The organism is Glutamicibacter ardleyensis (genome assembly GCF_014644555.1).
GTDB lineage: Bacteria > Actinomycetota > Actinomycetes > Actinomycetales > Micrococcaceae > Glutamicibacter > Glutamicibacter bergerei.
The window spans coordinates 57529-172871 of the sequence record NZ_BMKX01000008.1 but is presented as its reverse complement, the minus strand read 5'-3'; the positions used below and the strand labels follow the sequence as shown (position 1 = coordinate 172871).

General features: G+C 58.4%; 105 protein-coding genes, 2 tRNA genes, 1 other RNA gene and 3 pseudogenes (2 of these 111 only partly in view). 74 read left to right on the top strand and 37 right to left on the bottom strand.

Going from position 1 to position 115343, the window contains the following annotated elements; genetic code table 11:
* A protein-coding gene (locus IEX04_RS14755; RefSeq protein ID WP_188686662.1) for an 8-oxo-dGTP diphosphatase crosses the window boundary here: on the top strand, positions 1–183 show its end. Its footprint begins 321 nt before the window's first position; 183 of the gene's 504 nt are visible here — the last part of the coding sequence; its start codon lies beyond the left edge, outside the window; it ends in the stop codon at positions 181–183.
* A 17-nt stretch (positions 184–200) separates the two neighbouring features.
* Here the strand turns inward: IEX04_RS14755 and IEX04_RS19225 are convergent.
* The 6 genes and pseudogenes from IEX04_RS19225 to IEX04_RS14730 all read right to left on the bottom strand — a co-directional run bounded on the left by IEX04_RS19225 (position 201) and on the right by IEX04_RS14730 (position 5118).
* Positions 201–453, bottom strand: a pseudogene (locus tag IEX04_RS19225) (helix-turn-helix domain-containing protein).
* The gene (locus IEX04_RS14750) at positions 453–725 is read right to left on the bottom strand and encodes a DUF2975 domain-containing protein (RefSeq protein WP_096257571.1); all 273 of its coding nucleotides are present in this window, start codon (positions 723–725) and stop codon (positions 453–455) included. Before IEX04_RS14750 ends, IEX04_RS19225 begins: the two are co-directional and overlap by 1 nt.
* 125 nt (positions 726–850) lie before the next feature.
* Positions 851–1990 carry a bifunctional 2-methylcitrate synthase/citrate synthase gene (locus IEX04_RS14745; protein WP_096257572.1) on the bottom strand — a complete coding sequence of 380 codons (1140 nt, stop codon included), beginning with the start codon at positions 1988–1990 and terminating at the stop codon, positions 851–853.
* 32 nt (positions 1991–2022) lie between these two features.
* A complete protein-coding gene (gene prpB, locus IEX04_RS14740) occupies positions 2023–2952 on the bottom strand; it encodes a methylisocitrate lyase (RefSeq protein WP_188686659.1) in 930 nt (309 codons plus the stop codon).
* Between the two features lies 1 nt (position 2953).
* A complete protein-coding gene (locus IEX04_RS14735) occupies positions 2954–4471 on the bottom strand; it encodes an MmgE/PrpD family protein (RefSeq protein ID WP_188686657.1) in 1518 nt (505 codons plus the stop codon).
* Positions 4468–5118 (bottom strand): GntR family transcriptional regulator, encoded by a 651-nt coding sequence (locus IEX04_RS14730; RefSeq protein WP_188686655.1) that lies wholly within the window; start codon positions 5116–5118, stop codon positions 4468–4470. The genes IEX04_RS14735 and IEX04_RS14730 overlap by 4 nt, the downstream gene beginning before the upstream one ends.
* A 172-nt stretch (positions 5119–5290) precedes the next feature.
* Here IEX04_RS14730 and IEX04_RS14725 point away from each other — a divergent pair, with 172 nt between their 5' ends.
* Positions 5291–7195 carry an acetate--CoA ligase gene (locus IEX04_RS14725; protein ID WP_188686652.1) on the top strand — a complete coding sequence of 635 codons (1905 nt, stop codon included), beginning with the start codon at positions 5291–5293 and terminating at the stop codon, positions 7193–7195.
* Positions 7196–7272: 77 nt separating this feature from the next.
* Here the strand turns inward: IEX04_RS14725 and IEX04_RS14720 are convergent, their stop codons facing one another.
* The 3 genes from IEX04_RS14720 to IEX04_RS14710 all read right to left on the bottom strand — a co-directional run bounded on the left by IEX04_RS14720 (position 7273) and on the right by IEX04_RS14710 (position 11381).
* On the bottom strand, positions 7273–8775 hold the full coding sequence (locus IEX04_RS14720) for an SLC13 family permease (protein WP_229677172.1): 1503 nt from the start codon (positions 8773–8775) through the stop codon (positions 7273–7275).
* Between the two features lie 195 nt (positions 8776–8970).
* The gene (locus IEX04_RS14715) at positions 8971–9693 is read right to left on the bottom strand and encodes a response regulator (protein ID WP_229677171.1); all 723 of its coding nucleotides are present in this window, start codon (positions 9691–9693) and stop codon (positions 8971–8973) included.
* Entirely contained in the window at positions 9690–11381 is a 1692-nt protein-coding gene (locus tag IEX04_RS14710) for a sensor histidine kinase (RefSeq protein ID WP_188686649.1), read from the bottom strand. Before IEX04_RS14710 ends, IEX04_RS14715 begins: the two co-directional genes overlap by 4 nt.
* A gap of 165 nt (positions 11382–11546) precedes the next feature.
* On the opposite strand from IEX04_RS14710, the gene IEX04_RS14705 reads away from it, so the two are divergent.
* Positions 11547–12848, top strand: coding sequence for a cation:dicarboxylate symporter family transporter (locus IEX04_RS14705; protein WP_188686646.1), 1302 nt, complete (start codon positions 11547–11549; stop codon positions 12846–12848).
* A 218-nt stretch (positions 12849–13066) separates the two neighbouring features.
* Here the strand turns inward: IEX04_RS14705 and IEX04_RS14700 are convergent, their stop codons facing one another.
* From IEX04_RS14700 to IEX04_RS14685, 4 genes are all read right to left on the bottom strand, one after another.
* Positions 13067–13522 carry a hypothetical protein gene (locus tag IEX04_RS14700; protein ID WP_096257581.1) on the bottom strand — a complete coding sequence of 152 codons (456 nt, stop codon included), beginning with the start codon at positions 13520–13522 and terminating at the stop codon, positions 13067–13069.
* A 153-nt stretch (positions 13523–13675) separates the two neighbouring features.
* On the bottom strand, positions 13676–14026 hold the full coding sequence (locus IEX04_RS14695) for a VOC family protein (RefSeq protein ID WP_188686643.1): 351 nt from the start codon (positions 14024–14026) through the stop codon (positions 13676–13678).
* A gap of 96 nt (positions 14027–14122) precedes the next feature.
* Positions 14123–14281: a hypothetical protein gene (locus IEX04_RS14690; RefSeq protein WP_170947928.1), complete on the bottom strand. Its 159-nt coding sequence runs from the start codon at positions 14279–14281 to the stop codon at positions 14123–14125.
* Between the two features lie 138 nt (positions 14282–14419).
* Positions 14420–14707, bottom strand: a complete 288-nt coding sequence (locus IEX04_RS14685) for a maleylpyruvate isomerase N-terminal domain-containing protein (protein ID WP_188686641.1) — start codon at positions 14705–14707, stop codon at positions 14420–14422.
* A gap of 444 nt (positions 14708–15151) precedes the next feature.
* Between IEX04_RS14685 and IEX04_RS14680 the strand changes: the two genes are divergently transcribed.
* The 11 genes and pseudogenes from IEX04_RS14680 to IEX04_RS14625 all read left to right on the top strand — a co-directional run bounded on the left by IEX04_RS14680 (position 15152) and on the right by IEX04_RS14625 (position 26568).
* Positions 15152–16009 (top strand): ParA family protein, encoded by an 858-nt coding sequence (locus IEX04_RS14680; protein ID WP_170947937.1) that lies wholly within the window; start codon positions 15152–15154, stop codon positions 16007–16009.
* On the top strand, positions 16009–16881 hold the full coding sequence (locus tag IEX04_RS14675) for a segregation and condensation protein A (RefSeq protein WP_096257588.1): 873 nt from the start codon (positions 16009–16011) through the stop codon (positions 16879–16881). The genes IEX04_RS14680 and IEX04_RS14675 overlap by 1 nt, the downstream gene beginning before the upstream one ends.
* Positions 16874–17464, top strand: coding sequence for an SMC-Scp complex subunit ScpB (gene scpB, locus IEX04_RS14670; protein ID WP_096257590.1), 591 nt, complete (start codon positions 16874–16876; stop codon positions 17462–17464). Before IEX04_RS14675 ends, scpB begins: the two co-directional genes overlap by 8 nt.
* Positions 17465–17562: 98 nt before the next feature.
* Positions 17563–19083, top strand: coding sequence for a pseudouridine synthase (locus IEX04_RS14665; protein WP_229677170.1), 1521 nt, complete (start codon positions 17563–17565; stop codon positions 19081–19083).
* Between the two features lie 3 nt (positions 19084–19086).
* Positions 19087–20190: a prephenate dehydrogenase gene (locus IEX04_RS14660; protein WP_096257594.1), complete on the top strand. Its 1104-nt coding sequence runs from the start codon at positions 19087–19089 to the stop codon at positions 20188–20190.
* Positions 20172–20870, top strand: a complete 699-nt coding sequence (cmk, locus tag IEX04_RS14655) for a (d)CMP kinase (protein ID WP_096257596.1) — start codon at positions 20172–20174, stop codon at positions 20868–20870. Before IEX04_RS14660 ends, cmk begins: the two co-directional genes overlap by 19 nt.
* 103 nt (positions 20871–20973) lie before the next feature.
* Complete coding sequence (gene der / locus IEX04_RS14650; RefSeq protein WP_096257598.1) at positions 20974–22506, top strand: ribosome biogenesis GTPase Der; 1533 nt, start codon at positions 20974–20976, stop codon at positions 22504–22506.
* Positions 22507–22606: 100 nt separating this feature from the next.
* Positions 22607–22683: transfer RNA gene (locus IEX04_RS14645), tRNA-Pro, on the top strand.
* Positions 22684–22794: 111 nt separating this feature from the next.
* Positions 22795–23646: a PhzF family protein gene (locus IEX04_RS14640; RefSeq protein ID WP_188686639.1), complete on the top strand. Its 852-nt coding sequence runs from the start codon at positions 22795–22797 to the stop codon at positions 23644–23646.
* A gap of 216 nt (positions 23647–23862) precedes the next feature.
* Positions 23863–24324: pseudogene (locus IEX04_RS19160) on the top strand (ATP-binding cassette domain-containing protein).
* Positions 24325–24678: 354 nt separating this feature from the next.
* Positions 24679–26568: pseudogene (locus IEX04_RS14625) on the top strand (FAD-binding monooxygenase).
* Positions 26569–26788: 220 nt separating this feature from the next.
* Here the strand turns inward: IEX04_RS14625 and IEX04_RS14620 are convergent.
* Complete coding sequence (locus IEX04_RS14620) at positions 26789–27148, bottom strand: DUF488 domain-containing protein (protein ID WP_096256375.1); 360 nt, start codon at positions 27146–27148, stop codon at positions 26789–26791.
* A 14-nt stretch (positions 27149–27162) separates the two neighbouring features.
* Positions 27163–27747, bottom strand: a complete 585-nt coding sequence (locus IEX04_RS14615; RefSeq protein ID WP_096256376.1) for a permease — start codon at positions 27745–27747, stop codon at positions 27163–27165.
* A gap of 175 nt (positions 27748–27922) precedes the next feature.
* Here IEX04_RS14615 and IEX04_RS14610 point away from each other — a divergent pair, with 175 nt between their 5' ends.
* From IEX04_RS14610 to IEX04_RS14595, 4 genes are all read left to right on the top strand, one after another.
* On the top strand, positions 27923–28375 hold the full coding sequence (locus IEX04_RS14610) for an FHA domain-containing protein (protein WP_096256377.1): 453 nt from the start codon (positions 27923–27925) through the stop codon (positions 28373–28375).
* Between the two features lie 77 nt (positions 28376–28452).
* Positions 28453–29208 carry a transcriptional regulator FtsR gene (ftsR, locus tag IEX04_RS14605; RefSeq protein WP_096256378.1) on the top strand — a complete coding sequence of 252 codons (756 nt, stop codon included), beginning with the start codon at positions 28453–28455 and terminating at the stop codon, positions 29206–29208.
* 40 nt (positions 29209–29248) lie between these two features.
* The gene (locus IEX04_RS14600; RefSeq protein ID WP_096256379.1) at positions 29249–29731 is read left to right on the top strand and encodes a bifunctional nuclease family protein; all 483 of its coding nucleotides are present in this window, start codon (positions 29249–29251) and stop codon (positions 29729–29731) included.
* Positions 29732–29931: 200 nt separating this feature from the next.
* A complete protein-coding gene (locus tag IEX04_RS14595; RefSeq protein WP_188686637.1) occupies positions 29932–30522 on the top strand; it encodes a MerR family transcriptional regulator in 591 nt (196 codons plus the stop codon).
* An 86-nt stretch (positions 30523–30608) separates the two neighbouring features.
* Here the strand turns inward: IEX04_RS14595 and IEX04_RS14590 are convergent, their stop codons facing one another.
* Positions 30609–31424: a ParA family protein gene (locus IEX04_RS14590; protein ID WP_096256455.1), complete on the bottom strand. Its 816-nt coding sequence runs from the start codon at positions 31422–31424 to the stop codon at positions 30609–30611.
* A 348-nt stretch (positions 31425–31772) separates the two neighbouring features.
* Between IEX04_RS14590 and IEX04_RS14585 the strand changes: the two genes are divergently transcribed.
* Together IEX04_RS14585 and IEX04_RS14580 are read left to right on the top strand one after the other, a co-directional pair.
* The gene (locus IEX04_RS14585) at positions 31773–35225 is read left to right on the top strand and encodes a pyruvate carboxylase (protein ID WP_188686635.1); all 3453 of its coding nucleotides are present in this window, start codon (positions 31773–31775) and stop codon (positions 35223–35225) included.
* Between the two features lie 213 nt (positions 35226–35438).
* Positions 35439–35984, top strand: a complete 546-nt coding sequence (locus tag IEX04_RS14580; protein ID WP_188686633.1) for a hypothetical protein — start codon at positions 35439–35441, stop codon at positions 35982–35984.
* Here the strand turns inward: IEX04_RS14580 and IEX04_RS14575 are convergent.
* The 3 genes from IEX04_RS14575 to IEX04_RS14565 form a co-directional block, all read right to left on the bottom strand.
* Positions 35957–37768, bottom strand: a complete 1812-nt coding sequence (locus tag IEX04_RS14575; protein WP_188686631.1) for an AMP-dependent synthetase/ligase — start codon at positions 37766–37768, stop codon at positions 35957–35959. The two genes, IEX04_RS14580 and IEX04_RS14575, sit on opposite strands and share 28 nt — an antisense overlap.
* Positions 37769–37874: 106 nt before the next feature.
* A complete protein-coding gene (locus IEX04_RS14570; RefSeq protein WP_096256384.1) occupies positions 37875–38306 on the bottom strand; it encodes a hypothetical protein in 432 nt (143 codons plus the stop codon).
* Positions 38303–39061, bottom strand: a complete 759-nt coding sequence (locus IEX04_RS14565) for an alpha/beta hydrolase (RefSeq protein WP_188686629.1) — start codon at positions 39059–39061, stop codon at positions 38303–38305. Before IEX04_RS14565 ends, IEX04_RS14570 begins: the two co-directional genes overlap by 4 nt.
* Before the next feature lie 126 nt (positions 39062–39187).
* Between IEX04_RS14565 and IEX04_RS14560 the strand changes: the two genes are divergently transcribed.
* Both IEX04_RS14560 and IEX04_RS14555 read left to right on the top strand, forming a co-directional pair.
* Entirely contained in the window at positions 39188–39862 is a 675-nt protein-coding gene (locus tag IEX04_RS14560; protein ID WP_096256386.1) for a lysophospholipid acyltransferase family protein, read from the top strand.
* Between the two features lie 96 nt (positions 39863–39958).
* Positions 39959–41350 (top strand): class II 3-deoxy-7-phosphoheptulonate synthase, encoded by a 1392-nt coding sequence (locus IEX04_RS14555; RefSeq protein WP_170947857.1) that lies wholly within the window; start codon positions 39959–39961, stop codon positions 41348–41350.
* Between the two features lie 77 nt (positions 41351–41427).
* Here IEX04_RS14555 and IEX04_RS14550 read toward each other — a convergent pair whose 3' ends face one another.
* Both IEX04_RS14550 and IEX04_RS14545 read right to left on the bottom strand, forming a co-directional pair.
* On the bottom strand, positions 41428–43680 hold the full coding sequence (locus tag IEX04_RS14550; protein ID WP_141392940.1) for a Stk1 family PASTA domain-containing Ser/Thr kinase: 2253 nt from the start codon (positions 43678–43680) through the stop codon (positions 41428–41430).
* Positions 43681–43883: 203 nt separating this feature from the next.
* Positions 43884–44132 carry a WhiB family transcriptional regulator gene (locus tag IEX04_RS14545; RefSeq protein WP_096256388.1) on the bottom strand — a complete coding sequence of 83 codons (249 nt, stop codon included), beginning with the start codon at positions 44130–44132 and terminating at the stop codon, positions 43884–43886.
* A 356-nt stretch (positions 44133–44488) separates the two neighbouring features.
* Here IEX04_RS14545 and IEX04_RS14540 point away from each other — a divergent pair, with 356 nt between their 5' ends.
* The gene (locus IEX04_RS14540; RefSeq protein WP_188686627.1) at positions 44489–44893 is read left to right on the top strand and encodes a hypothetical protein; all 405 of its coding nucleotides are present in this window, start codon (positions 44489–44491) and stop codon (positions 44891–44893) included.
* Here the strand turns inward: IEX04_RS14540 and IEX04_RS14535 are convergent.
* The gene (locus IEX04_RS14535) at positions 44890–48552 is read right to left on the bottom strand and encodes an FHA domain-containing protein (protein WP_188686624.1); all 3663 of its coding nucleotides are present in this window, start codon (positions 48550–48552) and stop codon (positions 44890–44892) included. The genes IEX04_RS14540 and IEX04_RS14535 overlap by 4 nt on opposite strands.
* A gap of 284 nt (positions 48553–48836) precedes the next feature.
* Between IEX04_RS14535 and IEX04_RS14530 the strand changes: the two genes are divergently transcribed.
* From IEX04_RS14530 to IEX04_RS14460, 16 genes are all read left to right on the top strand, one after another.
* Positions 48837–50063 carry a TadA family conjugal transfer-associated ATPase gene (locus IEX04_RS14530; protein ID WP_096256391.1) on the top strand — a complete coding sequence of 409 codons (1227 nt, stop codon included), beginning with the start codon at positions 48837–48839 and terminating at the stop codon, positions 50061–50063.
* Positions 50060–50911 carry a type II secretion system F family protein gene (locus IEX04_RS14525; RefSeq protein ID WP_188686622.1) on the top strand — a complete coding sequence of 284 codons (852 nt, stop codon included), beginning with the start codon at positions 50060–50062 and terminating at the stop codon, positions 50909–50911. Before IEX04_RS14530 ends, IEX04_RS14525 begins: the two co-directional genes overlap by 4 nt.
* The gene (locus tag IEX04_RS14520) at positions 50908–51849 is read left to right on the top strand and encodes a type II secretion system F family protein (RefSeq protein WP_188686607.1); all 942 of its coding nucleotides are present in this window, start codon (positions 50908–50910) and stop codon (positions 51847–51849) included. Before IEX04_RS14525 ends, IEX04_RS14520 begins: the two co-directional genes overlap by 4 nt.
* 81 nt (positions 51850–51930) lie before the next feature.
* Positions 51931–52137, top strand: a complete 207-nt coding sequence (locus tag IEX04_RS14515) for a hypothetical protein (RefSeq protein WP_188686678.1) — start codon at positions 51931–51933, stop codon at positions 52135–52137.
* Positions 52138–52152: 15 nt separating this feature from the next.
* Complete coding sequence (locus IEX04_RS14510) at positions 52153–52569, top strand: TadE family protein (RefSeq protein WP_188686605.1); 417 nt, start codon at positions 52153–52155, stop codon at positions 52567–52569.
* Positions 52562–52975 (top strand): hypothetical protein, encoded by a 414-nt coding sequence (locus IEX04_RS14505; protein WP_229677169.1) that lies wholly within the window; start codon positions 52562–52564, stop codon positions 52973–52975. Before IEX04_RS14510 ends, IEX04_RS14505 begins: the two co-directional genes overlap by 8 nt.
* Entirely contained in the window at positions 52917–53432 is a 516-nt protein-coding gene (locus IEX04_RS14500; protein WP_229677168.1) for a hypothetical protein, read from the top strand. Before IEX04_RS14505 ends, IEX04_RS14500 begins: the two co-directional genes overlap by 59 nt.
* Before the next feature lie 48 nt (positions 53433–53480).
* Positions 53481–54596, top strand: coding sequence for a peptide chain release factor 2 (gene prfB, locus IEX04_RS14495; protein WP_105678836.1), 1116 nt, complete (start codon positions 53481–53483; stop codon positions 54594–54596).
* Between the two features lie 660 nt (positions 54597–55256).
* Positions 55257–56966 carry a sodium:solute symporter family protein gene (locus IEX04_RS14490; protein WP_188686597.1) on the top strand — a complete coding sequence of 570 codons (1710 nt, stop codon included), beginning with the start codon at positions 55257–55259 and terminating at the stop codon, positions 56964–56966.
* Positions 56966–57091: a putative transporter small subunit gene (locus IEX04_RS18870; protein ID WP_229677167.1), complete on the top strand. Its 126-nt coding sequence runs from the start codon at positions 56966–56968 to the stop codon at positions 57089–57091. The genes IEX04_RS14490 and IEX04_RS18870 overlap by 1 nt, the downstream gene beginning before the upstream one ends.
* A 350-nt stretch (positions 57092–57441) precedes the next feature.
* Positions 57442–58236 carry a cell division ATP-binding protein FtsE gene (gene ftsE / locus IEX04_RS14485; protein WP_188686595.1) on the top strand — a complete coding sequence of 265 codons (795 nt, stop codon included), beginning with the start codon at positions 57442–57444 and terminating at the stop codon, positions 58234–58236.
* Positions 58233–59147, top strand: a complete 915-nt coding sequence (gene ftsX / locus IEX04_RS14480; protein ID WP_096256401.1) for a permease-like cell division protein FtsX — start codon at positions 58233–58235, stop codon at positions 59145–59147. Before ftsE ends, ftsX begins: the two co-directional genes overlap by 4 nt.
* 59 nt (positions 59148–59206) lie before the next feature.
* Positions 59207–60670, top strand: coding sequence for a M23 family metallopeptidase (locus tag IEX04_RS14475; protein ID WP_188686593.1), 1464 nt, complete (start codon positions 59207–59209; stop codon positions 60668–60670).
* A 54-nt stretch (positions 60671–60724) separates the two neighbouring features.
* Entirely contained in the window at positions 60725–61204 is a 480-nt protein-coding gene (smpB, locus tag IEX04_RS14470) for an SsrA-binding protein SmpB (RefSeq protein ID WP_096256403.1), read from the top strand.
* 106 nt (positions 61205–61310) lie between these two features.
* Positions 61311–61679: a transfer-messenger RNA gene (gene ssrA, locus IEX04_RS14465) on the top strand.
* Between the two features lie 548 nt (positions 61680–62227).
* Positions 62228–62707: a DUF2568 domain-containing protein gene (locus IEX04_RS14460; RefSeq protein ID WP_096256404.1), complete on the top strand. Its 480-nt coding sequence runs from the start codon at positions 62228–62230 to the stop codon at positions 62705–62707.
* Between the two features lie 64 nt (positions 62708–62771).
* Here the strand turns inward: IEX04_RS14460 and IEX04_RS14455 are convergent, their stop codons facing one another.
* From IEX04_RS14455 to aroA, 6 genes are read right to left on the bottom strand one after another with little or no spacing between them, the layout of a single operon-like run.
* Positions 62772–63182, bottom strand: a complete 411-nt coding sequence (locus IEX04_RS14455; RefSeq protein ID WP_096256405.1) for a fluoride efflux transporter FluC — start codon at positions 63180–63182, stop codon at positions 62772–62774.
* Positions 63179–63571, bottom strand: a complete 393-nt coding sequence (locus IEX04_RS14450) for a FluC/FEX family fluoride channel (RefSeq protein WP_188686591.1) — start codon at positions 63569–63571, stop codon at positions 63179–63181. Before IEX04_RS14450 ends, IEX04_RS14455 begins: the two co-directional genes overlap by 4 nt.
* On the bottom strand, positions 63568–64191 hold the full coding sequence (locus tag IEX04_RS14445; protein WP_096256407.1) for a metal-dependent transcriptional regulator: 624 nt from the start codon (positions 64189–64191) through the stop codon (positions 63568–63570). Before IEX04_RS14445 ends, IEX04_RS14450 begins: the two co-directional genes overlap by 4 nt.
* 2 nt (positions 64192–64193) lie before the next feature.
* A complete protein-coding gene (locus tag IEX04_RS14440; RefSeq protein ID WP_096256408.1) occupies positions 64194–64988 on the bottom strand; it encodes an inositol monophosphatase family protein in 795 nt (264 codons plus the stop codon).
* 12 nt (positions 64989–65000) lie between these two features.
* Positions 65001–66095, bottom strand: coding sequence for a ribosome small subunit-dependent GTPase A (rsgA, locus tag IEX04_RS14435; RefSeq protein ID WP_188686590.1), 1095 nt, complete (start codon positions 66093–66095; stop codon positions 65001–65003).
* Positions 66095–67462 carry a 3-phosphoshikimate 1-carboxyvinyltransferase gene (aroA, locus tag IEX04_RS14430; RefSeq protein WP_229677166.1) on the bottom strand — a complete coding sequence of 456 codons (1368 nt, stop codon included), beginning with the start codon at positions 67460–67462 and terminating at the stop codon, positions 66095–66097. Before aroA ends, rsgA begins: the two co-directional genes overlap by 1 nt.
* A gap of 216 nt (positions 67463–67678) precedes the next feature.
* Between aroA and IEX04_RS14425 the strand changes: the two genes are divergently transcribed.
* Both IEX04_RS14425 and rsrA read left to right on the top strand, forming a co-directional pair.
* Positions 67679–68329, top strand: coding sequence for a sigma-70 family RNA polymerase sigma factor (locus tag IEX04_RS14425; protein WP_170947860.1), 651 nt, complete (start codon positions 67679–67681; stop codon positions 68327–68329).
* Positions 68330–68331: 2 nt separating this feature from the next.
* Positions 68332–68592, top strand: coding sequence for a mycothiol system anti-sigma-R factor (rsrA, locus tag IEX04_RS14420; protein ID WP_096256412.1), 261 nt, complete (start codon positions 68332–68334; stop codon positions 68590–68592).
* 87 nt (positions 68593–68679) lie between these two features.
* Here the strand turns inward: rsrA and IEX04_RS19155 are convergent, their stop codons facing one another.
* From IEX04_RS19155 to IEX04_RS14410, 3 genes are all read right to left on the bottom strand, one after another.
* On the bottom strand, positions 68680–68754 hold the full coding sequence (locus tag IEX04_RS19155; protein ID WP_374954809.1) for a 50S ribosomal protein bL37: 75 nt from the start codon (positions 68752–68754) through the stop codon (positions 68680–68682).
* Positions 68755–68875: 121 nt separating this feature from the next.
* Positions 68876–69481, bottom strand: a complete 606-nt coding sequence (locus tag IEX04_RS14415) for a GDSL-type esterase/lipase family protein (RefSeq protein ID WP_096256413.1) — start codon at positions 69479–69481, stop codon at positions 68876–68878.
* A 167-nt stretch (positions 69482–69648) separates the two neighbouring features.
* Positions 69649–73437, bottom strand: a complete 3789-nt coding sequence (locus tag IEX04_RS14410; RefSeq protein ID WP_188686587.1) for a multifunctional oxoglutarate decarboxylase/oxoglutarate dehydrogenase thiamine pyrophosphate-binding subunit/dihydrolipoyllysine-residue succinyltransferase subunit — start codon at positions 73435–73437, stop codon at positions 69649–69651.
* A gap of 430 nt (positions 73438–73867) precedes the next feature.
* Between IEX04_RS14410 and IEX04_RS14405 the strand changes: the two genes are divergently transcribed.
* The 4 genes from IEX04_RS14405 (at position 73868) to IEX04_RS14390 (ending at position 78067) form a co-directional block, all read left to right on the top strand.
* Complete coding sequence (locus IEX04_RS14405; protein WP_188686586.1) at positions 73868–75190, top strand: hemolysin family protein; 1323 nt, start codon at positions 73868–73870, stop codon at positions 75188–75190.
* Complete coding sequence (locus IEX04_RS14400; RefSeq protein ID WP_188686584.1) at positions 75183–76253, top strand: hemolysin family protein; 1071 nt, start codon at positions 75183–75185, stop codon at positions 76251–76253. Before IEX04_RS14405 ends, IEX04_RS14400 begins: the two co-directional genes overlap by 8 nt.
* A gap of 116 nt (positions 76254–76369) precedes the next feature.
* Positions 76370–77203 carry a metal ABC transporter ATP-binding protein gene (locus IEX04_RS14395; protein WP_188686581.1) on the top strand — a complete coding sequence of 278 codons (834 nt, stop codon included), beginning with the start codon at positions 76370–76372 and terminating at the stop codon, positions 77201–77203.
* Positions 77204–77209: 6 nt separating this feature from the next.
* On the top strand, positions 77210–78067 hold the full coding sequence (locus IEX04_RS14390; RefSeq protein ID WP_096256418.1) for a metal ABC transporter permease: 858 nt from the start codon (positions 77210–77212) through the stop codon (positions 78065–78067).
* A 60-nt stretch (positions 78068–78127) separates the two neighbouring features.
* Here the strand turns inward: IEX04_RS14390 and IEX04_RS14385 are convergent, their stop codons facing one another.
* Positions 78128–78532: a Fur family transcriptional regulator gene (locus IEX04_RS14385; protein WP_096256419.1), complete on the bottom strand. Its 405-nt coding sequence runs from the start codon at positions 78530–78532 to the stop codon at positions 78128–78130.
* Positions 78533–78673: 141 nt separating this feature from the next.
* Here IEX04_RS14385 and IEX04_RS14380 point away from each other — a divergent pair, with 141 nt between their 5' ends.
* Genes IEX04_RS14380 through IEX04_RS14370 form a run of 3 tightly spaced genes read left to right on the top strand, consistent with a single transcriptional unit; the run spans position 78674 to position 80651 of the window.
* Positions 78674–79357 carry an MBL fold metallo-hydrolase gene (locus IEX04_RS14380; protein ID WP_096256420.1) on the top strand — a complete coding sequence of 228 codons (684 nt, stop codon included), beginning with the start codon at positions 78674–78676 and terminating at the stop codon, positions 79355–79357.
* A complete protein-coding gene (locus IEX04_RS14375) occupies positions 79354–80208 on the top strand; it encodes a sulfurtransferase (RefSeq protein ID WP_096256421.1) in 855 nt (284 codons plus the stop codon). The genes IEX04_RS14380 and IEX04_RS14375 overlap by 4 nt, the downstream gene beginning before the upstream one ends.
* 14 nt (positions 80209–80222) lie before the next feature.
* The gene (locus IEX04_RS14370; protein ID WP_096256422.1) at positions 80223–80651 is read left to right on the top strand and encodes an HIT family protein; all 429 of its coding nucleotides are present in this window, start codon (positions 80223–80225) and stop codon (positions 80649–80651) included.
* 7 nt (positions 80652–80658) lie between these two features.
* On the opposite strand, the gene hrpA is transcribed toward IEX04_RS14370, so the two are convergent.
* Positions 80659–84663, bottom strand: a complete 4005-nt coding sequence (hrpA, locus tag IEX04_RS14365) for an ATP-dependent RNA helicase HrpA (protein WP_188686578.1) — start codon at positions 84661–84663, stop codon at positions 80659–80661.
* A gap of 415 nt (positions 84664–85078) precedes the next feature.
* Between hrpA and IEX04_RS14360 the strand changes: the two genes are divergently transcribed.
* The 4 genes from IEX04_RS14360 to IEX04_RS14345 all read left to right on the top strand — a co-directional run bounded on the left by IEX04_RS14360 (position 85079) and on the right by IEX04_RS14345 (position 89127).
* Positions 85079–86083: an ABC transporter substrate-binding protein gene (locus IEX04_RS14360; protein ID WP_188686575.1), complete on the top strand. Its 1005-nt coding sequence runs from the start codon at positions 85079–85081 to the stop codon at positions 86081–86083.
* A 101-nt stretch (positions 86084–86184) separates the two neighbouring features.
* Positions 86185–87105, top strand: a complete 921-nt coding sequence (locus tag IEX04_RS14355; protein ID WP_096256425.1) for an ABC transporter permease — start codon at positions 86185–86187, stop codon at positions 87103–87105.
* Positions 87098–87889 (top strand): ABC transporter ATP-binding protein, encoded by a 792-nt coding sequence (locus IEX04_RS14350; RefSeq protein ID WP_096256426.1) that lies wholly within the window; start codon positions 87098–87100, stop codon positions 87887–87889. The genes IEX04_RS14355 and IEX04_RS14350 overlap by 8 nt, the downstream gene beginning before the upstream one ends.
* A 206-nt stretch (positions 87890–88095) precedes the next feature.
* Complete coding sequence (locus IEX04_RS14345; protein WP_188686572.1) at positions 88096–89127, top strand: CobW family GTP-binding protein; 1032 nt, start codon at positions 88096–88098, stop codon at positions 89125–89127.
* A gap of 113 nt (positions 89128–89240) precedes the next feature.
* On the opposite strand, the gene IEX04_RS14340 is transcribed toward IEX04_RS14345, so the two are convergent.
* Positions 89241–89316, bottom strand: a tRNA-Arg gene (locus tag IEX04_RS14340).
* A 152-nt stretch (positions 89317–89468) separates the two neighbouring features.
* On the opposite strand from IEX04_RS14340, the gene argS reads away from it, so the two are divergent.
* From argS to IEX04_RS14240, 20 genes are all read left to right on the top strand, one after another.
* The gene (gene argS, locus IEX04_RS14335) at positions 89469–91109 is read left to right on the top strand and encodes an arginine--tRNA ligase (RefSeq protein ID WP_096256428.1); all 1641 of its coding nucleotides are present in this window, start codon (positions 89469–89471) and stop codon (positions 91107–91109) included.
* Between the two features lie 4 nt (positions 91110–91113).
* Positions 91114–92535: a diaminopimelate decarboxylase gene (lysA, locus tag IEX04_RS14330; RefSeq protein ID WP_188686570.1), complete on the top strand. Its 1422-nt coding sequence runs from the start codon at positions 91114–91116 to the stop codon at positions 92533–92535.
* Positions 92536–93825: a homoserine dehydrogenase gene (locus tag IEX04_RS14325; RefSeq protein ID WP_188686567.1), complete on the top strand. Its 1290-nt coding sequence runs from the start codon at positions 92536–92538 to the stop codon at positions 93823–93825.
* 1 nt (position 93826) lies between these two features.
* Positions 93827–94927 (top strand): threonine synthase, encoded by a 1101-nt coding sequence (gene thrC, locus IEX04_RS14320; RefSeq protein WP_096256431.1) that lies wholly within the window; start codon positions 93827–93829, stop codon positions 94925–94927.
* Positions 94928–95030: 103 nt separating this feature from the next.
* The gene (gene thrB / locus IEX04_RS14315; RefSeq protein ID WP_188686564.1) at positions 95031–95963 is read left to right on the top strand and encodes a homoserine kinase; all 933 of its coding nucleotides are present in this window, start codon (positions 95031–95033) and stop codon (positions 95961–95963) included.
* A 331-nt stretch (positions 95964–96294) separates the two neighbouring features.
* The gene (gene rho / locus IEX04_RS14310; protein ID WP_188686561.1) at positions 96295–98775 is read left to right on the top strand and encodes a transcription termination factor Rho; all 2481 of its coding nucleotides are present in this window, start codon (positions 96295–96297) and stop codon (positions 98773–98775) included.
* 148 nt (positions 98776–98923) lie between these two features.
* A complete protein-coding gene (gene prfA / locus IEX04_RS14305; RefSeq protein WP_096256434.1) occupies positions 98924–100000 on the top strand; it encodes a peptide chain release factor 1 in 1077 nt (358 codons plus the stop codon).
* Positions 99963–100871: a peptide chain release factor N(5)-glutamine methyltransferase gene (prmC, locus tag IEX04_RS14300; protein ID WP_096256435.1), complete on the top strand. Its 909-nt coding sequence runs from the start codon at positions 99963–99965 to the stop codon at positions 100869–100871. Before prfA ends, prmC begins: the two co-directional genes overlap by 38 nt.
* A 30-nt stretch (positions 100872–100901) precedes the next feature.
* Positions 100902–101588, top strand: coding sequence for an L-threonylcarbamoyladenylate synthase (locus tag IEX04_RS14295; RefSeq protein ID WP_188686558.1), 687 nt, complete (start codon positions 100902–100904; stop codon positions 101586–101588).
* On the top strand, positions 101585–102703 hold the full coding sequence (locus IEX04_RS14290) for an MraY family glycosyltransferase (RefSeq protein ID WP_096256437.1): 1119 nt from the start codon (positions 101585–101587) through the stop codon (positions 102701–102703). The genes IEX04_RS14295 and IEX04_RS14290 overlap by 4 nt, the downstream gene beginning before the upstream one ends.
* A gap of 147 nt (positions 102704–102850) precedes the next feature.
* A complete protein-coding gene (locus tag IEX04_RS14285; RefSeq protein WP_188686555.1) occupies positions 102851–103285 on the top strand; it encodes a hypothetical protein in 435 nt (144 codons plus the stop codon).
* Between the two features lie 286 nt (positions 103286–103571).
* Positions 103572–104363: a F0F1 ATP synthase subunit A gene (atpB, locus tag IEX04_RS14280; protein ID WP_188686552.1), complete on the top strand. Its 792-nt coding sequence runs from the start codon at positions 103572–103574 to the stop codon at positions 104361–104363.
* Positions 104364–104466: 103 nt separating this feature from the next.
* Positions 104467–104679, top strand: a complete 213-nt coding sequence (locus IEX04_RS14275) for an ATP synthase subunit C-like protein (protein ID WP_096256440.1) — start codon at positions 104467–104469, stop codon at positions 104677–104679.
* Between the two features lie 82 nt (positions 104680–104761).
* Complete coding sequence (locus IEX04_RS14270) at positions 104762–105316, top strand: F0F1 ATP synthase subunit B (protein ID WP_096256441.1); 555 nt, start codon at positions 104762–104764, stop codon at positions 105314–105316.
* Complete coding sequence (locus IEX04_RS14265; RefSeq protein WP_096256442.1) at positions 105316–106128, top strand: F0F1 ATP synthase subunit delta; 813 nt, start codon at positions 105316–105318, stop codon at positions 106126–106128. Before IEX04_RS14270 ends, IEX04_RS14265 begins: the two co-directional genes overlap by 1 nt.
* A 132-nt stretch (positions 106129–106260) precedes the next feature.
* Positions 106261–107898 carry a F0F1 ATP synthase subunit alpha gene (gene atpA / locus IEX04_RS14260; RefSeq protein ID WP_096256443.1) on the top strand — a complete coding sequence of 546 codons (1638 nt, stop codon included), beginning with the start codon at positions 106261–106263 and terminating at the stop codon, positions 107896–107898.
* Positions 107899–107976: 78 nt separating this feature from the next.
* Positions 107977–108870 carry a F0F1 ATP synthase subunit gamma gene (locus IEX04_RS14255; RefSeq protein ID WP_096256444.1) on the top strand — a complete coding sequence of 298 codons (894 nt, stop codon included), beginning with the start codon at positions 107977–107979 and terminating at the stop codon, positions 108868–108870.
* Between the two features lie 38 nt (positions 108871–108908).
* Positions 108909–110354 (top strand): F0F1 ATP synthase subunit beta, encoded by a 1446-nt coding sequence (gene atpD, locus IEX04_RS14250; RefSeq protein WP_188686548.1) that lies wholly within the window; start codon positions 108909–108911, stop codon positions 110352–110354.
* A gap of 2 nt (positions 110355–110356) precedes the next feature.
* Positions 110357–110626 (top strand): F0F1 ATP synthase subunit epsilon, encoded by a 270-nt coding sequence (locus IEX04_RS14245; RefSeq protein WP_096256446.1) that lies wholly within the window; start codon positions 110357–110359, stop codon positions 110624–110626.
* Between the two features lie 8 nt (positions 110627–110634).
* Positions 110635–111063 carry a DUF2550 domain-containing protein gene (locus IEX04_RS14240; RefSeq protein ID WP_188686545.1) on the top strand — a complete coding sequence of 143 codons (429 nt, stop codon included), beginning with the start codon at positions 110635–110637 and terminating at the stop codon, positions 111061–111063.
* A gap of 95 nt (positions 111064–111158) precedes the next feature.
* Here IEX04_RS14240 and IEX04_RS14235 read toward each other — a convergent pair whose 3' ends face one another.
* Positions 111159–112367, bottom strand: a complete 1209-nt coding sequence (locus IEX04_RS14235) for an N-acetylglucosamine-6-phosphate deacetylase (RefSeq protein WP_096256448.1) — start codon at positions 112365–112367, stop codon at positions 111159–111161.
* Between the two features lie 9 nt (positions 112368–112376).
* A complete protein-coding gene (nucS, locus tag IEX04_RS14230; RefSeq protein WP_188686543.1) occupies positions 112377–113072 on the bottom strand; it encodes an endonuclease NucS in 696 nt (231 codons plus the stop codon).
* A gap of 91 nt (positions 113073–113163) precedes the next feature.
* Between nucS and IEX04_RS14225 the strand changes: the two genes are divergently transcribed.
* Positions 113164–113514: an Rv1322 family protein gene (locus IEX04_RS14225; RefSeq protein WP_096256450.1), complete on the top strand. Its 351-nt coding sequence runs from the start codon at positions 113164–113166 to the stop codon at positions 113512–113514.
* Between the two features lie 30 nt (positions 113515–113544).
* Here IEX04_RS14225 and IEX04_RS14220 read toward each other — a convergent pair whose 3' ends face one another.
* Complete coding sequence (locus IEX04_RS14220; protein ID WP_229677165.1) at positions 113545–114948, bottom strand: AI-2E family transporter; 1404 nt, start codon at positions 114946–114948, stop codon at positions 113545–113547.
* Between the two features lie 159 nt (positions 114949–115107).
* On the opposite strand from IEX04_RS14220, the gene IEX04_RS14215 reads away from it, so the two are divergent.
* A protein-coding gene (locus IEX04_RS14215) for a hypothetical protein (RefSeq protein ID WP_188686540.1) crosses the window boundary here: on the top strand, positions 115108–115343 show its start. It continues 1510 nt past the right edge of the window; the window shows 236 of its 1746 coding nt (coding positions 1–236); the start codon lies at positions 115108–115110; the stop codon falls past the right edge of the window.

The window sequence follows — 115343 nt, the reverse complement described above, 5'->3', positions numbered from 1 at the left end:
CCCAGCGAGGAACTGGAACCGTTGTGGTTTTCAGCCAGCGCATTGCCGGTGACACAAATGTGGGAAGATTCCCCGTTATGGCTTCCACGCATGCTGGCGGGAGAACAATTCACCGCCCACATCAGTTATGCGGCGGATAATCAAACCCTGCAAGAGATCGCCTTGGCGCCTTGGCCTGAGTAAAGCACCAGGATCTAGGATTATTCTGCGGTACTGAGGATCGAGGGTCTTTCTTCGCTAGCCTGGGCGGGGTTGGGCTCGTAAATTAGCAGGTCTCCGGGCTGGCAATCGAGTGCTTCAGATCAGGCTTCCAACGTGCTGAAGCGGACGGCTTTGGTACGCCCATTTTTGAGAACTGCAAGATTTGCATGGGTGATGCCGATTTTTCGACTAGTTCACCAACCGCCATTTTCGGCGGGAGAGCATGACATCGATGTCTACTCTGATGGCCATTAGATCACGACGCCCAACTCCGTGCGCAACGCCGCTGCCTGGGCTTCGGTGGTTGAGGCTTGGAAAAACAATTGGCGCAGGACCCACACGATGAGCGCGATCCCAGCTAGCAGGACTCCGAATCCACCCACCAAGAGCACTACTGTCGGTGCTACTGCATCGTCTGGGGCCATGACCGTGCCCAGAATAAATGTCATCAGTGAGCCCATGGAAATCGCGACGATGATCAGACCCAGCACGATTCTCACTGCGAGGGTACTCGATGTGCCCATGGAAGATACACCTGTTGTCCTCTTACGATGAACACTTATCGATAAGCAACATACCGCCGTGTCAGTTAACACAAGAGCGGAGTCGAACCGATCGGCCCGACTCCGCTCTTGTGTACGGATTCTTGTTACAGCGCGCGCTGCTCCGGACCGTTGTACGCGGACAACGGACGGATCAGTGCGTTTGAGGCGCGCTGCTCGAAGATGTGGGCGGTCCAGCCGGTGATGCGTGCCGCGATGAAGATCGGGGTGAACATTTCGGTGTCAAAACCCATCAAGTGATAGGTCGGGCCGGCTGGGTAGTCGAGGTTTGGTTTGATCGCCTTCGCCTCATCCATGGCCGACTCCAGGCCATCGTAGAGTCCAAGCATTTCGGAACGACCGTAATGCTCGATCATCTTGTCCAGCGCAGCCTTCATCGTTGGTACCCGCGAGTCACCGTGCTTGTACACGCGGTGGCCGAAACCCATGACCTTCTTCTTCTGTGCCAGCGCATCTTCCATCCACGCCTTCGCACGGACGGCAGCATCCTTGCGGGATTCGTTCTTGTCGATACCGATCTCGTCGAAGGTGTGCATCACCGCCTCGTTGGCGCCGCCGTGCAAAGGACCCTTCAAAGCACCGATGGCGCCGGTGACAGCCGAGTGCAGGTCCGAGAGCGTCGAGGTAATTACGCGTGCGGTGAAGGTGGAGGCATTGAAGGAGTGCTCCGCATAGAGCACCATCGACACGCGGAACGCGTCGACTACCTCGGGGGCAGCCTCTTCACCGAAGCTCATCCATAAGAAGTTCGACGAGTAGTCCAAATCCTCGCGTGGTGCCACGAGCTCTTGGCCACGACGACGGCGCTGATCATAGGCGACGACCGCTGGGAAAGCCGCGAACAGTTCCTTGGCCTTGCGCAGTTCCGCCTCGGGGGAGGAATTTTCTGCCTCTGCGTGGTTGGCGCCGATCACCGATACGGCCGTGCGTCCAACATCCATTGGATGGCAATCGGTAGGCAGTAGGTCAATAGCAGCCTTCACGCGTGGATCGAGCGCACGATTAGCTCGCTCGAAGGCGCTGAATTCGGTCAGCTCCGACTCGCTTGGCAATTCACCAGTCCACAGCAGTAGTGCGACTTCTTCGAAGGACTTGCTTGCCGCGAGATCCTGTACCGGGTAGCCACGATAAAGCAGCGAGTTGGTCTCCGGATTGACCTTAGAGACCGCCGTGTAATCCACGACGACGCCGGCAAGGCCCTTCTTGATATCCTCGGTGGTGCTCATAAGTGCATCCTCTTCGTTGATGGATCCCCGTACTAGAGGTTCGAGTTATTGGTATCGATGTCGAGGGTGGGAACTTGGAAGTTGAAGATCCCGGTGTCGAATCGGTTGTACGCCTCATAGTCGACTAGCTCGTAGAGACGTGACCTGGTTAACATGTTATCCACTTCGCGCTCTTGAGTTCCATCTTCGCTAATTGCGTCGAGTACTCGCTCGGCCGCACCCATGGCGCTACGCAGCAAGGTCACCGGGTAAATGATTAGTGCAACACCGGCATCGGCCAGCTCCTGGCGGTTGAAAAGCTCGGACTTGCCGAACTCGGTCATATTCGCCAACACCGGTACATCAACCGCATTACAGATGGCTTCAAATTCCGACACATTCTTCATGGCCTCAGGGAAGATGGAGTCCGCCCCGGCATCAACCATCGCCTTTGCCCGGTCGATCGCAGCATCCAGACCTTCCACCGCACGGATGTCGGTGCGCGCCATGATCAAGAAGTTCTCATCAATGCGTGCGTCGGCTGCTGCGGCGATGCGCTTGAGCATGGTCTCGGTATCCACCACGTTCTTGCCGTCCAAGTGGCCGCAGCGCTTCGGATTGAACTGGTCTTCGATATGGCAGCCGGCCAAGCCAGCGTATTCCAGCTCTTGGATCGAGCGGGCCACGTTCATCGGTTCACCAAACCCGGTGTCTGCGTCCACGATCGAAGGCAAATCGCTCATTCGGGCGATCTGTCCGGCACGCGTGGCGACCTCGGTCAGAGAGGTCAGTCCAATGTCGGGGAGGCCCAGGTCGTTGGCGAGCACTGCACCGGAAATGTAGATGCCGTCGAAGTTCTTCTCACTGATCAGCTTGGCCGAGAGTGGGTTGAACGCTCCGGGGAACTGGCGAGCAGCTCCCGGGGTGAGCATTTCGCGTAGCGCGGCACGCTTGGCCGCTGGGGTTTTAGTTGAGTACAACATCCTAGAACAGGCCCTTCGGTGCGGCTGCGGCGTCGATAACTCCGGCTGCCGCAACGATGTTTAGCTGTTCCAGCTCGCCGGCACCCAGATTTTCCAGGTTTTCGGCGGCGGCGATGAAGCGGTCGATTTCCGCGTCGTCGACCAGGCCGGTGGCAAGGCTGCGGAACTTGTTGATGTACTGCTCGCGAGCGAATGGTCGAGCGCCTAGTGGGTGCGCGTCGGCCACAGCGATCTGGTCGGTGATCACGGTGCCATCGTTCAGCGTGATTTCGACGCTGCCGCCGAAGGCCTTCTCTGCGATGTCCAGCGAGTGGTAGCGACGGGTCCACTCAGCGTCTTCTTCGGTGGTGACCTTGTGCCACAGTGCCACGGTGTCTTCACGGCCGGCACGCTCCGGGGAGTAGGAATCCACGTGGTGCCATGCGCCGTCCTGCAGGGCGACGGTGAAGATGTATGGAATCGAGTGATCCAGGGTCTCGCGTGAAGCGGTTGGATCGTACTTCTGTGGATCGTTGGCGCCGGAACCAATGACGTAGTGAGTGTGGTGGCTGGTCTTGATCAGCACCGACTTCACATTCTTCGCCTCGGTGGCTTCTGGGTGCTCACCATGCAGCTTGCGAGCCAGGTCGATCCAGGCCTGCGCCTGGTATTCAGCCGAGTGTTCCTTGGTGTAGGTGTCCATGATGGCGCGCTTTGCTTCGCCAGCCTCTGGCAACGGCACCTCGTAGGCGGCATCCTTGCCGTCGAGCATCCAGGCGATCACGCCATCTTCGCCTTCATAGATTGGCACTGGTGAGGTCTGGCCGCGCATCGCACGGTCAGCTGCTTCAACTGCCATCTTGCCGGCGAAGGCTGGGGCATGTGCCTTCCAGGTGGAGATTTCGCCCTTACGTGACTGTCGGGTTGCGGTGGTGGTGTGCAAGCCCTGGCCGACAGCCTGGAAGATGGTTTCAACATCTAGACCCAACAGGGTGCCGATGCCGGCCGAAGCCGAGGGGCCCAGATGGGCTACGTGGTCGATCTTGTGCTTGTGCAGGCAGATGGCCTTCACCAGATCAACCTGGATTTCGTACCCGGTGGCGATGCCACGGATCAGATCCTTGCCCGAAGCACCGGTGTGCTGGGCGACGGCCAAGATGGGTGGGATGTTATCGCCTGGGTGTGAGTACTCGGCGGCCAGGAAGGTGTCATGGTAATCGAGCTCGCGCACTGCAACGCCGTTAGCCCAGGCTGCCCACTCGGGGGAGACCTTTTCGGTGATGCCGAAGACGTTGGCGCCCTTGCCACCGGTGGACGGTGCGTGGGTTAGCGCTTGGGATCGAGCGGCAACGATTGGACCGCGGTTCAGTGAGGCGATAGCCACCGAAGCGTTGTCGATGATGCGGTTAATGATCATGTCGGTGACCTCAGCGGTCACTTCTACCGGATCGGCTGCAACGGTTGCGATCTTGTGCGCTAGCTGATCCTCGCGGGCGAGGTTTTCTTCGGAGCGGTAAACGCGAACTGGATGATTGATCATGGTGTCCTTTCAGTGGCGACCGCGTGGGTCATGATGTGTTCAAACGATTGGTGTAGGTGGACCGTGGTGGCCGCGGCAGCGACCTCTGGTTTCCCGCTGGCGATCGCCCTGGCAATCGCCGCATGTTCTCCGGCGGATTCTAATAATCGCTCTGGATTGTCTTTTGCTAGCCGACGGACGCGTTGCAGATGAACGCGTAGTGTGCGCAGCGCACCGGAGAGGTACGTATTGTTCGCTGCCGTGTCGATCATCTCGTCGAGTTCGCTGACCAACTGGTAGTACCCGTCGGTGGCGGCTTCGGCGCGCAATTGCTGCGCCGCGGTTTCGAAACGCTGTGCCAACAGGGCAAAATCAGCGCCATGAGTGGAGCGTGCTGCGAGGCGTGCGCTTTCGCATTCCAACGCCCGGCGCAAAACGAAGAGGTCTTCGACGTGGGTATCGGAGATTTCGGAGACGATCGCACCGCGTCCGCGCTGTTGCACCGCTAACCCATCAGCGACCAGTCGGGCTAAGGCTTCACGCACTGGGGTACGGGAAACTCCAAGCCTGTCGGACTGCTCCACCTCGGCGAGTACCGTGCCCGGTGACAACCGCCATTCGACGATGTCGCGGCGCAGGCTCTCGTAGACCTTGTCGCTTGCTTTCATGGTTCGATTGTATACATGAATAGCCGGAAAGGGATAGTAAAGCGTAAATCTTTTCGCAATCTTCGCAGAAATGTATACAAATAACTTGCGAACATGTGACTGCCCTCATACGCTAGTAGGTGTAGCAACCGCACAGCCGCCGGGTGACGATGCCCGGCCCCAGGAGGGAAACATGGCACAGGAATACCGCCAGGCCTTTAACCAGGCCGCTACCGATCCGGCCGCGTTTTGGCTTACCGCTGCCCGAGAGGTGCAGTGGGACAAGGCGCCCACCCAAGCGATCGATGATTCGAAGGCGCCACTGTACAACTGGTTCCCGGACGGAAAGCTGAACCTATCGGCCAACGCACTGGATCGACATGTGGCTGCCGGGCGCGGGGATCAGGCCGCACTCATTTACGATTCGGCAATGCTGAATAGCAAAACCGAGTACAGCTACAGTGAACTTTTGCGCGAAGTGGAAATCTTCGCCGGCGTTTTGCGCGACCGCGGTGTAAAAACCGGTGACCGTGTCTTGATCTACCTACCGATGATTCCGCAGGCTGTCATCTCGATGCTTGCCTGTGCGCGCCTCGGTGCAGTGCACTCGGTAGTTTTTGGTGGTTTCGCTCCGAAAGAGCTGGCCGCTCGTATTACCGACTGCGAGCCGGTAGCCATCGTCACGGCCTCGGGTGGTATTGAACCTTCGCGTCATATTGAATACCTGCCGGCCGTCGCCGAGGCTTTGGCGCTCGCCGAAAAATCTGTGCGAGATGTCATCGTGAGCCACCGCGACGGGTTTGAACACAGCCCCAGTGAGTACCAGGATGCTTCCGAGGTCAATTGGCTGGATTGGGATGAGCTAGCCAAGGTGGCCCAGCCCGCCGCGCCAGTGTCACTTGACTCCACCCACCCGCTCTACGTGCTCTACACCTCCGGTACCACCGGTTCCCCTAAGGGAGTCGTACGCGATACCGGTGGTTACACCACGGCGCTGCAGTTCTCCATGAACGCGATTTACGATGTGCACCCCGGTGACGTCATGTTTACCGCTTCGGATGTGGGCTGGGTCGTGGGCCACTCCTACATCGTGTACGCACCATTGATCGCCGGCGCGACCTCCGTACTCTACGAGGGCAAGCCAATTGGCACCCCGGATGCCGGCGTGTTTGGGCGCATTATCGAGGACCACAAGGTCACCACGATGTTCACCGCACCCACCGCGCTGCGTGCGGTGCGTAAGGCCGACCCGTCCGGAGCGCTGATCGCCGCTCATGACCTGTCCTCGCTGCGCGCACTATTTGTTGCCGGAGAGCGGCTGGACCCGGACACTTACCACTTTGCGGTGGATCTGCTGGGCATCCCGGTCGTGGATAACTGGTGGCAGACCGAAACCGGTTGGCCTATCGCCTCCAACCCGCTGGGACTGGAGGAGCTGACTGCGAAAGCCGGCAGCCCCACCACCCCGGTACCCGGTTTTAACGTAGAAATCCGTGACGCCCTCGGCGCTCAGGTAGCTGCTGGCGATGAGGGAAATATCGTCATCAAGCTGCCGTTGCCACCGGGCGCACTGACCACGCTGTGGGGCAATGACCAGCGCTTCATCGACACCTATCTCACGCAGATCGAAGGCTTCTACCTCACCGGTGATTCGGGCTTCCTCGATGAGGACGGTTACCTGTTTGTCATGGGGCGCACCGATGACGTGATCAACGTGTCCGGACACCGGTTGTCCACCGGCGCCATGGAACAGGTGCTCGCCAGCCATCCGGCGGTCGCCGAATGCGCGGTGATCGGCATCAACGACGCACTCAAAGGCCAGCGCGCCAGCGGATATGTGGTGCTCAAATCCGGTGTGGACACGGACGAGGAAACACTGAAAAAGGAGATCGTTGCGCTGGTGCGCCAGCATATCGGACCGGTGGCGGACTTCCGTGAGGTGAGCGTGGTGGCCGGGCTGCCGAAGACTCGCTCGGGAAAGATTCTGCGCAAAACCATGCGGCAGATCGCCGACGGCAAGGAGTACACGGTGCCTTCGACAATCGAGGATCCAGCGGTGCTCGATGACCTTGCGAACTACCTGCGTCCGCAAGGATAATCAGCACCACTAAAGCACTCAAGGCCTGTCCGAACCACAGAAATCGTGGGGGACAGGCCTTGAAATGTTTTGCGGGGTTAGATGCTCACGCCGAAAACCCACGGAACCAACGTGTAGATGACGCCCACGATCAGCACCATCGAGATCAGGTTCAGCCAGACGCCGGCTCGTACCATCTGCCTGATGGAGACCTCGCCGGATCCGAAAGCCACGGCATTAGACGGCGTAGCTACCGGCAACATGTACGCGGAACACACCGCCAAGGTCATCACGATGATCATCAGCAACGGATCCACGCCGACGCCGACTGCCACCGCACCCATGATCGGGAAGAATGCGGCCGCGGTGGCCGTATTGCTGGTTAGTTCGGTCAGTCCCAAGCCAACAAGCGCGGCCACAAGCAGCACGAGGATGGGTGGCAGGTCTCCGAGCGTGCTCACCTGATCGCCGATCCACTTTGATAGCCCAGTGGAGGTGAACATCGCCGATAGCGACAGGCCGCCGCCGAAAAGTAGCAGCAGACCCCAAGGGATATCACGCGCCGATTCCCATTTTAATAACGGGCCAGCGCTCTTGCCCGCAGGAACTAGGAAGCAGGCTATGGCCGCGCCCATCGCAACCTGAGTATCCGAGATTTCGCCGAGGAACGGCATCGACTGCGCAATTGCGGGAATCTTAGCGATAAATGGCAGAGCAACCCAGCAGAAAATCGCGACCAGGAAAATCGCGGCAACGCGACGTTCGGAGGTGGACATGGTGCCCAGCTTTGTCAGTTCGGCGCGAATCAGATCCTTGCCACCGGGGATTTGTTTCAGTCCGGTGCGGAAAACCAGTTTGGTCAGCACCAGCCACGCGACCAGCAGCATGAAGACTGCTACCGGGACGCCCACGAGCATCCACTTGCCGAACTGCATCTCGTAGTTCAGCTCTGCATCAAGGTATGCAGCCATCAACGCCATCGGTGGCTGACCGATGAGCGTGGCCATGGAGCCGATGGTCACACCGTAGGCAATGCCCAACATCATCGAGGCTGAGAACTTCGCGTCTACGGCTTTGGGATCGATATTGCGGACCAGCTGCAGGATCGAGACACCGATCGGGACCATAATCACCGCGGTGGCGGTGTTGGAAACCCAGGCCGAGATAAACGCGGAGGCAAGCATCAGCCCGAAGACGATCTGATCCGGACGTGTGCCTACGGCACGGATCGTGAGCAGTGCGATGCGCCGGTGAAGATTACTGCGCTCCGTGGCGAGCCCCAGGATCACGCCGCCCATGACGAGGAAAACTACCGGGTTGGCGTAAGGCGCGGCCACGTTGGTCATCGTGTCCATCCCGAATAACGGGAAGAGTACCAATGGAAGCAGCGAGGTCACTGGAATAGGTGCGGCTTCGGTGATCCACCAGATTGCCATCCACGCGGCACACCCGGCGACTGCCTGTCCCTGGAAGGATAGTGACTCGGGTAGGGCCAAGAAAAGGAGAAAACCAACTAAGGGGCCAGTAAGCAAGGACAGCAGCTTGCGGCTCGGCGGAGCGGTCGTCGGCGCGGAGGGTCCGCCGCGTGCTGCATCGCTCACGCTGATTTGCACATCTTGTGACAAGGATGATCCTGAGGGGCTTGGGCGAATGTTACTTCGCTAACGTAGCCCTGAGAGCTAGGTAACTGAAATACTTATTTGCGCGCCACTAGGATGCTGGGCCTATCAATTGAGCCCAGATAGCAGATCAACGTCGCGCATCCTTCGAAAAGAAAACGCAAGCAGGGCAGCTAGTCAGTGCGAATTGTGCTGGTATTCAAATTCCGGCCGGCCACGGGTGCCATGGCGTGGTTGTTTCACCGCGGTCTTAACCAACGCCAAATGTTCTAGGTATCGGCGGGCAGTCACCCGCGAGAGTCCTAATTCCTCACCCAGTTCGGTAGCCGAAAAGGCGCGGGTCGGGCTGGACGCCAAATGGTTTTGGACCTGTTCCAGCGTTTGGCTGATCAGTCCCTTGGGCAGCGACACTGAGGCGCTAGTGGTGCGCAATGCCGAAAACGCGGTATCCAAGGCGGCCTGCGAGGTGGAGGACCCACCCGAGCGCATGGTCGCAATAAACGCCCGATGGTTTTCCAGTTTTTCGGCAAAGACCGCGAAGCTAAACGGCTTGATCAGGTACTGGGTGATTCCCGTAGCTACCGCAGATCGGACCACGGCCAGGTCACGCACCGCGGTAATGGCAATAATATCGAGCGTATAACCGCGCCCGCGCATTCGGCGGGCCACGTCAATTCCGTGCAAGTCCGGCAGCGTCATATCCAGCAGGACCAAGTCGAAGGGGGCACCTGCCTCGTGGGCGTCGCTGAGCATTTGCAGTGCGCCGTACCCATTGGCAGCGATGGCGCCGGTGCGGAACCCGGGAACCCGATCCACATACATGGCGTGGGCGCGGGCGGTCTCCGGTTCGTCGTCAACCACCAGTACCCGGAAGTCGCTGCTCGGCTCGGTTAAGCTCACGCGCTGTCCTCCTCAGGCAGTACCGGCAGGGTGATGGTGAATATCGCCCCGGCATCGTTGTCTATGGTCATTGTTCCATGAAGCCGCGTCACCGCCTGCTGCACCAGAGCGAGCCCGAGTCCGCGCGGCGCGTTGCCCTGTTTGGTGCTCACTCCGAAACGCAGCAGGTTTTCCAGGAATTCGGGTTCGATGCCCGGCCCGGAATCCGCGACGGAGATGATCACCTCGTCCGCGAGGGCATTAACTTCCACCCAGACGGTCGACTCCTCGGTACCCACCGAAACGTCCAGCGCATTATCCAGCAAGTTGCCGACGATGGTCACGATGTCGGTGGCGTGGAAGGTATCCGGGCGGACCACCCCGGTGGCGGTAATGCTGAGGGTGACTCCGCGTTCGTGGGCCTGTGCCGATTTAGCGACCAACAAACTAGACAGGTACACGTCATCAATGTTTTGCACGATCGCGTCGGTGAGCGCTTGGGAATTTTGCCGGTCATCGACGGCGAAGGCCAGCGCCTTGTCCGCGCTGCCATTTTCGATCAGCGTGGCGATGGTATGCAGGCGGTTGGCGTGCTCATGGGTCTGGGCACGTAGCGCGGTGGAGAAAGTTTTCAGCGACTGCACCTCGCCGGTCAGTTCCTGCACCTCGGTCAGATCGCGCAGGGTGAGCACCTGGCCGCTGGGTGCCTGTACCCGTAGCCAGCGCAATGGCAGCCGGTACCTGCCGGGCAGCTGGGTTCCGGTCAGTCTGGCGTTGCTCTGTGACACTGCAAGCACCGAGTTGTGGCCCAAGTGGATTTCATCGCGCGCGGCCCGGCCGCTGGACATTAATTCACGCAGGGTGTCGGGCAGCCTGGCATCCGAAAGTTCCAAACCGTCGCCCGGGGCCTGCGCCGGCAGCTTTAAGAGGCGGGCTGCTTCGGAGTTATAGAGCACAATGCGGTGCCTGCGGTCCAGCAGAATCAATCCCTCGCGTACCGAGTGCAGTGCGGAGAAGTAGAACGCGTAGAGCCGGCGCAGCCCGTGCGGGCCGAAGCCCAGGGTGGCGCTTTGAATGTATTTGGAGAATGACCAGGAAGTGAACCCGGCCAGCAGCAGCGCAAACAGTGAGACCAGCAGGATTTGCGGCAGCTCTTCGCGGTAAAGCACCTGCAGACTTTCCAGCGTGATGCCGGTGGCGACCATGCCCACTATCTTCCCGTCCTTCGCGTAGACCGGGGCGATGGTACGTACCGAGCGTCCTAGGGTTCCGACCGCCTGCTCGGAGAAGACCTCACCGCTCAGGACTTCTGCGGTGGACCCGGAATAGGGCTTACCCAGTTGCGCCGGGTTGGGGTGGGTCACGCGCAACAGGTCCGGGGTCATGATGGTGATGAAATCAATGGTTTGTGCGTGGCTCAAAATGTCCTGGGTATAGGGCTGCAGGCTGGCGCTGGGGTCATCTTCTTGCAGGGCGTTGGCCACGAAGGGGTCGTTGGCCAAGGTAGTGGACACGGTGGCAACCGTTGATTGCCGTACGTCCAGGGCCACTCGGGCCACGTGCTGATAGGAAGCGATGCCAAGCCAAACGATCACCACGATGACCAGCAGCATTTGTGCGGCAAAAATACGGGCGGCAAATGACCAGCCGTCGCGGGTCAACGGGACCGGTGCGTTGGCTGCGGCACTATCGTGCTGGTCGCTGGCCATGAACTTGGCTCCTTGATCGAACGTTAAAGTTTTGCTGTGTGAACAATATGAACGCAATAGAGATGCACATCACCCGAGCGCGCACCATTGAACAAGAACGATCTTACGCGCCAGCCTGACAATGCAGTCCAGCTGGCCCCTCGGCATATGAAGGCTGGATTCACCATGGCTGTCACAGAACAAGTCCCGCAGAACCCGGAGTCGCAGACGCCGGTCAAGAAAAAAGACCGCACTCACTGGCTATACATCATGGTGATCGCCGCGGTGATCCTCGGCGCGGCCGTTGGCCTGATCTTCCCCGAACTCGGCAAGGCGCTTAAGCCGCTGGGCACCGGCTTCGTCGCGCTGATCAAGATGATCATCGCCCCGGTGATCTTCTGCACCATTGTCCTTGGCATTGGCTCGATTGCCAAAGCGGCTACGGTCGGCAAGGTGGGCGGCTTGGCGCTGCTGTACTTCATGACGATGTCTACCTTCGCCCTGGCCATCGGCCTGCTGGTGGGTAACTTGATCCACCCGGGTGAAGGCCTTGAGCTCAAGCCTTACGAAGCAGGTGGCGCAGGTGAAGAAAACGCCACCGTCGCGTTCCTGCTTGAACTGATCCCCGGCGATCTGCCGGTCTTGCCAACCCTGGTCCTCGCGCTGATCGTCGGTTTCGCTTTGCAATCGATGGGCAAGTCCGGCGAGCCGGTGCTGAACGCCGTCAAGAGCATTCAGCAGGTTGTTTTCCGAATCATGATGATGATCATGTGGATCGCGCCGATTGGCGCTTTCGGTGCCATCGCCGCAGTGGTTGGCGCCACCGGTTGGGCAGCCATCGGTTCCATGGCGATTCTGATGGGCGCCTTCTACGCTACCTGTGCAGTATTTATCGTGGTCATTCTCGGAACCATGCTGCGCCTGGTGACCGGGCTGAACATCTTCGCGTTGCTGAAGTACCTGGCCCGCGAATACCTGCTGATCTTCTCTACCTCTTCGTCCGAGTCGGCGCTGCCACGCCTGATCGCGAAGATGGAGCACGCCGGCGTCTCCAAGCCAGTGGTGGGCATCACCGTGCCAACCGGTTACTCGTTCAACCTTGATGGCACCGCCATCTACCTGACCATGTCGGCGCTGTTCGTTTCCACCGCTATGAACATGCCGATGAACCTCGGCCAACAGATCGGCCTGTTGCTGTTCATGATCATCGCTTCCAAGGGGGCTGCCGGTGTCACCGGTGCCGGCCTGGCAACCCTGGCAGCCGGCCTGCAGGCTCACCGTCCGGAACTGCTCGGCGGTATGGGCGTTATCGTGGGTATCGATAAGTTCATGTCCGAGGCTCGTGCGCTGACCAACTTCACCGGCAACGCCGTGGCCACCTTGCTAATTGGCAAGTGGACCAAGGAGATCGATATGGAGCAGGCCCGTGCCGTGCTGTCCGGCGAGCGTCCGTTCGACGAGCAGTCGATGGATCCAGACGCCCACTAATTTAGGCGCACTCTAAAAATCAAAAGTCCGCGGTTCCTCCACTGGAGGGTCCGCGGACTTTCGTGTTTATGTTGGGAAACTAGGTCGATCTAACGGTCATTGGCTTGGCCCATTGGCAAGGACCGCACACAAGGCAATCGCCGGCATTGCGTAGCTGACGTTTTCCTAGGCTCAGTTGGGACGCCATGGCGAACCAATCTTGGGGTCAGCTCCTAGAACTAGTCCTTGGCAAGGCGAACCGTTGTAGTGGTGCCCATAATGCCGGCTTCGTAGCTGATCTGTTCGTCGCTGAATGTGAATTCTTTATTGTCCGAAGTCGAAGCCAGCAACGCGCTATCGGTAGCTCCTTTATCCCGTTTCGAAGTCCAGACGTACGACTCCGCAGCTTCGGTAGGAGATTTAAAAGTGCCAACCCAATACACGGACTTTGTATCACCATTATTGGTCACCCAATCTATGGTGATCGTGTCATCGGTGACGGTGGCACTTTGGAAGGCATCGTCGCTTTGGGAGTTTACCTGTTTCCAGTGCCCAGTCAGGTCCGCCGGTTTCGCTTCCTGTACGACTTGTGCGTTGGTTTTCTCCGCGGGTTGATCGGTAGCCGTAGGTGTATTGGAGCATCCGACGAGCATTACGGTGAGCGCAAGAGCGATGGGTGCGAGTGATTTTCTCATTCCATCAGTGTTTCAAGCGCAGACATTACTATGAAGTAGTTGAACCTTGAAATAAAAATTCGATCCACGCTGCACTGATTTTCTCGCTGCTCTGCCTCTCTGAGATTATCGGGTTAGCTCGACTGGGGTAAGTTGCCTGTCCTCCCGCGGAGTTTAGGGCAGCGGAATAACTAGTGCTCCGGCGAGCACGACGCGATTTCCATCGGGATCCGCCAACTGTAGGATATGCGCACCCCCACCTAATTGCGGACCCTGATGCGCAATTCCGACCTCGAGCAGCCGGGCGGCCTGGGCATCGAGGTCGGACTCGTCGAGCACAATGGTTGAGTTGCCGGCGCGGTCAGGTTCAGACCAGACTTGCACGCCGTAGCCTCTGCCTAGGTGCCATTCAAGCAGGCCTGGCATGGGCCGTTGATCCGGTTTGCGCCCGAACAAGATGGTGTACCACTCTTCGGCACGCGCTAGATCGGTTACCGTGCAATTGGCAAGTATTCCTTTGATCATGGCCCTGTCCTTTGTTGCTGGGTTCGGCATGTTGTGTTCCAGTCGACCACGGCAGTTGGACTGCTGCAAGCTTTTTGAGCAGACCGGTTTCCTCAACTACGAGCTTGGAATTTCTCCGACGCGACGGCCAAGGAATGCAACGAGCTCTTCGATCGCGGGCGCATCATCCGCGATGGCCTGGGTAGGGGCTAAGCGCCCGTTTCTGGACTGGTCCGCGAGCTGAAGCTGAACGAACTGCAAGGCTTGTTCTGCCATGGCTTCTTACGGCTCTAGTTGCTGGCCGGTGGCTATGGCAAGATCCCAGCTAAGTGCGAGCAGATCGTACATTCGAATCTGCAACAGCTCCTGACCGGTGGCTGCACCCAGTGGGCTCTGAAAGCTTCGTTTAAGCGCTCAGGGATGCTCGAAGGTGGCGAGCAGCCGGGCAGAGGAATCGAGGTAAGCAGCGAGCAGATCATCGTCTAGGACGTCAGTCGTACGCTGCGGTGGCGACTGCTCGGTCATAAATGCGGCGAAGACGAGGTTCATGCCCACCGGATGCGCCACCAAATCATGCAAAGTCCAATCCGTGCACGGGGTGGGTGCCGAGAATTGCGCGGGCTCATTCCCCAAAATGAGCCGTGCGACCGAGGACAATGCGTGCTCAAGCTGTTCGACCGTTATCTGCTGTGCATTGCTCATGATTCCTTCAAATGCTTGATACGGTCAGCTGGGGAACCGGGGAGCGGAATCCACCGCTAGCGTTTCCCTCAGCCGTTTATCGAATATAGCGTCCTGTGGCAGGTGTTCTGCCATCGACGAGCTTCGTTCGATGTAGTGTGAATGGTTACCAAAAGTGGCACAGAGATCCGCCGAGCGGTTCATGGGGGAGCATCGTCGAATCGGCGCGGAGGCCGCGAATTCCTCGCGGATCCTTCATTCGTTGGCACCACGAGAGTACGCCCAGCTCCCTTACAACATTTGAGTTAAGGTTCAAGGTAAAGGCTCGCCGTATAACGGCCCTATACACAAGAATTATTACGCCGAACCGTTAACCTTAAATCAAGTACATCGTCCGATCCGAACGGGAAGCGTGGTTCACCCATCGTGAGCGAACAGCAGGGAAGCAAGCAGCGTGGCACAGGAATGCTCAAGGAACCTCGTCCGTTGGGCCCCACAGGTAAACCGCTAACCGAGTTCCCGACCCCGCAGCCCCTGCCTTCGCACGGGCCGGCGCGCGTGATCGCGATGGTCAACCAGAAGGGTGGCGTGGGTAAAACCACCTCCACCATCAACCTCGCCGCGGCGCTCGCCGAGTACGGTCGCAAGGTGCTATTGGTTGATTTTGACCCACAGGGCGCGTTATCTGCCGGTTTCGGTATGAACCCGCACGAGCTGGATATGACCGTTTACAACGTGCTCATGGATCGTAAAGTTCAGATCACCGATGCGATCCGAACCACCGACGTCGAGAATATCGATCTGTTGCCAGCCAATATCGATTTGTCAGCCGCCGAGGTTCAACTGGTCAACGAGGTAGCCCGCGAGCAGGCGCTGGAACGTGCACTGCGCAACGTGATCGACGACTACGACGTGGTGCTTATCGACTGCCAGCCATCGCTGGGCTTGCTGACGGTCAACGCGCTAACCGCCGCACATGGCGTGATTATCCCGCTGACCGCGGAGTTCTTCGCGCTGCGAGCTGTGGCGCTACTGATGGAAACCATTGACAAGGTCAAGGACCGACTGAATCAGGTTTTGGAGGTCGACGGCGTGGTAGCCACCATGTACGACGCTCGAACCCTGCACAGCCGCGAAGTGATGTCCCGTCTAGAGGAAGCCTTCGGGGACAAACTTTTCGAAACCGTCATCAAGCGAACCATCAAGTTTGCCGATGCCAACGTGGCGGCAGAACCAATTACTACCTACGCCGGTAACCACCCTGGCGCCGAGGCATACCGCAACTTGGCTAAGGAACTGATCTTCCGCGGTGGCGCCCCGTAATGAGCGCGCAGGCCGCAGAAAAAACCGCCACCGATTCATCCACGGATGAGACGGCTGGCGGTTTTCGCCTTGCACTAGAGAATTTTAACGGCCCCTTCGATGTCTTACTGCACCTGATCACCCAGCGTGAAATGGACATTACCGAGGTGGCCCTAGCCGAGGTCACCGACGAGTTCATCGCGTACTTGAAGGCGCTTCAAGGCACCGGAGACGGGCTGAAGCTGCTGGATGAAACCACCGAATTTTTGGTTGTTGCCTCCACCTTGCTGGATCTTAAAGCATCTCGACTGCTTCCGCGCGGGGAGATGGCCGATGCCGATGACTTCGAACTGCTTGAAGAGCGAGACCTGCTTTTTGCTCGGCTCTTGCAATACAAGGCGTTCAAGCATGCGGCTCAATTTTTGGGCGAGCGGTATCACGAGGAATCCTCTCGCCACCCACGCGAGGTTTCGCTGGAACCGCAGTTCGCAGCGCTGCTTCCGGACCTGATATTCAACATTGGACCGGAGAAGTTTGCGCAGCTTGCGGCTTCTGCACTGGCGCCCAAACCAGAACCGGTGACCGAAGTGGGATTGGCGCACTTGCACGGTGCAAATGTCACCATTGGCGAGGAAGCGGCAACGATGACCGCCATGCTCACCGAGCATGGCACCTTGGATTTTGTTGCGTTGATCGCAGATACCAATGAGCAGCTAGTCGTCGTGGTGCGTTTTCTGGCATTGTTGGAGATGTTCAGACAGAAGGTAATCGTGTTTGCGCAGGAGAGTCCGCTGGGACGGCTAGAGGTTTCTCTGGCAGGCGAGAGCGACTTTGATGTGCACGAGGTACAGGATCAGTACGAGGGGAGCGCAGGTGAGCGGGATCATGAGTGAGATTGCACCCATCGACGAGCTGCCTGGAGGGCTCAAATCGGGTCTTGAAGCGGTGCTGATGGTCGCCGATTCTCCCGTATCTACGGCACGTTTGGCCCAAATCTTCGACCTTCCAATAGCCCGGATCGCCACCACTTTGGAAGAACTCGCGACCGAGTATGATGGTAAAGATCGTCCGCGCGGATTTGAACTGCGCCGTGTCGCCTCTGGCTGGCGCTTTTACACGCGGACCGATTACGCCGATTTCGTCTCCAGTTATGTACTCGACGGGCAAACAGCACGCCTTTCACAGGCCGCCCTAGAAACTCTGGCTGTCATCGCTTACCGACAGCCGGTCTCGCGTGGACGTATTTCGGCGATTCGAGGTGTCAACGTCGATTCTGTAGTGCGCACGCTACTGACTCGTGGGTTGATCACGGAACACCCGGAGATTGGCGACGGCGGAGCGACGCTGTACCAAACAACCGAGTATTTCTTGGAACGACTGGGATTGAGTGCGTTGGAAGACCTTCCGGCGCTTTCTCCTTATCTTCCCGGGGTAGCCGACCTTGAATCGCTCGATTCGGCAACCTACGACGACTAGGCATCCGCGTATGAAACGGATGTCGACCGGACACCAGATGCGTTCCGCTTTTTAAGCGGTGCGCCCGCGATACTTAACAGACAAAGGAATTACGAACCATGAACAAGGGTTCCTCGGCACCGCGCAACTCGCGTGGCCCCAAGAGCTTCGGCGGCAAATCCGCTGGCAACAAGTCCTACGGCGATAAGCCATACGGTAATCGCTCCGAGGGTGGTAAGTCCTACGGCGATAAGCCATACGGTAACCGTTCCGAGGGTGGTAAGTCCTACGGCGATAAGCCATACGGTAACCGTTCCGAGGGTGGTAAGTCCTACGGCGATAAGCCATACGGCAATCGCTCCGAGGGTGGTAAGCCTTACGGCAACCGTTCCGAGGGTGGTAAGTCCTACGGCGATAAGCCATACGGCAATCGCTCCGAGGGTGGTAAGTCCTACGGCGATAAGCCATACGGCAATCGCTCCGAGGGTGGTAAGTCCTACGGCGATAAGCCATACGGTAACCGTTCCGAGGGTGGTAAGTCCTACGGCGATAAGCCATACGGTAACCGTTCCGAGGGTGGTAAGTCCTACGGCGATAAGCCATACGGCAATCGCTCCGAGGGTGGTAAGTCCTACGGCGATAAGCCTTACGGCAATCGTTCCGAGGGTAACAAGCCTTACGGTAACCGTTCCGAAGGTGGCAAGTCCTTTGGCAATAAGCAGGGCGATCGTTCCGGTCGACCAGGCGCAAGCCGTGACAAGTCCAGCTCCTCAGCATTTGGAAAGAACTCCGAGGCGGCCTTTGGTAAGGAACGTTTCGGTAACTCGGTGCAGTCAAACTATGCCCGCCCAACCCAGCGTGCTCGGGCCCAGGCTCGCGTCGAAAACCAGGCAAACCGCACCGATAGCCAGGACGGCGTTCGTCTGCAGAAGGCCATGGCTAACGCCGGAGTCGCTTCACGGCGCGTCTGTGAAGAAATGATCACCGAGGGCCGCGTTGAGGTCAACGGCAAGCTCATTGTTGAACTCGGCGCCCGCGTGGATCCGACCAAGGATTCCATCCACGTCGACGGCATGCGTTTGCAGCTGAACCAGACAAACAAGTACTTCGTTTTTAACAAGCCAAAGCACGTGATGTGCACGATGGATGATCCTGAGGGTCGTCGTACCATCGCCGATTACTTCCGTCACGAGCATGCTCAGCTGCGCCTCTTCCATGTGGGCCGCCTGGACTACAAGACCGAGGGTCTGCTGATCCTGACCAACGACGGGGAACTGGCCAACCGCCTGCAGCACCCGAAGTATGAGGTTCCAAAAACTTACCTGGTACAGGTTCCTGGCCCAATTTCGCGCGCCGCGAGCAACGCCCTGCGCGAAGGCGTCCGCTTGGAAGACGGCTGGATCAAGGTTGACGATCTTAAAGTAATCGACACCACGCCGAAGTCCGTGATGGTTGAGGTGACCCTGCACTCGGGTCGCAACCGCATCGTACGTCGTATGTTCGATGCAGTCGGACACCCTGTAGAGCGCCTCGTGCGCGTAGGTATCGGTCCGATCCAGCTCGGCGATCAGAAGCAAGGCGTCATCCGACCTCTGGGTAACCAGGAAGTCGGACACCTGATGTCCATGGTGGGGATGTAACCTATGCCCACTTCTCACCTTGCCGGCCCAGTGCTGGTGATTGGCACCGGACTACTGGGCACCTCGGTGGGTCTGGGGCTGCGCGCTAAGGGCGTAGCAGTTTACCTGCAGGACATTTCGCCGACCGCACAAGCTGTGGCTCATGACATCGGCGCTGGCCAACCGCTGGATTCCGAGGCGCGAGTCGCCCCGGAACTGGTGGTCATCGGCGCTCCGCCAGATGTCACCGCGACACTGGTGGCCGAATCGTTGCTAAAGTACCCGAATTCGACGGTGGTCGACATCGCCAGCGTGAAGGGTTCAATCCTTGACGCGGTGAATGCCGATGTGCGTCTCAGCGACGCAGATCGTGCCCGCTATGTGGGTACACACCCGATGGCAGGACGGGAGAAATCAGGTCCGGCCGCCGCGCGTGGCGCGTTGTTTACCTCGATGCCATGGGTGATCTGCGCGCACCAGTTGGCCTCCGCCGCGAGCGTGAAAACCGCCGAGGCATTGGCCATCGATCTGGGGGCGACCTTGCACCGCATGGACGTCACCGACCACGACGAATCGGTCGCGCTGACCAGCCACTTTCCACAGGCTGCCAGCTCGATGATCGCTTCGCGTTTGTTAAACGCTCAAGCCCACCAGTTGGGTTTGGCCGGCAACGGACTGCGTGACATGACGCGCATCGCTGCAAGCGATGAAAAGTTGTGGATCCAGATTTTCTCACATAACGCGAAAGCGTTGATCCCGATCCTTTCGGGTATGAAAGAAGATCTGGACCGGCTGATCAATACGTTGAACAATCCAACGGGCCATGGCGCCTTACTGGATTTGTCGCAATTGATGAGCGAGGGCAACGCCGGGCAGGCCCGAATTCCGGGCAAGCACGGTGCCCCACCGCAAGCTTTCGCACTGGTTACCGTCGTCGTTGATGACAAACCCGGGCAGATCGCGGCACTCGTGGCGGATATCGGCGAGGCAGGTATCAACCTTGAAGATATGCGCATGGAGCATTCCGCCGGACACCAGGTAGGACTGGTGGACGTGTCGGTATTGCCCGGACGGCGCGATGAACTGATCAACGTATTGACGAACAACGGATGGAAAGTAGCCCAGTGACGCACGCAGCTAACCCAACGAACCTTGTCATCGCCATTGACGGACCAAGTGGTTCTGGCAAGTCCTCGGTTTCCAAGGCAGTGGCCCGCGCACTAGGCGCTGCCTACCTGGACACCGGAGCAATGTACCGGGCGATCACCTACTCGGTGCTCGACGCGGGAACTGACCTGTCCGATGCTGCCGCGATAGCTACCGCGGTGCGCGAAGCAAAGCTGGAAATCTCGGTAGATCCGGATCACGAACATGTGGTGATCGGCGATACCGTGGTGACCGACGCAATTCGTGAACCACGCATCTCAGAGCAGGTTTCTGCGGTGGCAACCAATCTGGAAGCGCGTGCTGAGCTGGTCCGCCGACAACGTGAAATCATCGCAACCAACGTGCGCATTGTCGCCGAGGGTCGCGATATCACCACCGTTGTCGCCCCCGATGCAAATGCCCGAATCCTGCTGACTGCTTCCGAAGAGGCGCGCCTGCGCCGCCGCGGAATCCAGCTTGGCGGAACTCAGGACGCTAGCGCGCTTGCATCCCAGGTGCTTGAACGCGATAAGAAAGATTCGACGGTTGTGAACTTTACCCAGGCCGCCGATGGAGTGATTACGGTTGACTCCTCGGACCTGGATTTTGAGCAGACCATCAACGCCGTGCTTGACGCAATCAACACGGCTGCGAAAAAGTAGTACTAACTAAGCCTTAACCGGCGCCCATCCTCGGCGAGAGCCGATGAAGATTCACGTTCCGCCCGCCACCTTGGGCAGGACCTATCGCCTTGAAGGGAATATCATGAGCGACCACAACAACTCCCACGATGGGGAATACATCCCCGTCGTAGACGACGATATCGCCGAGCGCCTAGCCGAACTGAGCGAGGAAGACGCGGAAATCCGTACTCGAGCTCTGCTCTCCGGACTCGATGACTACGATCTGGACGCCGAAGACGCCGCGCTGCTCTCCGGCCTGGACGACGACTCCGAAGATGATGCAGACGTCATCATCCCACCGGTGCTGGCCATCATCGGCCGCCCCAACGTGGGCAAATCAACGCTGGTCAACCGCATCCTCGGTCGCCGCGAAGCAGTAGTGGAAGACGTTCCGGGTGTCACCCGTGACCGTGTTTCCTACTCTGCCGAGTGGCTGGGCCGCCCGTTCACCGTGGTGGACACCGGTGGTTGGGAGCACGACGCAAAGGGCATCCACGCTTCGGTTGCCGAGCAGGCTGAAATCGCTGCAGACGTAGCCGATGCAATCCTTTTTGTAGTCGACTCACATGTGGGCGCTACCGCGACCGACGAGGCCGTAGTGAAGATGCTGCGCAAGAAGCGCAAGCCAGTCTTCCTGGTCGCCAACAAGGTTGATGATTTTAACCAAGAAGCCGAAGCAGCCTCGCTGTGGGGTCTGGGCTTTGGTCAGCCATGGCCAGTTTCCGCACTACACGGCCGCGGTACCGCGGACTTGTTGGACGCGGTGATGGAAAAACTTCCCGCACATTCGGCCTTCGGTGGAATGATTCCTTCCGGTGGTCCGCGCCGTATCGCGCTGATCGGCCGACCAAACGTGGGTAAGAGCTCGCTGCTGAACAAGCTTGCAGGCTCCGAGCGCGTGGTTGTTGACGACTATGCCGGCACCACCCGCGACCCGGTCGATGAGCTTCTGGAACTCGGTGGCGAGGTATGGCGCTTCGTAGATACCGCAGGTATCCGCCGCCGTCAGCACATGGCTCAGGGCTCGGATTACTACGCGTCGCTACGAACCCAGACCGCCTTGGAAAAGGCTGAAGTCGCAGTAGTGCTGTTGGCCGCGAATGAGACCGTCTCCGAGCAGGACGTACGCATCATCCAGCTGACCATCGAAGCCGGCCGCGCGCTGGTGCTCGTGTTCAACAAGTGGGATGAAGTCGACGAAGATCGTCGCTACGTCCTGGAACAGGAAATTGAGCGCGATCTGGCCCACATCGAGTGGGCGCCGCGTGTGAACATGTCGGCGTTGACCGGCTGGCACAAGGACAAGATCGTTGCCGCTCTACACACCTCGCTGGATTCGTGGGATAAGCGCATTCCAACTGGCAAGCTCAACGCGTTTCTTGGCGAGCTCGTCGCGGCGCACCCTCACCCGGTACGCGGTGGTAAGCAGCCACGCATCCTGTTCGGTACCCAGGCGTCTTCGCGTCCGCCGAAGTTCGTGCTCTTCACCTCCGGATTCTTGGATCCAGGCTACCGCCGTTTCATCGCGCGACGTCTGCGTGAAACCTTCGGTTTTGAGGGTACTCCGATCGAAGTTTCGATGCGCATTCGTGAGCGTCGTAGCCGTAATCGGTAACGGTTCGAAAATTACACCTCGTTTGAGGTAGGGTAATTAAGGAGCTTTTCGTAGACGGCACCCTCGCCTTCGGGCGCAGGGATAACGGCTGCGAGAGCATCGGGCTATGGCGCAGCTTGGTAGCGCGCCTGACTGGGGGTCAGGAGGCCGTGGGTTCAAATCCCGCTAGCCCGACCAGTTCAAAACCCCGGCGAAAAATTCGTTTTCGCCGGGGTTTTGTCATGTCGATTCGCAGGTGAGTACCGCTTTCGCTACTATTTTTTATACTCGGGTGAAAGGTCTCAACTCATGCTGCGCAATTTTCGACAGGTCGATGTTTTCGGCGTACAGCACTATAAGGGCAATCCGGTAGGCGTCGTTCTGGACGCGATGGGATTGAGCGACGATGACCTGCGCGATTATTCGGTGTGGTCAAATTTGTCGGAGTGCACCTTTGTCTACCCGCCCTCCACGGGGCAAGCCGACTATCGTTTCCGAATTTTCAGCCTGAGCACCGAGCTTCCATTTGCTGGACACCCCATGTTGGGAACCGCACGTGCGTGGCTGGACCAGGGCGGTGTGCCTCGCCAACAGGGACTGATTATTGCCGAATGCGAGGCCGGTCTCGTGCCGATCCGAATCGAGGAAGACCTGCTCAGTTTCGTCTCTCCTCCCGCTACCCGCACCGGCGACGTTGAACCCGGCTACCTGGCCCAGGTCATCGAGATCCTGGGCGTCGCCGCCGATAGCGTGCTCGCCGCCCAGTGGATGGACAACGGCCCGGGTTGGGTAGGGCTGCAGCTCGCCGACGCGGCAACGGTCTTGGAGCTGGCCCCCAACGCTGCCGGCCATCCAGGGAATTGGAATATCGGTGTCATCGGCGCCTTGGAGCCGGGGGAGAGTCCGACCGGGGAGGACTTTGAAGTGCGCACCTTCTTCACCGAAGACGGCTTCGACATGCGGGAGGATCCGGTGACGGGAAGTTTCAACGCGGCAGCCGCCGCATGGATGCTGGATACCGATCGTGCTCGGGCACCGTACTCGGTTCGGCAGGGAACTGCGATGGATCGACGTGGCCGTCTCGAAATTTCCGTCGCCGACGGCAAGGTCTGGGTTGGCGGCGCAACTCACGTGGCCATCGCGGGGCAGATCGACCTCTGATCACACAGTTAAGAACACGGGCCGATGTGCTTTCGGCGCTAGGTCCGCGCTTGCGTCAAATGAAGATCTCGTCCTTCCACTGCAACCATGACGCTGGTTCACCGGTTATCCTCAACACTTCTATCGGCACGAAGCTTCGGCACCAAATATGCATGGAGCCACCAGGAGTTTCTGTACCCGTCCACGCAGCACAACTCGGCACAGAATTAGGCACGGTTGCACTCTCCCAAACCGTGCATAAACAAGTTGACTATTCGGGTGGGTGAACGGTGGCTGGTTTCAGGAGCAAACGCTGCCGGAAAAACTACCTTATGGAGGGTACTTGCCGGAGAGCCAGCGGTGGACGGCGGAATAACTTTTTACGCACCGGAACTGAGTGTGCGATGGCTTCGACAGGAATTGCGAATCCTCCCAGGGGACAGTTTGGTGGAATCTTTTGCCTTGGCAACTGACGCATACCTGCCTCACGCATAGCTGCGTTTAGCGCAGCTGGGGCTTTTTGAACCGCAGGATTTCACTCGGCACCCACGAAGCCTCTCGGCAGGTCAACCGCGAAAGCTGGAATTGGCCGTCGCCTTATCCAGCGGTGCGGATCTGCTGCTATTAGACGAACCAACAAACCTTCTATCGCCGGAGCTGGTGGAACGGGTGGAGGACGCGTTGACGGATTATGCCTGAACCGTAATCAAGGTAACTCACCATCGGCGTTGGCAACAGAACCTCATGGAGCACTCTCATGTTTAACGGCTCACGGTAAGCGCTGGCGGTGTAGTGACCACGGGCTGACAAGCATCAGTGATGCACACGCGCAGGCATATGCCTTTCTCCTGGGACAACATTGAGAGTCACCGTGGTGCTATTTATTTGATTTTGGGATGCTGACTTCGGAAAAGATGAGACACAAACAATGCGGGCTTGTGTCGGTGTTCACAATGCACTTATAGTTAGTGTGCGATATGCGAATCTGATGTTCTATTATCGAACACATGAATTTTGAGTCTAAGCGTTTCACAGAGAAGTGAGGATGAAGCTGTGCAGTTTCACCACAATTGATATGTTTCCGCGGATCCGCGGGTCCAACCAGCTGCCGGAACCGGCCTAAGCCGTCCCGAGGAACTGCCTGACGTGATGGACGTGTTGATTGTTGGCGCAGGCCCAGCCGGTATCATCACTGCTGCCCAGCTTTCGCAGTTCCCCGACGTTCACACCCGGATCATCGACCGCCGCCCGGGCAGACTTCAGATTGGTCAGGCCGACGGCATCCAGTCGCGCACCGTCGAAACCTTCCAGGCCTTCGGGTTCGCCGAGCACATCACAGCTGAGGCCTACATCATCAAGGAAACCACCTTCTGGAATCCTGATCCGCAGAACCCGGAAAACATTATCCGCACCGACCGCACCGCTGATGATCCCAGCGGCGTCAGCGAATTCCCGCACCTGGTGGTCAACCAGGCGCGAGTTATCGACTACTTCGCCGAGTTCGCCGCGAACTCACCGGCACGAATCACCCCGGACTACGGATGGGACTTCAAAGTACTGGAAGTCGAAGACGGTGCAGAATATCCGGTTAAGGTCACCTTGGTCGGATGCGGCGAGAATAACAGCGGCATCGAGCGCGTCGTCCGCGCGAAATACGTCGTCGGCTCCGACGGAGCCCGAAGCAATGTGCGCCGCTCCATCGGCGCCAAGCTCACCGGGGACAAGGCCAACCACGCATGGGGCGTCATGGACACCCTCGGACTGACCGACTTCCCCGACGTGCGCACCAAAAGCGCCATCCACTCTAATGCTGGCTCAATCCTGCTGATCCCGCGTGAAGGCGGACAGCTCTTCCGCCTCTACGTTGATCTGGGCGAAGTTCCCGAAGATGACAACGGCAAGGTCCGCGAAACTCCGCTGGAAGAGATCATCGAGCACGCCCAGGCAATCCTGCGTCCCTACACGCTGGACGTGAAAAACGTTGTCTGGCACAGCGTCTACGAAGTGGGCCACCGTCTGACCGACCGTTTCGACGATGTGCCGGTCGAGGAAATTGGCACCCGCGAGCCACGCGTCTTCATTACCGGCGATGCTTGCCATACGCACTCGGCCAAGGCCGGTCAGGGAATGAACGTTTCCATGCAGGACGGTTTTAACCTGGCCTGGAAGATCGGCTACGTCCTGTCCGGATGTGGGCCCGAAAGCCTGCTGCGCACCTACTCGGCGGAACGTCAGGTCATCGCAAAGAACCTGATCGACTTTGATAAGCAGTGGTCCTCGCTGATGGCCGCAATGCCTGAAGATCTCGAAGGCAAGGAAGGTGTCGCGGAATTCTACGTGCGCACCGCTGAATTCCCAGCAGGCTTCATGACCGAATACGCCCCGTCTGAGTTGACCGGTTCCAAGGACCACCAGCATTTGGCCAAGGGCTTCCCGATTGGCAAGCGCTTTAAGTCCGCCGAGGTCATGCGTCTAGGTGACAATAATCCGGTGCATTTGGGCCACCACCACCGTGCCGACGGACGTTACCGAATCTATGTCTTCGCAGATCAGTCTGTAGCGGGCGCTGAATCTAAGGTGAGCGAATTATCGAAGTGGTTACTTGAATCGCCAGAGTCGCCAGTTGTTAAATACACCCCGGCTGACGCTGACATTGACTCGCTTTTCGACGTAAAGGTCGTTTACCAGCAGGACTACACCACTTTCAACCACAACGACGCACCGAAGGTGTTCCGCCCGAACCACGGCACGTTTGGACTGATGGACTACGAAAAGGTCTATGCCGTGCTCGACGGTAACGATATCTACGAGCAGCGTGAGATCTCGCGGAACGGTGCGATTGTAATCGTGCGTCCAGATCAGTATGTAGCTAATGTTTTGCCATTAGATGCTCGCACCGATCTGGCAACTTTCTTTGACGCAGTCTTGCTCCCGCAAATCTAGTCTCGAACGTTATTCAATTGCCCTGTCACGCATTCTTGTGGCAGGGTAATTGTTTGGCTTGCGGAATACTAGAGGCTATTTTGTCGTTCTACTTGGGTAGGAAGTAGCCCTAGAGGAGAACTCATGGAATTCAAATTTGATCTTCAACAAGTCTCGGAATCCGAGATGGCTTGCGTTGACGGAGTCTGTTTTGTTCCGCTAACGAAAACAACGGATGAAGCTACTGAGTCAGCTGTTCACGCAGAAAGTCACGAAGCACCATCGCATGGTTGATTTCTACATTTTTGGCCGCATAGACGAGGGTGACTATCGGTTGCACTTCGACAAGTTCTAAGAACTCGTCGACAGCAGGATTCTGGTTGAGCTCTTGACGATAATGCTCCGCAAATTCCGGAAATCTGTCTGCATCATGATGCCACGCCTTACGCAGTTCGCTAGAAGGTGCGATGCCTTTTGCCCAACGGTCCAACTTGAGTACTTCTTTGGTCTGTCCTCGTGGCCATAAGCGATCAACCAAGATCCGGTAGCCGTCAGCTTCTTCAGCAGCTACATAGGCACGTTTGAGTCGAATTTCAGTCATTGTCGACCCTCTCCTTAGTCGTAGTCATGAGTTGTGGAGTCTAGCGGTGACTTCTGTTGCGCTTCTAGAACTCTGATGCGTGCACCTCGTCGACGGAAGACCAGCCAGATAATGACAAGGATCATAGCGATGACCGCGGCGCTTATCGCACCAACGAGCGTGGCGCCGCCGAACCAAGTTGCCCCGGTATTCAAGATGGCCTGTGCCTTCTGCGCCGCATCCGAGGGATTCCAGAAGATCCCAAGGGTGAGCCAATTAGGTAAAGCGAGAACAACCGCTAATATTGCGATTACCCCGCGCCACCGCCAGCTCAACTTCCGGTAACGAACCTGCCAAAGTACCAGAATTGGAATTAACGTAAAAACGAAGCCGATGGAGAATCCTGAAATCCAGCCTCCGGTCGCGGAACCTGCATTATGGCTGGAAATTTTAGTAGCCCACCAAACAGGCATGAAAATCGTAGCGATCGCGTAAATGACTAGCAGGGTGACAAGTGCAATTACGCCTAGAAGCAATCGAACTTTCCAATTTGAGCGTGGTCTAGGAGTCTTGGCTTCATTGCTTGTTGGGCCACTCGCAGAGCGCGTTTTCTCTTCCATGCAGGAATCATTGCACGTTTGAGCATGCCGAGCCTCAAAAATTTGTAATATCGTGTTATCTCTTGGGCGCTGAGTAGGCTAATCTGGAGATAGTCTGGTGTAAAGCATTGATCACCCGTTTACCTAAAGGTCGTCAAGCGCAAGCTTGAGAGCAAATTTTCTTGGAGGACCCCAAATGTCTGAACATGGGCCGGTTGACCCGCATATCGAGTCTGCCTCCGAAACGACCAATATCTCTTTGCCGGCGGCTCACAAGTCTGCAGAGCCCTCGGTAATCTATCCATTGTCGGATGATGAACGTACTGCGGTCGCAGCTCTTCCTGCGGGATCCGCCTTGTTGATTGCCCATACCGGGCCAAACAAAGGTGCGCGCTTCTTGTTGGATACGGATTCGAATATCGCTGGTCGTCACCCGGATGCCGATATTTTTCTAGATGATGTGACTGTTTCCCGTCGTCATGCAAAATTTGAGCGCGTTGGCCAGGGATTTACGCTCAGCGACATTGGGTCGCTAAACGGAACCTACATCAATGGTGATCGTATTGATTCGGTGACTCTAGCCAATGCGGTACAGGTGCAGATCGGTAAATTCCGACTCAATTTCTACCAGAGCGTGCCAAACGTTTAAGCTAGGTACTGAACTAGTTTCCTGGTGGCCTGCGGTTCGGGCTATCTTTCAACCTAACAATTTGAGGAGCCTCTCCTTTGCCAGTCTTTGATGCAGCCCGTAGCCCACGACTCGAGGCAGTTCGCCACGAGAACGTGAGAACGGCAGCACTGAACATTGGCGAAGTGCTCTCCGAGCTAAAAGATGAGTTTCCTCGAGTTACTGCCTCCAAAATTCGTTTCTTAGAGGACAAAGGTTTGATTATTCCGCAACGCACCTCGGCGGGATACCGTAAGTACATAGCTTCAGATGTCAGCCGACTGCGCTTTATCCTCTCGGTCCAGCGGGATCAATACCTGCCATTGAAGGTCATCAAAGATCACCTGGACGCGATCGATCGCGGGGAAGCTCCTGCAGCGCTTCCAGGAGGCGCTCCAGCAGCACCACAGGCAGTTAACAGCGAGATGGCTGAAGCAATCGATCGGCATTCCCGTCCGGTTTCGCTAGCTGAGTTGTGCGGGCTGACCGCTGCGAGCGAGGAACTAGTTAACGAACTAGTTAATTTTGGCTTGATAGAGCCGGAATCGGGTCGGTTCGATTCGCATAGCGTGCGAGTCACGAAGTCTGCCGTCGAGCTCTCAAATCACGGAATTGAACCACGTCACCTGCGACAGTTCCGTACGGCTGCCGAGCGCGAATTCTCGCTCATCGAATCAATCATTGGTGCGGACTTGAAAAAGCCTGAAGTTTCGGCGCGTGCTAGAGCCGCTGAAGAGGCCCAAGAAATATCTCGTCAGTGCCTTGAATTGCATGAGGCGCTGGTGCAGCGTGCGATTTCACAACTTGATCGCTAGGCTGAGCTTAGCAACGAGTTCGCAACACTAGGGGGAGTCCATGCTTGAACTAGAGTTTGCCGGGATTCGAATCCAACTTCCTTCGAACCAGCCGCTTCTGCTGTTAAAGCGTCATGAACAGAATCTCTATCTTCCGCTGTGGATCGGGGCACCCGAAGCCTCTGCGATAGCCATGTCTGAACAGGGCTTAACGCCGCCAAGGCCGATGACACATGATTTACTGATCAACTTACTGGAAGCGCTCGAAGTGAGCCTACAGCGAGTTGAAATCGTCTCGGTGCAAAACGCGATTTTCACGGCGGAACTTGTGCTCTCAAATGGCAAACGTGTGGATTCTAGATCATCGGATGCCATTGCTTTAGCGGTCCGCGCTCAGTGCCCGATTCTTTGCACCGAAGAGGTCATGGAATCTGCGGGAGTAGCCATTGAAATTGAGTCGGAAGATGAAGAGCTGCCCGAAGCGCAAATGCGTGAATTCAGGGAGTTTCTGGACAATATTGATCCTGAGGATTTCTCCGCCTAACCCAGCATGCAAGTCTCAAAAGCGACACGCCTTAAAGTTAAGCTTGAAGGTCTTTGGCCAAAGCCCCTTATGGCCGTACCGTCGAAGCATAGGGAAAATTCCTGTTGACCGATCCATGGTTCGCCATCACTCGCACCTATCAGTCGCTTGGAAATCTCTCATCTCTCAATGGATTTTGCTTACACACTAGGAGTATTTGGATGGAGTCTAGCCAGACCGGTCCTCGTCTTGGGACCACCGGTGGCGTTCAGCGATCCAATACTCAAGGCTTGCTCTTCACTGATGATCTACCTGAACTAGATGAACATGCTGGTTACCGTGGACCGGTAGTGTGCAAGGCGGCCGGGATTACCTACCGTCAGCTTGATTACTGGGCCCGAACAGGTCTGGTTGAACCAGCAGTGCGCGGTGCTAAAGGCTCGGGCACGCAGCGACTCTACTCCTTCCGCGACATTCTGGTCTTGAAAGTAGTCAAGCGACTTTTGGACACCGGGGTTTCTTTGCAACAAATTCGGACCGCAGTCAGCCATCTTCGTGAACGTGGAGTTGAAGATCTGGCGCAAATTACTTTGATGAGTGACGGAGCATCGGTCTACGAATGCACCAGTGCCGATGAAGTAATTGACCTGGTTCAAGCTGGACAAGGGGTCTTCGGCATTGCTGTGGGCCGAGTCTGGCGTGAGGTCGAAGGATCATTGGCGGCGCTTCCGTCCGAAAGTACCAGTGATCAATTGGCTACCGACGAGATCTCTGCTCGCCGTGCGGCAAAGGCCGCTCGGAACGTCGGCTAAATACTTAATTAGAAACAAAAAGCTTCGGCTCTAACCAACTTTTTCAAGTGGTTAGAGCCGAAGCTTTTTATGTATAAGTGGTGTCTCTAGCTGTTTGGCGTGGGTGCAGCCGACATGAGTTCCTTGAGTAATGCATCGAACTGGCCAAGCATGGGCGCAGTGGCCTTACTTGGCCACTGATGCACCGAATAAGCGGCGCCCTGGATCTGCTGCCACTCAGGGTGCTCAGGAATTTCCGGCTTCACCATTGAGTCGCCGAACATTTGACGCATTTCGTTGAGACGGAATGTATGCTCTGCGGAGTCTTTACGCACTCGGTTCGCGACAACACGGACGGGGCCTAGCGATGGAGCGAATTCGCGGCGGAATAGTTCCAAGGCACGCTGGGTTCGTTCCGTTCCCGCAACGGAGAATAAGCTTGGCTCGGCAACGAGCAATAGTTGGTCCGACGCGCTCCATGCCATGCGGGTTAGACCGTTTAGCGAAGGTGGGCAGTCGATAAGAACAAGCTGGTAACCGCTAGTGCGACTCAATAACTGGGACAGACGGCGTAAGTCACGAGTACGTAAATCCGGACGGTCATAAATTCCGGTAAAGGCATCGCCGACGGCAACATCTAGTACAGGAATACGTGTCCGCGATTTCTTTTCGGCCGCTTTGGACTGCCATGCGCTTGCTGCGACATTGTCCTGTAGGCGTGCACGGCGAACGTTCTTGAGCATTTGCCCAATTGGCTGCTTACCGTTTACTCGTACTCCCAAGCCAGTGCTCGCGTCCGCGTGCGGATCTAAGTCGATCACGAGCGTCGGAATTCCGGCTGCGAGTGCTGCTGAGGCCAATCCGAGTGTTACGGAGGTTTTTCCTACGCCACCCTTGAGGCTGCTGATGCTCACTACATGCACGGACCAGACCACGCCTTTCACTGTTCGCTGATTATGTGTCCCACCGAATATTTAGTCTCCCTTTATCATAGTGTGCCAAGCGGTAATTCCCCGACTCCGCAACGTGGGATTTTTAGCACGAATGTACCTATGCCAAAAAAGATCCATAAACTGTCTAGTTAAGTTTGTGGTCAGACCACAGGGCGAAATGTTTGGTAATTGTGTACCCGATCACGGTAGGGTATCCACAGCAGCGGTTAAAAATATCCGTTATGCGAAGCCCCGCACCCGGGTAATACGAGATGAAGCGTCCATATGTGGACGCGAATCCGAACCCAAACGGGTGTGCTGAATCGATGTAGGGAAAATATGTTTGAGAAGATCTTGGTCGCCAACCGCGGTGAGATTGCAATTCGTGCTTTCCGCGCTGGATACGAACTCGGCGCTAAAACAGTTGCCGTCTACCCATATGAAGACCGAAACTCGATCCACCGGCAGAAGGCTGGAGAGGCCTACCAGATTGGCGAAGAGGGACACCCTGTTCGCGCTTACCTGGACATTGACGAAATCATTCGCGTCGCCAAAGAAGCCGGCGCAGATGCTATTTACCCAGGCTATGGTTTCCTCTCGGAAAACCCAGACCTGGCACGCAAGGCAGCAGAAAGCGGCATTAAGTTCATTGGTCCAAAGGCGGACGTTCTTGAGCTAGCTGGTAATAAGGTCGCAGCGCTGAAGGCTGCACGCAAGGCAGGCATTCCCGTGCTGGAATCCTCGGAGCCAAGCGACGATGTGGACTTCCTATTAGCCGAAGCTGACCGTATTGGTTTCCCAATCTTCGTCAAGGCAGTTGCCGGTGGCGGTGGGCGCGGTATGCGCCGTGTGGACAAGCGCGAAGACTTACCAGAGCTGATGGGCGCGGCAATGCGCGAAGCCGGTACGGCTTTCGGTGATCCCACAGTTTTCCTAGAGCAGGCAGTACTTCGTCCGCGTCACATTGAAGTTCAGATCCTCGCCGACGAACAGGGCAACGTGGTCCACCTGCATGAGCGTGATTGCTCCTTGCAGCGTCGTCATCAGAAGGTTGTGGAGATTGCGCCCGCTCCAAACCTCGATGATTCGATCCGGCAGGCTCTATTCCGCGATGCGGTTAAGTTCGCTAAGGCTCTGGGATACCAGAACGCCGGTACCGTGGAATTCTTGGTGGATACCGTCGGTGAGCGTGCCGGACAGCACGTGTTCATCGAAATGAACCCACGTATCCAGGTAGAGCACACGGTGACTGAAGAAGTCACCGATATTGACTTGGTCCAGGCCCAGATGCGCATTGCCGCAGGCGAAACCCTGAGCGACCTGGATATCAGCCAGGACACCATTCAAGTTCGTGGTTGGGCCATCCAGTCTCGTATCACTACCGAGGATCCGGCTAATGGATTCCGCCCGGACGTTGGAACAATTACTGTTTACCGCTCTGCCGGTGGTTCTGGCGTGCGTCTAGACGGCGGCACGATTTACACCGGTGCTGAAGTTTCACCGCACTTTGACTCGATGCTGGTCAAGCTCACCTGCCGTGGCCGCGATTACGCCACTGCCGTGGCACGTGCACGCAGAGCTCTCGCTGAATTCCGCGTGCGTGGCGTTGCGACCAACATCCCGTTCATTCAGAACGTTTTGAACGATCCGCAGTTCATCGCCGGCGATGTCGCCACAGACTTCATTGACTCGCGTCCGGACCTGCTGACCGGTAATGAATCTCAGGACCGCGGTACTAAGGCGCTTAACTACCTGGCGCACGTAACTGTCAATAAGCCCAACGGCGAACGCATCGATGGCATTGATCCTCGTAAGAAGCTTCCAAGCTTCCCAGGCGACAAAGCCTCCGAGCCTGAGCGCTCGCCATTTGATGGCCCTTCGAAGTCGGTAACACCGCCAGCTGGCTGGCGCCAGAAACTTATCGACCTGGGTCCTGAAGGCTTTGCCAAGGCGCTGCGCGATTCAACCGCGGTGGGTATCACCGACACCACTTTCCGTGACGCCCATCAATCGTTGCTAGCAACACGTGTTCGTACCCGTGATCTGCTTGCGGCCGCTCCTGCGTATGCACACACCGTGCCGCAGTTGTTCTCCATGGAGGTCTGGGGCGGGGCAACCTACGATGTATCGCTGCGATTCCTAGGTGAAGATCCATGGAAGCGTTTGGAGCTACTGCGCGCCGAACTGCCGAATATTCCATTGCAGATGCTTCTTCGTGGTCGTAACACCGTTGGTTACACTCCGTACCCAACTGAGGTGACCGATGCCTTTGTGAAGCAGGCAGCTAAGAGTGGCGTCGATATCTTCCGTATCTTCGATGCACTGAACGACGTGGCGCAGATGGCTCCGGCTATCAAGGCGGTCCGTGAAACCGGAACCGCGGTCGCAGAAGTGGCCTTGTGCTACACCGGCAACCTGCTTGATCCCAATGAGAAGCTATACACGCTGGATTACTACCTGAATCTAGCTCAGCAGATCATCGATGCTGGCGCACACATCATCGCCATCAAGGATATGGCCGGCCTGCTTCGTCCTGCTGCGGCGAAGAAGCTTGTCACCGCCTTGCGAGCACGTTTCGACGTGCCGGTTCACCTGCACACCCACGATACTGCTGGTGGCCAGATGGCTACCCTTACGGCAGCCATCGAGGCTGGCGTGGATGCGGTGGACGTTGCCTCGGCAGCGATGGCAGGCACTACCAGCCAGCCATCGGCTTCGGCATTGGTCGCTGCCTTGGAGCGCACCGAACGCGATTCTGGCCTATCACTGGCTGCAGTTGCCTCCCTAGAGCCTTACTGGGAAGCTGTGCGCGCAATGTACAAGCCATTCGAATCCGGACTACCGGCTCCCACCGGACGCGTTTACCAGCACGAAATCCCCGGTGGTCAGCTCTCAAACCTGCGCCAGCAGGCCATTGCATTGGGACTGGGCGAACGCTTCGAAGCCATTGAGTCCATGTACGCGTCGGTCAACGACATGCTGGGTAACGTAGTGAAGGTGACCCCATCATCCAAGGTGGTTGGCGATCTAGCGCTCCAGCTCGTCGGCTCCGGCGTGCCGGCTGCTGAATTCGAATCCAACCCGCAGAACTTCGACATCCCTGATTCGGTCATCCAGTTCCTTTCGGGCGAATTGGGTAACCCTCCTGGAGGCTGGCCAGAACCGTTCCGCACCAAGGCATTACAGGGTCGTACCGTGCGCAATCACGTAGAGGCGCTCTCGGATGAGGACTTGGCCGCGCTGACTAGCGACGACGAGACGATCCGCGCGACGCTGAACCGCTTATTGTTTGCTGGTCCAACTCGCGACTTCGAAAAGTCTGTGGAGAACTACGGCGACCTCTCGGTATTGCACACCCGTGATTACCTCTTCGGGCTGAGCCCGGACGTGGAGCGCGTGGTTTCGCTTGGCACCGGTGTCCGCTTGCTGGTCAAGCTGATTTCGGTTTCTGAAGCCGACGAAAAGGGCCTGCGCACTGTGGTGTTCTCGCTCAACGGTCAGTCTCGTCAGATTAAGGTTCGCGACGAATCCGTTGAATCAACGGTAAAGAGCGCGCCAAAGGCCGATCCAAAGAACTCCGGTCACGTGGCAGCGCCATTCGCTGGCGCGGTGACGATCAATGTTAAGGTCGGAGACTTGGTCGAGTCCGGACAATCGGTAGCCACCATTGAAGCGATGAAGATGGAAGCTGGCATTACTACTAATGCGTCAGGCGTCGTTTCTCAGGTGACTTTCGAGGGAACTAGCCAGGTTCAGGGTGGAGATTTGCTCCTGGTTATTGAACCTAAGTAAACGCCGGTATAGGTAGCGTTTACCAATCTGCAATGGCGTGGCACCTAGGGATTGCTCCCTAGGTGCCACGCCATTGTTATGACATATCAATGTTTGTACAACTTTGCGGGCTAGCAAACTGGAACACTTGGGGCATCTATGGAACGATGCTCACTGGTGGCCTCGAAATCGTCAAGGAAACGGTTTAAACTCAAATCTTGGGCAAGGAGAGCGATGCGTTTATCGCGCAAGCAGGACGTAACACTTAAACCAGCAATGTTACGGGCGAAAGCCCTCGCTGCAGGAAAAATACGAGCATCCCTGAATGTCAGTGTTTTCGCCCTAGACTCATCGTTGCCGGCAGAAACACTCGCGGGTTTCCTGCAAGCCCAATTTCAAGAGCTCTCGTTGTCTTCGCAGGTTCGGGCAGCGGGCCCTGAACGAGTTCAAGCGGCGTTGACCGGGCACTTTACCAAAGCAGACGTTCTGGTTGTATTGGGTGGTACCTCCGCGAAAGCAGAACCCGCGCTCATGGATCTAGTGCAATGGCTCTTGCTCAATGGGCAAACAAGTTTGGCAGAAAACTTACTTTACGCGCAGTTGGGATCAGCTAAATCAGGGACTGTCGCACCAGTTTTTGAACGTGTGATCCTACCCTTAGATTTTGCTGAGCGGGTACAACAAAGCGGCCGCAGGTTTCCCTGGGCCGCTTCATCCCACGATCAGTGGGCACTTGCTGATGCGGTGCTAACCTATGCGACTGGCTTGGCTGCCGAATAGATTTCGTCAATGACCTGTTCGTAGTCCTTGAACACCACAGCACGCTTGATCTTCATCGAAGGGGTCAAATGACCGGAGGTCTCGGTGAAATCCGTGGGCACAATGCGGAACGCCTTGATCGCTTCGGCGCGGCTCACAGATTTGTTCGCTTTGTCGACCAGCGACTGAATATGAGTCTTGACCACGTCGAGTTCTCCAGCTTGTTCGATAGTCAATGACTTATCTAACTGGTTGCGTTCCAGCCAGCCCGGTAGCGACTCGGCGTCTAGCGTGACTAGTGCCGAGATGAACGGGCGACCGTCACCTAGGACGACGCACTGTGAAACTAATGCGTCGGCACGAATCTGATCTTCGAGCAATGCTGGAATAACGTTCTTACCGCTGGCGGTAACGATAATTTCCTTCTTACGGCCGGTGATTTTCAAGAACCCGTCAGAATCGAGCTCTCCAACGTCACCGGTACGGAACCAGCCATCGGTGAACGTTTCTGCTTCGAGATCTGGCCGGTTGTGGTAACCGCGCATCACGCAAATACCCTTGGTCAGGATCTCGCCGTCTTCTGCAATACGGACTGCGTTGCCAGGCAATGGGCGACCGACGGTGCCGATCTTGATCTTGCCGGGGGTGTTTACGCTGATTGGAGCTGTGGTTTCGGTCAGGCCGTAACCTTCGAGAATTGTCACGCCAATTCCGTTAAAGAAGTGTCCTAGACGCTGGCCCAGGGGAGCGCCGCCGGAGACTGCATAGCGAATTTTTCCACCCATAGCGGTGCGCAACTTGTTATAGAGCAACACATCAAAGAGTTTGTGCTTGGCTTTGAGTACTAGTGGAACATTGCCGTTCTCCAGCGCGCGAGAATAAGCAACTGCGACGTCAACACCAGCGTGGAAGATCTTGCCCTTACCGCCGTCTTCGGCCTTCAGCATGGCTGAGTTGTATACCTTTTCGAACACACGGGGTACGGCGAGAATGAAGCTTGGTTGAAATGACTGGAGGTCAGGCAGCAGGTTTTTGACGTCTGGGGTATGGCCGACACGGCAGCCAACGGAAACGGCCAGTATCGAGATATAGCGGGCGAAGATGTGCGCTAGTGGCAGGAACATGATGGTCGCTGCGCCGGGGTAGACACATTCAGGAAGTTCCGCGGCAGCGTTGTCAGAAAGCTCAACGAAGTTGCCGTGGGTCAATTCGCAGCCCTTGGGGCGTCCGGTAGTCCCGGAAGTATAAATTACCGTGGCTACGTCATTGAGCGTAGCCGCGGATCGACGCGCTTCGAGTTGCTCATCGCTCACGTTTTTCCCGAGCTCGCGCAGCTCATCAAGGCCAGCGTCAAATTGCCACACCTCGTCCAGCTCGTCTAAGGATTCTTGATGGGCCGCCTGACGGACAACATTTTCATGTTTGGCAGATTCCACTACCACCGCGCGGGCGCCAGAGTCGGCAATGATCCAGGCAACCTGGCTGGGGGAGGAAGTTTCATAGATCGGTACGGTGATGCAACCGGCGTACCAGATTGCGAAGTCAACTAGTGTCCATTCGTAGCGAGTGCGCGCCATTAGGCCGATGCGCGAACCTTGCTCAATACCCGAAGCGATAAATCCACGTGCGATTGCCGAGACATCGGCGGCAAACTGTGAAGCGGTGATGTCCTGCCAATCCCCATTAGCAGCGGGTACCGAGAAGAGCGCCGGATTGGCTGCTGAATTAGCATGCCTTAGGAGCAGATCGGTAATGTTCGAATTTTCCGGCGAGTGGATGCGAAGTGGCGAGCTGTATTCGCGCATCTGGTACTCATCTCCTGTGCTAAGTGTTCGGGCTATGACAATACGTAAGCTGTGTCACATCTATATTACTTGATAGTAACGTAGCTATGGAAGTGTTCCAAGTTGGTTAGACCTTAGCCCCATCATCTCCCGGATCTCGCTGAGTCGGAAGTCTTCGCAGCAAGTAAAAAATACCGATGATCGCGGCGGCCGCTAGGCCAAGATAAATAAAGCCTGGAGCGCTTCGAAAGAAGATTACACAAAAAAGCAGTCCAAAGGGACCGCCCACGGCGCCAACCCACGCTAGGTTGAGCATCGGGTCGCCGCTGCCTATGGCGGCAGGTTCTTCGGGAATGAACTCTTCCGGTGTTTCATCGGCCACGTAATCACGCGGACCGCGTGCCAGCGGTCCGGTATTAAACAATTTTGCTAATTCGGCAGCGCGCTCTTCTGCGCTCGGCTCACGCGGAGCGGGGACCTCTAGGTTTCTAAAGTTGTCCACCAACTCATCCCAGCGGGGATCTTCGGTGTTTGATGGCTCTTGCTCTGCCGGATTCACTTAGCCTCTTCCCGCGCTGTCACATCGGTGAAAAAACGCAGTGATTCTTTGAAAATTTTCGGCGCATCATAATCCAACGTCGCCACGTGCCTACTGCGTGACAACGCGATACGTTCGCGAAGAATTCCCGGCTCCAGTCCTTTGAGCAATTCGTGTACGGATGCATCCGAAACGACGTTGTCCACAGCGGAACGAAATAATTGAACCGGTGCGCCCACCAAGGGAAGTCGGGCACGGGTTTGTGCGAAGAGCTTATACAACTCTTGTACGGCGGCTACCGGCGTGCGAGGATAGGCATTTTCATCGGCTCCTGGCAGCGCAATGTCATTGCTGATTGGAGCGACCGAACGAACGACTCGGCGCAAATATCCCGCGTAAGGTGCCACCTGTGAATCGATGACCAATCCGGGATTAACCAATGACACACCAGCGACGTTTCTGCGTGTGGCAAGGTGTAACGCCAAAGCGCCACCCATGGACAGGCCGGCGACAAAAACTCTTCGATGTGTTGCTGCGAGTTCATCGTAGGCATCTTCGGTGCGTTGGATCCACTGGTGATAAGGACGTCCAATCATGTCTTGCCAGTGGGTTTCATGACCGGGAAGTATCGGAACGCTGGTGGGCACACCCTGCTCTTCTAGGGAGTCAGCCCAGGGGCGCATAGCTGTAGTGGAGCCGGTAAAGCCATGGATTAACAGCACAGCAAAATCCACGTCCGACGTGGTCCCTGAGATCGAAGTAGCGTCTTTCATCATGTGCACCCCTAATAATTTAACGGTTCATAGTCGAGCGTAGTGCACAATTGTATGGAGTGGAATCAACGCACGCAGCAGCGAACCCACGCATAAACGTTCGAAGACAAAACGAAGGAATGCCACCCCGTGCTCTACGACTTTCTCAAACGGTTCGCGGTTCGGCCCTTGTTGCGTATCTTTTTCAAGATCGATCTTCAAGGTATCGACAACATTCCCGTACAGGGCGCGGCGATTCTTGCCTCAAACCACCTCTCGGTAAGTGATTCGGTATTCCTACCGGCCAGCCTCGAACGCCCGGTGATCTTTTTGGCCAAGGACGATTATTTTAAAGGCAAAGGACCCAAAGGACGATTGGTCGCGTGGTTCTTCCGCAACATTAATCAGCTGCCGATGGACCGTTCCGGCGGTAAAGGTTCAGCGGCAGCGCTAGCTAGCGCCAACCGCGCATTAAAAGAAGGCAAGTTACTGGGTATCTACCCAGAAGGAACACGTTCGCCAGACGGTCGGCTTTACCGCGCCAAACTTGGTGTCGCAAAACTAGCCATTGAATCCGGTGCGCCCGTTATCCCTATCGCTATGATCGGTACCGACAAAGTCCAGCCCATTGGGCGAGGGATCCCCAAACCTGGGCGGATCGGCATACATCTGGGAACCCCCTTGGATTTCAGCCAGTACGCTGGCCAAGCTGATGACCCGCAGATCTTGCGCCTGGTGGCCGATGATATTCGCAAGGCCATCAACGAGCTCTCCGGTCAGAACTACGTAGACGTATACGCTCCGAAAAAAACTAAAAATAGCTAGTACAGAGATGCTCGGCAGTGTCCAGATTCGGTGTGTTACGCCCAGTTGTTACATTCATCGCGGTGCTTTGAGGCTCTCACACGTAGAATCTTTAGGGTGAGCGAAGAAAACCGAACCCCATTGCCTGGCTCCTCTGTAGCCGGCCCCGCCACCGACCCTCAACTTGATGCGTGGCGTGATCTGCCTATTGCCCAACAGCCCACCTGGCGTGAGCACCCGGACTATAGCGCTTCAATTTCCGAACTGGGTTCACGTCCGCCACTGGTTTTTGCTGGTGAAGTGGACATTTTGCGTGAACGTCTTGCAGCCGCGGCACAGGGCAAAGCCTTCCTCCTTCAGGGTGGCGACTGCGCCGAAACCTTTGACGGAGCGACCGCAGACAAGATCTCTTCGCGTGTGAAAACGATTTTGCAGATGGCTGTTGTGCTGACCTATGGCGCTTCGATGCCGGTCATCAAGATGGGACGCATGGCTGGGCAATTTGCCAAGCCACGTTCTTCTAACGATGAGACCCGAGACGGCGTGACTCTGCCGGCATTCCGCGGCGACATCGTCAACGGTTATGACTTCACTCCAGAGACCCGTGCTCACGATCCTAAGCGTCTGGTGCAGGCTTACAACACCTCCTCGGCGACGCTGAACTTGATTCGTGCGTTCACCCAGGGCGGTTTCGCTGACCTGCGCAGCGTTCACTCGTGGAACGCAGGTTTCATGGCGAACCCAGCACACTCGGCTTACGAGCAGCTTGCCGGAGAAATCGACTCGGCGATCCGTTTTATGGATGCCTGCGGAGCCGACTTCGAAGCACTGAAGCGTACCGAGTTCTTTGCTTCCCACGAAGCATTGTTGCTGGATTACGAACGCGCACTAACGCGAACTGATTCACGTACCGGGCAGCCATATGACACCTCGGGACACTTCCTGTGGATCGGTGAGCGTACCCGTCAGCTGGATCACGCACACGTGGACTTCCTGTCGCGCGTACGCAACCCAATTGGCGTGAAGCTTGGTCCGAATACCAAGCCAGAAGACGCGCTGGCATTGATCGAGAAACTTGATCCGAACCGCGAGCCAGGACGCCTGACCTTCATTACCCGCATGGGTGCGCAGAACATTCGCGAGAAGCTGCCAAACCTGGTCGAGAAGGTTACCGCTTCCGGTGCGCAGGTACTTTGGGTCACCGACCCAATGCACGGCAACACCGTCACCAGCGAAAACGGTTACAAAACCCGCAGGTTCGACGATGTTATGGACGAAGTCCGCGGCTTCTTCGAAGTCCACGATTCGCTTGGCACCTTCCCGGGTGGCTTGCACGTGGAAATGACCGGTGACGATGTAGCAGAGTGCCTCGGTGGCGCCGATCCGATCCGTCAAGAGCAGTTCGACGATCTCTACGAGTCGGTCTGCGACCCTCGACTGAACCACAAGCAGTCACTGGAAATGGCGTTCCTCGTTTCTGGTGCCCTGCAAAGCCGCGGCCGACGCTAACCCGTCCAACGCACAAAAATCCTGGCTTCTCTCGTAGTGAGAGAAGCCAGGATTTTTTGTTACCACAAACCAAAAAACTAGAACGTATACAGACTGACCTCGCTACCACGCTCGGCCTGCTGATTCAGCGGGGTTTGCATGCGTACGGTATCTGAGAAGCCGCCGAGCATCGATCGATTAGAAACGGTAAACCCGGCAGCTTCAAGAGTGGCGGTGGCTTCCGTGAGACTCTGGCCAAGGACAGAGGGGACCTGGAGGAGTTCTGGCCCCTTGGAGAGGTTCACCGTAACGGAACTGCCGTAGGGGACCGTCTGATTCTGCGTGCTTTGCGCTACCACCAATTCGGGGGCGATATCAGAAGAATACTGCTTCTCGCCGACAACCAGTTTCAGTCCTACATCGTTAAATTTCTGTTTTGCTTGTTCATGGGTCAGTCCGAGAACATTCGGCACCTGGACTGGGGCCGGGCCACGGGAGAGAGTCAGCGAGATGGTGTTTTTCCGGCTAGCCATTTCACCCGCGGCAGGAGAGCTGGAAATAACCTTGCCATCTTCAACAGAGGATGAATACTCCTGACTCGTCTTTACCTTCGTCAAACCCTTATCGGCGAGGCGGGAAGTTGCTTCAGTTTGGCTCAAACCTTGCAGTGCAGGAATTTCAAAAAGTTCAGGGCCACGGGAAACTAGCAGGTTGACGCCCTGAAATTTCATCAAACTTTCGCCGGTGTTTGGCTTGGACTGCACAACTCTGCCGACGGCGATTTCATCGTCGTAGACCGAGTTCACACGTACCGGGACACCTTGACTATCAAACTGGGAGACTGCCTGAGTTTGCAGCATTCCGGTGAGCGACGGGACACGAATGATTGTTCCCGGGCCACGGCCGAAGAACCATGCGCAGGCAGCGACTAAGGCAACGACGAAGATTAGCACCACGGTGATCATCGCCCGACGCCCACCAGTTTTAGGTCTCACCAGCTGGTGGGTTGGAACCTGCGCAGTTTTGCGCCATTCCTTGGCCGCCCGCTTTTGTTCTTGCTTCAGTGCACGGGCCGATACTTTGTCTTGAACTGTTGGGACCGCAAGGTCGGTTGCTGTGGGAGCTGAATCCTCGAATTGGTCCAAGTCTTCTCGCGAATAAGCAGCAGTGGCCGAGGAAAACGAGGGCTCCGGGGCTTCGTGTTCATTGGCCATGCGGGGTACCGTCGTGGTGTGGGCCTCACGCAGGTCCAGTACTTCGGTGGCATCGGAGGTGCTGATTACTGTGGTGGCGTCGTCCTCTGGCACGGCAGAGTAATCTTCGGACGATGTCGCTGCGGTTTCGCCGAGGGTATCTTCGTCCATCCACCAAGGTTGACGTTGTTCATCGCGATGACGCTGCCACTCATCGAGTCGCTGCTGGACCGTGGTCGGCATTGCAGCCGCTGCGAGAGGCGCAAGATCTGAAACGTCACCTAAGGACTCGGCATCGAGATCCAGCTCGTCGTCAGTTAACGTTGATCGGATCTGGATGACATCATCAAGTAAAAATCCAGCATTTTGGGGACGCCGTTCAGGATCCTTTTCGGTGCAATAGCGCACCAGTTCGTCCAGATCTTCACTCAGCCCTGGTACCAAATTAGAAGGCATTGGCATGGGCGAATCGAGGTGATGCTTCATCATGGCTGCCGGATTAGTCATGGGGAAGGGCAATTGTCCGGTGAGCATTTGATAGATCATGATGCCCACTGCGTAGATATCGCTACGTGAGTCGGAAGGAGCGCCAGAAACCAGCTCGGGGGACACATGGGAAAGTGTCGCAACCAGTGTGGCGGACTGGGTATGGGCACTAGCTGCCCGGGCTAAGCCAAAGTCGGTGATTTTGATTTCGCCGTTGTCTGAGAGCAAAACGTTGGCGGGCTTCATATCTCTATGCACGATGCCTTCGAGATGAGCCGCGCGAAGTCCACTGCAGATGCGCTCTAGAATGCTGAGCATCTGGCGTGGAGTGAAACGTCCGCGTTCTTCGATGACCTCGGCAAGATTCTGGCCACGCACATATTCCATTACGAGATACACGTGACTGCCCGAAATTGCATGATCGCGAATGGACACCACATTCGGGTGAGATATATTCGCGGCGATAATGGCTTCAGACTCAAAACGTTCGCGAACGAGTGATTCGCTAGCGAAGTTTTCGTCCAGCACCTTCACTGCCACCGAACGGTGCAAATTGAGATCCATGGCCCGGTAGACCCGAGACATTCCACCTAAAGCGATGAGAGTATCTAACCGGTACCGGTGACCGAGCACTTGTCCTACGAGCTGGTCTGGTCGTTCAGGGGTTATCAAGGACAAACTCCTGCCACAGGGGAGCACAGTTGAAGGGTCTGAGACACTGCACGGCTCCTTTCGAACACAGATACTAAGTGTAGGTTACCCAGCTGGCCTGAGTGTTTCACGAGTTAAAGTCGAAATCCGCCAGTAGGATTCCCACTGGCGGATTTCAGACAGCATCCCGGGTTGCGAGATCTACCTCGGGTGCAGCTTTTACTCTAAGAAGCGCGACGAGCCCGAGCAGCACGACGCTTTAGGGCACGACGCTCATCTTCACTCATACCGCCCCATACGCCAGCGTCCTGTCCGGACTCGATGGCCCACTGCAGACAGGTTTCGGTGACGTCGCATCGACGGCATACGCTTTTGGCCTCTTCGATCTGCAAGAGGGCCGGACCGGTGTTACCCACCGGGAAGAAAAGTTCCGGGTCCTTTTCCAGACACGCCGCGCGGCTACGCCAATCCATGCTTATTGATGCTCCTTGAAATATTTGGGGAAACGAAGGCCCTCCAGAAAACGTCACAAAGAGAAAACAACTGCGAATTGGAAAAGCAGGTGCGTTACGTTGTGAGTACTGAAATCATCTTCGAGGAGTCGGTCAGGTACGAACTGAGATGTTCATTTAACCAACCACATTAGGTTTTCATGTTACGAGAAAGTAAACAAGAGTCATGGAAGTGAAATGTGGCTGAATCCCTGAGTGCTTTCTCACATGGCTTTCCGGTGCCCTCTGCGCTATCTGACGAACGCTAGGCAGAGCTGATCTTTCCCTAGGACAACACCCGTTTGAGTTCCTGAGACACTTGCACGAAAATTGGTCTCGTGAGCAACAACGAATCTTCGGTACCCCGTCCCACCAGCGTTTTAACTGTGGCAGCACTAACGATGCTCGAAGCAATAGCAGTTCTGGTCTACGCAGCGAACTACCTTTTGCATCTTTCGGACGAGGGAAACCTCAATATGGGCGGGCGTATTTTCATGCTCGTGCTGTGCCTAGCCGCAGGCGCCTGGCAGGTTAGTGTTTCGCTGAACTTCTTCAAGGGGAAAGCTTTCACCCGCGCCCCCATTATCGTGTGGCAACTCTTCCAACTAATCCTCTCGTTCTCATTCATGCAAGGACCATTTACCGGCGTCGCCATTGCTGCGATTGTGGTGGCCGCCGTGACTATCGTGATGTTATTTGCTCCGAAAACAACGGCTTTCCTCGGCGATCGTCCACAGTCCTAAATACTTTCTTTATCGATCAAAACGGCGCGTGGTAGTCCATGAGAATTTGCTATCGCGCGCCATTGGTTTTTAGCATCCAGAGTCTGAGTAGGACCCAAAGGTTCCCAAGGCATTGGTTGTAGATCGTGTGGGTGATGGGCCTCAACTACCACCACACATCGATCGTCGAGAGCCATCCCTGGTGCACCGACTTCGTAAGCGAGCCGGCTTGAAGGTGGAACGAAAAGCACGGGAATCACTGCACGGCTCACTGCGGAATTAAGCAACGGGGCAAGCCTCGGGTCATTCGTATGTTCGAGAACCAGCCCGACACCTCGATTGGTTGAACGGTTTAGTAACGCTTCGAGGTCTTCGATTCTTTCCACGCGCTCGATGCCCCACCGCTGGCACAAAACCTGGCTCAGTTCTTGTCGCATGGTGGTGTCGGCGCAAATTACTAAGGACATCGCGGTGGCGGGCAACGAAATGACGGTATCCTCCAAAGATCGTGTTCCTAGTCGGAGTAATCCAGGGGAGCTGGCGTTCTGAGAATCTGAGTTGCCCGCGGACCAAGGACGATCAGTCATAGAGAGCGATTGTGCAGCACCTAGTTGAATGCTGCGTGCAACGTCGGTTCCGCTCATCAGAATTCCACGTCCAACGTGGTTGGCCACGGCCGGTATTCGTGGCCAAGCCATTTTTAATGAGTCGGTGGCGTGGAATGGAAAATACCATTGTTCGGTGCACAAACCAGCAGCTTTGAGCAGTGCTTGATCTCGATCGACAGCTATGACTACGGTTGGCCCAAAGCCACCGCGTCGCAGGAGTGCACCAAGGACCTCATCAAAATGCTGAAATTGCTGTGGGTGCAGGGACGACTGTAATTGGCCGACTCCGTGGATGAGTATTAACAACTCCTCATCTTCACGTGGTTCATTAAGATAATCGACGGCGTCAAGAAAGTCGTAAGTATCTTGCCCAGTGACCTGCAGCAAGTGAGGAAATTGCGCCGCATTGATGAGTAATTCCGGGCCAAAACTTAGAACCTTTCTAGGTAATTGGCACAAGTTGGTAAGCAACTGTCGCGGGCCAGCTTCTGGCAGTCCGCACACCAGAATGCTATGACCGGCTTGCCCCCCGATAAGTAAGGGTTCCAACGTCCCACAATCGAGTCGATCCACAAGCCCACACCAGATTTCTTCTGTTTGGCCGGACATCCATGGTGTTCTAGGGGGCGTAGGGGTTTGCGGTAACGCCTCAGCAAACGGCGAGCGGCCCATGGTGAACGACTGCCATTCTAAGGCCAAGACAGCGATCTGTCGGTGCAGTGCTTGCATACTCTCGTGCGCAGTGGGATGCCTGCCAAAGGTGCACACCTGCTTGGCGGTGAGATCGCGCGGGCCACGTTCGGCTAACTCGCCATGGGGTGGTGGATCATAGGCGAGTGCAAACTGAAATTTACGGGTAGACCGTGTGGCACAGTGAATTACTGCCTGTCCTGGGCTTGTCAGTGTTGCGGCGTCAGGAATGCCGACTAGCTCGATGGATTCGCCGGGGTCATTGACGCGTAGGGCTATTACAGTATTGAGGTTGGCTCTGGTCTGTCCGGTTAAGGTGCCGGCCGGTCGCTGGGTGCTGAGCAATAGGTGTATGCCCAACGCCCGACCAACCGCAGCGAGACGGTCGATTCGTGGGTTGGCTTCGGGGATGGATTCACTGAACACCCGAAATTCGTCAATCACCACTACGAGGCTCGGAAGCGCAGGACCAGGCTGAACTAGCTGTCTGTATTCGAGCAAGTCGCTACAACGATATTCGGCTAACAACTCCTCACGCCGGGTCACTTCAATTTCCAACTGGGCCAACGCGCGTTGAGCGGCCGCTGAGTCCAAATCACTGGCGAACAGCTGAACGTGGGGCAACTGTGCGAATACGGATAGACCTGCACCGCCTTTAAAATCGACGAGCGCAAAGGCCACCTGCTCAGGCGAATAGTCGCTGGCCAATTGCTTCACGATCCGGCGAAGTGCTTCAGACTTTCCAGAACCAGTCGTTCCACAGATCAGCATGTGTGGTCCGTCTGCGCCGAAGTCGAGAACAATGGGATCCTGCTGATCGGTAGCCCCAATAAGCGCCGTTAAGGCACGAGCTGGATCGCAGGGTGCTAATTCGTTGGATTCTGTGCGGCCTCGCATTGCTTGGGATTCGGCCAAGCTGAGGCAGCGATCAATTAGCCGAACGAAGCGTTGCACGCTGAGCCGTAGTGCAGTGTGCAGCGTCAGCTGTGTATCTTCGAGTGCGACCTCGGGAGTTCGCGGATTCACCCACCGTGTGCCGTTTGGTACTGGGTTTTGACTCATGCCGATCACTAACGACTGGTCGCAAGTCTGTGCAGGGGTAGACACCACGTACAAGGTACGCACCAAGCCGTCTGATTTTGTTTCCAGCATGGTGGGAGTGACCGCCAACGGTGGCAGTCCGGTGCTGACTCCGGGTAACAAAAGTAGACTCGCCGGGAGGCATTGCAATCTCGGATCGAGTACCAGTTCTAAGCGTCCACATAAAACCGCCGGGAGATAGCGGGCCAAGATCGCGAAGAGCAGTTCGGTGCTTGGTTTGTCCTGCGCGCCAACGATCTGCCAAGCACCCGGCACACTGGGGGAGAACACCGGTGACGGGCACGGGGCGTCCAAGGAAGTACGCGACTTTCTACGTCGCTTAGTCTTAGCTGAAGGTTCTTCGGCGGCCGGGGCCCACAGTCCCTGGCCAAAGACCAGAGGAGGCAAACTGGCTGTCGGTATCTGTAATTCGGCGCGTGCCAATCCTGCCAGGGTGCTAATTCCCAGGGGCGAGGCATAGGCTGCTCGGGCATTGATGATGTTTTCGCGGTACACCACCGCTTTGGCCTTCCACCGACGACGTTCGCCAATCAACTGGATAGCAGGGAAAATTCCAAGTAGCGCTGAGGCGCCACTGAGTAGTAGAAACAACATTGATCCGGTGAATACCGCCAGCATCACTCCGGAAAGCATCGGCAGAAGGGCTGCTAAACATAGGGCGATCAGGCGTTGAAGTTCGGGCTTATCCGGTAGTGCCCAGTGAAGTTGCTCGGCATTGATCGACTGTGCGTTATCAAGCATCACCGGATCACCCACACATAACTCGGTATCACCCAGCCAGAAACGAGTGCCGCGTTCCAAAGATAGTTCGCTCAGCGGCTCATTGGCGGGCCGTTGTGGAGAAATTCGCAGCGTGTTGGATGATTCGCAGGTCAGCAACAGTTGGGATTGATCCACTCGAATGCGCGCATGACGCCGCGCGATCTGCGGGTCTTGCAGCCATAAGGGAGCACAACGCCCTACATCATGAGTGCCTTGAACCAGTAGTAAGCTCGCGCCTGCATCTGGCCCGGAAGCGACAAAGAGCTGCAAGGCCGAAGGCATCTGGTGCTCGCGCGGTAGAACCGGACGCGGAAGGTCTGTTAGCAACAAGTGTGTGCGCGAGCTCAGCTCCGCAGATTCTTCCAAGGCGAGTGGTCCGAGGAACCAGCGCGTTGCACCGAAACTTGCGGTTAAGATCTCGGACAATTGCTGACCATCGAGGGCAGCGGAAACCTGCAGGTGAAACTGGCGCGGCTGTGCAAAAGATCGCGAAACAAGCAACAGCTCATAACGCACCATGATGTTTCCTCCTCAATCGGACCCGCCACTTATGAGTACTTCAGCATCTACTGGTCACAGCGCAACTGGGTGCTTCACCGGATGTGGAGAACGTTGCCTTCGGCTTATCCACATCTCCGCTTGGGTATTGAAAGACAACGATTCTGGGGCTAGGCTCCCATCACATACCCACTTCGCCCAGAACACGAGCAAAAATGGGTGGCACGATGTTGTGCTGGCGCTTCGGTGGCCGGTGTACCTCGATCATTCGGGAATATCTTCATAGTTTCGGCTGAGGACTTGACGTGGACGCCCTATCCATCGTGGAAGACGAAGTACGTGAGCTAGTCCGTCGACGCGGGCTAGACCCCGGCAAGCAACCGGTGCTCATACGCTCTTTGATTGACGATGTCTTGCGCGACTACGACGAACGAGCATTACTCGGCGCAGTGCCTTCCATCGGTCCGTTAGACGAAGCCCGCCGTCAGGTGTATGACAACGTGGCAGGGTTTGGGCCATTACAACCATTGCTCGATGACCCTACCGTCGAGGAATTGTGGATCAACTCGCCTCATCAGATTTTTTGCGCTCGTGGCGGGCAAAGTGAACTCACCCATATTCGTCTTGAAAGTGCTGAAGTGGCAGCGTTGGTTGAACGGATGCTGAAATCCTCAGGACGCAGACTGGATCTTTCTCAGCCCTTCGTGGACTGCCAACTTCCCGATGGCTCTCGGTTACACGTGGTCATTCCAGATATCACCCATGAACATTGGGCGGTGAATATCCGCAAATTTATCGCTCGCGCCAATAAACTCGAAGACCTTGTAGAACTAGGATCACTCAGCGAGGATGCAGCAGCATTTTTAGGTTGGTCGATCGGTGCGGGACTCAACGTGGTGGTTACCGGGCCCACCCAGGCAGGCAAGACGACGATGCTCAACTGTTTGGCGTCCTCCATCGGTTCGCGCGAACGTATCATCACGATTGAAGAAATTTTTGAACTGAACCTTGCCTTGCGCGACGTGGTGAGTATGCAAACACGGCTACCAAATCTGGAAGGTACCGGAGAAATCACGATGCGCCGGTTAGTCAAAGAAGCACTGCGCATGCGGCCCGATCGGATCATCGTCGGGGAGGTACGCGAAGCAGAATCGCTAGACATGCTGATCGCCCTGAACTCGGGAATCGCCGGCCTATGTACTCTCCATGCAAACTCTGCTCGCGACGCAATCACCAAAATTTGTACGCTGCCGCTACTGGCAGGCCCGAATATCACCAGTGATTTCACCGTGCGAACCGTGGCAGCCTGCATTGATCTGGTGGTCCACTGTACTCGCGACCCCAATGGAAAACGCTACGTGCAAGAAATCCTCAGCGTGCGTGGACGCGTTGAAGACGGTCAGTTCGAAACCTCCACGCTGTTCGACTACACCGATGGTGAGCTGAGCCAAGCACCAGGAGCCGATTGGTCACATGACAAATTCGCGCTCGCCGGTATCAACGTCGCACAATTGCTCATGGAGCGGTCATGATCGCTTTGTGCGGTTTACTCGGTGGCTTGGGCGTTGCCCTCGTGGTGGATTGGCTGCTTTTTGACCCCAGTCCGCCAAAGCCCAAACGGCAGTCGCTCATTCGACTATCGCTATTGCGCGCAGGCATCGTGAATCTCAGCCCCGCAAAATTTGTGGCTATCTGTGCCGCCAGCGGAATAGTTTTTGTGCTGATCACGCTGGCCTTGACCGGTTCATGGTTATTTGCCTCCGTATTTTTGCTCTTTGGCTTCTGGGCGCCGTGGGTTTATCTGCGTCATCAAGCCGCTAAACGTCAGGCTGCATTGCACGAGCAATGGCCCGAGGTGGTCGATCATCTGCGAAGCGCGATCCGAGCCGGACTGTCATTGCCAGAGTCCCTAAGCCAGCTCTCAAGTATGGGGCCGGAACTGCTGCGTCCTGCTTTTAGCGACTTTGCACTGGATTACCGGGCCACCTCAAACTTTTCGTTGGCGCTCGAACAACTCGGTGACCGGCTCGCAGATCCGGTTTCCGACAAGATCCTCGCAACACTACGCATTACCCGGGAGGTTGGTGGCACCGATCTTGGCCAGACGCTGAGTACACTTGCCGCGTTTTTGCGTGATGACGTTCGTACCCGTGGAGAACTTGCAGCCCGCCAGTCGTGGATTGTTTCCGCGGCCAGATTGGCCGTGGCGGCCCCGTGGATTATGTTGCTCGTCTTAGGCACTCAAGAAGCTGCAAAAAATGCCTATCTGACCCCCGGCGGGGTAGTAGTGCTGGCCGCCGGGCTGGTGATTTCACTGTTGTGTTACCGAGTGATGCTGCGCCTAGGCAACTTACCTGTAGAAGAGCGGGTACTGGCATGAACTCGCTAGTCCCGTGGGCAGTGCTCTGCGGTTTTGGTCTAGGCCTGGGATTGTGGATGATCGTGGTGAACCTTCCAGCGTGGCGCCCGCTGTCCTTTGCCGAAAGAGTCGCCCCGCACATCCGGGTTGGAACACGTTCCTCGCGGATGCTCGAAGATTCTTGGCGCGCAGAATCGCGCAGTCCGGCCTTGGTGCAATTTGCGGCCCCGGTCCTCCAACAGATCAAACGCTTGGCCAGTTTGCACAACCCCGGCACCGAGACTGTCCGCAAACGCCTGCGCGCAGCCGGACTTAAGATGAATGTGGTGGACTACCGTTCCCAAGAGATCATTTGCGCGCTGCTGGGACTGCTTGTTGGCGCTGCACTGATGGCACTGTTCGCGCTGGGGCGTCCGACAAACTTCGCGTTCGCGCTCATCGTGGTCCTTGGCTGTGGGATCTTCGGCTTTCTTGCGCGAGGCTGGTGGCTGAACGAGCAAATACAACGTCGCGCACGCAGAGTCTTGACCCAATTTCCGACAGTCGCCGAGGTTCTGGCACTGACGGTGGGCGCTGGAGAATCAACCACCGGGGCGATCGAACGCATTTCACGCATCTGTCACGGGGTGATCGGCGAGGAATTTACCGAAACATTGAACGACATCCACTCGGGAAATTCCATGATTCAAGCCATGCAGAATATGTCCGATCGCATCCAAGTCGGTGCGATGACGCGCTTTGTTGATGCCATCGTGGTCGCGACCGAACGCGGCACACCACTGGCTCAAGTGCTCCGTGACCAGGCCCAAGATGTCCGTGACGCCTCAAAACGTGAGCTGATGGAAGTTGCCGGCAAACGGGAAATTGGCATGCTCGTGCCCATAGTTTTCGGCGTGCTTCCACTGACGATTGTCTTTGCGGTATTCCCTGGATTGGCCTTATTGGAGATGAGCTATTGACAGCTAAAACACCTTCACAATATCTATACTCCGCAAAAGTTAGGAAGAATTCCGATGTCCAGCATCCACTCTTGGTTCATGATGTTAGCCCTAAGCCTGCTCGAAGCAGGACAGCGATTATGGCGACAGCTCACTACGAAACTGCGTGACGAGCGTGGAGATGTCCCCGGATGGGTGATGATCACGCTTATGTCAGCATTACTTGTTGCAGCGCTGTTGGCCATAGCCGGCCCCCGGCTACAAGACCTGTTCAATCAGGCGATCGATCGAGTATCCGGCCTAGGCTAAGCCGGTGTTCTCAAAATGAATCGGGTTACACATGCCAATGCTCGCCGCTTCTGGAGGCTGGGACCAGAAGAGGCAGGCTCGGCCGTGGCCGAATTTGTCATGATCACTAGTTTGCTGATCGTCATCGCGGTGACCTTGATTCAATTGACGCTTGTGCTTCATGTGCGCAATACCCTCATCGATGCCGCCGCCAACGGAGCGCATTACGGTGCGTTAGCTAACCATTCACCCGGGGACGCTGCAGGGCGAACCCGCACACTGATCGCCGAGTCTCTGCACGGTGGGTTTGCCCGTAACGTGCAGGTATCAACTAGCGCTGTGGGGGAGGGGCAATTAGTCTCCGTTACTGTGAGCACCCGTGTCCCACTGATCGGACTGTTACCCAACGGGTGGGACCTAACAGTGCATGGTGATGCGGTGCGCTATGACTAACGCTGGTGAAGCCGAAAAAGGTAGTGCCATCGTCGAATTTATTTTTGCGTCTACGGTTTTGCTGATCCCCATGATTTATCTGATCCTTGCCGCCGGGCAGCTTCAAGCAGGATCATATGCAGTTGTTGGCGCAGCAGACCAAGCTGCCAAGGTTTTTGCGGTGGCAGAAGATCCGAAGCAAGCACGTTCACAGGCCCATCAAGTCGTTGAGCGAGCGATGAATAATTTTGGATTAGCGGGAGCCAACACAGACATTTCTTGTGACAAAACCTGTCTAAGCCCAGGTAGCGTGGTCACGGTCAAGGTCTCCCTACGGGTTCAGTTACCCTTTATCTCTGAGTATCTTGATGCCTCCGTCTTCACCGTCGATGCGTCGTCGACCCAACGAATTGATCGTTTTGGTTAGCGGAAATCGGTGGGCCAAATTGATCCGCAAGTTTCGTTCCGAGGACGGACAGTCTTTGGTACTTGCGATTGGACTATGCGCGATCACCTTGTTGACAATTTCGGTCGTGCTCGCCGCGAGCGCGGTTAATCTCAAGGCACGCCAGCTCTTATCGGTCGCCGATGGCGCTATCGTCGCGGCAGTAGACGAATTCGAGTTTGTTGGTGATGGAGGCCAACCACGTATTGAATTGAATCATTCACAGGTCCAGGCCGCAGTTCAGCGGTACCTACAAGATGTGGAAGCAGGACAGCGGATTGATAACCTTAGGATCGGGTCCGTCCAAATTCTGCCTGACGGGCAAGGTGCGACGCTCCTGCTCACTGGCTCGGTGCAACCACCAATCATTGGTTGGATCGTGCCGTCGGGCGTGAGCATCCAGGTCAGTTCAACCGCACGCACGGTACTGAGCCGGTAGCGACGTGAACTTAAGCCGTTAGGCTGCATGGCGTAGGCTTAGATAACTATGGCAAAAACTGACTTCCCCGCTGAAATCCGTTCGCTCCGATCCACTTTCTCTGCGATTGAGGACGTGAGCGACGTTGCTCAAATTAAGGCCGACATCGCCGTACTCTCCGAAGAGGCCGGGGTGCCGGACCTATGGGACGACCCGGCCAGCGCGCAGATTGTCACCAGTAAATTGTCGCACCGACAATCGGAACTTGAACGCTTGAACAAGATCCGTACAAGAATCGAAGACCTTGAAGTGCTGGTGGAACTAGCCGAAATGGAAAACGATGACGAGACCCTCGCCGAAGCTGATAAGGAATTAATCTCCATTCGGAAGGCACTCGCCGAGTTGGAGATCGTCACCTTGCTCAATGGTGAATTCGACTCACGTGGTGCCGTCGTAACGATCCGTTCCGGTGCAGGTGGCGTAGACGCGGCAGATTTCGCGGAAATGCTGCTGCGCATGTACTTGCGATGGGCTGAGAAACACGGATATAAAGCCACCGTGATGGATACTTCTTATGCTGAAGAGGCAGGCTTAAAATCCGCGACCTTCGAAATCGATGTTCCTTACGTTTTCGGCACGCTTTCGGTGGAAGCGGGCACCCACCGATTGGTGCGTATTTCACCGTTTGATAATCAAGGGCGTCGTCAAACTTCGTTCGCAGCCGTTGAAGTGGTGCCGTTGATTGAGCAGACCGATACCATCGAGATTCCCGAGTCAGAGTTGCGCGTAGACGTCTTCCGATCCTCGGGACCGGGCGGGCAGAGCGTGAACACCACCGACTCCGCTGTTCGCATGACACACATTCCTACCGGCACTGTCGTGTCGATGCAGAATGAGAAGTCCCAGATTCAAAACCGGGCCGCGGCCTTACGCGTTATGCAGTCACGACTGCTTTTGCTGAAGAAAGAAGCAGAGAGCGCACAGAAGAAGGAATTCGCTGGAGATGTTAAGGCTTCCTGGGGCGATCAGATGCGGTCCTATGTTCTTAACCCGTACCAAATGGTTAAGGACCTGCGCACCGACCACGAAGTTGGTAATACGCAAGCTGTGCTTGATGGAGAAATTGACGACTTCATTAATGCAGGAATTCGATGGCGCGCGGGTAATCGACGTCCCTCCAATTAGGACGTAGAAGCTCTCAAAAAGGCCTGAAAACTGAAAAGTTTTCAGGCCTTTTTTGTGCTAATTTTTATCATAATTTTGTAACATAAAACTTCGATTGAGTGCCTGAATTCGAGTAGGAATAGAGGGTCATATAGGCCCGAAATCTGAGTGCATGCTAGGATGGCAAAGTCGTTGAGTGATCTATACCCTCAAATTTTCGCGAATCATTCCGTGTCAGACACCGCATGAAATAGGCAATTTTCTTGTTGCCGCCCTGCCAGTGACATGACTAATAGCGGTGATTTCGCTCGAAAATTAGATGCATCTTTTGAAGATCGCAAGACGGCAAATGAACGAACATGAACCTTTAAGTAATCATGGATTTCTGAGTTGAATTTTGCATGGAAATTCGGTTCGTCAATGGAAAAACGCATCTATACGGCGGTGCTGTCCTGAAGAAGGGGCAGCGCTTTGCATGCCGGGAGTGCGATGCGGCCTAGATAAAACGATACGTAACTGAAGTGAAGGAAGTGGTTGATGGGCTTAGAGCTTAGGTACGTCGGCTAAACGAATCCTCGTGGAGTATTCCCCGGGATGAGACGTGCGAACCACGCATCAAAAGTTCCAGGTAAGACCTGGACGATGCCAATTCACAACTACGTCGTTTGAAGGAGGTGGCGTGTGAACAACCCGGAAACGGTCGGTTTCAGCGCCTTGGTCATCATACTTTTACTGGTCCTTTTCTATGGTGGAACATTCTTGGTGTCCACAAAGATCGGCCAGAAAAATGAAAACGCTGACGGTTATATGACCGCTGGCAACAAAATCGGATTCGGAATCTCCGCGGCCAGTATGACCGCGACGTGGATTTGGGCTTCATCAATGTACGCCTCGGCGTCTTCGGGCTATACCTATGGCATCAGTGGACCTATCCACTACGGCCTCTGGGGTGCACTGATGATTCTGTTCATTTACCCATTCGGTAAGAGAATCCGTAAGGTTGCTCCGAAAGCGCACACCCTCGCAGAGGTCATGCACGCGCGACATGGACGTTCCAGCCAGTTAATGCTGGCCGGCTCGAATGTGGTCGGTTCAGTCATCTCATTGATGTCTAACTTCATTGCCGGTGGCGTGCTTATTTCGATGCTCTCCCCATTCAATTTCATCCAGGGCGTGCTGGCGGTAGCCGGTGGCGTATTGCTCTACACCCTTTGGTCGGGATTCCGTGCCTCGGTTTTGACTGACTTCATGCAGGTCATGGCAATGCTCGGCGCGGTAGCAATTATTGTTCCGTTCATTTTCTTCGCAGCGGGGTTCCCTGCAGCCTTCGAAACCGGAGCTGGAAACCTTACCGCCCAACAGTCGAACTTCTTCTCGTCAGACGCGTTTTTGAACCAGGGTGCACCATATATCGCTGCGGTTTTGGCCTACGCGATTGGTAATCAGACCATCGCTCAGCGTCTCTTTGCGGTTCGTGAAGACCTAATTAAGCCAACCTTCATCACCGCCACCATTGGCTATGGTGCCATGGTGATCGGTGTAGGTATGCTCGGCGTACTTGCCTTGTACCTCGGTTTTGAACCCACGGGCGGGGACCAGAACAACATCATCCCTGAGATGGCCATGAGTTATCTGCCGGGAATCCTGTTGGCGTTGTTCTTCATCATGATCATTGGTGCGCTTTCCTCCACCGCTGACTCGGATCTTGCGGCGCTGTCTTCCATCATGATGGCCGATGTTTACGGCCAGAACGTTGCGGGCAAGAAGAAAGCTAATCCAAAGACGATGCTGTTGGTCGGACGTATGACCATGATCGTCGCAACCGTGGTTGCCGTCTGTTTGGCCAGTTTGCAATTAAACATATTGGATCTTTTGGTCTTCGTAGGTGCGCTATGGGGGGCCTTGGTTTTCCCAGTGCTCGCCAGCTTCTACTGGAAAAAGGTTACGAACAAGGCATTCACAACTGCAGTCTTGGTAGCTCTCGTTGTATTCATTCCGGTGCGTTTCGAGCTGATCCCTATGACCGGTTTTACCGCGGTAATCATCGAGCTGTTGGCAATTCTTGGTATAGGAATCGTTTTGGGCCTGATGTCATTCGGATTCTTCGGGCTTCGTGTTGCAATTATCGTTGGCACAATGGCCACGCTGGTAGCTGCACCGTTCTGCTTCGGATTCCTGCGTGACTACACGACGCTATCGGCATCACTTGTCGCCTATTCAGTCAGTACATTGATCTGTTACTTCATGTCGTTCCGTTCAAAGATGGACTTTGACTTCTCGGTCATCGCAGAACGAGCCGGAGATTTTGACCCCGTTGAAGAAATTGTCGTCAGTGCGACTAAGGGTGCCGCTCGTAGCAACGATTCGAACAACTCCGAAAGGAATGAATAATGTTAGCCCTGACCATTTATGTACTAGCCTGGCCCGTCGTTGTCGCGGGAGTTGCCTTCTTTATTGCCAGGGCGTTCATTTCCGAAGCGCGGGAAGGCAAACGCAACGGTGAGCCACTGATTTAAGCCATGAATTGTACGGTAAGCATCGGTTTGCGCCGGTGCTTACCGTTCAATTTTTAGACCTTGGTATTGGCTTGCGTCCGCGGAAAAGATAGTCGGACGGCAGGAGCTTTTGCTGGTGTGCTAAAGGTCACCGAGGGATCTTGCGATAGTCAAAATCTTGCAAGTCAATGCGTTACCTTGCGCAACGTCGAGTCTGTATAAACGGCATGAATGTGGCAACACACCACACTATCGGCGCCTGTTGTACATGTTGCCCCTATAAGGTTTGGAAGACTGGCGCATCAAAAAACGTTCGATCTCGACCTGAGTTTCCGTGGGTCGCGCCCCGACGGCAACTAGCGATTGAAGACATGATTAAATTCGAAAATGTCTCGATGGTTTACGAGCCAAAGCAACGAAATGCTGCTTTGAACGACGTAAACATCGAGGTAAACCGTGGCGAGTTCGCCTTCCTAGTCGGAGAATCTGGCTCTGGAAAGTCTACTTTTCTAAGCTTGATCCTGCGCGAAAAGCGCGCCACAAATGGAGCGGTCTACGTCGCAGGGCAAAACCTGAACCGTATACCGAGCCGACGTGTGCCAAAACTGCGTCGCGATATTGGTTTCGTGTTCCAGGATTTCCGTCTCCTTCGTGAACGTACCGTGTTCGATAACGTTGCTTTTGCAATGGAAGTTATTGGTGCCTCACGCGCACAGATTCGCGATCGTGTGCCTGACGCGCTGCGTATGGTGGGCTTGGAAGATAAAGCCCGCCGTAAGCCCACCGAACTTTCCGGTGGAGAGCAGCAACGCGTCGGCATTGCCCGAGCGATCGTTAACAAGCCTTCGATCCTGCTGGCCGATGAACCGACCGGTAACCTCGACCGTAAGAACAGCGTCGAGGTAATGAATGTGCTCGATCGCATTAACCAAAACGGCACCACCGTGCTGATGGCCACTCACGCTCACGAACTCGTCAGCGAGTTCCGCCACCGAGTCATTGAATTGAGCAAAGGCAGCGTTGTGCGCGACGAAGCTGATGGTCAGTACACCGCAATGACGACCGTGATCAATCAGGACGGTTCACGTGAGCTCCTAACTGGTGAGGCCGCCATGGAAGCATCTAGTGAAGCTGCAATGAATGAAGAGAAGGACGAGCGCCAGTGAGATTAGGATTTATTCTCCGCGAGGCTGCGAAGGGCCTTCGTCAAAACATCATCATGGTCGTATCCGTGGTTTTGGTGACCTTCGTATCGCTGACCTTTGTTGGTGCTTCGGCACTATTGCAACTACAGATCAACCAGATGAAGGGCTACTGGTATGACCGCATGGAAGTTGCGGTCTTTCTCTGTGACGACAACACCGCTGCGCCAAACTGCGCGGGTGAAGGCGTCACCGACGAGCAACGCACAAGCATCAAGCAACTGCTCGAATCAGATGAGATGGCTCCATACATCAAGGAATTCGCGTATGAGTCAAAAGCCGATGCACTCAAAAACTTTAAGGAACAGTACAAGAATTCTTCCTTGGTTGATCAGGTTACCGAAGATCAGCTACCAGAATCGTTCCGTATCGGTCTAGTAGACCCCGAGAAGTATCCCGTTATCAATGAAGCTTTTTCGACCGTAGCGGGCGTTGATTCGGTCGTGGACCAACGCGAACTCTTGGAGAAGGTCTTCCAGCTAGTGCGAGTGGCCTCCGCCGCCGCAGCTGTGGTGGCAATTGTGATGATTGCCTGTGCCGTGTTGCTGACAGGCACAACTATTCAACTCTCGGCCATGCATCGACGGCTAGAAACCACCATCATGAGACTAGTTGGCGCATCAAAAACGACTATTCAGTTGCCATTTATCATCGAGGGTGTGATCGCATCCATTATCGGTGGTGTCCTTGCATCAGGCACACTGTGGTTGTTAGTTAAGTTCCTAGTTCAAGACAAATTGGCGAGCGAAAATGTTGGCGTGGCCTTCATTTCAACCAATGAAGTTCTCTTAGTTGCACCCGGGCTCTTGATTATTGGTATCGTTTTGGCCACAATTTCTTCAGTGGTAACATTGAAGCGTTACCTGAAGGTATAGCCAATCGTTATCTTGAGTGTCCGGTTATGCCTGAAGCACGAAAATCTTTAAGGAGCAGTATGCTATCCAACGCCGTGCGACGTAAGTTCCTGCGCGCCACCATTGGTGGAGCCCTAGCATTGTCACTTACCTTGCCTGCGGGGATTGTTATTGCCGATGAACTCGATGACCGTAAGGTTGACGTCGAGAAAAACATCGACAATTTGGAACAGGACATGGAAGTTCTTGATTCGGATATTGTTGCCACAGATAAGAAACTTCGGGCCCAACAAGCTCAGGTTCCAGCTGCCGAGGCAGCTCTCGCAGATGCCCAAAGCCGTGTCTCCAATGCACAAGCTACTGTCGCGGATCTAACGAACCGGCTGATCAGCGCTCAAGCCACGAGGGACAAGGTTGCTAAGGCAATCGAAGAGAACGCCGCCAAGATTGCAGAAGCGGAAAACACCATGGCGCAGATCGCCTCCGAAGCGTATAAGCGCGGAGGGGTGTCCAGTGGGTTAGACATGATCTTGAATATGGATTCGGCGACCGCAATGGCTGATGGCTTAGACATGGCTAACCGTGCCATGGATTCACAGAACGCCGCATATAACGATCTAGCTCAAGAAAAAGCCACCGACGAGAGCAACAAACTGCGTTTGGTTGCTGTCGAGGATGAAATCTCTTCGCTCAAGGGCCAGGCTGAAGAAGCTTTAGCTCAAGAGCAAAGCGCCCGTGATGCGGCCCAGTCTGCCAAAGATGAGTTGAATGCCTTGGTTGCAAGCACCGAATCTCTTAGCGCCGAATTGGAAGCAAAAAAGCCGCAGATTCAAGCGAAGCTAAAAGTTCAAGAGCAGGAATCTGCTTCGATCAACCAGCAGATCAAAGAACGCCAAGAACGCCTGATCAAAGAAGCCGCTGAACGTAAGCGTAAGGCAGAGGAGAAGGCCCGTAAGGAAGCCGAAGCGGAGCGTCAGCGCGTCGCCAAGGAAAAAGCCGCCTACGAAGCCGAGCAGGAGCGTCAGGCAGCGGAAGCCAAGCGCAAGCAGAAGACTTACAAGAAAAAGCAGTACGTGGCTCCTAAAGCGAAGCCAAAGACCGAAACATACTCGGAACCAAGCAGCTGGGGCTTGGTCAAGCCCACGAGCAGCGCGCGAATTACCTCCAGCTTTGGATGGCGTCCAACTCCTGCAGGAACGATTGACTACTCGGGACAGGGCGGCTACGTCCACGCAGGTGTCGACTGGGGCTTCGGCGGCCAGTGTGGCTCACCGATTCGTGCGGCTGCCAGCGGAGAAATTTGGTTCGCCGGCTGGGGCGGTTCCTCGGGTAACAAGGTGACCGTGTCGCACGGCGTCGTAAAAGGCAAGGCACTAGCAACCAATTACCACCACATGTCACGCATCGCTGTGAGCAATGGCCAGCACGTAAAACAGGGCCAGGTCATCGGGTATGTGGGCACCACCGGTAACTCCACTGGCTGCCACCTTCACTTCGAAACGATCATCAACGGTTCGCGTGTGAATCCATTGGGACTGCTCTAACGCTAGACTTGGTAGTTGTGCGCGGGAATCCGCCCGCGACATGCAAGGAGTGTCATGGCTAAGAAGAACCAAGAAGATCGCATTATCGCGAGCAACCGCAAGGCGCGCCACGATTTTGAGATTCTAGATACCTTCGAAGCGGGCATGGTGCTGACTGGGACCGAAGTTAAGTCGCTACGTGAAGGTAAGGCTTCGTTAGTGGATGGCTTTGGTCAGTTCTACCGCAATGAACTGTTCATTGAGAATTGCTACATCCCGGAGTACCTGAACGGTTCGTGGACCAACCACACCGCTCGTCGTCGTCGTAAATTATTGCTGCACCGTGCAGAGCTGCTGAAAATTGAACGTAAGATCTCCGAAGCGGGCCTGACTATTGTTCCGCTGAAGATTTACTTCAAGTCAGGTCGCGTAAAAATTGAAATCGGTGTCGCTCGCGGTAAGCGTGAGTATGACAAGCGTCAGACGTTGCGCGAGCAGCAGGATAACCGTGAGGCACTGCGTGCCATGCGTGAACGTAATCGCGGACAAGCCTAGGCGTGGCGTGAATCTCGTTGGGTTAGCAGAGCAGATTGCGCTATGATTATTTAACACGCCTTTTGGTGTGGTTGTACCCGGGAAACCGGGACTGACAATAAAATACGGGGATGATCGGTTTCGACGGTGTGAGTCGCGACAGATGAAGCGGGCCGAGGATGCAAAGTTATCTCGTAAACGCTCTTTGCAAAACAATAAGTGCCGAATCAAAGCGCACTGACTTCGCTCTCGCTGCCTAAGCAGCCAGACAGTCCGTTAGCCAGGGGATGCTATCGCCCCTGATCCTAACGTCATTTAGGTAGCCCCTGTGTTCGGCGGACGTTACCGCTACCGAACACATACTTAGGTAACTGTGCCTGGATCAACCACATGTTTGCGTGATGGTTGGGGCAGAGAAATTCCGCAGCAAACTGCGCCCGGAGAAGACCTGGCAACACCACATCGGACGGGAGTTCAATTCTCCCCATCTCCACGTATTTGAACCCTCGAGATCCTTATGATCTCGGGGGTTCTGTCGTTAACCTATGTGCGGTATACGACCTATTGCCCAGTGAGTGATCTTCAGTTTCTGATAAAGATTCGCTAGGTCCTTCGTGGCGTTAGCGAATGGCAGACACTTGGGACATGGGGATTCTGCTTGAATTAGTCGTCTGCTCAATCCTTTGGGACTTGGGGCTTACCTGAAGTGAGTACGTGAGCGTGATCCGGTTGCCTCTGCCCGAACGGACTTCAGATGTTGAACGCAGGGGAGCGCTACCGAGGTTGCAGAGACAGCGGTTCGTTGGTAATTCCGGTTCTTAGCTGGGTTCTCATTGGCGCGTGGTGCGTACCTCGGGCCGAAGTGTCAAGGCCGGGCATGGACGGCCTAGGGCAGATCTTGGCGCGTAGATAGATGATGGCCACACTAGGTAACACGGTGCCTTGCGCGCGAGTCATGTCGCGAGGTCGCTGTTTACCACATAGACTGGAATTGAACGGCTAAGCAGACGGCCAGATTGCTGAAACGGAGTGAGATCAGAAACGATGGGTAAAAACGGTTCCCAGCGGGTATCACCGGCTATTTCGGCTATCTATGCTGTGATCGCATTCCTCCTCGAAGTTGGTCTGATTTTCGCGGCAGCGTTGGCCGCCATCGCCTTCGTGCCATGGCCAACTATCCCGTCGATCCTCGTTGTGGTAGTGCCGCTACTAATTATTTGGGCACTCTTCTTCTCACCTAAAGCCAAGTTCCGTCTGCGTCTTCGTATTAGGTTGACGCTACTGCACCTGATCTACCTCGTCGGTGCCTACGTGTTGTGGCTGAGCGTTGATCACTCATTTACCGATCAGTCCCAGATCTGGGCGATCGCGATGCTTGCTCTGACGGGTATAAGCGCCATCCTGGTTCTAGCCACGGGCGGATACGTGGTGCCACACGACCGAGAAAAGAGAACTCCGCAGTCGCCAGGCCAGTCTAAGGATGCGACACGCAATGCACCTCGCGGACGCCGCGCGGCACGCTAAAAAACTTAAAGTAAAAATTATGGGTACGGCCAATTGGTCGTACCCATAATTTTCCCACGTTGGACTATCTAGTCATCAGCCAACCCAGTGCACCAGCGCCGCCGGCAATCACGAAGGTGGAGCATAGATACACGATTGCGCGGGCCTTGTTGACCTCATAAATCAGGCGGAACCCGACAAATAGGGTACTGGCGGTAGTCAGTGAGCCACAGACCCCAGAGGCCAGCAGCCAGAGCCGATCGGCTGCAGGTATGGTGTGCACAAAGTTTTCGTGCGTGAGATCCAACTGGTGGCTGCGTGCGTAACCGAGCACCACGCCTAACGCAAAGCTACCGAGAATGTTCGCAAGCAGGATTCCGCGCGGCCAGCCAGCGAACAGGCCCTGCGCCAAATCGTGTGTTGCAGGAAGCGAACGGTCCAAGAGGTAACGAATCATCGCGCCGATTGCGCCAGCGAGCAACAGCAGCCAGATCACGACAGCTCCTGCGGGCGAGCTAGGTGTCGGTCCAGCAACGTGTGCGTCAAGAAGACGGCAGCTAGACAGAGCACCACGCTGAGTAAGAGGTAGCCGATGTATCCGGCAGCGCTCAAACTAGTAAATAACAGCAGTACCGTCGAAAGGGTGGTGAAGGAACCACAAAAACCGGTGCCTGCGAAAAGCTGCAGCAGCGGTGCCAGCGGCCTGTGCGCAGCATAGGCGCTCAACGCAGCCAAAGCGACGCAACCAAGGACGTTGACGATCAAGGTTGAGGCGGCCCAGACGTTGGCCGGGGTGAGCATGTCAATGGCTACTCGGGCCAGCGCGCCCAAGGCTCCGCCGAGTGCCACCGCCAGGAATTTAGCGAGCTGAGCTCGATCGATCATGGAGCGCAGACCCAGACCAGCGAGGCTTCGATGTAGTTCAGCTGGTGTGGAAGCTCGATCATTGCCCCGGGCACAATTCCTAACTTCTTGGCGCGACGCAGAAACTCGGGGTCTTCGTCGCTCACGCGACACACGATCGCCTGCGCGCCGTGGAACCGATCGAGGCGCTGCGCATCGCGGGTAGCTAGCACCCCCGCGGCCGAGGGGATCGAGTCGCCATGCGGATCGACCTCGGGGTGTCCCAGCCGGGCGTGTAAGGCATCGATGAATCTGTCGGTGACGGTGTGTTCAAGCGCCTCAGCCTCATCGTGCACCTCGTCCCAGTCATATCCGAGTTCATCGCGCAGGAAGGTTTCTAAAATCCGGTGTCGGCGCACCATGCGCAGCGCCTCGCGTCGCCCGATGTCGCTCAACGAGATGGCGCCACGCGGAACATGATCGACCAGACCTTTAACCGCAAGCTTTTGCACCATCGAGGTGGCCGAGGCGGGGGAGAGCCCCAGCTGATCGGCTAACGCTCCGGTGCCCACTGGCTCATCTTCCCATTCGGTGAGCAGGTAGAGCGCCTTGAGGTAGTCTTCCTCGCTGGTGGTCAGCTTGTGCGGGTGCAGGCCGGGCATGGTTAACCGCGGTTCAGGTAGGGCAGGATCAGCGGGTGTAGCGCGCCATTGCTGGCCAGCGCATTACCGCCGTGGCAGCCTTCGACGCCCGCGATCGAGGTGAAAGTTCCGCCGGCTTCACGAACCAGTGGGACCAGCGCAGCCATGTCGTAGAGTTCTAGTTCCGGTTCGAAGGCCGCGTCTACCGCGCCCTCGGCGAGCAGTGCGTAGGAGAAGAAGTCTCCGTAGCCGCGGGTGCGCCAGGCCTGATCGAGCAGTTCGAGCAGATCATCGAGCTTGCCCAGCGCCTTCCAGCCGTTGAGTGAAGCGTAGGACAGCGAAGCATCAGCCAGTTCGGTGACCTGTGAAACGTGCAGTCTGCGTGGGGCATCGAGCCCTGGTTCGCTGACATACGCGCCTAACGACGTGGCGGCGTGCCAGCGCCGGGACAGCGCCGGTGCCGAGACCACACCCACTACCGGTTCATCGTCGATGACCAGCGCGATCAGTGTCGCCCAGACCGGTACGTGGCGCACAAAGTTTTTTGTTCCGTCGATCGGGTCGATCACCCAGCGCCGCGATCCACTGCCGTGCACCCCAAATTCTTCGCCAAGCACCGAGTCCTCCGGGCGATGTTCGGCGAGCATCGCTAGGATCAGCTCTTCTGCCCCGCGGTCAGCATCGGTGACCGGGGTCATGTCGGGTTTGGTATCCACGCGCAGGTCGTTGGCTCCGTAGCGGGCCAGGGTCAGTTCATCGACCCGCTGCGCCATCATCAGGGCGAAGTCGAGGTCCTGTTGCAAGGTGTATTCGGCCATGGGGTAGTGGCGCTAGAGTGCGCCCAGCTCCTTTTCGTGCGAGAGGTCTTCGGTGGTGATCAGTCGGCGGTACGAGGCGAGCCTGGAGGCTGCGGCCGGTGGAGTCTCGGGGTCTTGCACCCAGGCTTCCAACGCGCAGCCAGCGGCGTTGGCCTGATGGTTGCAACCGCGTGGGCAGCCGGTCGCGATCTGCGCCAGCTCGCCGAAGGCGCCCAGAATATTATCCGGGTCAACCAGCCCGAGCCCGAAGGAACGGATACCCGGGGTGTCGATCAGCCAGCCGCCGGGTGCTTCGCCCAGGCGCAAGGCCAGCGCGCTGGAGGAGGTGTGCCGGCCGCGGCCGGTCACCGAGTTCACCTGTCCGGTGGCTCTGGTGGAGCCGGTGAGCGCATTAACCAGCGTGGATTTACCCACCCCGGAGTGCCCGATGACTACCGAAACACAACCGGCCAAGAGTTCTTCGAGCTCATCTAATGCGCCGACGGCTAGGCGCGCGCTGGAGCCGTCGGCACCGCGCGCATCCACGCCGGTGGCTTCCGAGTCGGTGGTCCGCGAGATCACCACTTCCAGCGGCAACCCCTCATAGTGTTTCAAAAATTCGGCCGGGTCTTTCACATCGGCCTTGGTCACGCACAGTACCGGGGAAATGCCCGCATCGTAGGCGGCCACCAGCGCACGATCCACAAAGCCGGTGCGTGGTTCGGGGTTCGCGGCGGCGACCACGATCACCAATTTGTCCACGTTGGCCACCACCACCCGCTCGGTCGCGTCGGTGTCGTCGGCGCTGCGCCGCAGCAGTGTGCTGCGTTCCTGAATGCGCACTAGTCGCGCCAGCGTGTCGGGCTTGCCGCTGGTGTCACCCACCAGCGCTACCAGATCCCCGGGCACGATCGCCTGGCGGCGCAGTTCGCGGGCACGGGCGGCGATAACGATGCGCTCTTGGGCGGTATCCTCATCCAGAATTGCGGTGTAGCGTCCGCGGTCCACGGTAATAATGCGCCCGATCACTGCCTTGTCGTAGGCGGGACGGTCCTTGGTGCGCGGACGGGTGCCCTTCTTGTTCGGGCGTACCCGCACCGATGATTCGTCGTAGTCGCTATAACGCATTAGCCTGCCTGGCTTGGAGTGCTTGAGGTGCTTGAAATGTTGGCGGTTCCGGCCATCTGCTCCCACAACGCGGGAAAATCAGGCATGGTTTTGGCGGTAGTCGCAATATTTTCCACCCGCACCCCGTCAATGGCTAGGCCCAACAGCGCCCCAGCGGTCGCCATCCGGTGATCCTCATAGCTGTGCAGATCCGCGGCCTGCAAGACCCCGGGGTCAATCTGTAGCCCGTCGTCGGTGGCGCGCACGCTGGCACCGACCTTGCTCAGTTCGGTTTCTAGCGCCGCCAGCCGGTCGGTCTCATGTCCGCGCAGGTGCCCGATGCCGCGCAGCGTGCTCGGCGAATCGGCCAGCACGCACAGGGCCGCCAGTGTCGGGGCGAGTTCCGAGGCATCGGAATAATCGATCCCGCGAATGGTGCCGGTACCCGTTACGGTGAGCACCCCGTCCTCGTCCAAGGACACGTGAGCGCCCATGGCTGAAAGGATTTGTACCCATCTACCGCCGACCTGGGTGGTCTGCGCGGGCCAGAACGGTACCCGCACGGTGCCCTGCGAGGCGAGCGCGGCAGCCAAAAACGGTCCGGCATTAGAAAGGTCTGGTTCGACGGTGACGGTGAAGCCGTCCAACCGGCCCGGTGCGATCTTCCAGCCGCGGCCGTCGGCGTCCGTAGCCACCTGCACACCGAGTTCGCGCAGCGTCGCCACGGTCATCACAATGTGGTCGGGGCTCGCGATATGCCCGGGCGCCGCACGCAGGTGCAAACCGCCCGGCAGTGCATGGCCGATGAGCAGCATCGCAGAAATGAACTGCGAACTGGCCGACGCATCGATGCTTACGGTATCGCGCACGCTCACCGAGCTCGCATCGAGCGTAAAGGGCATTAGCCCTGGCTGATCAGCAAAGCTAAACTCCACCCCGAGCTCCGCCAGGGCATCAAGCACCGGGGCCATCGGACGTGCCCGAGCGGCCTCATCACCGTCAAAGTGCACACGTGCCCCGGTGACCGCAGCCAGCGCCGGCACAAAACGCATCACGGTTCCGGCTAGCCCGCAGTCGACGTGCAAGGTCTGTGCCCTAGCCGCGCTGCGCGCTTGCGCATCGGCGGGGCGCAGCACCACGGTGGTTGACCCATCTTCCTGAGTCTCACGGCTGATCTGCACGCCAAAGGCTTGCAGGGCACGCAGCATCAGCTCGGTGTCGCGACTAATCAGCGTGTTGTGGATCGTGGAGGGCGTGTCGGCCAGCGCGGCCAACAGCAGATACCGGTTGGTCAGCGATTTTGAGGCCGGCACGTGCACCGTCGCATCCAGCGCACCGGAGGCAAAAGGTGCCTCCCACCAGTTCAGTTCGCATCCATGAGCGCTCACAGAGATAATCGCACTTCCCGTCTAAATCGGCCGTTGAACTCTTTGCCTAATTCTAGCCGAGAGCGCGCCGGGAATAACCGTCAGCAGTCGGCGGTTGAAATATGTGTGACGACGATGGAACAGACACAGACACAGACACAGACACCATGCAAGGCTCGGCCCGGTGTGAGCCGCGCCCTGTCCACTAGCCGGGTCAAGCGCGTAGACTCGTCGGTGATGACTGATAACACCGTGGACACGGACTTGCCCGATGTGAGCAAGGAGACCGAGGACGAACGTCGTGCGCGTTTTGAGCACGACGCACTCGGTTATGTCGACCAGCTGTACTCGGCGGCGTTGCGCATGGCGCGTAACCCGGCCGACGCCGAAGATCTGGTGCAGGAGGCCTTCACGAAGGCCTACTCGGCATTCCACCAGTACAAGCCCGGGACTAACCTGAAGGCTTGGCTGTACCGAATTCTGACCAACACCTACATCAACCTGTATCGCAAGCGCCAACGCGAACCGCTGCGCACCTCGACGGACACCATCGAGGATTGGCAGATGGCCGCGGCGATGGAACATAGTCCCACCGGGTTGCGCTCCGCGGAAGTCCAGGCGCTTGATCACCTGCCAGATTCCGATGTGAAGGCTGCCTTGCAGTCTATCGGTGAGGATTTCAGGCTCGCGGTTTACTTCGTGGACGTCGAGGGTTTCAGCTACAAGGAAGCCGCCGAAATTTTAGGGGTGCCGATCGGAACCGTGATGTCACGGTTGCACCGCGGACGTAAGTCGTTGCGCGAACTACTGGCCGATTACGCCGCAGACCGTGGCATCAAAGCCGCCGGGCCGGGCACCAAGGCCACAGCGAAGAAAGCGGAGAAGTAGCGATGGACTGTAACTCATTGGGGGACTGCGCCGATGACCGCATGGTACGCATTTATGAGTACCTCGACGGCGCGTTGACGCTGGGCGACCTAAAAGATGTTAAAGCACATCTTGATCACTGCCCGGAATGCACCGAGCAGTACGATCTGGAGTGCATCATTCGATCGGTGGTGCGCCGTAGCTGCCAGGAGGCTGCCCCGCAGCAGCTGAAGATGAATATTATTACGCGCATCTCGCAGATCCGCACCGAATCCGGGCACTAAGCTCCGCGCGTACAAAGACCCAAAAAGAAAACCCCGTATCCTTCGAAGTTACTTCGAATGGTACGGGGTTCTTTGTGCTCAAATCGCTTAGCTGTTTGGGCGCTTGCCGTGGTTGGCACCGCCACGCTTACGATCTTTACGCTTACGTGAACGCTTCGACATGGTGACTCCTTTGCGGGATCAATAATTGCCTTCCCGAATGCTCGGGCCGGCTAATAGTCTTTCATACCTTGGCACCATTGCCTAACCGGTGCGCCGGTGGTGAGTCGACGATTCTAAGGCTCTAGCTGGCGTCCGGTTCGGGCAGATCCAACCAGGAATACCAGCCGCGGTGCAGCACCAGCCAGGCCATCAAACCATAACCGGCCTGACCCGGCACGCCGCCGGAAGCGGTCAGGTCACTGCGCCACTGCGAGTGGGCGCGCAGCGGAGTGAAGGTATCGATGTAATGGTGGTTGCGCCGCAGCGCCACATCAGAGTAGACCCGGTTCAATTCGGCGACGCGCTCATTGCGCGCGTCATCTAACCCCGGAGCCGGACCCACCAACAGTGCTTTAATGCTCATCTGCGAGGCCGAATCGAGGATATTGGCCAGATTTAAGCGGCTGCGCGCAGTGGTCAGTCCCAAGTCCACGTCACGATCGGAGAGGGCAATGACCAGACGGTTCTCGACCTGATCGCCAAAGCGCCGGGAGGCTTCGCCCATCCAGCGTTCGGCTAGTGCTTCGGAACCTTCTGCCGGCGCGGCGAGCACGAAAGACTGTAAACGTAGAGCGGGGTCTTGGGTTCGAGCCATCACTCGGCCGAACCAGCCCAGTGCGCGCGGGTCGCCGTGTCCTGCAAGTAACTCATCGCCGATGGCGGTGATGCGGATGGTGCGAAATTCCAACTTGGCGACCTTTCGTTGGTAAAACTAAATCTTCGTCAACCTTAGCAGTGTCCAGTTGCCAGATCGGGGAGGTAAGAGCGGGTTAAAGACCACAGCCGGCGGACCTGACTCCGTGGTGAGAGGATCAGGTTCGCCGGCTGTAGTTTACGCAGAGACGAGCGTGTCGCTTAGCGTGCGAACGCGGCCTTGAGCAGCACCGCAGCTTCGGCTTCGTGACGCTTCGCGTTACCCGCGGAGGTCGCAGCCGAGGCCGGACGCGATACGAGGTTAACCTTCGCATCGAGCTCAGGGGCCACATACAGACCGAAGAACGGCCATGGGCCCTGGTTCGCAGGTTCGTCCTGAACCCACGAAACACTGGCGTTCGGGTATTTGGCCAGCTCGTCGGCAATCTGCTTCACAGGTGCCGGGTAGAGCTGCTCAACACGCACGATCGCGACCTTCTCGTCCTGCGCCTTGGTGCGCGCAGCGATCAGGTCGTAATACAGGCGACCGGAAACCAGCAGCACCTTTTCGACGGCATCCTTGTTGGTGATCGTCGAATCGCCGATGACCTCCTGGAAACCACCGGTGGTGAAGTCCTCCACCTGAGTTGCCGCGGCCTTCAAACGAAGCAGCTGCTTCGGGGTGAAAACGATCAGCGGCTTGCGTGGACGGGCGTAAGCCTGACGACGCAGCAGGTGGAAGTGGTTTGCACCGTTGGAAGGCTGAGCGACAACCATGTTGTTCTCCGCGCACATCTGCAAGAAGCGTTCGATGCGTGCCGAGGAGTGGTCTGGACCCTGACCCTCGTAGCCGTGCGGCAAAAGCATAACCAGCGAGGAGGACTGGGACCACTTCTGCTCGGCCGAGGAGATGAACTCGTCGATCACGGTCTGCGCGCCGTTGACGAAGTCACCGAACTGCGCTTCCCACAAGACCAGTGCATCTGGGCGTTCCACCGAGTAACCGTATTCGAAGCCTAGGGCCGCGTATTCGGAGAGCAGCGAGTCGTAGATCCACAGTGGGGCTTGGTCATCGGACAGGTGGTGCAGCGGGTACCACTCGTTGTCGTTCTCCCGGTCGTGGAAGACCGAGTGACGCTGTACGAAGGTGCCGCGGCGTGAATCCTGGCCTGCCAGACGAACCGGCACACCTTCCATGGACAGCGATCCCAGCGCAGCCAGCTCGGCGAAGCCCCAGTCAATGCCGCCTTCGCGGGACATCTTCTCGCGGCGCTCCAGCAAGGCCTTGAGCTTGGTGTGCATGGTGAAGTCCTCTGGCACGGCCAGGTGGGCCGCGCCGATCTTCGCCAGCGTGGACTCGGTGATCGCCGAGCCACGTGCGCCGTCGACGGTGTTCTCGTCGGCGGCCTGAGCGAAAGGCTTCTCCAGGTCGTTGATGGTCGAGCCCGGGGTGATGATCGGGATCGGCGAGGTCTGTGCGGCGTGAGTTTCGGAGAAGATCCGTTCCAGGTTCCCCTTGTACTCGGCCAACACGTTCTCGGCTTCCTCCGCGGTGATATCCCCGCGGCCCACCAGGGCCTCGGTGTATAGCTTGCGGGTGGAGCGCTTCGCCTCAATCAGGTTGTACATGATCGGCTGGGTCATCGACGGATCGTCGCCCTCGTTGTGTCCACGGCGGCGGTAGCAGATGAGGTCGATGACCACGTCCTTGCCGAACTTCTGGCGGTACTCGAAGGCCAGCTGGCCTACGTGTACGACGGCCTCCGGGTCATCCCCGTTGACGTGGAAGATTGGAGCCTGCACGGTGCGTGCCACATCGGTGGCGTACACGGAAGAGCGTGAAGAACTTGGAGCGGTGGTGAAACCGATCTGGTTGTTCACGATCACGTGCACGGTGCCGCCGGTCTTGTAACCTGGCAGCTGGCTCATCGCCAGAACCTCGGAAACTACGCCCTGGCCGGCGAATGCTGCGTCGCCGTGCACCAGAATTGGCAGCACGTTGTTCTTCGAATCCATGCGGTCTAGCTTCGCGCGGGTGATGCCCTCGAGCACCGGATCCACGGCTTCTAGGTGAGATGGGTTCGCAGCCAGGTAGACCTTGGTCTGGTTGCCGGCATCCGAGGTGTAGGAACCCTCGGTGCCCAGGTGGTACTTCACGTCGCCCGAACCCTGGACCGAGCCCGGAGTTGCGGTGCCCTCAAATTCGCGGAACACCTGTGCGTAGGTCTTGCCGGCGATGTTTGTCAGCACGTTCAAGCGGCCGCGGTGCGCCATACCGATGGCGACCTCGTCCAGTTGCTCGTCGGCGGCGTCGGAAATGATCGCGTCCAACAGTGGGATCAGCGATTCGCCACCCTCAAGGGAGAAGCGCTTCTGGCCGACGAACTTGGTCTGCAAGAAGGTTTCAAACGCTTCGGCGGCGTTCAGCTTCGAAAGGATGCGCAGCTGCTCATCGCGTGATGGCTTCGCGTACCCGGATTCCAGCTTCGACTGGAACCATTCGCGCTCCACCGGGTTCTGCAGGTGCATGTACTCGGTACCGGTGGTACGGCAGTACGCGTCACGCAGGATACCTAGGATGTCGCGGAGCAGTGCACGGTTTTTACCGCCCAATCCGCCGGCAACCCATTCGCGATCCAGGTCCCACAGGGTCAGCCCATAGGTCTGGATGTCCAGGTCCGGGTGCTTGCGCTGCACGTATTCCAGCGGGTTGGTGTCCGCCATCAGGTGGCCACGCACGCGGTAGGAGTTGATCAGGTGCTGGATTCGCGCGACCTTGTTGACTACCAGGTCGACGTCGACCTGGTTGTCGATGGCCCAGCGTACCGGCTCGTAAGGGATGCGCAGCTGTTCGAAGATTTCGTCGTAGAAACCCTGCTCGCCGAGCAAGAGGGATTCAATGAGCTTCAGGAATTCGCCGGAACCCGCGCCCTGGATCACGCGGTGATCGTAGGTGGAGGTCAGCGTAATGTGCTTGCCGATACCCAGCGAGGCAACGGTCTTCTCCGAGGAGCCACGGTATTCCGCAGGGTATTCCAGTGCGCCGACGCCGACGATGGCGGCCTGGCCCTTGGACAGGCGGGGAACCGAATGCACGGTGCCGATGCCGCCCGGGTTGGTCAGCGACACGGTGGTGCCCGAGTAGTCATCGGCGGTCAGCTTGTTATTGCGTGCGCGCTTGATCAGGTCTTCGTAGGTGGTCCAGAACTCGTTAAAGCTCAGGGTCTCCGCGGCCTTAATATTTGGTACCGCGAGCATCCGCGAGCCGTCAGGCTTGGGAATGTCGATCGCGATTCCGAAGTTCACGTGCGCCGGCTGGATCGCGGTTGGCTTCTTGTCGATCACGTCGTAGGTGACGTTCATCGATGGGATCTGGCTCAACGCACGGATCACGGCGAAGCCGATCAGGTGGGTGAAGGAGATCTTGCCGCCGCGGGCACGCTTGAGGTGGTTGTTGATGACGATGCGGTTGTCGATCATCACCTTCGCCGGTACGGCACGCACGGTAGTCGCGGTGGGCACGGTGAGCGAGGCATCCATATTGGTGGCGATGGCCTTCATTGGCCCGCGCAATGGGGTGCGTTTTTCCTCGCCGTAGAGCTCGGTCGACGGGGCAGGCTTCGGGGCCTGTGCCGGGATCGGAGCGGTTTTCGGTGCTGCGTCCTTCGCCGGAGCCGCTTCGGCCTTGGCCGGTGCCGGTGCTTCTGGCGCGGATTCGGTGGTGCGAGCCGCGGCCGCGGCGCGCGGTGCACCCTGACCATTGCTCGACGCTACCGGTGCTGCCGGGGCAGTCTTGGGTGCTGGCGCCGGTGGTGCGCTTGGCTCCGCCTTCGCCGTCGGTGCCGCGGGGGCAGCCGATGCATTGTTTTCGGTGGTGAGGGACTCGAAAATATCCCACCATTTTTTATCGACCGAGTTCTTATCGACGAGATACTGCTGGTACAGCTCGTCTACTAGCCACTCGTTTCCACCAAACTCTTCAGTAAGTCGGTGGTGTGCTTGCTCTGGCACGTGCAACGCCTCTTCCCTGATTTCTACGTTGTTCTAGCTTGAGCCGGTGGTAGCCCGAGGACGTGAAAATGGCCACCGATACTCACAAGATTTCTAGACCTGCGCTCCAGTCTAGTGACATGTTGCAAGGTTTTGCCACGAGTCGTCGGGAATATCACGAAAGTGTCGCTAAACACCTACCATTTACCCTGAGCTAACTACCGTATATCGCGCGTCGGAGAATATTGTGCGCGATCGGCGATCTTTCGTTAGACTAAATCGCACTATGGAATCTCATTCTCCAAGCCGGTCCGTCGCCCGCGGGCGCAGCACCGGCCATCACACCGAACGCCTGGCAGATTCTGCCTCCCGATTGGAGCCTTCTAGTTGCCGCTTAGAGCAAACTAGAGGCCTTCTGACCCAACGATTCCAGGGGCGTGGCTAACCGCCCATGGAATGGATCTTCATACTTTTCGGTGTACTGCTTATTCTTGGCACCGGCTTTTTTGTGGCGGTCGAGTTTTCGCTCGTCGCCCTCGATAAGAGCACGGTCCAGCAGGCCATCGATCGCGGCGAAGCAGGCGCAAAACCACTACTGCAGTGCCTGACCTCGCTGTCCACACAACTATCCAGCTGTCAGCTAGGTATCACGCTGACCACGCTGCTCACCGGTTATGTACTTGAACCGGCGATGAGTAAGCTGCTCGCCCCGGTGCTTGAAAACTTCGGCATTGGCGGCGGCAGCGCCACCGCGGTCGCCGTAGTCATCTCCATGGTGGTGGCCACGCTGCTGTCGATGCTGATCGGCGAGCTGGTACCCAAGAACCTGGCGATCGCCAAGGCGATGGCCGTGGGCAAGGTGCTGGCCCGCCCACAACTGGTATTCACCGCCATCTTTAAGCCCGCGATCGTGCTGCTCAACGGTTTTTCGAACATGATCCTGCGCAGGTTCTTCGGCCTCGAAGCGAAGGAAGAAATTTCCGCCGCCCGCAGTGCCCAAGAACTTGCCTCGCTGGTTCGCCGTTCCGCGGAACTTGGCACCCTCGACATTCAGACCGCGCGATTTGTGGAATCAACCATTGAATTTTCCGAACGCACCGCGGCCGATGTGATGACCCCGCGCACCTCGATGGCCACCATTGAATCCGAGGCGGACCTGTCCGAACTGATCGCAATGAGCGCGGATACCGGGTTCTCCAGGTTCCCGGTCACCGAGGGCTCCAGCGACGAAATTCAGGGCATCTGCCACGTCAAAGCCGTCGTTTCGGTGCCACGCGAACGTCGTGCGGCGCTGCAGGTCGGCGAATTTGCGCGCGACGCGCTCTACGTACCGGAAACCATTCACCTCGATGTATTGCTCGAACAACTTCGCGCCGCGGAATTCCAGGTAGCGATCGTGATGGATGAATACGGTGGCACCGCCGGACTGGTGACCCTGGAAGACCTGGTCGAAGAGATCGTCGGGGAAGTCTCCGATGAGCATGACGAGGACGAGGAAGAAGCGGTCACCCAGCCCGATGGCCAATGGCTGTTCCCCGGGATGAACCGCCCGGACCACATCAACGAGCACTTCGACACGGATGTGATCCCCGATGACTCGGCCTACGACACCATCGGCGGCTTTATGCTTTCGCAGCTTGGACGCCTGGCCGAATTGAACGACACGGTGCACACCGAGGCCGGCACCTTCACGGTGACCGAACTTGATGGCCGAAGAATCGCGCAGGTACGTTTTGAACCTGCCCCGGCCGTAGCGGAGGACACCCATGAGTGACCTAATGGGAATCGCCTGGCTCTTCATTCTGCTGGCGATCAACGCGTTTTTCGTGGCCGGCGAATTTGCCGTGATGTCGGCGCGCCGCTCACAGATTGAACCGCTGGCCGATGAGGGAAATAAACGCGCGAAGGTTGCGCTGTTCGCCATGGAGCACGTCTCGATCATGCTCGCGGTCTGCCAATTGGGCATCACCGTCTGCTCGTTGCTGATCCTGAACATTTCCGAACCTGCGCTGCACCACCTGCTCGGCGTGCCGATGATGGCACTGGGGATGCCGGTCGAGGTTGCGGACACCGCCGCCTTCCTGATCGCGCTGGTCCTGGTGACCTTCTTGCACGTGACCTTCGGCGAGATGGTGCCGAAGAACATTTCGGTGTCCGTCGCGGACAAGGCGGTGATGCTGTTGGCGATGCCGCTGGTGGGCGTCTCCAAGGTGCTCAAGCCGATCATCTCGATGCTTAACGGCGCGGCGAACATGTTCCTGAAGCTCTTCGGTGTGGAACCGCAGGACGAGGTGACTAGCTCCTATACCGCCGCCGAGGTGCGTTCGATTATCGATACCTCCTCGCAGGAGGGCACGCTAGAAAACAAGCACGCACTGCGGCTGACCAAGGCGCTGGAGTTCTCCACCGTCTCGGCGGCCTCCTGCATGGTGAAAGTTGACAAGCTTTTCACCCTAGAGTGGGGGCAGACCACGGCGCGCGAATTTGAAAAGAAGGTCGGCAAGACCGGTTATTCGCGCATGCTGATCACCCGCGAGGACGTGCCGGTGGGCTACTGGCATGTGAAGGACGTGATGCTGATCGACGATGCACACTCCACCGCGCCGCTGCGGGATCTGCCGCTGCACCCACTGGGTGTGGTGAAGCAGGATACCGAAATCGAGGAGGCGCTGGAGAGCATGCGTCAGGAGGGCAATCACCTCTCGGCAGTGGTCAACGAGGCCGGTGCCACCATCGGTGTGCTGTTCTTGGAGGACATTATCGAGGTGTTGGTGGGCGAGATTAGCGATTCGACGCAGAAGCGTCACGCCCCGCCGAGCTCCCAACAGGGCAACTAGCCTCACAAACAAACGCGTATTGCGAACCAGTCTCAACTGGTAGAGTTAACTGCGGCATCGTGCCCACGATGCCGCAGTTTTTCTTTAAGTTTTTCTTTACATGTGGAAGCCGGTTCATGAGTACATCCCCGATCGTCACCTTCGACGCAGCTACCCTGGCCTTCGGCTCGCGGGTGCTGTGGCAAGAGCTGAACCTGCAGGTGCGGCCCGGGGAATTTTTGGCGGTGCTCGGGCCCAACGGTTCGGGCAAAACCAGTTTTATCAACACCATGCTGGGCACCACCGCGCTGAATTCCGGGACCGTGTCCATCGCCGGGGCCCCGGTTCGCCGCGGCTCGAACCTGGTCGGCCTGATCCCGCAACAACGCCCTTTTGGTGACAACGTTCCCTTACGCGCGCGGGATCTGGTGGCACTCGGGGTGGACGGCAACCGGCCCGGTATCCGCATCGCCCGCAAGGCGGTGCACACCAAGGTCGATCAGCTACTTGAATTGGTCGGCGCCAGCGCGTACGCGGACCGCCCGGTGAGTGACCTCTCCGGCGGCGAACAGCAACGTTTACGCGCCGCCCAAGCGTTGGCCGGGGATCCTCGGGTGCTGCTGTGCGATGAACCATTGCTCTCCCTTGACCTGCACCATCAGCAGGCGATCAGCCAGGTCATTCACCGCCAGGCCGCGCAGCACGGCGCCGCGGTCATCTTCGTCACCCACGAGATCAACCCGATCTTGCCCTATGTGGACCGGGTGCTCTATCTGGCCGAGGGCAAGTTCCACCTCGGCAGCGTGGACGAGGTGATGCAGTCCTCGGTGTTGAGCAGGCTTTATGGTGCCCCGGTGGAAGTTCTGCGCGTCAACGGACGGATCGTGGTGGTCAGCGGCGATGGGCAACGCCAATTACCGCCCGACGGGCATGAGCACGCCGAAGATGCCACGCGAGAGAGCGGGAAGTAAACGACGATGAACTTCGCAGATTTTATCGACCGCACGTTGAACTTTGACGACTACGGGCTACTGCTGCCGCTGGTGTCCAACTCGCTGATCGCCGGCGCCGCCCTGGGCATCGTCGGCGGGCTGATCGGCATCTTCATCATGATGCGCGATATGGCCTTCGCGGTCCACGGGATCGCCGAACTTTCCTTCGCCGGGGCCGCCTTTGCGCTGCTCATCGGGGTCGATGTGGTGACCGGGTCGGTGGCCGGCTCGCTGATCGCCGCACTGGTGCTCGGCGTCTTAGGAACCCGGGCTAAGGATCGCAACTCGATCACCGGGGTGCTGATGCCCTTCGGCCTGGGCCTGGGCATCCTATTCCTCTCGCTCTATGAAGGGCGCAGTGCAAATAAGTTTGGCCTGCTCACCGGGCAGATTGTCGCGGTCGACGACGTGCAGCTAGGAGGCATGCTGGCGTTGTGCGCGGTGGTGGTGCTGGCGCTGATCCTTATCTGGCGCCCACTGACCTTCGCCTCGGTGGACCCGGTATTGGCCAACGCCCGAGGCGTCCGCACCGGCGGACTATCGATCATCTTTATGGTGATTTTGGCGTTGGCGGTGGCCGTCGCCATCCAGGTGGTTGGCGCGCTATTGGTGTTGGCACTGCTGATCACCCCGGCCGCCGCGGCACTGCGGATCAGCTCCAACCCGGCACTGACGGTGATCCTAGCGATCGTGTTTGCCGAAATTTCGGTGCTCGGCGGAATCCTGCTCGCATTGGCCGGTTCGCTGCCGATCAGCCCGTACGTGACCACCATTTCCTTCGTGATCTACCTGGTCTGCCGCGGCGTGGAAGCGCTGCGTAGTCCGCGCAAACACCAGGTTTAACCGCCGGCAGGTCCGCGGACTGATCCGCCGGACGATCCGGCGGTTGAGTCGCGGCTTTGCTCAGCTGGCTTTGCGTCGGCAGTCCTCGCAGAGCCCATAAATTTCTACGGTGTGCTCCGGGTCGGTGAACCCATTTTCCGCGGCCACCCGCGCCGCCCAGCGTTCCACCGCCGGGGCGAGCACCTCAACGGTCTTCGAACACACCCGGCAGACCAGATGGTGGTGGTGCACCTCGGTCTCACAGCGCCGAAAACGCGCCTCGCCGTCACCGCTGCGCAACACATCGACCAGGCCATCGTCGGCCATCGACTGCAGCAGCCGGTATACGGTGGCCAGCGAGACCTTCTTCTGCGTGTCCACCAGCCAGCGGTGCAGTTCCTGAGCGGTGGCAAAATCGTCGACCTCGCCCAACGCCTCGGATACCGCGAGCCTCTGTTTGGTCACGCGGGTTTCTGGCTGCGTCATCTCGCTGCACCGTTCCTTCCTGAAAACTTTTTGGTCCGGGCCCGCCCAAGCGCGCCCTTAGAACCTCAATTTTAGCCAACTTCCCAGCAAGATCCGTGTCTGTGACTGGCCGAGGGCGCGCCGTCGGCCTAGGCTGAAGCTATGCGCATCACATTACGCGGGCATTCCGCCATTCACGTGGCCACCATCGACGGTTCGTTGTTGCTCGATCCGGGCGTTTGGTCCGAGCTTGCCGGGGCCTTCACCGGCATTAACGCGGTGCTGCTCACCCATCAGCATGCGGACCACGCAGATCAGCCACGGATTGTGAGCGCGGTGATCGAAAATTCGATGTTGCGCGTCTATGCGCCCGACGCGTTGGCCCGGGCCCTGCGTGCGGCGCTGCCCGGCCCGCACCAGGCGCAGATTACGACGGTACAGGCCGGGGACGACTTTGTGGTCGGCGGAATCCGCGTGCGCGCCTTCGGTGGCACCCACGCCACCATTCATAGTTCGATCGAGCTGGTGGCGAACCTCGGCTACCTGCTCGGCGAGAGCGAGCTCTTCCACCCCGGTGACAGCTATCAGGTGCCCATCGGGATTCGGCCGCAGGTGTTGGCGCTGCCGCTGATGGCCCCGTGGGCAAAAATCGCGGAGACCATGGATTTTGCTACCGCGGTGGGTGCGCCGGTATGGGTGCCGATCCACGACGGGCTGCTCAACGAGCGTGGCCGCAACCTCTTTGACACCCAACTATCGACCCGAGCCCAGGGCTCCGGCGCGAGGCTGCGCCGACTAGAGCCGGGCACCAGCTACGAACTTGCACAGATCGGAACGGACGCATGAAACCACTAATTTCGGCCTCCGAGCTGGCCGCACGGCTGGCCGAGCCCACGTTAGTGCTCCTTGACGTGCGCTGGGTGCTGGGCCGCACCGACGGCAAGGCGCACTATGCCGCGCAACACATTCCCGGCGCGGTGTTCGTCGACCTAGACACCGAACTGTCGGGGACCACCACCACCACGCATTCTGGCCGCCACCCGCTGCCAACGCCCGCAGAATTTGAGGCGAGCGCGCGCAGGTGGGGGATCGGTCAGGATTCCTCCGTGGTAATTTACGATGATTCCGGCGCGCTGGCCGCAGCCCGCGCCTGGTGGTTACTGCGCCACGCGGATTTTGACCAGGTGGCGGTGCTCGACGGCGGATTGGACGCGTATAAAGAGCTAGGCGGACAGCTGGCAAGCGGGGAGGAAAATAACCCGCCCGGGGACGTGCAACTCAGCTGGGGCGCCATGCCGGTGCTCGACTTTGCGCAGCTAGAGGGTTTTACCGGCACGCTGATCGATTCGCGCGCCACCGCCCGCTACCTGGGAATCGAGGAACCTATCGACCCGGTGGCCGGGCATATTCCCGGCGCGCGTAATCGGCCAACCACCGACAACCTCGACGCGCAAGCCAAATTTTTGCCACCCGCCGACCTAGCCCGCGCCTTTCAAACTCTGCAACAGGGCGCGAAAACAGCCGGGGATGACGCGCGGTTAGCCGCCTATTGCGGGTCCGGGGTGACCGCCTGCCACCAGGTGCTCGCCGGCGCCCAGGCCGGGCTTCAGATCGCGCTCTACCCGGGCAGCTGGTCACAATACTGTTCCTACCCGCAGGCGCCAGTCACCACCAGCGATGAACAACACCGTCACTAACCGAAAGGCCCTTTATGAGCACGCTCTTTAGCAAAATTATTAACGGAGACATCCCGGGACGCTTTATCTGGTCCGATCAGACCTGCGTCGCGTTCCTTTCCATCGGACCGCTGCGCGATGGCCACACCCTGGTGGTGCCGCGCGCGGAGATCGACGAATTTACCGACGCGGACGACGCACTGCTCACGCACCTGAACCTGGTGGCGGTGAAGATCGGCCGCGCGCAGAAACGTGCGTTTAATGCGGCGCGTGCCGGGCTGATGATCGCCGGTTTTGAGGTTCCACACCTGCACGTGCACGTCTGGCCGACCAATTCGCTAGCCGACTTTGACCTGTCCAACGCGGCGGTCAACCCGGATCCGGCACGCATGGATGAGAATGCGGCCACACTGCGCGCGGCCTTGCGTGAAGACGGCTACGCGCAGTTCGTCCCGGCCGACTAGGCGCACCCTACAGCGCCGCCAGCGAATCCTTAATCGCCTTGCGGATGCGCTTCTCGCTGACCGAATACGCGGTACCCAACTCTTGGGCAAACAGCGAGATGCGCATCTCTTCGAGCATCCACTTCACCTCGCGCAGCCCCGCCGGAGTGCGAGCTCCCTCGGGGACCTTGGCCAGCGCCGCGTCGTAGTCATCCTCTAATTTCTGGATCACCATCAGCCCGTGGCCATCCCTGGTCACCGCCCCGGAGGTGAGCTTGGCCAGACGTGATTCGATGCCTTCCAAATAGCGCGGCAAGCGCATCAGGTGGCCGGCCCCGGTTGCGGCGATAAACCCTGGGTAAATGAGCTGTTCCAGCTGCGAGCGAATGTCGCTGACCGCGGCAAACATCGCCAGCGACTTGGTCGACTTCAGCGCGGTGTGTACCCGGGTTGCGGAGCCAAACACCTTGGAAATGACCGCGGTGATCGCAAAAACTGTGTCGATTTGCTCGGCGCGCACCGTTTCAAACAACTTCTCAAATCCGGCACGATCCATCGGCAGTGCCTCGGGGACCAATTTGTCCACCGCGGCCATCGTGCAATCGGCGATCAGCTCATCGATCGAACCATGCGGATTTTGGCTAAAGGCCAGCCGCTCGGCATTATTCAGATGCCCGATGACAAACTTTGAGGCGGCCGGCAGGCGCAGCATCAGCAAACGGATAATTCCGCCGCGATGTGCGCTGTCGCGTTCGGCGGAGCTGCGATAAACGCTCAGGCTCACATCCTTGCCGGTATCCACCAACCCCGGATAAGCGGTAATTTCCTGACCCATCACGGTGGTGGTGACCTTTGTCGGCAGTACGTCCGCCTGAGTGTGCAGCGCCGGCCAGGCGGTTAGCCCATGCTGATCCCACTGGCCGGAAGATCCGGAAGATTCCGAAGACCCGGCAACTGCCGAAGCCTGCGCCCCCTTCGCGCCCTGGACATTTTTGCCCTTCGCGCCAGCCTTACCGGCAGCACCAGTCTTACCGGCCGCACCAGTCTTACCGGCCGCCGGGGCCGCCGGTCGAGCGGAGCTAGGGGAGTTGACCCCACTGGCCAGCGCCGCCCGGTTCGCCGCCGCCAACTTATACTGCAACGCGGCCAGGTCATCGCCTCGTCCAAGCACCGTGCCGGCCGAGTCAACCACCTCAAAACCGAAGCGCAGGTGCGCTGGAAGCGTGGAAAAATCAAACACGCCCGGGTCCACCACAATGCCGCCCAAACGGCGCAGCACCAGCGCTAAGGATTGCGCCAAATCGTCGCTGTCCGGGTCAAAATCGGCCTCCAACATGGTGAGCGCACGGCCGGCCACATCGGGAGCCGGAACAAAGTTCTTGCGAATCGCCTTGGGCATCGAACGAATCAACGCGGTGATCAGTTCGTGGCGCAGCCCCGGGATCAGCCAGCTAAAACGTGCCGGATCCAACTGGTTTAAGAACACCACCGGAACCTGCAGCGAGACGCCGTCACCCTCGGGCCCGGTAGCCGCCGGGTTGTACTCATAAGACAGCGGAAGCGCGATGGAACCGTGGGACCAGGTGCGCGGGAACGCGGTCTCATCCAACTGATCTGCATCCGAGGCAAGCACCGCCGCCGGATCAAAGTCCAGTAGCCCAGGATCGGCGGCCGCCGCACGCTTATACCAGCGGTCAAAGTGCCGCTCGGAGACAACATTTTCGCCCAGACGCGAGTCGTAGAAGTCGAAGAGGTCCTCATCGCTAATGCGCAGGTCATGACGGCGCATCCGGGTTTCGAGCTCTTCAACTTCGGCAAGCACCGCCCGGTTGCGGGCGAAGAACTTGTGGTGGGTACGCCAATCGCCCTCTACCAGGGCGTGGCGGATAAACAGTTCGCGGGCCAGCGGCTGATCCACCCGCCAGTAGTGCATGCGACGCTTGGCCACGATCGGCAGCCCGAAGAGCGTGACCTTCTCGTAGCCCATCACCGAGCCCATTTTTTTGGACCAGTGCGGCTCCGAATAACTGTGCTTGAGCAGATTCGGCGCGAGTTCCTCCACCCAGGCCGGGTCGATGACCGCCGCGGTGCGCGCCCACAGCCGAGAGGTTTCCACCAGTTCGGCGGCCATCACCCAGGTCGGTGACTTCTTAAACAGGGCAGATCCCGGGAAGATCGCGAAGCGCCCGCCACGTGCCCCCTGGTAATCGCGTTTGCGTTCATCATAGAGCCCGATGTGCCCCAGCAACCCGGCCAGCAGCGACTTGTGGACCTGATCCTCGTTCGCCGCCGGGTCAATCGGTGCGGCGGCCACGGTAATCTGCAGCGACTTGGACAGCTGGCGCAGCTGGGTGAACAGATCCTGCCACTCGCGCACCCGCAGGTAGTTAATGTGTTCGGACTTGCACAGCCGGCGAAACGCCGAGGAAGACAGCTCTTTTTGCTGTTCTTGGAGGTAAGCCCAGAGGTTCAGCAGCCCGATGAAGTCCGACTTTTCGTCGGCGAAGCGCTTATGCAGCAGCGCGGCTTTTTCGCGCTGCCCGGTGTCTTCGCTGGGTCGTTCGCGCGGATCTTGGATGCTCAGCGCGGCAGCCAGCACCATCAGTTCCTTAGCCACCGAACGGTTCGCGGATTCCAAAATCATCCGGCCCAACCGCACATCGAGCGGAAGCAACGCGAGTTTGCGTCCCACATCGGTCACCACCGCGCGCTTGTCTTCGCTCAGCGCCCCGAGCTCGCGCAGCAGGTTCACCCCGTCGGAGATCGCCCGCGCGTCAGGCGGCTGCACAAAACCGAAGTTTGAGACCTCGGCGGCGGTGGCCACCACACCCATCGAAATCATTTGCAAGATGACACTTGCCAGCGAGGTGCGCAGAATTTCCGGGTCGGTAAATTCCGGGCGCGACTCGAAGTCTGCCTCGGAGTACAGCCTGATCGCGATGCCCTCCGAGACACGCCCACAACGCCCCGAACGCTGATTAGCGCTGGCCTGGGAGACCCGTTCGATCGGCAGCCGCTGCACCTTGGTGCGGTGGCTGTAGCGCGAGATGCGCGCGGTGCCGGTGTCGATCACGTACTTGATGCCGGGCACCGTCAGCGAAGTTTCGGCCACGTTGGTTGCCAAAATAATGCGTGGCGCGGCCCCCGGGTGGAAGACCGCATGCTGTTCGGTCAGCGAGAGCCGGGCGAACAGAGGTAACACCTGGTAGCGCGGCAACTTTTCGTTTGCCACCACCAGCGCGCGTAACGCGTCGGCGGCATCGCGAATTTCGCGCTCCCCGGAGAAGAAGATCAGGATATCCCCGGGCGCCTCGTTTGCCAGCTCACGCACCGCGTCGGTGACCGCGTCCAACGGATCACGGTCATCTTCGAGCGAATTAGTGTCCTCGTCGGATAATTCCTCGGTGGATGCCTCCAGCGGACGGTAGCGGATTTCGACGGGGAAGGTACGCCCGGAAACCTCGATGATGGGCGCGGGGTCAACCTCACCGGAGTCCAGGAGTGTGCCAAAGTGTGTGGCAAAACGTTGTGGGTCGATGGTCGCGGAGGTGATGATGAGTTTAAAGTCCGGCCGTTTAGGCAGAATTTCTTTCAGGTAACCGAGCAAAAAGTCGATGTTCAGGCTGCGTTCGTGCGCCTCATCGATGATGATCGCGGAATACTTTTTGAGCAGCTTGTCGCGCTGGATTTCTGCCAGCAGGATGCCGTCGGTCATCACCTTCAGCTGCGTTTGGCGGGAGACTTCGCCGGTGAAACGCACGTGGAAGCCCACCTCGTCGCCGATCTTGGTGCCCAGCTCCTCGGCGATGCGCTCGGCCACGGTGCGTGCGGCGAGGCGGCGCGGTTGGGTATGCCCGATCATGCCATTCTGTGCCAGCCCGAGTTCCAGCAGCATTTTGGGTAGCTGCGTGGTTTTACCGGACCCGGTCTCGCCGGCGATGATCACCACCTGGTTTGCGCGGATCATCTCGATGATGTCCTCGCGACGCGCGGATACCGGAAGGGTTTCGGGATAAGAAATGCTGATGGCCATGATGATCCCATTCTATGGCCCGATGCTCAGCAACGCCGACTTCGGGCACCGCAGGCCGTGCGAGGCCCCCGCTCGCGGGATAAACCGTTGATTTGTGTCACATTTGCGGGGCTGTCAATTTTTCGTTCCGTCCAGTGTCCCGCGCCCAGTTTCGCGAACGAAGATACGGATTTGCCTGAGGATCGGCGCAAATCGTGCAGTTGTGCGCGTTAGGGGGCGATTGTGGGGTTAAACGTCTTTACTCACCTCGGGTTTGAAGCCTAGGTGAGGTCGTTCACATGTAAGATCGTGGGTAATCACCTGCACGTGGTTCGGGTAGTTCCCGCTCCGGTTCGTCCTCGCTGACGGGCCGGTTACCGAATCGGTCGGGCATGGGGACATCACTCGCATATGGGAACTTGTTGAAAGGAACACCATGAAGAGCTTCACCGCTTTGAAACTTGTTGCACTTGCCGCCTCCGGCGCGCTGGCACTGACCGCTTGTGGCGGCAGTACCGGGGAGGAAGCCGCAGGCAACGGCGCCGTTGCGGAGGGTCCGGTCAAGATCGGCACCATCCAGTACGTTTCGCACCCGTCACTGGACGCAGTCACCAAGGGCTTCAAAAAGGGTATGGAAGAAGCTGGGTACACCGGCGACAAGATTTCCTACGACGACAACAACGCCCAGGGCGATCAGGCCACCAACGCCTCGATCGTCGGCAAGCTCGCCTCAGATTCGGACATCGATCTGGTTCTCGCGATCGCCACCCCATCGGCTCAGGCTGCGGCGCAGTCGATCACCAGCATTCCGGTACTCTTCTCCGCCGTCACCGATCCAGTGGACGCGAAGCTGGTAGCTTCCAACGAGGCACCGGGCGCAAATGTCACCGGCACCTCGGACAAGAACCCGGTGAAGGAACAGCTCGAACTGCTCAAGCAGATCTCCCCAGACGCCAAGAAGGTCGGCATCGTCTACTCCTCGGGCGAAGCGAACTCCGCCGTTCAGGTCCAGTGGGCCAAGGATGCGGCCGCGCAGCTGGGCCTAACCATCGAAGAGTCGGCAATCTCCGCTCCCTCGGAAGTACAGCAGGCGGCTAACTCGCTAGACGTCGACGCGTTCTACGTGCCCACCGACAACGCCGTAGTTTCCGCGTTGGAAGGCCTGCTGCAGACCGCACAGACCAAGAAGATCCCGGTGATCGCCGCCGATGGTGATTCGGTCAAGCGTGGCGCTACCGCCACCTTCGGCATCAACTACGAGAAGCTCGGCGTGCAGACCGCAAAGATGGCAGACAAGATCCTCAAGGGTGAAGCAAAGCCTGCCAGCATGCCGGTAGAAACGCTGACCGAGGTTGACCTGTACCTGAACGAGACCGCAGCGAAGAAGATCGGCCTTGAATTCCCAGCGGAGCTCAAGGATCAGGCGATCGAAACCTACTAGGGCTTTAGCACTACCCACCATCGAATGAGGCGAGGCGCGAGAAATTAACGCCTCGCCTTCTTCGTGACCTATGAACTTTCTTACCACTCAAGGATCCACAAATGATCACAGCGGTTGAACTCGGGCTGATTTACGCGTTGATGGCGCTCGGGGTATATCTGACGTTCCGCATTCTGGACTTCCCGGACCTGACCGTCGACGGCAGCTTCACCACCGGTGCCGCGGTCGCCGCGGTAGGCATCGTGAACGGAATGAATCCGTGGCTGGCCACCGCGTTGGCCTTCTTAGCCGGCATGGTCGCCGGGGCGATCACCGGTCTGCTGCACACCAAGGGCAAGATCGACGGCCTGCTCGCCGGTATTTTGACGATGATCGCGCTCTATTCGATCAACCTGCGCATTATGGGCAAGGCAAATACGCCGTTGCTGGGCGAAGACACGCTGATCAGCCCCTTGCGTGCGGCCGGAATTCTCGGCTCTGCCAGCTCGGTGCTGATCCTCTTCGCCGTCGCGTTGCTCTTTGTGGCCGCGATCGTCTGGTTCCTGCACACCGAGATGGGCATGGCCATGCGCGCCACCGGCGATAACCACGAGATGATCCGCTCCTTCGGTGTCTCCACCGACAACCAGAAGATCCTCGGCCTGGCATTGTCTAACGGTTTTGTGGCGCTTTCCGGTGCGGTGATCGCCCAGTACCAGGGCTTCGCCGACGTGGGCATGGGTATCGGCGTGATCCTCATTGGTTTGGCCTCGGTGATCGTCGGTCAGGCAATCTTCACCCAGCGTTACATTTGGCTGGCCGCGGTGGCCGTCGTCTTCGGTGCGGTCATCTATCGCCTGGTCATCCAGTTTGCGCTGGTCGCCGGCCTGGAGGTCAACGACATGAAGCTGATTTCTGCGGTGCTGGTGGTCGTTGCGCTGCTGCTTCCCAAGTGGAAGGGCTTCCAGAAAATTATGAAAAACTTCAAACGCAAGGACTCGGACGCCGAACCGATCACCGAAGAGGTGCGCAGCAATGCTTGAAATTAAGAACCTGTCACGGACCTTCTTCCCCGGAACGGTCAACGAGCGCAAGGCGCTCCGCGATATCAACCTCTCGCTGGGCTCCGGCGAATTTGTCACCGTCATCGGCTCCAACGGCGCCGGTAAATCCACGGTGCTGAACATGGTCGCTGGCAAGCTGTACCCGGACACCGGTTCGGTCACCGTCGACGGTAAAAACGTCACCCGGATGGCCGATTACCGCCGTGCGAAGTACATCGGCCGGGTCTTCCAGGATCCGATGGCCGGCACCGCGCCGACGATGAGCATCGAAGAGAATATGGCGCTGGCTCACGCCCGCGGCCGATTCCGTGGACTGAGCATGGGAGTGAGCGCCAAGCGTCGGGAGCTGTTCGTCGAAGAGCTCAAGTCCTTGGAGCTCGGGCTGGAAAACCGGCTGAAAACCAAGGTGGGGCTGCTCTCCGGTGGTCAGCGTCAGGCGCTGAGCCTGCTGATGGCCACCTTCTCGAAGCCGAAGATCCTGCTGCTTGACGAGCACACCGCGGCGCTTGATCCGCAGCGTGCGGCGCTGGTTTCCCGGCTGACCAACGAGATCGTGCAACGCCACCGGCTCACCACGCTGATGGTCACCCACAATATGGAGCAGGCGCTCGCGCTGGGCACCAGGTTGATCATGATGCACGATGGGCAGATCATTCTGGATCTGGACCAGGAGGCGAAGTCCGCGATGACGGTCAAGGGGCTGCTCGGCGAGTTCGAGAAGATCAAGGGCGCGCAGCTCGATGATCGCACGATGCTTCAGTAAGGTCGCTTGGGTAGTTTTGCCCGTGCAGTAGTGCTAGCCGCCGGTGTTCCCTTCGTTTGACGGGATTCACCGGCGGCTTGCTGCGTTGACCTGCCGATCTTTGGGTTGAAGGCGCCGCGCCGTACTACTGTGGAAGTCGAAACCGCTGGGCCAGAACAAGCACGGCAGGCCGGGCAGATCAAGCAAGGGCAGACAGGCGAGGGTAGATGGCACGCACACAGATTCCGGTCATCGGGTTAACCGGGTATTTAGGCGCCGGAAAAACCACGCTGCTCAACCATTTGCTGCGCACTCCCGGCGCCCGGATCGGCGTAGTGGTCAACGACTTTGGGGTGATCAACGTCGACGCGGGACTGATCACCGGGCAGGTGGATGCCGCCGAGTCGATCGCCGGCGGCTGCGTGTGCTGTCTGGATGACTCCGGGGGATTAGACCAGGCGTTGGCCACGCTTGCGGCCCCTCGGCTGCGACTGGATGCGATCATCATCGAGGCCAGCGGGGTGGCCGAACCCTTGGCGCTCGCCCGGCTGATTCGTTTCAGTCAGGCAAAAAATGTGCGCCCCGGCGGGCTGATCGAGGTGGTGGACGCGGCGAACTACTTTGACACGGTGGATACCCACGATCAACCACCTGCACGTTTTGAAGCCGCCTCGCTGGTGGTGCTGAACAAGATCGACCTGCTCGAGGGCAGCGAGCAAGACCACGAGGCTCAGCTGGCGCGCATCGCGGCGCGGATCGCGCTACGTAACGGGCAGCTGCCATTGATACGGGCCCGGCGTGGGGCGATCGACCCGGATCTGGTCTTCGATGTGGCCCTGGCAGAAGATCCCGAGGATCAGCTACCGCTGGGCGCACTGCTGCGCGCCGAACATGGATCGCACACCCACCAGCATGCGGCGGCGGTGACGGTGGACGCGCCGGAGCCGATTTCCGCGAGCGCGCTGGTCGATCTGCTTGAACGCCCGCCGTCCGGGGTGTACCGGTTGAAGGGAATTGTGCCGGTGGCTACCGCGCGTGGCGCAAAGTGGTGGGCGGTGAATCTCACCGGCCGGCAGATCCATGTGGCCAGCCATCGGGCCAGCGATCGGGCCAGCAACCAACCGGGGCTGGTGGCCATCGGTGTGGGGATCGATGAACAGGCGGTGCGCGCGGTGCTGGAAACCGCGGTGCAACCAAGCGGGGCGGCGGATGCTGCGGGAATGCGTCGGTTACAACGCCACGCACGGCTCAGCGCCTAGCCCAGCCGGGTGCAACCGGGTGCAGCGCGGTGAGATCTGGCGGCAGCGCGGTAAGATCGGGCGCTGGAAAAGGGTAAAGAAAAAGGCCCCGCAGCGACGCGGAACCTTTTTGCTGGTGCCCCTGAAAGGAATCGAACCTTCGGCCTTCTGCTCCGGAGGCAGACGCTCTATCCACTGAGCTACAGAGGCGTGTTGCTAAGCAACAGGAAAAATACTATCAGGTGACCGCGGCATCTGCGCAATCCATCCGGGCCGCACGCGGCGGTCAAATGCCTACAGCATCACAAGCGGTTATGTCATGAATGCCTAAGAAGCGCACGAAAAACCGCTATTCTTGTACGGTGACTCCTGAAGAACTCTCCGCTGCCATATCCGCATGCCTTTCGCAGGCCGTAGCCGCCGGCGAAATCGCCGTCGAAGTACCCGACACCGTACGCGTCGAGCGACCCAAAAGCCGTGAGCACGGCGACTGGTCCACGAACATCGCGCTGCAACTGGGCAAGAAGGCGTCCATGGCGCCGCGCGACTTCGCGGCCATGCTGGTGCGACGACTTTCCGAGGTTGAAGGCATCGGCGGCGTAGAGATCGCCGGGCCTGGCTTCCTGAACATCACCCTTGATACCGCCGCGGCCGGCGAGCTGGCGCGCACCATCGTGGAGGCGGGGGAGAACTTCGGCCACAACCAGGCGCTGACCGGTCACGTGGTGAACATGGAATTTGTCTCCGCGAACCCCACCGGACCGCTGCACATCGGCCACACCCGCTGGGCCGCGCTGGGCGATGCGATCGCCCGCGTACTTCGCGCTTCTGGCGCACAGGTCACCAGCGAGTACTACATCAACGACGCCGGCAACCAGATGAACGTGTTCGCGCGTTCGGTCTACAACCGCATGCACGGCCTGCCGGTTCCCGACGGTGGATACCCGGGCGAGTACATCAAGGAGCTGGCGGACATTGTGCTGCGCGAAGCTCCACAGCTTGCCGAGCAGGACGAGAAAACCGCGCTGCCAACACTGCGCGAACTTGCTTACACCGCGCAGCTGGCAGATATTAAGTCCACGCTGGCAGACTTCGGCGTGAACTTCGACGTCTTCTTCTCCGAAAGTGCCTTGCACGATGGCGGGGCGGTGGCCGACGCGGTGGCACGCTTGCGCGCACAGGGCCACATCTTCGATCTGGAGGGCGCGGTCTGGCTGCGCACCACCGACTTCGGCGATGACAAGGACCGCGTGCTGATCCGCGCGAATGGCGAACCAACCTACTTCGCCGCCGACGCCGCGTACTACCTGTCCAAAAAGGATCGTGGCTTCAGCGAAAAAATCTACCTGCTGGGTGCCGATCACCACGGGTATGTGAACCGGCTCAAGGCCATCGCCGCCTGTGCGGGGGATGACAAGGACAAAAATATCGAGGTGCTGATCGGACAATTGATCAGCGTTAATGGTGCAAAGCTGTCCAAGCGTGCCGGCAACATCATCGAGCTGCGCGATCTGATCAACTGGATCGGTGCCGACGCGTTGCGTTATTCGCTGGCGCGCTACCCGGCCGATTCGCCGATCGCACTGGACCCGGAACAGCTGAAGAAGAACACCAACGACAACCCGGTCTTCTACGTGCAGTACGCTCACGCACGCTCCTTCGGCGCCTCGGCCAACGCGCAGGCCAAGGGTGTGACCCGCGCATCCTTCGACGCCTCGCTGCTCACCGATCCGAGCGAAAACGAATTGTTGGCGGTGCTCGGCCAGTTCCCTTCGGTGGTTGCCGGCGCCGCGCAATCACGCGAACCACACCGCATCGCCCGCTACCTCGAACAGGTCGCCGGCGCGTACCACTCCTGGTATGCCGCCACCCGCGTCACCCCGCTGGGGGACGAGCCGGTGCAAGAAGTACACCACACCCGGTTGTGGCTCAACGACGCGACCACCCAGGTTTTGGCCAACGGACTGTCACTGCTGGGCGTCTCCGCGCCCGAGAGGATGTAATTTTATGACCGCTTCACCGCTGGCTCCGGCCTGGCTCTCTTTCCCGACCGACGTCAACGCCCTGCGCGAGATCCAGTGGGCCGCCGGGGTTTCCCGGGATCCCGCCGGTGAGCTTTCGGTGCAGGGGCTGGGCGTGAGCGCCCTCGCCAAGGAATTTGGGACGCCGCTGTTTGTCATGGACGAGGATGACTTCGCCGCGCGCGCCCGGGGTTTTAAGACCGCGTTCGACGCAGCGTTTAAGCAGCTGTGCGGGGGCGTCGACGTGTACTACGCCGGCAAGGCGTTTTTGTGCACCTCCGTGGCCCGCACCGTGATCAACCAGGGCTTGCGCCTGGACACCTGTTCGGGTGGCGAACTTGCCGTGGCCGCGGCCGCCGGGGTGCCGGGGGCCAAGCTCTCGCTGCACGGCAACAACAAGTCGGTCGCTGAAATCACCCGGGCGCTGAACATGGGTGTGGGGCGCATCGTGATCGACTCGCTCGATGAATTAGAACGCGTGATTCTGATCGCCACCGAACTTGGGGTGAGCGCACCGGTGATGCTGCGGCTGACCCCCGGGGTGCACGCCTCCACCCATGAGGCGATCGCCACCGCGCACGAGGACCAGAAGTTCGGGCTCTCCATCCAGCCCGGCGCCACCGGTACCTCGCCGGCCATGCAGGCGATCGCCCGCGCCATCGAAGCCCCTGCCATCAGCCTGCTCGGTTTGCACGCGCATATTGGCTCACAAATTTTTGAGTCCGACGGTTTTGCGATCGTCGCCCGCACGATGCTGGGCATTGTGGCCCAGGTGCGTGAAATCCATTCGGTGAGCCTGCCCGAGCTGGACTTAGGCGGCGGTTATGGCATCGCCTACACCGAGGCGGACACCCCCTCCACCCCGACGATCCTTGCCGGGCAGATGGCCGAGGTGGTCGCGCAAACCTGTCAGGAACTCGCGCTGGATTGCCCGCGCATCTCGATCGAACCGGGACGTGCGATCGCAGGCCCCTCGACCTTCACCCTGTACGAGGTGGGCGTGCGCAAGGACGTCAACGTCGAGGATGGTTCCGGGTCCACAAGCCCGCGGCGCTATGTGTCGGTGGACGGCGGGATGAGCGACAACGCCCGCCCGGTGCTCTACGACGCGGATTATTCCGCGGTGCTGGCCAACCGTATGACGCAAAACGACGCGATTATTTCTCGCGTAGTTGGGAAACACTGCGAGTCAGGTGACATAGTCGTGAAAGACGTTTACCTGCCCGACGACGTAGCCGCCCAAGATTTGCTGGCGGTTCCGGGCACCGGAGCCTATTGCTGGGCGCTGTCTAGCAACTACAACTATCTGACCCGTCCGGCGGTAGTTGCGGTGGCCGACGGCGCAGCCCGTTTGATCGTGCGCAGGGAAACTGAATCCGATTTGTTGGCCCGTGACATGGGAGTTTAAGTGAGCGGTGAAAAAAGCCTGAAGGTCGCACTACTAGGTTGCGGCACGGTGGGTGCCCAGGTGGCACGAATCCTGATCGAGGACGGTGGCGCGCTGGCGGCCCGCAGCGGCGCCAGCTTGGAATTGACCGGGATTGCCGTGCGCAACCTGGAAGCCAAGCGTGATGTGCAGCTCGACGCGAAGCTCTTCACGCTCGACGCCGAGGCGCTGATCGATTCCGCCGACGTGGTCATCGAACTGCTCGGCGGGATGGAACCGGCCGGGGCGTATATCGAACGTGCGCTGGCCCGCGGGGCGAGCGTGATCACCGGTAATAAGGCGTTGATCGCCGCCCGCGGTGCCGCGCTCAACGCCGTGGCCGCGTCCACCGGCGCGCAGCTACGCTACGAGGCAGCGGTGGCCGGCGCAATTCCGATCCTGCGTCCGATCGCCGATTCGCTGGCCGGAGACCACATTAACAAGGTCATGGGCATCGTCAACGGCACCACAAACTTCATCCTCGACGCGATGGATTCCACCGGTGCGGCCTTTGACGACGTGCTCGCCGAAGCTCAGGCGCTGGGTTATGCCGAGGCCGATCCCACCGCCGACGTGGGCGGGCTCGACGCCGCCGCGAAGGCAGCAATCCTCGCCTCGCTGGCCTTCCACACCACCGTCTCCTCGGATCAGGTGCACACCGAAGGCATCACCGAGGTGTCGGCCGCCGACGTTACTGCTGCCGCCGCCGCCGGATATGTGATCAAACTTCTGGCGATCGCGGAAAAGCTTGAGGCGGGCATTTCCGTGCGCGTGTACCCGTCGCTGATCAAAAGGGATCACCCGCTGGCCTCCGTACGCGGCGCGTTCAACGCGGTGTTTGTGGAGGCAGAAAATGCTGGCGACCTGATGTTCTATGGCGCCGGCGCCGGGGGAAACCCGACCGCCAGCGCGGTTATGGGCGATGTTGTTGCGGTGGCCCGTCAGCTCTCTGCCGGGGCCCCGCTGCCTCATGGTTCGGCTGATAGCGCGGCGCAGTTGATCGATTTCTCCGCGATCAGCACCCGCTACTGGATCGGTTTGACCGTTTTTGACGAGCCCGGGGTGCTCGCCCGGATCGCTGCGATCTTTGGCGAACATGGGGTATCGATCGAATCCATGAACCAGCAGGCTGCGCTCGGCGACGGTCCGGCCGCGCTGCGCATCCTCACCCACCGGGGCACCGAAGCTGCTCTGGCCTCCACCGTCGCCGCGCTCAAGGCGCTGGACGCGGTGGACACCGTTCTATCCGTAATGCGAGTTGAAGGAAACTAACATGGCTCATCAGTGGCGTGGAGTCATCCGCGAATATGCCGACCGTCTGCCGGTCGATGAGAACACCCAAGTGGTGACGCTGGGCGAAGGTGGCACCCCGTTAGTCTTCGCCCCGGCGCTTTCGCAGCTCACCGGTTGCCAGGTGTACCTCAAGGTTGAGGGGATGAACCCCACCGGGTCGTTCAAGGACCGTGGGATGACGATGGCGATGACCGCCGCGGTGGCCGCCGGCGCGAAGGCTGTCGTCTGCGCTTCCACCGGTAACACCTCGGCCTCCGCCGCCGCCTACGCCACCCAGGCCGGGCTCAAATGTGCGGTGCTGGTCCCGGAGGGCAAAATCTCCATGGGAAAAATGTCCCAGGCGATCGCCCACGGTGCGGACATCATCCAGATCGACGGCAACTTTGATAACTGCCTGGACGTCGCGCGCAAGCTCAGCGAAAGCTACCCGGTGTTCCTGGTGAACTCGGTGAACCCGGCGCGCATCGAAGGCCAGAAGACCGGCGCCTTTGAGGTGGTCGACTTTTTGGGTGACGCGCCGGATTACCACGTGCTTCCGGTGGGTAACGCCGGCAATATCACCGCCTACTGGAAGGGCTACAAGGAGTACGCCGCTCCCTACACCAACCAGGCCGGGCAGGTGCTCGACGCGGTGTCCAGCAAGACCCCGATCATGTGGGGCTTCCAGGCTGCCGGGGCCGCCCCGATCGTGCTAGGTCACCCGGTCACCGAGCCGGACACCATCGCTACCGCCATTCGCATCGGCAACCCGGCTTCCTGGGAACAGGCAGAGGCGGCGCGTGATGAATCCGGCGGACTGATCGACTCGGTCACCGACGAAGAGATCCTTGCCGCACACCGCTGGCTCTCGGCGCGTGAAGGCGTGTTTGTGGAACCTGGTTCCGCCGCCGGGGTGGCAGGTCTGATCAAGCACCAGGCCGCCGGCAACGTACCGACCGGCAAGAAGATCGTCATCACGGTCACCGGCCACGGCCTGAAGGACCCGAACTGGGCCCTGCAGAATCCCGACGGCAGCACCGTAGAACCCACCAAGGTCGGCTTCGACGTGGTGGAAGTTGCCACCGCATTGGGCCTGTCCTAACCATGAAGTTCCGGCCCGCCGGGTCCTTAAAAAGGGCGCGGCGGGCCGAGTACGACCACCGGCATTTTCTCCCAAGCGCTAGCGCGCGAACCTCGAAGGAATCATGACGCAGCAGATCGCCCTGGGCCAGCAGATCATCGTGGCCCCACCGGCCACCAGCGCAAACCTCGGACCGGGTTTTGACTCGCTAGGTCTGGCCCTGGAATACCGCGACCGGCTTACCATCCGCACCGCGCAGCACAGCCGCGTCACGCTGCTCGGCGAGGGCGCGGACACCCTCCCAACCGATGAGTCGCACCTGATCATCGCACAGATCCATAATTACTGGAAGGCGCGCGGTTTTGCGCCGGTGGGCATCGAACTGCACGCGGAGAACAACATCGCTCACGCCCGCGGTATGGGATCCTCCGCCGCGGCCATCGTCGCCGCCTTTGCCGCCGCCGACGCGCTGCTACCGGCGTCAGCCCAAGGTGGGATTGACGCGATTTTCCAAGCTGCCGCCGCCTGGGAAGGACACCCGGATAATGTGGCGCCGGCGGTGTTCGGGGGATTGAGCATTTCCACGACCAACGCCGATGGAAGCTTTAGCTCCGTGCAGGTTCCGCTGCACCCTGCGGTGCGCGCGGTGCTCGCGGTGCCATCTAACGGATTGTCTACCGAGGCCGCGCGCGGGGTGTTGCCCGCCCAGATCGAACATGCAAGGGCCGCCGCAAACTCCGCCAGCGCCGCCTTGCTGATTCACGCGCTGAGTAACGACCCGGCCGTGCTTTTGGCCGGTACCCGTGACTACCTGCACCAGGATTACCGGGCGGTGGCGATGCCGCAAAGCGCGGCGTTGCTCGCGGCTTTGCGCGAAAATTCCTTGGCCGCGGTGATTTCTGGTGCCGGGCCGACGGTGCTGACCTTGGTCGCCGACGAGGCCGGCGTGCAGGCCGCACGCGCGGTCATCGAGTCCTTCGCCACAGATTCTTCGGTGCAATGGGATATCAAAGTGCCTGCGTTGGCATCGAACGGTGTTACAGTAGAAGTGCTGTAACACTCAAGGCAGACCGGATTGCTAAGCGCACTGCGCTGTAGCGAATCCACTTGGCCAGTGTTGACCGGAGGAAACGCGGGTTCCGCAATTCTCTTCGTCCAGCCCTTCCGGATCTTTTCTGCAGTTCACAGCACCCTTGATACCCCTTTTTTGTGCACGCTTGTGCCCGGAGGTATCTACCCATTAAGTCCAGCGTTCGCCTCAGGCATTCTATGTGCCGTGAGCGGCTTGGACGGTGTCACAACCACTGTTTACCGGCGGTGGCACCTCATATAAACGGCACAGTGGGTCTGTTTGAACCAGCCCATCCTACGAGTCAGAAGGAACTTTCGTGACCGAAACCACAAGCCTCAACGAAGGCGTGGACACCAAGACTTCCGAAACCAAGAGCGCCGGCCTGGCCTCTTTGAAGATGACCCAGCTCCAGCAGCTGGCCTCCCAGCTCGGCATCACCGGCGGCTCGCGCATGCGCAAAGCCGACCTGGTGAAGTCCATTGGCGATCATCAGCGTGGCGGCTCCATTGCCGCGAAGGACGCAGCTAAGGAATCGGCTAAAACCGCTTCGGCACCTGCCACCCAGCAGACCGAAACCGCACAGGCTCCGGCGAAGTCCGAGACCAAGGCACCGGCCAAGGCCACCCGCGGTCGTCGGGCACCGAAGGCAGCCGAAGCGCCAGCAGCAACCGAAAACGTTGCCGTGACCGAAGCCCCAGCCCCAGCCGCGCAGCAGGCCGAAAAGCCTGTGCGCGCTCGTCGCACCTCGCGCCGCGTGACCGATTCGGGCAAGATCAACGCTCCGGCATCGGCCGAAAACACCGAAGCTGCCCAGGCGTCACAGGCACCGCAGACCGAGCAAGCGCCACAGGCTGACGCAGAGCCGGTTCGCGCTACCCGTCAGCGTCGTAATTCACGCGCCAAGGTTGAGCAGCCAGAAACCAGCGAAAACACCGGCTCTGAGGCGCAAGCACCAGCTGAGCAGGCTACTTCGAACGGTGCTGCCGAGACCGAGCAGTCCGGTGAGGCACGCGATGAGCGTCGCGAACGTGGCAACCGTCGCGATCGCAACTCGAACCGTCGTGAACGTAATAACGACCGCAACAACGATCGCAATGCTGATCGTAGTGCTGAGCGTAACGACGAGCAGGGCGGCCAGGATTCCGAGGATCGTTCCAACGATCGCAATGATCGCAACGATCGCCGTGAGCGTTCCAACGAGCGTCGTGAGCGTAACAACGACCGCAACAACGATCGTAATAACGACCGTAATGCTGAGCGTAACGATGAGCAGGGCGGCCAGGATTCCGAGGACCGCTCCAACGATCGCAACGATCGCCGTGAGCGCTCCAACGAGCGTCGTGAGCGAAACAACGATCGTAATGAGCGCAACGAGCGAAACAACGATCGTAATGACCGCAACGAGCGTACCAACGATCGTAACGATGAGCAGGGCGGCCAGGATTCCGAGGACCGCTCCAACGATCGCAACGACCGTAATGCAGAGCGCACCGAGCGTAACCGCAACCGTCGCGAACGCAACCGCAACGACCGTAATGATCGCGGGGACCGTAACGATCGCAACGATCGTAATGATCGCAACGATCGTAATGACCGGAACAACCGCAACCGCCGCAACCGCCGCGATGACCTGGACGAGCCACAGCTGAGCGAAGACGATGTCTTGCTGCCGGTGGCAGGCATCCTGGACGTGCTGGAGAACTACGCGTTCGTCCGCACCTCCGGCTACCTGCCAGGTACCAACGACATCTACGTGACCCTGGGCCAGGTGAAGAAGTACAACCTGCGCAAGGGCGATGCGATCGTCGGCGCCGTGCGTGCTCCGCGTGATGGCGAGACCCCGAACCCACGCCAGAAGTTCAACGCGCTGGTGCAGTTGACCTCGGTGAACGGCAAAAAGCCTGAAGACAATATGGAACGCGTCGAGTTCAACAAGCTCGTTCCGCTGTACCCGACCGAGCGCCTGCGCCTGGAAACCGATCCGAAGCTGGTCGGTCCTCGTGTGATCGACCTGGTGGCTCCGATCGGTAAGGGCCAGCGTGGTCTGATCGTGTCGCCTCCAAAGGCCGGTAAGACGATGATCTTGCAGGCTATCGCGAACGCGATCACCGTCAACAACCCAGAGGTGCACCTGATGATGGTGCTCGTGGACGAACGTCCCGAGGAAGTCACCGACATGCAGCGCACCGTCAAGGGTGAGGTTATTGCCTCCACCTTCGACCGTCCGGCCGATGACCACACCACCGTCGCGGAGCTCGCCATCGAGCGTGCCAAGCGCCTGGTGGAAATGGGCATGGACGTCGTGGTCCTGCTGGACTCGATGACCCGCCTGGGCCGTGCCTACAACCTGGCAGCCCCTGCCTCCGGACGTATCCTGTCCGGTGGTGTGGATTCGGCCGCGCTGTACCCACCGAAGCGTTTCTTCGGTGCCGCACGTAATATCGAAAACGGTGGCTCGCTGACCATCTTGGCTACCGCACTGGTGGAGACCGGGTCCAAGATGGACGAGGTCATCTTCGAGGAGTTCAAGGGCACCGGCAACATGGAGCTGCGCCTCTCGCGTAAGCTCGCCGACAAGCGCATCTTCCCAGCGGTCGACGTCAACGAGTCGAGCACCCGCCGTGAAGAGCAGCTGATGAGCGCCGAAGAGGTGCGCATCATGTGGCGTCTGCGCCGGATGCTCTCGGGCATCGAACCACAGCAGGCACTGGAAGTACTCACCGGAAAGATCCGCGAGACCGGATCGAACGCTGAATTCTTGATGTTGGTCAACAAGACCACCCCCACCAAGGATTAGCACCGCTGACCGCCATGGCGTTCAGGCAGTTGGCATTCACGCCGACCGCCTGGACGCCATCGGCGCGTCACACCACTTAGACTTTGACTTAGAGTCCGCGACACACGATCCGTGAGCCGGGCACCGCAGAACAGGAAGAACAGCGATTATGTTTGAATCCGTCAAGACGCTACTTCAGGAGCACGCCGCGATTCAGGCGGAGCTCTCAGACCCAGCGGTTTACGCCGACCAGGCTAAGGCCCGCAAGCTCGGCCGGCGCTCGGCGCAGCTCAACGGTATCGTCGACGCATATAACCGCTGGAAGTCGGCGACCGAAGATCTGGAAACCGCCCAGGAAATGGCCGACGAGGACCCGGATTTCGCCGAGGAAGTCGCGAGCCTGCAGGTCACCTTGCCGGAGCTGGAAGAAAAGCTTCGCCGGCTGCTGATCCCACGCGACCCCAACGACGCACGCGACGTGATTCTAGAGGTCAAGGGTGGCGAAGGCGGCGACGAGGCGGCGCTGTTCGCCGCAGACCTGCTGCGCATGTACACCCGTTTCGCCGAGCACAAGGGCTGGAAGGTGGAGATGATCTCCTTCAACGAGTCCGATCTGGGCGGCTACAAGGACGCCCAGGTGGCGATCAAGGGCAAGTCGAATGATCCGGCCGAAGGCGTCTACGCGCAGCTGAAGTTCGAGGGCGGCGTGCACCGCGTGCAGCGCGTGCCGCAGACCGAGTCCCAGGGCCGCATCCACACCTCGGCCGCCGGCGTGCTGGTGCTGCCCGAGGTGGACGAGCCCGAAGAGGTCGACATCCACGCGAACGATCTGAAGGTCGACGTGTACCGTTCCTCGGGCCCCGGCGGGCAGTCCGTGAACACCACCGACTCCGCGGTGCGCCTAACCCACTTGCCTACCGGCATCGTGGTGGCCATGCAGAACGAAAAGTCGCAGATCCAGAACCGTGAAGCCGCGATGCGTGTGCTTCGTTCGCGTTTGCTGGCCCACCAGCAGGCCATCATCGACGAAGAGAACTCGGCCGTGCGTGCCAGCCAGATCCGCACCATGGACCGTTCCGAGCGCATCCGCACCTACAACTACCCGGAAAACCGCATCGCCGATCACCGCACCGGGTACAAGGCGTACAACCTTGACGCGGTGATGGACGGCGAATTGGCGCCGGTGATCGAATCCTGCATCCAGATGGATGAAGAAGAGCGCCTGGCAGCGCTGGGCGAGCAGTAAGCGCCAGCGGATTCTTGTGGAGCAACTGAATACCGCCCGGCGCACCGCCGCCGCGCAACTTAGCGAAGCGGCGGTTCCCTCGCCGGGTGTTGATGCGGACCTGTTACTGAGTTTTGTGACCGGCGATAGCCGTGCGGAGCTCAAACTGCGCGAACTGCGCGGGGAGAGCCTCACCGAGGGGCAGTACGCACAATATCTGGACCTTGTGAATCGGCGTGCGCAGCGTATTCCGTTGCAACACCTGACCGGTGAAGCGTATTTTCGCTACCTGACGCTGAAAGTTGGCCCCGGGGTCTTCTCTCCGCGTCCGGAAACCGAAACCGTGGTGCAGGTCGGACTGGACTTCCTCGGCGATGTACAAGGTTCACGCTGTGTAGATTTGTGTTCGGGCTCCGGGGCGATCGCCGCGGCGTTGGCCACGGAACTTAGATCAGCACAGGTGTGGGCGGTGGAACTATCCGACGAGGCCATTAGCTACACCCGCGCAAATTGTGAGCCCTATGGGGTCACCGTGCTTCATCAGGACGCCTCGGCGCTACCGCCGCAGCTGCACGGCAGCATCGACCTGGTGATCTCCAACCCGCCCTACATTCCGCCTCATGCGGTGCCACGCGAACAAGAAGTGCGCGAGCATGACCCGCAGATGGCGCTCTACGGTTTGGGCGAGGACGGGCTGCAGATCCCGCGCTTAGTTTCCGCGGAAGCCAAACGCCTGCTGCGCGGCGGGGGACTCTACGTGATGGAACACGCCGAGGTGCAAGCCGCAAGCGCCGCGGCCATGCTGATCGAACTCGGATTCACACAGGTTACCGGACACCTTGACCTCAGTGGTCGTCCGCGAGCCACCAGCGCGCTGGCCCCGCTGACCTAATAACCGTTCAACGCATGAAAGAATAAACCCGTGAGCACAACATACTTGGTTAGCACCGAAGCGCAGCGCGAGGCAGCGATCGCCGCAGCAAAAGCCACCTTAGGTGAGAAGCGTTGCATCGTGCTGCCCACCGATACCGTGTACGGGATCGGCGCCGACGCGTTCAGCCCTCAGGGGGTAGCGATGCTGATGGCGGCCAAGGGGCGCTCACGAAATATGCCACCTCCGGTGCTGATCGCACAGGTCGCCACCATGGATGGGTTGGCCCGCGACATCCCCGATGACGCGCGCAAACTTGCCGACGCTTTCTGGCCCGGTGCGCTGACCCTGATCCTGCCCGCTCAGCCCTCGCTGACCTGGGATCTGGGGGAGACCCGCGGCACCGTCGCGCTGCGTGTACCCAACGATGAAACCGCGCTAGAACTTTTGCGCGCCACCGGACCGCTGGCGGTCTCCTCGGCAAACCGCACCGGTCAGCCGGCTGCCACCACCGTAGAAGAGGCCATCGCCCAGTTGGGTGACAGCGTTGAGGTGTACCTCGACGGCGGCTCGCGTGCCACCGACGAGGCGGAAAGCACCTTGCCCTCGACCATCGTCGATGCCACCGGGGACACCCTGGTGGTGGTGCGCGCGGGAGCGATCAACATCGACGAGCTGCGTGTGGTAGTGCCCAATATTCTCCCCGCGAAGCCTGACACGCCGAATCAGGACGCATGAGAAGCTACGTCGTACTGATCGCGTTTAGCTTCGCGACCGCATTTTTGCTCACCCCGATGATTCGTTCGGTGGGAGAACGCTTTATCCGCGGACAACTGGTGCGCGAACGCGACCAACACCAGGCACCGATCGTCAAATTTGGTGGCCTGGGCATCATGATCGCCTTCGGCGCGGGACTCTGGCTGGCCAGCCAACTGAGTTTCTTCTCCGGGGTCTTTGAGAACTCGGACCCGCTGCGTGGAGTCGGGATCGCGCTGATCCTGATCGCCGTGCTCGGCCTCTGGGACGATGTCGGAGATCTGCGCTGGTACTATAAGGCCGCCGGCCAGGTGGTGATCGGCATCGTGATCGCCGCGCATGGGCTAGTGATCCGATCCTTGCCGGTAGGTACCTGGCGAATCGAAGAACCGTGGGTGCAAGGCGCCCTCACGGTCTTTCTGGTCGTGCTGACAATGAACGCGATCAACTTCTCCGACGGGCTCGACGGACTCGCCGCCGGGCTCGCAGCCATCGGCGCTGCCACCTTCTTTATCTACTCCTACATCCTGGCTACCCATGTAAGCGCCGATGACTACGCCAATGTCGGCGCGCTTCTTTGCGCATTGTTACTCGGCGCTTGTTTGGGATTCTTGCCACATAATTTTAACCCCGCGAATATCTTCATGGGGGAGACCGGGGTGCTCACCATCGGGCTGATTCTCTCGGTCTCTGCAATTGCCGTCACCGGAGACGTGCAGGGGCTGGACGCGCACCGCTTCCGCAACGTGCCGGCCTATATGCCGATGGTCTTGCCGATGGTGATCGTCTTCTTGCCGGTGCTCGATCTGAGCCTGTCGGTGGTGCGCCGGCTACTCAACAAGCGCTCACCGTTCTCACCTGACTCCAAGCACATTCACCACCGGATGCTCTCCCAAGGCCACTCAGTGCGCAAAAGTGTGGTGTTGCTCTATGTTTGGGCCGCTTTGGTTGCTGCCACGGTGGTTTTGATCGCGTTCATCCCGCTTGCGGTGTTGATCCCAATCATTGTAATTCTGGTCATTGGCGCCGCTTTGCTGACCTGGTGGCCGTTGGTCTCGGTTCGTTTTGTGAATCTGCGAAGAAGGCTTGACAAGTAATTCCCAAGCAATCAGTTTCTATCTCGTGTAGAATTCATTACGGATCATCTCCCAAGTAGTTTTATACTGCGCGGGGGTAATGAGTTTCATCAGCATTATTCGGTTGCAGATAGATCTTTGACAGCGAACTAGAGGGAGAGTGCGGCCATGAATTCACATTCGGCTCGCGTTGTCGTCTCTGCCGCTCCGAAATCCATCTGGCTACCAATTCTTGGTATCTCCATGCTGTACTCGTTGATCGCAGCGGCCGCATTTTTCCTGATTTCGTGGTTGTTTGCAGATTTGCGATATGCACTGTCCGGGGCTTTAGCTTCCGGCTTAGTGATCGGCTTTTTCGCCGTCAGCATTTTGATTGCTGAGGCCGCCGGACGATTCCGCAGCGCGTGGGCCATGCCCGCGTTTCTGGGAACTTTCGTTATCAAGGTATTTGGTATTGCCTTCTTGCTGTTGAACCTGGGATTGCCTGACTGGGTCAATCGACAGGGATTCGTGCTTGCAGCTGCAGTCAGCCTCGTTGCCTGGCAGACCGGTGAGATTCGTGCCTTTATGAAGACACGTCTTGCCATCTACAACGAAGCATAGACATAGTGCCACCAGTCTTTAGGTCTGGGGCGAGCTGTGAGTTTGATAAGCTTACTACGGGTCATTTTTGGTGGGTTGCTTAACGGTGATCGGCCGTCTATGACTGGCATCCTTGGGGCAACCTGAGGATGGCACTTCATCAGCGTCGATGCGTTTCGCAAAAACTCCGATGTAACCCGTTTGATTTTTTCTTCACACGGTGAGAGGCAGTTACCGCCAGTCACCGCCTTTTGCCCGTGACCGTTACTGCAGAGAGGACAGCGCGTTGTTCGCGTTTGCGCTCCCAATGGCCTCAGAAGAAGGCGGATTTATTCCGCCATCCGTATCCGATACTCACCTCCCGGACATTTTCCCGTGGTTCGCTGAGTACGGAACCGGTTTCGGCAAGCAGATGTTCATGATCGTGCTTTCGATCGTGCTCATTACTTGGTTCTTCACCGCGGCCATCAAGAACCCGAAGCTGGTTCCAAGCAAGACGCAGTACCTCGCCGAGTCCGGCTACGCTTTCGTGCGTAACGGAATTGGCCGCGACATCATTGGTGAGAAGAACTTCCGTCCTTGGATTCCTCTGCTGTTCGCGACCTTCTTCTTCGTCCTGCTGAATAACCTCTTCGGAGCAATCCCATTCCTGCAGATTCCATCGTTCTCACACGCTGGTTCTGCATATGCGATGGCCATCATCATCTACGGCACCTGGATTGCCGTAGGTTTGAAAAACCATGGTATTCGCTACTTCAAATTGGCAGTTGTTCCGTCCGGTGTTCCGGGCTGGATCATGCCACTGATGATTCCTTTGGAAATCATCTCTAACTTCATCGTCCGCCCGATGACGCACTCATTGCGTTTGATGGCAACGATGCTGTCCGGTCACATCATCGTGATGCTGGCTGCTGCCGGCGCTCGTCACCTGATTGTTGTTCAGGATTCCTTGGCTATGAATGGTCTTGGCGTCTTGGTCATCCTCGGATCGGTCGCAATGTACTTCCTGGAACTTCTGATCATGGTCCTGCAGGCCTTTGTTTTCACCCTGCTGACCGCGATCTACCTCCAGGGTGCAATTGAAGCCGACGCCCACTAAGGCCAACACTTCTTCCACCCACTAAAGATCTTCCTTGAATCGCTCAAGGAATACCTCACAACCTACCGGCAAAAGCCCGGTATCTTGAAAGGAACATAATCACATGTTGCATGGCTCCCTGAATATGATCGGCTACGGCCTGGCTGCAATTGGTTCGGCTATCGGCGTTGGCATGATCTTCGCTGCTTACATCAATGGTGTTGCACGTCAGCCAGAAGCACAGCGCATCCTGCAGCCAATCGCAATGCTTGGCTTCGCACTTGCTGAAGCACTTGCAATTTTGGGCTTGGTCTTCGCCTTCGTCGTCGGCGCCTAGTCTTTTCGCAACTTGTAGTGGCCTCGCCACTATCGCGAGGCGTACACACAAAGCGGAAACTAGTAGATAAGGAATAGTGAGAATGAACAGCACTGATTTCATCCTCGCTGCGAGCGAATCGGTTAACCCGTTGTTGCCGAACCCGTGGGAGATTCTCGTCACGGGCGTTGGTTTCGCGGTCCTTCTGTTCATCGTCATCAAGGTAATTGCTCCGAAGTTCGAGCAGTCCTATGAAGATCGCGTCACCGCGATCGAAGGTGGCCTGGAGAAGGCTGAAGCAGCGCAGAAAGAAGCAGAAGAGACCTTGGCACTGTACAAGGCTCAGCTTCTCGAAGCCCGCACGGAAGCCAACCGCATCCGTGAGGAAGCTCGTAGCGAAGGCGCTCAGATCCTTGCAGATCTGAAGACCAAAGCAACCGATGAGGCTACTCGTATCACCGAGCAGTCGCACCGTCAGATTGAGGCAGAGCGCGTTGCTGCTCTGACTTCGCTCCGCACCGACGTGGGCGTATTGGCTACCGAGCTTGCAAGCAAGGTAGTTGACGAAGCTCTCAAGGACGACGCCCGTGCACAGCGCGTGGTTGATCAGTTCCTGACCGATTTAGAAGCTCAGCAGAACGCAGGTGCATCGAACTAATGGCAAGTGTATCGAGCGAGTCACTAGCAAAGGCTTTGGAGTTTTTAGAACCCAAGCTGGCACAGGCATCTATTGATCTGCCAAAGGAACTGTTCGCGGTCCTGGAAGTACTGGATGCAAATGCCGGTCTTCGCCGCGCAATGACTGATCCAGCCCGTGAAGTTGCCGATAAGGCAGGCCTTCTGGCACAGCTTTTGCGCGGAAAGGTTTCGGCTGATGCCGAGGCTACCGTTGCGCAGTTGGCTTCCACCCGCTGGAGCTCGGAACGCGACATTAGCGATGCGCTCGAAACGCTGGCAGTTACCGCGGTCTCCGCGGTAGCCGAGCAGCAGGACGGCGTTAATGGGCTGAACAAGCTGGAGCAGGATCTGTTCTCCTTCATCGAGGTAGTTCGTGCTAACCACGAGCTGCAGCGTGCGTTGGATGATGCTCAGGCCCCAGACGAGGCTAAGCGTGCACTGGCGCTCAAGCTCGTGCCTAACGCGTCGCAGACCGCGCAGGTTTTGATCTCCCAGGCTGTTTCAAACCCTCGCGGTTTGAAGCCAGCAGCTTTGGTTGCACGTTTTGTTGAGCTCGTGGCCAAGCGCCAGCAGCGTTGGATCGCTTCGGTGACCAGCACTGTGCAGCTCTCTGAGGCTCAGCTATCGCGTCTGGAGACCAGCCTGAACAAGCTTTACGGTCGTCAGCTTAAGCTCAATGCCACCACCGACCCATCGCTGGTCGGTGGACTGGTGGTCAAGGTTGGCGACGAAGTTGTCGACGCTTCCGTGGCATCACGCGTGGCCGACTTGCGCCGCGCCCTGGCTAGCTAGGTCTCATTGGAACCGGGAGTAATCCCGAATCCAATGTCCTAGCTACCAGGACCACAACAGACTTCATTCACATTCGATTCGTATCTTTTCTTTTCAGACACGAGTCACAATTTAGGAGAGCAGGGACTGCAGATGGCCGATTTGACCATCAATGCCAACGACGTCCGTAATGCCCTAAACGAGTTCGCATCTTCCTACGAACCGGGTAAGGCAGAGCGTACCGAGGTGGGACGCGTCGTCGCCGCGAGCGACGGCATCGCCAAGGTGGAAGGTCTTCCTTCCGTCATGGCCAACGAATTGCTGAAATTCGCTGATGGCACCCTGGGCCTAGCCCAGAACCTTGACACCCGCGAAATCGGTGTTGTTGTGCTTGGTGACTTCACCGGCATCGAAGCTGGCCAGAAGGTCGAGCGCACCGGCGAGATCCTTTCGGTTCCAGTCGGCGACGGCTACTTGGGCCGCGTGGTTGACCCACTGGGTGAGCCAATGGATAACCTGGGCCCAATTGAAGCCGAAGGACGTCGTGCCTTGGAGCTTCAGGCACCAGGTGTCACTCAGCGTAAGAGCGTGCACGAGCCAATGCAGACCGGTCTGAAGGCTATCGACGCCATGATCCCGATCGGCCGTGGCCAGCGTCAGCTGATCATTGGTGACCGCCAGACCGGTAAGACCGCTATTGCGGTTGACACCATTCTGAACCAGCGCGCCAACTGGGCAACCGGAGACGAAACCAAGCAGGTTCGCTGCATCTACGTGGCTATCGGACAGAAGGCATCGACTATCGCTGCCGTTCGTCAGACCCTCGCAGATAAGGGTGCACTGGAATACACCACGATCGTGGCGTCCCCAGCATCTGACCCAGCAGGCTTCAAGTACCTGGCACCTTACGCAGGCTCGGCCATCGGCCAGCACTGGATGTACGGTGGCAAGCACGTTCTGATCGTCTTTGATGATCTGTCCAAGCAGGCTGAAGCTTACCGTGCGGTATCGCTGTTGCTGCGCCGTCCACCAGGACGCGAAGCTTACCCAGGCGACGTCTTCTACCTACACTCCCGTCTGCTTGAGCGTTGTGCCAAGCTTTCGGACGAGCTCGGTGCAGGTTCGATGACTGGTCTGCCAATCATCGAAACCAAGGCTAACGACGTAGGCGCGTTCATCCCGACCAACGTTATCTCGATTACCGATGGTCAGATCTTCTTGCAGTCGGACCTGTTCAACGCTAACCAGCGTCCAGCCGTCGATGTGGGCATCTCGGTGTCCCGCGTGGGTGGTTCGGCACAGGTCAAGGCCATGAAGAAGGTTTCCGGTACTTTGAAGCTTGAATTGGCTCAGTACCGCGACATGGCTGCCTTCGCGATGTTCGCCTCGGACCTGGATGCTGCTTCCAAGCAGCAGCTGACCCGTGGTGCACGTCTGATGGAGCTGCTCAAGCAGGGTCAGTACACCCCGTACCCGGTTGAAGATCAGGTCGTTTCGATCTGGTCGGGCACCAACGGTTACCTCGACGATGTCCCAGTGGAAGATGTGCAGCGTTTCGAAGCTGAATTCATCGACTACCTGCGTCACCGCACCGAGGTACTGAACGTGATCGGCCAGACCGGCAAGCTGGAGAACGAGACTCTGGAAGCCATGAAGACTGCGGTTGTAGACTTCAAGGCCGGATTCTTCGGTGACGGTGATGACCAGCTGGTCGCCGCCGGACACGAAGAGCACGACGCTCTCGATGCCGAGTCCGTTGACCAGGAAAAGATCGTCAAGCAGAAGCGCTGACAATTTCCTTCACGTTTTGGGGTGCGGCGTCGCTAGCGGCGCCACACCCCGAACGTAGGGAATAAGGAAAGGACACACATGGGAGCCCAGATTCGGGTCTACCGCCAGAAGATCGGATCGACTAAGTCGATGGCCAAGATCTTCAAGGCGATGGAACTGATTGCTGCATCCCGCATTGGTAAGGCACGTACGCGTGTTTCGGCTTCATTGCCGTATGCCAATGCGATTACCCGTGCAGTAACCGCCGTCGCGTCCCAGGCCGATGTCGAACACCCACTGACCACCGAGCCTGCACAGGTTCGACGGGCAGCCGTTTTGGTGATGACTTCGGACCGAGGACTTGCCGGGTCCTACTCCGCCAGCGTTCTGAAGCAGGCTGAGCACCTCGTGGAACTCCTGCGTGAGGATGGTAAGGAAGTCAAGACCTATTTGGTCGGCCGCAAGGCTCAGGCTTACTTCGATTTCCGTTCACGCGGATATGAGCGAGTGTGGACCGGGGATACCGATTCTCCGCGTTTCGAAACCGCACGCGAGCTGCGCGATATCCTCCTAGAGGATTTCGCCACCGACTACGAGCAGGGTGGCGTGGACGAAATCCACGTCGTATACACCCAGTTCAAGTCGATGGTTACGCAGGAACCGACGGTCATCCGTCTGTTGCCGTTGGAGGTTGTCGAGGATGATTCCGAGACTCCAACCGACGAGCTTTTGCCACTGTACGAGTTTGAGCCATCGCCGGAAGAAGTGCTGGACGCACTGCTTCCGCGATACATCGATTCTCGATTGTTCAATGCCCAGCTGCAGTCCGCAGCCTCGGAGCTTGCTGCACGTCAGCGCGCGATGAAGGCTGCAGGCGACAACGCCGGCGAACTGATCAAGAAGTTCACGCGATTGCTTAACAACGCCCGTCAGGCTGAAATCACCCAGGAGCTTTCGGAAATTATTGCCGGCGCAGACGCGCTGGACAGCTAAATTTCCGTTTCTCTCCGACCAGATAAGAAGTGAGAAAGATGACTGCCCAAATCAACGAGCAGGTTACCGCAGGGCCCACCGGCCGTATTGCCCGCGTGATTGGCCCGGTCGTGGACGTCGAGTTCCCTGCCGATGCACTGCCTTCAATCTACAACGCACTCACCGCAGAGCTAACCCTCAACGGTGTAACCAAAACTATTACCTTCGAAACCAGCCAGCACCTCGGTGAGGGCCTGGTCCGTGCGGTATCGCTTCAGGCCACTGACGGCCTGGTTCGCGGTGCCCAGGTGAAGGACACCGGCGCTTCGATCTCCGTCCCAGTAGGCGACGGAGTCAAGGGCCACATCTTCAACGTATTGGGCGATGCCCTAGACGTTGATAACTCGGAGATTCAGGTCACCGAGCGCTGGCCAATCCACCGCCCAGCACCGAAGTTCGCGGACCTTGAGGGTTCGACCGAGATGATGGAAACTGGCATCAAATCGATCGACCTTCTCACCCCTTACATCAAGGGTGGCAAGATTGGTCTGTTCGGCGGCGCAGGCGTGGGTAAGACCGTGCTGATCCAGGAAATGATCACCCGTGTTGCACGTAACTTCGGTGGTACTTCGGTATTCGCCGGTGTGGGCGAGCGCACCCGTGAAGGTAACGACCTCTGGGTCGAAATGGAAGAAGCCAACGTTCTGAAGGACACCGCCTTGGTGTTCGGCCAGATGGATGAGCCACCTGGAACTCGTTTGCGCGTGGCACTGTCGGCACTGACCATGGCGGAATACTTCCGCGATGTGCAGAACCAGGACGTGCTGCTGTTCATCGACAACATCTTCCGCTTCACCCAGGCCGGTTCCGAGGTGTCGACCCTGTTGGGCCGCATGCCTTCGGCCGTGGGTTACCAGCCGAACTTGGCCGATGAAATGGGTCTGCTGCAGGAACGCATCACCTCGACGAAGGGCCGCTCGATCACCTCGATGCAGGCAGTCTACGTCCCGGCCGATGACTACACCGACCCGGCTCCAGCAGCAACCTTCGCTCACTTGGATGCAACCACCGAGTTGTCGCGTGAAATCGCCTCGCGTGGTCTGTACCCAGCGATCGATCCGCTGACCTCGACCTCGCGCATCCTGGATCCGCAGTACATCGGACAGGATCACTACGATACCGCCATCCGTGTGAAGGCGATTCTGCAGAAGAACAAGGAACTTCAGGACATCATCGCGATCCTGGGTATCGACGAACTGGGCGAAGAAGACAAGATTGTTGTCGCCCGTGCACGTCGTATGCAGCAGTTCCTCTCGCAGAACACCTACACCGCGAAGCAGTTCACCGGTGTTGAGGGTTCGACCGTGGACATCAAGGACACCATCGAAGGCTTCAAGGCCATCGCCGATGGCGAATTGGACCACATTGCAGAGCAGGCGTTCTTCAACATCGGCGGTCTTGACGACGTCGAGCGCCAGTGGGCCGAAATCCAGAAGGCCAGCTAATTATGGCTGAGCTTCAGGTAGAAATCGTTGCGGCGGATCACTTCGTGTGGTCCGGCGCTGCGAAGCTGGTCAAGGCACGGTCGGTTGACGGCGAGATCGGCGTTTTGCCCGGTCACGTTCCGATGCTTTCGGTGCTTGCCTCTGGGGATCTGGAAATCGCTCCAGTTTCCGAAGCTCGCTTCACGGTGCAGATCGACGGAGGATTCTTCTCAGTCGATTCGGACCGCGTAGTGATCGTCGCCGATAACGCTGTGATTGGTACCGCAGCGTAGGCGAACCATTGATTGAGATAACCGCACCAGTTCTGCTCGCACTGCTCGTTTTGACGTGCATCGTGCTGTTCTTCGGGGCCATGGCCGTGCGCCGCATTCAACTGCGGCGCACGCTGGGCACCTTCGACGCCTCCATCCTCACGCCGAAAGGCCGGTGGATGATGGTGATCGCCCGCTACGGCGGGGGACATGTGGATCTGTTGCGGTTTTTCTCTGTCTCCCCGGTGCCGCGTTTTGTACTGCAGCGCCGCGGACTAGACCTCAATGGTTGGCGCCGGCCAACGGCGAACGAAGCGATGCTAATTCCCCCGGGATTTATCATCGTGCAACTGGTACAGGCCGGCGAAGATCGGGAACTGGCCATGGATTACCGTGACTACACCGGTTTTTCCGCCTGGCTTGAAGCCGGGCCGATCGCCGGTAGCTGGCAAATCTAAGTTTTTCTGCGGGGCCCACCCGCAGCACGAATCCCGCCGCATGGCACCTATTAGGTGTTATGCGACGGGATTTTTTGCGTGGGGGTAATTTTGTTTTAGAGTACCTGGCCGTTGCGGATGACCTGGTGCAGCTCCAGCTGGGCGTCGAGTACCACCACATCGGCGCAGAAACCGTAATGCAGCGAGCCTACCTCGTCGGCCAGGCCGATCAGCGAGGCGGGGATGGAGGTCGCGGACTCGACCGCGCGGGTGAGCGCGATACCGGCGCTGACCGTACAGCGCAACACCTCAAGTAGCGTGGCGGTGCCCCCGGCCAGCGAACCGTCGGCAAGGCGGGCTTGGCCGTCGCTGACGGTGACCTTGGCCGGGCCTAAGGTGTACTGCCCGTCGGAAAGTCCGGTAGCGGACATCGAATCGCTGACCAGCACCACACGGTGGCCACCGATGAGGTTAAACACCAATCGCACGGTCTCCGGGGACAGGTGGACATCGTCGGCGATCAATTCGAGGTAGGCGTTGCCTCGCGCGGCTTCTTCCAGGCAGGCGGCTACCGGACCCGGCTCACGGTGATGCAGCGAGGGCATGCCGTTAAACAGGTGGGTGACGGTCGGCTTTTCGGTGAAGCCATCCACGCCGGCGTTTTGAAGCTGTTCGCGGGCGAACTGTAGTGAGGTGGCGGTGACCTGCGCACTGGCGTTGGTATGGCCCAGTGAGGGCACCACACCGAGTGCGACTAGCTGTTCGATGAGCTCCTCGCTGCCAGGGCGTTCGGGTGCGTAGGTCATCGTGCGCAGCTGGCCACGACTGGCGGAGATCAACTCGTCGATAAATTCTGGATCCGGATCGCGCAGGAATCGTGGGTCTTGGGCGCCGCAGCGGGCCTCGGAGAGGAACGGACCTTCGGCGTGGATGCCGGCGATCTTTCCGGCCTCGGCGAATTCGGCAAGGATTTCCGCGGCGCGCAGCATTTCTGCCGGTTCGGCGGTGACCAATGAGGCCAGCAACGTGGTGGTGCCTGCGCGGTGCAGGTAGTCCAGGGCGTCGGAGACCTGTCCGTGTTCCGGGTTAGCGAAGTCCGCGCCCAGCGCCCCGTGGTTGTGCAGGTCGATGAGCCCGGGGATCAGGATGGAACCGAGTGGCACCGGGTGCTCGGGGAATTGGTCGGCGTCGGACTGGGTGAGCCAGTCATCGCGGCTACCGGCAAAACGGATGCGATCGTCCTCGATGGCCAATGCGCCATCGCTGATTTTCTGCCCGTCGGAGATGAGCGTGGCGAAGATGGCGTAACGCGAAGCGGTATTCATGTACCTAGCTTAGAAGAGTCTGCCCGAAGAGTCATCGATTCCGCGCATTGCATCGTAATCTAGGGTCAGGCAGCGGATTCCGCGGTCCTCGGCCAAGGTGCGCGCCTGTGGTTTGATCTGCTGGGCGGCGAAGACTCCGGTGACCGGCTTGAGCAGCGGGTCGCGGTTGAGCAGTTCTAGGTACCGGGTGAGTTGTTCCACCCCGTCGATGTCGCCGCGGCGTTTAAGCTCCACGGCCACCGCGGCGCCCGAAGCATCGCGGGCCAGGATGTCTACCGGGCCGATCGCGGTCATATATTCGCGGCGTACCAGCCGGTGCCCGGTGCCCAAAAGTTCGATCTGTTCGGCCAGCAGGCGTTGCAGATCGGCCTCCACACCATCTTTGATCAGCCCCGGGTCGGTCCCCAACTCGTGGGCCGAATCGTGTTCGATGGAGTGGAAGTAAATGGTCAGATTGTCATCGGTCTTCGCGCTGGAGACGTTCCAGACGCTGAGCGCGCCAAGTGCGGCGGCGTCCTCATCGGGACTCGCCTCACGTAATACCAGCGGCGGATTCATCCAGTTCAGCGGCTTGTAACTGCCGCCGTCGGAGTGGATCAACACCGAACCATCGGCCTTGACCATAATCAGCCGGGTAGCTAGGGGGAGGTGGGCTCGAAGACGGCCCTCGTAATCTACTGAACACTTTGCAACCACTAAACGCACGCGATCAAGCCTACCGCTAAGCCGGCGAGGTTTGCGACCCGATCTGCGCGCAGTTCGTCTGCGAGGCCGGCGATACGGCATGATTAAAGGCATGCCACGCTCGAACCGTCCACGCCGCTCCAGCGGACCCGCCGCAAAATCCAGGTCGCGATCCGCGGGGCCAACCCGTGATCAGGGCGCGGAAGATGACTGGATGCAGCGCGCCCGCTACGGGGTGGCAAAGTTGCAAGATGCTCCCGATGGGCAGTGGCATGTGCGCAAGGTTTCCCCGCTGAACGCGCAAAAAACCTATACCTGCCCGGGCTGTCATCGGCCGATTACCCCCGGGGTGGCTCACCTGGTGACCTGGCGGGCCGATCATTGGTCCGGTGATGAGGCGGCGGCCGGAAACCGTCGGCATTGGCATCCGAACTGCTGGGAATCGCGCTCCTACCGGTACTGAGATGTGCCCGGTGTGCGCACGGATCGGACATTAAAGGCGGTCTTGGCGGGCGATGAACACCTCACGCAGCAAAATCATGGCGCTGGCGGCGACCGGAATGGCCATCAGCGCGCCGGTGATGCCCACCAGTGTGCCGCCGGCGATTACCGAGATCACCGCGACCGCGCCGGGGACCGCGACCGCCTTGTTCATAATGCGCGGGGAGATGAAGTACGCCTCGACCTGGAGGTAACCGAAGTAGCAGATCGCGTAGATCAGCGCAGTTTGCCAGCCTAGGGTGAGCGTGACCAGGGTGACCAAGACCCCGGCGATCACCGCTCCGACCAGCGGAATGAAGGCGAGCATCGCGACCAATAAGGTCAGCAAGGCCGCAAAGGGGACCTTCAGCAGTGTCATCAAAATAAGCGCGACCAGGGCGTTGAGCACCGCGACGCTGGCCTGACCCATCACATAATTACCCACCGAGCGGGTGATGCGCGTGATGATCTGATCGGCGCGGTTGCGCTTGGAACGCGGGACCAGGCGCAGCGAGAAAGACATCATGCCCGGCAGCGAGGCGAGGAAGTAGATCGCCAACACCAGCACGATCAGCACCCCGAACATCGACTGCGCGACGGTCTGCGACACGCCCAAGACGCCACCGAATACATTGGTGACCGCGCCGGAATCGCCAAAGAAGCGTTCCACCTCGGTATTAATGCGCGACGAGACCGCGTATTGCGCGTCGATTTGCTTGACCCAGGCACTGTTTAAGAAGTTATCCACGATCTCCGGGGCGCGGGAGATGAATTGGGTGATCTGCGCGATCAGGGTAGGAATGATCAGCGCCATGAAGCCGCCAAAAATTGCGAGCAGGCCCACCATTGTGCTGGTCACCGCCAGCGGACGGTTCAGCCCGCGGCGCATCAGGAAGCGCACCACCGGGTCGAGGCCCAGTGCGATGAACAGCGCGATCGAAATCCAGGTGATCAGCGAGCCGACATTTGTCAGCAGGTAGTAGCCGGCCAGCGCGATGCCGACGCCGATGGTGCCAAGAAATCCCATGGAGATCGGGTGTAACGCTGGGATCGGCTGGGGAGTATCGGTTTCGCTCTCGGGTAGTTCATCAAGTGCACCGGGGTGGTTCGGGGCTTTGAACAGTGAGTTGACCGTGCGCGAGAGCCGACGCGCCCAGCGGGTAGTGGCAGAACGACTCTCGGCGGGATCTTCGGGATCTGCCTCGGCTGCGGGCCGCGGTGATGAGCCGTGGGAATGCGCGCCGGTGGCCGGGGATGTGTGAGGTGAGCCGGGCGCCGGGCCGCTAGCTTTGGGGATTGGCGGCTGCCCGGAGGGTGTGGCGGACTGTGTGGGGTGTGCCGGTTCGCTGGCCGGGCTTTGTGCGGCGTGGTGCTTTGCCGCATCGCCGCGCTGATCGGGCGACTGATTACTGTCCATGGCACTGAGCATACCGCTCGGCGAGCGTGACAAAGTGCTCTATGACACCCCGACATGTGCATTTGAGGCAGTTCACAGTCTGTTCTCGGAACCATTGGGGCTAAGGACTCGTTAGACTTGTGAAAGAACAGCTGTGACCGTTGGCGAATAGGTGAAGTCGTGCGAAAAGTTATCTCCGTGATCGCGATCCTACTGGGGGCAATTGCCCTGGTAGTAGGCATCGGACAGAAGACCTTTTGGGCCCCGCCCGAAACGGTCACCGCAAGCATGCCAGAGTTTAAGGAAGAGTCACCGCTGACGGTTATTCAACCCTCGGTGCAGAACCCGGGCTCCGAACCGGTGGAACTGGTGATCACCGGCAAGGGCGAATTTACCGCCTCGCTGGCGCGCAGTTA

Excerpts from the sequence above, each read along its gene's own strand:
- IEX04_RS14750 (WP_096257571.1), bottom strand. The coding sequence starts at position 725 with ATGGGCACATCGAGTACCCTCGCAGTGAGAATCGTGCTGGGTCTGATC.
- IEX04_RS14745 (WP_096257572.1), bottom strand. The coding sequence starts at position 1,990 with ATGAGCACCACCGAGGATATCAAGAAGGGCCTTGCCGGCGTCGTCGTG.
- prpB (WP_188686659.1), bottom strand. The coding sequence starts at position 2,952 with ATGTTGTACTCAACTAAAACCCCAGCGGCCAAGCGTGCCGCGCTACGC.
- IEX04_RS14735 (WP_188686657.1), bottom strand. The coding sequence starts at position 4,471 with ATGATCAATCATCCAGTTCGCGTTTACCGCTCCGAAGAAAACCTCGCC.
- IEX04_RS14730 (WP_188686655.1), bottom strand. The coding sequence starts at position 5,118 with ATGAAAGCAAGCGACAAGGTCTACGAGAGCCTGCGCCGCGACATCGTC.
- IEX04_RS14725 (WP_188686652.1), top strand. The coding sequence starts at position 5,291 with ATGGCACAGGAATACCGCCAGGCCTTTAACCAGGCCGCTACCGATCCG.
- IEX04_RS14710 (WP_188686649.1), bottom strand. The coding sequence starts at position 11,381 with ATGGCCAGCGACCAGCACGATAGTGCCGCAGCCAACGCACCGGTCCCG.
- IEX04_RS14705 (WP_188686646.1), top strand. The coding sequence starts at position 11,547 with ATGGCTGTCACAGAACAAGTCCCGCAGAACCCGGAGTCGCAGACGCCG.
- IEX04_RS14700 (WP_096257581.1), bottom strand. The coding sequence starts at position 13,522 with ATGAGAAAATCACTCGCACCCATCGCTCTTGCGCTCACCGTAATGCTC.
- IEX04_RS14695 (WP_188686643.1), bottom strand. The coding sequence starts at position 14,026 with ATGATCAAAGGAATACTTGCCAATTGCACGGTAACCGATCTAGCGCGT.
- IEX04_RS14690 (WP_170947928.1), bottom strand. The coding sequence starts at position 14,281 with ATGGCAGAACAAGCCTTGCAGTTCGTTCAGCTTCAGCTCGCGGACCAG.
- IEX04_RS14685 (WP_188686641.1), bottom strand. The coding sequence starts at position 14,707 with ATGAGCAATGCACAGCAGATAACGGTCGAACAGCTTGAGCACGCATTG.
- IEX04_RS14680 (WP_170947937.1), top strand. The coding sequence starts at position 15,152 with ATGCTCAAGGAACCTCGTCCGTTGGGCCCCACAGGTAAACCGCTAACC.
- IEX04_RS14675 (WP_096257588.1), top strand. The coding sequence starts at position 16,009 with ATGAGCGCGCAGGCCGCAGAAAAAACCGCCACCGATTCATCCACGGAT.
- scpB (WP_096257590.1), top strand. The coding sequence starts at position 16,874 with ATGAGTGAGATTGCACCCATCGACGAGCTGCCTGGAGGGCTCAAATCG.
- IEX04_RS14665 (WP_229677170.1), top strand. The coding sequence starts at position 17,563 with ATGAACAAGGGTTCCTCGGCACCGCGCAACTCGCGTGGCCCCAAGAGC.
- IEX04_RS14660 (WP_096257594.1), top strand. The coding sequence starts at position 19,087 with ATGCCCACTTCTCACCTTGCCGGCCCAGTGCTGGTGATTGGCACCGGA.
- cmk (WP_096257596.1), top strand. The coding sequence starts at position 20,172 with ATGGAAAGTAGCCCAGTGACGCACGCAGCTAACCCAACGAACCTTGTC.
- der (WP_096257598.1), top strand. The coding sequence starts at position 20,974 with ATGAGCGACCACAACAACTCCCACGATGGGGAATACATCCCCGTCGTA.
- IEX04_RS14640 (WP_188686639.1), top strand. The coding sequence starts at position 22,795 with ATGCTGCGCAATTTTCGACAGGTCGATGTTTTCGGCGTACAGCACTAT.
- IEX04_RS14620 (WP_096256375.1), bottom strand. The coding sequence starts at position 27,148 with ATGACTGAAATTCGACTCAAACGTGCCTATGTAGCTGCTGAAGAAGCT.
- IEX04_RS14615 (WP_096256376.1), bottom strand. The coding sequence starts at position 27,747 with ATGGAAGAGAAAACGCGCTCTGCGAGTGGCCCAACAAGCAATGAAGCC.
- IEX04_RS14610 (WP_096256377.1), top strand. The coding sequence starts at position 27,923 with ATGTCTGAACATGGGCCGGTTGACCCGCATATCGAGTCTGCCTCCGAA.
- IEX04_RS14600 (WP_096256379.1), top strand. The coding sequence starts at position 29,249 with ATGCTTGAACTAGAGTTTGCCGGGATTCGAATCCAACTTCCTTCGAAC.
- IEX04_RS14595 (WP_188686637.1), top strand. The coding sequence starts at position 29,932 with ATGGAGTCTAGCCAGACCGGTCCTCGTCTTGGGACCACCGGTGGCGTT.
- IEX04_RS14585 (WP_188686635.1), top strand. The coding sequence starts at position 31,773 with ATGTTTGAGAAGATCTTGGTCGCCAACCGCGGTGAGATTGCAATTCGT.
- IEX04_RS14580 (WP_188686633.1), top strand. The coding sequence starts at position 35,439 with ATGCGTTTATCGCGCAAGCAGGACGTAACACTTAAACCAGCAATGTTA.
- IEX04_RS14575 (WP_188686631.1), bottom strand. The coding sequence starts at position 37,768 with ATGCGCGAATACAGCTCGCCACTTCGCATCCACTCGCCGGAAAATTCG.
- IEX04_RS14565 (WP_188686629.1), bottom strand. The coding sequence starts at position 39,061 with ATGATGAAAGACGCTACTTCGATCTCAGGGACCACGTCGGACGTGGAT.
- IEX04_RS14545 (WP_096256388.1), bottom strand. The coding sequence starts at position 44,132 with ATGGATTGGCGTAGCCGCGCGGCGTGTCTGGAAAAGGACCCGGAACTT.
- IEX04_RS14535 (WP_188686624.1), bottom strand. The coding sequence starts at position 48,552 with ATGGTGCGTTATGAGCTGTTGCTTGTTTCGCGATCTTTTGCACAGCCG.
- IEX04_RS14525 (WP_188686622.1), top strand. The coding sequence starts at position 50,060 with ATGATCGCTTTGTGCGGTTTACTCGGTGGCTTGGGCGTTGCCCTCGTG.
- IEX04_RS14520 (WP_188686607.1), top strand. The coding sequence starts at position 50,908 with ATGAACTCGCTAGTCCCGTGGGCAGTGCTCTGCGGTTTTGGTCTAGGC.
- IEX04_RS14515 (WP_188686678.1), top strand. The coding sequence starts at position 51,931 with ATGTTAGCCCTAAGCCTGCTCGAAGCAGGACAGCGATTATGGCGACAG.
- IEX04_RS14510 (WP_188686605.1), top strand. The coding sequence starts at position 52,153 with ATGAATCGGGTTACACATGCCAATGCTCGCCGCTTCTGGAGGCTGGGA.
- IEX04_RS14505 (WP_229677169.1), top strand. The coding sequence starts at position 52,562 with ATGACTAACGCTGGTGAAGCCGAAAAAGGTAGTGCCATCGTCGAATTT.
- IEX04_RS14500 (WP_229677168.1), top strand. The coding sequence starts at position 52,917 with ATGCCTCCGTCTTCACCGTCGATGCGTCGTCGACCCAACGAATTGATC.
- prfB (WP_105678836.1), top strand. The coding sequence starts at position 53,481 with ATGGCAAAAACTGACTTCCCCGCTGAAATCCGTTCGCTCCGATCCACT.
- IEX04_RS18870 (WP_229677167.1), top strand. The coding sequence starts at position 56,966 with ATGTTAGCCCTGACCATTTATGTACTAGCCTGGCCCGTCGTTGTCGCG.
- ftsE (WP_188686595.1), top strand. The coding sequence starts at position 57,442 with ATGATTAAATTCGAAAATGTCTCGATGGTTTACGAGCCAAAGCAACGA.
- IEX04_RS14475 (WP_188686593.1), top strand. The coding sequence starts at position 59,207 with ATGCTATCCAACGCCGTGCGACGTAAGTTCCTGCGCGCCACCATTGGT.
- smpB (WP_096256403.1), top strand. The coding sequence starts at position 60,725 with ATGGCTAAGAAGAACCAAGAAGATCGCATTATCGCGAGCAACCGCAAG.
- IEX04_RS14460 (WP_096256404.1), top strand. The coding sequence starts at position 62,228 with ATGGGTAAAAACGGTTCCCAGCGGGTATCACCGGCTATTTCGGCTATC.
- IEX04_RS14450 (WP_188686591.1), bottom strand. The coding sequence starts at position 63,571 with ATGATCGATCGAGCTCAGCTCGCTAAATTCCTGGCGGTGGCACTCGGC.
- IEX04_RS14445 (WP_096256407.1), bottom strand. The coding sequence starts at position 64,191 with ATGCCCGGCCTGCACCCGCACAAGCTGACCACCAGCGAGGAAGACTAC.
- IEX04_RS14440 (WP_096256408.1), bottom strand. The coding sequence starts at position 64,988 with ATGGCCGAATACACCTTGCAACAGGACCTCGACTTCGCCCTGATGATG.
- rsgA (WP_188686590.1), bottom strand. The coding sequence starts at position 66,095 with ATGCGTTATAGCGACTACGACGAATCATCGGTGCGGGTACGCCCGAAC.
- IEX04_RS14425 (WP_170947860.1), top strand. The coding sequence starts at position 67,679 with ATGACTGATAACACCGTGGACACGGACTTGCCCGATGTGAGCAAGGAG.
- rsrA (WP_096256412.1), top strand. The coding sequence starts at position 68,332 with ATGGACTGTAACTCATTGGGGGACTGCGCCGATGACCGCATGGTACGC.
- IEX04_RS14405 (WP_188686586.1), top strand. The coding sequence starts at position 73,868 with ATGGAATGGATCTTCATACTTTTCGGTGTACTGCTTATTCTTGGCACC.
- IEX04_RS14400 (WP_188686584.1), top strand. The coding sequence starts at position 75,183 with ATGAGTGACCTAATGGGAATCGCCTGGCTCTTCATTCTGCTGGCGATC.
- IEX04_RS14395 (WP_188686581.1), top strand. The coding sequence starts at position 76,370 with ATGAGTACATCCCCGATCGTCACCTTCGACGCAGCTACCCTGGCCTTC.
- IEX04_RS14390 (WP_096256418.1), top strand. The coding sequence starts at position 77,210 with ATGAACTTCGCAGATTTTATCGACCGCACGTTGAACTTTGACGACTAC.
- IEX04_RS14385 (WP_096256419.1), bottom strand. The coding sequence starts at position 78,532 with ATGACGCAGCCAGAAACCCGCGTGACCAAACAGAGGCTCGCGGTATCC.
- IEX04_RS14380 (WP_096256420.1), top strand. The coding sequence starts at position 78,674 with ATGCGCATCACATTACGCGGGCATTCCGCCATTCACGTGGCCACCATC.
- IEX04_RS14375 (WP_096256421.1), top strand. The coding sequence starts at position 79,354 with ATGAAACCACTAATTTCGGCCTCCGAGCTGGCCGCACGGCTGGCCGAG.
- IEX04_RS14370 (WP_096256422.1), top strand. The coding sequence starts at position 80,223 with ATGAGCACGCTCTTTAGCAAAATTATTAACGGAGACATCCCGGGACGC.
- hrpA (WP_188686578.1), bottom strand. The coding sequence starts at position 84,663 with ATGGCCATCAGCATTTCTTATCCCGAAACCCTTCCGGTATCCGCGCGT.
- IEX04_RS14360 (WP_188686575.1), top strand. The coding sequence starts at position 85,079 with ATGAAGAGCTTCACCGCTTTGAAACTTGTTGCACTTGCCGCCTCCGGC.
- IEX04_RS14355 (WP_096256425.1), top strand. The coding sequence starts at position 86,185 with ATGATCACAGCGGTTGAACTCGGGCTGATTTACGCGTTGATGGCGCTC.
- IEX04_RS14350 (WP_096256426.1), top strand. The coding sequence starts at position 87,098 with ATGCTTGAAATTAAGAACCTGTCACGGACCTTCTTCCCCGGAACGGTC.
- IEX04_RS14345 (WP_188686572.1), top strand. The coding sequence starts at position 88,096 with ATGGCACGCACACAGATTCCGGTCATCGGGTTAACCGGGTATTTAGGC.
- lysA (WP_188686570.1), top strand. The coding sequence starts at position 91,114 with ATGACCGCTTCACCGCTGGCTCCGGCCTGGCTCTCTTTCCCGACCGAC.
- thrC (WP_096256431.1), top strand. The coding sequence starts at position 93,827 with ATGGCTCATCAGTGGCGTGGAGTCATCCGCGAATATGCCGACCGTCTG.
- thrB (WP_188686564.1), top strand. The coding sequence starts at position 95,031 with ATGACGCAGCAGATCGCCCTGGGCCAGCAGATCATCGTGGCCCCACCG.
- prfA (WP_096256434.1), top strand. The coding sequence starts at position 98,924 with ATGTTTGAATCCGTCAAGACGCTACTTCAGGAGCACGCCGCGATTCAG.
- prmC (WP_096256435.1), top strand. The coding sequence starts at position 99,963 with ATGAAGAAGAGCGCCTGGCAGCGCTGGGCGAGCAGTAAGCGCCAGCGG.
- IEX04_RS14290 (WP_096256437.1), top strand. The coding sequence starts at position 101,585 with ATGAGAAGCTACGTCGTACTGATCGCGTTTAGCTTCGCGACCGCATTT.
- IEX04_RS14285 (WP_188686555.1), top strand. The coding sequence starts at position 102,851 with ATGAATTCACATTCGGCTCGCGTTGTCGTCTCTGCCGCTCCGAAATCC.
- atpB (WP_188686552.1), top strand. The coding sequence starts at position 103,572 with ATGGCCTCAGAAGAAGGCGGATTTATTCCGCCATCCGTATCCGATACT.
- IEX04_RS14275 (WP_096256440.1), top strand. The coding sequence starts at position 104,467 with ATGTTGCATGGCTCCCTGAATATGATCGGCTACGGCCTGGCTGCAATT.
- IEX04_RS14270 (WP_096256441.1), top strand. The coding sequence starts at position 104,762 with ATGAACAGCACTGATTTCATCCTCGCTGCGAGCGAATCGGTTAACCCG.
- IEX04_RS14265 (WP_096256442.1), top strand. The coding sequence starts at position 105,316 with ATGGCAAGTGTATCGAGCGAGTCACTAGCAAAGGCTTTGGAGTTTTTA.
- atpA (WP_096256443.1), top strand. The coding sequence starts at position 106,261 with ATGGCCGATTTGACCATCAATGCCAACGACGTCCGTAATGCCCTAAAC.
- IEX04_RS14255 (WP_096256444.1), top strand. The coding sequence starts at position 107,977 with ATGGGAGCCCAGATTCGGGTCTACCGCCAGAAGATCGGATCGACTAAG.
- atpD (WP_188686548.1), top strand. The coding sequence starts at position 108,909 with ATGACTGCCCAAATCAACGAGCAGGTTACCGCAGGGCCCACCGGCCGT.
- IEX04_RS14245 (WP_096256446.1), top strand. The coding sequence starts at position 110,357 with ATGGCTGAGCTTCAGGTAGAAATCGTTGCGGCGGATCACTTCGTGTGG.
- IEX04_RS14235 (WP_096256448.1), bottom strand. The coding sequence starts at position 112,367 with ATGAATACCGCTTCGCGTTACGCCATCTTCGCCACGCTCATCTCCGAC.
- IEX04_RS14225 (WP_096256450.1), top strand. The coding sequence starts at position 113,164 with ATGCCACGCTCGAACCGTCCACGCCGCTCCAGCGGACCCGCCGCAAAA.
- IEX04_RS14220 (WP_229677165.1), bottom strand. The coding sequence starts at position 114,948 with ATGGACAGTAATCAGTCGCCCGATCAGCGCGGCGATGCGGCAAAGCAC.